This window comes from Pseudomonas sp. MT92 (assembly GCF_058792515.1).
This window is the reverse complement of the sequence record NZ_JBXAFA010000016.1, coordinates 1-111,449: the sequence shown is the minus strand read 5'-3', so window position 1 is coordinate 111,449 and position 111,449 is coordinate 1. Positions and strand designations below refer to the sequence as shown.

General features: G+C 55.4%; 122 protein-coding genes (1 of these 122 running past the window's edge). 59 read left to right on the top strand and 63 right to left on the bottom strand.

Going from position 1 to position 111,449, the window contains the following annotated elements:
* Positions 1-2, bottom strand: partial view of a hypothetical protein gene (locus tag AC1Q6D_RS26725; protein ID WP_146012983.1) — a 2-nt sliver only. 322 nt of this gene lie to the left of the window's left edge; only 2 of the gene's 324 nt are visible here; the start codon is cut by the window's left edge — 2 of its three bases fall inside, at positions 1-2; the stop codon falls past the left edge of the window.
* A 198-nt stretch (positions 3-200) separates the two neighbouring features.
* Between AC1Q6D_RS26725 and AC1Q6D_RS26720 the strand changes: the two genes are divergently transcribed.
* On the top strand, positions 201-497 hold the full coding sequence (locus AC1Q6D_RS26720; RefSeq protein ID WP_102594775.1) for a hypothetical protein: 297 nt from the start codon (positions 201-203) through the stop codon (positions 495-497).
* Positions 498-564: 67 nt separating this feature from the next.
* On the top strand, positions 565-1,098 hold the full coding sequence (locus tag AC1Q6D_RS26715; protein WP_102594776.1) for a hypothetical protein: 534 nt from the start codon (positions 565-567) through the stop codon (positions 1,096-1,098).
* An 83-nt stretch (positions 1,099-1,181) separates the two neighbouring features.
* Here AC1Q6D_RS26715 and AC1Q6D_RS26710 read toward each other — a convergent pair whose 3' ends face one another.
* Positions 1,182-2,108, bottom strand: a complete 927-nt coding sequence (locus tag AC1Q6D_RS26710; RefSeq protein ID WP_102594777.1) for a nucleotidyl transferase AbiEii/AbiGii toxin family protein — start codon at positions 2,106-2,108, stop codon at positions 1,182-1,184.
* Positions 2,105-2,677: a hypothetical protein gene (locus AC1Q6D_RS26705; protein ID WP_102594778.1), complete on the bottom strand. Its 573-nt coding sequence runs from the start codon at positions 2,675-2,677 to the stop codon at positions 2,105-2,107. Before AC1Q6D_RS26705 ends, AC1Q6D_RS26710 begins: the two co-directional genes overlap by 4 nt.
* 197 nt (positions 2,678-2,874) lie before the next feature.
* On the opposite strand from AC1Q6D_RS26705, the gene AC1Q6D_RS26700 reads away from it, so the two are divergent.
* Positions 2,875-3,159: a hypothetical protein gene (locus tag AC1Q6D_RS26700; protein WP_102594779.1), complete on the top strand. Its 285-nt coding sequence runs from the start codon at positions 2,875-2,877 to the stop codon at positions 3,157-3,159.
* Positions 3,160-3,173: 14 nt separating this feature from the next.
* Positions 3,174-4,331, top strand: coding sequence for a hypothetical protein (locus AC1Q6D_RS26695; RefSeq protein ID WP_102594780.1), 1,158 nt, complete (start codon positions 3,174-3,176; stop codon positions 4,329-4,331).
* Positions 4,332-4,616: 285 nt separating this feature from the next.
* On the opposite strand, the gene AC1Q6D_RS26690 is transcribed toward AC1Q6D_RS26695, so the two are convergent.
* Positions 4,617-4,907 (bottom strand): hypothetical protein, encoded by a 291-nt coding sequence (locus AC1Q6D_RS26690; protein ID WP_102594781.1) that lies wholly within the window; start codon positions 4,905-4,907, stop codon positions 4,617-4,619.
* Positions 4,908-5,052: 145 nt separating this feature from the next.
* On the opposite strand from AC1Q6D_RS26690, the gene AC1Q6D_RS26685 reads away from it, so the two are divergent.
* Together AC1Q6D_RS26685 and AC1Q6D_RS26680 are read left to right on the top strand one after the other, a co-directional pair.
* Positions 5,053-5,700 carry a hypothetical protein gene (locus tag AC1Q6D_RS26685; RefSeq protein ID WP_102642669.1) on the top strand — a complete coding sequence of 216 codons (648 nt, stop codon included), beginning with the start codon at positions 5,053-5,055 and terminating at the stop codon, positions 5,698-5,700.
* 473 nt (positions 5,701-6,173) lie between these two features.
* Positions 6,174-6,422: a hypothetical protein gene (locus AC1Q6D_RS26680; RefSeq protein WP_173677535.1), complete on the top strand. Its 249-nt coding sequence runs from the start codon at positions 6,174-6,176 to the stop codon at positions 6,420-6,422.
* 38 nt (positions 6,423-6,460) lie between these two features.
* On the opposite strand, the gene AC1Q6D_RS26675 is transcribed toward AC1Q6D_RS26680, so the two are convergent.
* The 9 genes from AC1Q6D_RS26675 to AC1Q6D_RS26635 are packed head-to-tail and all read right to left on the bottom strand — an operon-like array spanning position 6,461 to position 14,763.
* On the bottom strand, positions 6,461-7,051 hold the full coding sequence (locus AC1Q6D_RS26675; RefSeq protein WP_102594785.1) for a hypothetical protein: 591 nt from the start codon (positions 7,049-7,051) through the stop codon (positions 6,461-6,463).
* Positions 7,048-7,596: a hypothetical protein gene (locus AC1Q6D_RS26670; protein WP_102594786.1), complete on the bottom strand. Its 549-nt coding sequence runs from the start codon at positions 7,594-7,596 to the stop codon at positions 7,048-7,050. The genes AC1Q6D_RS26675 and AC1Q6D_RS26670 overlap by 4 nt, the downstream gene beginning before the upstream one ends.
* Before the next feature lie 5 nt (positions 7,597-7,601).
* Entirely contained in the window at positions 7,602-8,138 is a 537-nt protein-coding gene (locus AC1Q6D_RS26665) for a hypothetical protein (RefSeq protein WP_146012984.1), read from the bottom strand.
* Entirely contained in the window at positions 8,128-9,264 is a 1,137-nt protein-coding gene (locus AC1Q6D_RS26660; protein WP_102594788.1) for a hypothetical protein, read from the bottom strand. The genes AC1Q6D_RS26665 and AC1Q6D_RS26660 overlap by 11 nt, the downstream gene beginning before the upstream one ends.
* 9 nt (positions 9,265-9,273) lie before the next feature.
* Complete coding sequence (locus AC1Q6D_RS26655; RefSeq protein WP_102594789.1) at positions 9,274-10,362, bottom strand: type II secretion system F family protein; 1,089 nt, start codon at positions 10,360-10,362, stop codon at positions 9,274-9,276.
* Positions 10,362-12,248 (bottom strand): GspE/PulE family protein, encoded by a 1,887-nt coding sequence (locus tag AC1Q6D_RS26650; RefSeq protein WP_158243831.1) that lies wholly within the window; start codon positions 12,246-12,248, stop codon positions 10,362-10,364. Before AC1Q6D_RS26650 ends, AC1Q6D_RS26655 begins: the two co-directional genes overlap by 1 nt.
* On the bottom strand, positions 12,248-13,057 hold the full coding sequence (locus tag AC1Q6D_RS26645) for a hypothetical protein (protein ID WP_158243832.1): 810 nt from the start codon (positions 13,055-13,057) through the stop codon (positions 12,248-12,250). Before AC1Q6D_RS26645 ends, AC1Q6D_RS26650 begins: the two co-directional genes overlap by 1 nt.
* A 9-nt stretch (positions 13,058-13,066) precedes the next feature.
* Complete coding sequence (locus tag AC1Q6D_RS26640) at positions 13,067-13,687, bottom strand: prepilin-type N-terminal cleavage/methylation domain-containing protein (protein ID WP_102594791.1); 621 nt, start codon at positions 13,685-13,687, stop codon at positions 13,067-13,069.
* 35 nt (positions 13,688-13,722) lie between these two features.
* Entirely contained in the window at positions 13,723-14,763 is a 1,041-nt protein-coding gene (locus tag AC1Q6D_RS26635) for a type II secretion system protein (RefSeq protein WP_102594792.1), read from the bottom strand.
* Positions 14,764-14,916: 153 nt separating this feature from the next.
* Between AC1Q6D_RS26635 and AC1Q6D_RS26630 the strand changes: the two genes are divergently transcribed.
* The 4 genes from AC1Q6D_RS26630 (at position 14,917) to AC1Q6D_RS26615 (ending at position 19,313) form a co-directional block, all read left to right on the top strand.
* On the top strand, positions 14,917-16,602 hold the full coding sequence (locus AC1Q6D_RS26630; RefSeq protein WP_102594793.1) for a coiled-coil domain-containing protein: 1,686 nt from the start codon (positions 14,917-14,919) through the stop codon (positions 16,600-16,602).
* 92 nt (positions 16,603-16,694) lie between these two features.
* Positions 16,695-17,864: a tyrosine-type recombinase/integrase gene (locus AC1Q6D_RS26625; protein ID WP_102594794.1), complete on the top strand. Its 1,170-nt coding sequence runs from the start codon at positions 16,695-16,697 to the stop codon at positions 17,862-17,864.
* 8 nt (positions 17,865-17,872) lie between these two features.
* Positions 17,873-18,232, top strand: a complete 360-nt coding sequence (locus AC1Q6D_RS26620) for a hypothetical protein (protein ID WP_102594795.1) — start codon at positions 17,873-17,875, stop codon at positions 18,230-18,232.
* Between the two features lie 244 nt (positions 18,233-18,476).
* The gene (locus tag AC1Q6D_RS26615) at positions 18,477-19,313 is read left to right on the top strand and encodes a metallophosphoesterase (protein WP_102595600.1); all 837 of its coding nucleotides are present in this window, start codon (positions 18,477-18,479) and stop codon (positions 19,311-19,313) included.
* Positions 19,314-19,405: 92 nt separating this feature from the next.
* Here the strand turns inward: AC1Q6D_RS26615 and AC1Q6D_RS26610 are convergent, their stop codons facing one another.
* From AC1Q6D_RS26610 to AC1Q6D_RS26595, 4 genes are all read right to left on the bottom strand, one after another.
* Positions 19,406-19,876: a hypothetical protein gene (locus AC1Q6D_RS26610; protein WP_102595601.1), complete on the bottom strand. Its 471-nt coding sequence runs from the start codon at positions 19,874-19,876 to the stop codon at positions 19,406-19,408.
* A gap of 101 nt (positions 19,877-19,977) precedes the next feature.
* Positions 19,978-20,256, bottom strand: coding sequence for a hypothetical protein (locus AC1Q6D_RS26605; protein WP_146012967.1), 279 nt, complete (start codon positions 20,254-20,256; stop codon positions 19,978-19,980).
* Positions 20,257-20,272: 16 nt separating this feature from the next.
* Positions 20,273-20,449, bottom strand: coding sequence for a hypothetical protein (locus AC1Q6D_RS26600; RefSeq protein WP_207291527.1), 177 nt, complete (start codon positions 20,447-20,449; stop codon positions 20,273-20,275).
* 26 nt (positions 20,450-20,475) lie between these two features.
* Entirely contained in the window at positions 20,476-20,790 is a 315-nt protein-coding gene (locus tag AC1Q6D_RS26595) for a hypothetical protein (protein ID WP_102595604.1), read from the bottom strand.
* A 206-nt stretch (positions 20,791-20,996) separates the two neighbouring features.
* Here AC1Q6D_RS26595 and AC1Q6D_RS26590 point away from each other — a divergent pair, with 206 nt between their 5' ends.
* On the top strand, positions 20,997-21,161 hold the full coding sequence (locus tag AC1Q6D_RS26590) for a hypothetical protein (RefSeq protein ID WP_158243836.1): 165 nt from the start codon (positions 20,997-20,999) through the stop codon (positions 21,159-21,161).
* A gap of 124 nt (positions 21,162-21,285) precedes the next feature.
* On the opposite strand, the gene AC1Q6D_RS26585 is transcribed toward AC1Q6D_RS26590, so the two are convergent.
* The 9 genes from AC1Q6D_RS26585 to AC1Q6D_RS26545 all read right to left on the bottom strand — a co-directional run bounded on the left by AC1Q6D_RS26585 (position 21,286) and on the right by AC1Q6D_RS26545 (position 27,537).
* On the bottom strand, positions 21,286-21,855 hold the full coding sequence (locus AC1Q6D_RS26585; protein WP_102595605.1) for a hypothetical protein: 570 nt from the start codon (positions 21,853-21,855) through the stop codon (positions 21,286-21,288).
* On the bottom strand, positions 21,852-22,289 hold the full coding sequence (locus tag AC1Q6D_RS26580) for a hypothetical protein (protein WP_102595606.1): 438 nt from the start codon (positions 22,287-22,289) through the stop codon (positions 21,852-21,854). Before AC1Q6D_RS26580 ends, AC1Q6D_RS26585 begins: the two co-directional genes overlap by 4 nt.
* 11 nt (positions 22,290-22,300) lie before the next feature.
* Entirely contained in the window at positions 22,301-23,095 is a 795-nt protein-coding gene (locus AC1Q6D_RS26575; RefSeq protein ID WP_146012966.1) for a hypothetical protein, read from the bottom strand.
* 63 nt (positions 23,096-23,158) lie between these two features.
* A complete protein-coding gene (locus AC1Q6D_RS26570) occupies positions 23,159-23,545 on the bottom strand; it encodes a hypothetical protein (protein WP_102595608.1) in 387 nt (128 codons plus the stop codon).
* Positions 23,532-23,948 (bottom strand): hypothetical protein, encoded by a 417-nt coding sequence (locus AC1Q6D_RS26565; protein WP_054076249.1) that lies wholly within the window; start codon positions 23,946-23,948, stop codon positions 23,532-23,534. The genes AC1Q6D_RS26570 and AC1Q6D_RS26565 overlap by 14 nt, the downstream gene beginning before the upstream one ends.
* 268 nt (positions 23,949-24,216) lie before the next feature.
* Positions 24,217-25,530 carry a type IV pilus twitching motility protein PilT gene (locus AC1Q6D_RS26560; RefSeq protein ID WP_102595609.1) on the bottom strand — a complete coding sequence of 438 codons (1,314 nt, stop codon included), beginning with the start codon at positions 25,528-25,530 and terminating at the stop codon, positions 24,217-24,219.
* Positions 25,527-26,384 carry a type IV secretory system conjugative DNA transfer family protein gene (locus tag AC1Q6D_RS26555; protein WP_102595622.1) on the bottom strand — a complete coding sequence of 286 codons (858 nt, stop codon included), beginning with the start codon at positions 26,382-26,384 and terminating at the stop codon, positions 25,527-25,529. The genes AC1Q6D_RS26560 and AC1Q6D_RS26555 overlap by 4 nt, the downstream gene beginning before the upstream one ends.
* Positions 26,385-26,401: 17 nt before the next feature.
* On the bottom strand, positions 26,402-26,890 hold the full coding sequence (locus AC1Q6D_RS26550; protein WP_054076295.1) for a DotD/TraH family lipoprotein: 489 nt from the start codon (positions 26,888-26,890) through the stop codon (positions 26,402-26,404).
* 23 nt (positions 26,891-26,913) lie between these two features.
* Positions 26,914-27,537, bottom strand: coding sequence for a hypothetical protein (locus AC1Q6D_RS26545; protein ID WP_102595610.1), 624 nt, complete (start codon positions 27,535-27,537; stop codon positions 26,914-26,916).
* A 121-nt stretch (positions 27,538-27,658) separates the two neighbouring features.
* Between AC1Q6D_RS26545 and trfA the strand changes: the two genes are divergently transcribed.
* Together trfA and AC1Q6D_RS26535 are read left to right on the top strand one after the other, a co-directional pair.
* Entirely contained in the window at positions 27,659-28,540 is an 882-nt protein-coding gene (gene trfA / locus AC1Q6D_RS26540; RefSeq protein WP_102595611.1) for a plasmid replication initiator TrfA, read from the top strand.
* A gap of 39 nt (positions 28,541-28,579) precedes the next feature.
* Positions 28,580-29,092: a hypothetical protein gene (locus AC1Q6D_RS26535; protein WP_102595612.1), complete on the top strand. Its 513-nt coding sequence runs from the start codon at positions 28,580-28,582 to the stop codon at positions 29,090-29,092.
* Here AC1Q6D_RS26535 and AC1Q6D_RS26530 read toward each other — a convergent pair.
* Entirely contained in the window at positions 29,050-29,856 is an 807-nt protein-coding gene (locus tag AC1Q6D_RS26530; protein WP_256580240.1) for a hypothetical protein, read from the bottom strand. The genes AC1Q6D_RS26535 and AC1Q6D_RS26530 overlap by 43 nt on opposite strands.
* A gap of 680 nt (positions 29,857-30,536) precedes the next feature.
* Between AC1Q6D_RS26530 and AC1Q6D_RS26525 the strand changes: the two genes are divergently transcribed.
* The gene (locus AC1Q6D_RS26525; RefSeq protein ID WP_102595614.1) at positions 30,537-32,186 is read left to right on the top strand and encodes a DNA topoisomerase; all 1,650 of its coding nucleotides are present in this window, start codon (positions 30,537-30,539) and stop codon (positions 32,184-32,186) included.
* A gap of 122 nt (positions 32,187-32,308) precedes the next feature.
* Here the strand turns inward: AC1Q6D_RS26525 and AC1Q6D_RS26520 are convergent, their stop codons facing one another.
* The 18 genes from AC1Q6D_RS26520 to AC1Q6D_RS26435 form a co-directional block, all read right to left on the bottom strand.
* Complete coding sequence (locus tag AC1Q6D_RS26520) at positions 32,309-32,674, bottom strand: hypothetical protein (protein ID WP_102595615.1); 366 nt, start codon at positions 32,672-32,674, stop codon at positions 32,309-32,311.
* Positions 32,671-33,135, bottom strand: a complete 465-nt coding sequence (locus AC1Q6D_RS26515; protein ID WP_102595616.1) for a type IVB secretion system protein IcmW — start codon at positions 33,133-33,135, stop codon at positions 32,671-32,673. Before AC1Q6D_RS26515 ends, AC1Q6D_RS26520 begins: the two co-directional genes overlap by 4 nt.
* A complete protein-coding gene (locus AC1Q6D_RS26510; protein ID WP_173677534.1) occupies positions 33,132-35,015 on the bottom strand; it encodes a secretin GspD/PilQ domain-containing protein in 1,884 nt (627 codons plus the stop codon). Before AC1Q6D_RS26510 ends, AC1Q6D_RS26515 begins: the two co-directional genes overlap by 4 nt.
* Positions 35,016-35,029: 14 nt before the next feature.
* Positions 35,030-36,664 (bottom strand): DotH/IcmK family type IV secretion protein, encoded by a 1,635-nt coding sequence (locus AC1Q6D_RS26505; protein ID WP_102595617.1) that lies wholly within the window; start codon positions 36,662-36,664, stop codon positions 35,030-35,032.
* A complete protein-coding gene (locus AC1Q6D_RS26500) occupies positions 36,661-37,314 on the bottom strand; it encodes a DotI/IcmL family type IV secretion protein (protein WP_102595618.1) in 654 nt (217 codons plus the stop codon). Before AC1Q6D_RS26500 ends, AC1Q6D_RS26505 begins: the two co-directional genes overlap by 4 nt.
* The gene (locus AC1Q6D_RS26495; protein WP_102595619.1) at positions 37,311-37,892 is read right to left on the bottom strand and encodes a hypothetical protein; all 582 of its coding nucleotides are present in this window, start codon (positions 37,890-37,892) and stop codon (positions 37,311-37,313) included. The genes AC1Q6D_RS26500 and AC1Q6D_RS26495 overlap by 4 nt, the downstream gene beginning before the upstream one ends.
* A 5-nt stretch (positions 37,893-37,897) precedes the next feature.
* Positions 37,898-38,953 (bottom strand): ParM/StbA family protein, encoded by a 1,056-nt coding sequence (locus tag AC1Q6D_RS26490; protein ID WP_102595620.1) that lies wholly within the window; start codon positions 38,951-38,953, stop codon positions 37,898-37,900.
* Between the two features lie 255 nt (positions 38,954-39,208).
* Positions 39,209-40,288 (bottom strand): hypothetical protein, encoded by a 1,080-nt coding sequence (locus AC1Q6D_RS26485; RefSeq protein ID WP_102595680.1) that lies wholly within the window; start codon positions 40,286-40,288, stop codon positions 39,209-39,211.
* Between the two features lie 106 nt (positions 40,289-40,394).
* On the bottom strand, positions 40,395-40,784 hold the full coding sequence (locus tag AC1Q6D_RS26480) for a hypothetical protein (protein ID WP_102595679.1): 390 nt from the start codon (positions 40,782-40,784) through the stop codon (positions 40,395-40,397).
* The gene (locus AC1Q6D_RS26475) at positions 40,781-43,564 is read right to left on the bottom strand and encodes a type IV secretory system conjugative DNA transfer family protein (protein WP_102595678.1); all 2,784 of its coding nucleotides are present in this window, start codon (positions 43,562-43,564) and stop codon (positions 40,781-40,783) included. Before AC1Q6D_RS26475 ends, AC1Q6D_RS26480 begins: the two co-directional genes overlap by 4 nt.
* Before the next feature lie 9 nt (positions 43,565-43,573).
* Positions 43,574-44,680 carry a hypothetical protein gene (locus tag AC1Q6D_RS26470; protein WP_102595677.1) on the bottom strand — a complete coding sequence of 369 codons (1,107 nt, stop codon included), beginning with the start codon at positions 44,678-44,680 and terminating at the stop codon, positions 43,574-43,576.
* Positions 44,681-44,703: 23 nt separating this feature from the next.
* Positions 44,704-45,549, bottom strand: a complete 846-nt coding sequence (locus tag AC1Q6D_RS26465) for a hypothetical protein (protein ID WP_102616852.1) — start codon at positions 45,547-45,549, stop codon at positions 44,704-44,706.
* Positions 45,533-46,012 (bottom strand): hypothetical protein, encoded by a 480-nt coding sequence (locus tag AC1Q6D_RS26460; RefSeq protein WP_102595675.1) that lies wholly within the window; start codon positions 46,010-46,012, stop codon positions 45,533-45,535. The genes AC1Q6D_RS26465 and AC1Q6D_RS26460 overlap by 17 nt, the downstream gene beginning before the upstream one ends.
* The gene (locus tag AC1Q6D_RS26455) at positions 46,012-46,665 is read right to left on the bottom strand and encodes an HNH endonuclease (protein WP_102595674.1); all 654 of its coding nucleotides are present in this window, start codon (positions 46,663-46,665) and stop codon (positions 46,012-46,014) included. The genes AC1Q6D_RS26460 and AC1Q6D_RS26455 overlap by 1 nt, the downstream gene beginning before the upstream one ends.
* Positions 46,666-46,677: 12 nt before the next feature.
* The gene (locus AC1Q6D_RS26450; RefSeq protein WP_102595673.1) at positions 46,678-47,055 is read right to left on the bottom strand and encodes a hypothetical protein; all 378 of its coding nucleotides are present in this window, start codon (positions 47,053-47,055) and stop codon (positions 46,678-46,680) included.
* A gap of 13 nt (positions 47,056-47,068) precedes the next feature.
* The gene (locus AC1Q6D_RS26445) at positions 47,069-47,503 is read right to left on the bottom strand and encodes a hypothetical protein (RefSeq protein WP_102664761.1); all 435 of its coding nucleotides are present in this window, start codon (positions 47,501-47,503) and stop codon (positions 47,069-47,071) included.
* A complete protein-coding gene (locus tag AC1Q6D_RS26440; RefSeq protein ID WP_102595671.1) occupies positions 47,484-48,761 on the bottom strand; it encodes a hypothetical protein in 1,278 nt (425 codons plus the stop codon). Before AC1Q6D_RS26440 ends, AC1Q6D_RS26445 begins: the two co-directional genes overlap by 20 nt.
* Position 48,762: 1 nt before the next feature.
* On the bottom strand, positions 48,763-49,992 hold the full coding sequence (locus tag AC1Q6D_RS26435) for a TraB/TrbI/VirB10 family type IV secretion system protein (RefSeq protein ID WP_102595670.1): 1,230 nt from the start codon (positions 49,990-49,992) through the stop codon (positions 48,763-48,765).
* Positions 49,993-50,498: 506 nt separating this feature from the next.
* Here AC1Q6D_RS26435 and AC1Q6D_RS26430 point away from each other — a divergent pair.
* From AC1Q6D_RS26430 to AC1Q6D_RS26375, 12 genes are all read left to right on the top strand, one after another.
* Positions 50,499-51,662: a transposase gene (locus tag AC1Q6D_RS26430; RefSeq protein ID WP_102595669.1), complete on the top strand. Its 1,164-nt coding sequence runs from the start codon at positions 50,499-50,501 to the stop codon at positions 51,660-51,662.
* A gap of 353 nt (positions 51,663-52,015) precedes the next feature.
* Complete coding sequence (locus tag AC1Q6D_RS26425) at positions 52,016-52,228, top strand: hypothetical protein (RefSeq protein WP_146012965.1); 213 nt, start codon at positions 52,016-52,018, stop codon at positions 52,226-52,228.
* The gene (locus AC1Q6D_RS26420; protein WP_102595668.1) at positions 52,225-55,218 is read left to right on the top strand and encodes a putative type IV secretion/conjugal transfer ATPase; all 2,994 of its coding nucleotides are present in this window, start codon (positions 52,225-52,227) and stop codon (positions 55,216-55,218) included. Before AC1Q6D_RS26425 ends, AC1Q6D_RS26420 begins: the two co-directional genes overlap by 4 nt.
* 297 nt (positions 55,219-55,515) lie before the next feature.
* The gene (locus AC1Q6D_RS26415) at positions 55,516-56,427 is read left to right on the top strand and encodes a hypothetical protein (protein WP_102595667.1); all 912 of its coding nucleotides are present in this window, start codon (positions 55,516-55,518) and stop codon (positions 56,425-56,427) included.
* Between the two features lie 12 nt (positions 56,428-56,439).
* The gene (locus tag AC1Q6D_RS26410) at positions 56,440-56,724 is read left to right on the top strand and encodes a hypothetical protein (RefSeq protein WP_102595666.1); all 285 of its coding nucleotides are present in this window, start codon (positions 56,440-56,442) and stop codon (positions 56,722-56,724) included.
* Positions 56,725-57,002: 278 nt separating this feature from the next.
* Positions 57,003-57,212, top strand: a complete 210-nt coding sequence (locus AC1Q6D_RS26405; RefSeq protein ID WP_146013455.1) for a hypothetical protein — start codon at positions 57,003-57,005, stop codon at positions 57,210-57,212.
* A 905-nt stretch (positions 57,213-58,117) separates the two neighbouring features.
* Positions 58,118-59,251, top strand: a complete 1,134-nt coding sequence (locus tag AC1Q6D_RS26400) for a hypothetical protein (RefSeq protein WP_102594948.1) — start codon at positions 58,118-58,120, stop codon at positions 59,249-59,251.
* A 241-nt stretch (positions 59,252-59,492) separates the two neighbouring features.
* Positions 59,493-60,611, top strand: a complete 1,119-nt coding sequence (locus tag AC1Q6D_RS26395) for an AAA family ATPase (protein WP_054076219.1) — start codon at positions 59,493-59,495, stop codon at positions 60,609-60,611.
* A 126-nt stretch (positions 60,612-60,737) separates the two neighbouring features.
* Complete coding sequence (locus AC1Q6D_RS26390) at positions 60,738-61,778, top strand: ParB/RepB/Spo0J family partition protein (RefSeq protein WP_102594949.1); 1,041 nt, start codon at positions 60,738-60,740, stop codon at positions 61,776-61,778.
* A 152-nt stretch (positions 61,779-61,930) separates the two neighbouring features.
* A complete protein-coding gene (locus AC1Q6D_RS26385) occupies positions 61,931-64,072 on the top strand; it encodes a DNA topoisomerase (RefSeq protein ID WP_102594950.1) in 2,142 nt (713 codons plus the stop codon).
* A 21-nt stretch (positions 64,073-64,093) separates the two neighbouring features.
* Positions 64,094-65,128, top strand: a complete 1,035-nt coding sequence (locus tag AC1Q6D_RS26380) for a type IV pilus twitching motility protein PilT (RefSeq protein WP_102594951.1) — start codon at positions 64,094-64,096, stop codon at positions 65,126-65,128.
* 395 nt (positions 65,129-65,523) lie between these two features.
* Positions 65,524-65,952, top strand: a complete 429-nt coding sequence (locus AC1Q6D_RS26375) for a hypothetical protein (RefSeq protein ID WP_102594952.1) — start codon at positions 65,524-65,526, stop codon at positions 65,950-65,952.
* Positions 65,953-66,091: 139 nt separating this feature from the next.
* On the opposite strand, the gene AC1Q6D_RS26370 is transcribed toward AC1Q6D_RS26375, so the two are convergent.
* From AC1Q6D_RS26370 to AC1Q6D_RS26355, 4 genes are all read right to left on the bottom strand, one after another.
* The gene (locus tag AC1Q6D_RS26370; protein ID WP_102594953.1) at positions 66,092-68,281 is read right to left on the bottom strand and encodes a hypothetical protein; all 2,190 of its coding nucleotides are present in this window, start codon (positions 68,279-68,281) and stop codon (positions 66,092-66,094) included.
* On the bottom strand, positions 68,278-68,877 hold the full coding sequence (locus tag AC1Q6D_RS26365) for a hypothetical protein (protein WP_146012964.1): 600 nt from the start codon (positions 68,875-68,877) through the stop codon (positions 68,278-68,280). Before AC1Q6D_RS26365 ends, AC1Q6D_RS26370 begins: the two co-directional genes overlap by 4 nt.
* A 12-nt stretch (positions 68,878-68,889) precedes the next feature.
* Positions 68,890-69,867, bottom strand: a complete 978-nt coding sequence (locus AC1Q6D_RS26360) for a hypothetical protein (protein ID WP_102594955.1) — start codon at positions 69,865-69,867, stop codon at positions 68,890-68,892.
* An 861-nt stretch (positions 69,868-70,728) separates the two neighbouring features.
* Positions 70,729-71,193 (bottom strand): hypothetical protein, encoded by a 465-nt coding sequence (locus AC1Q6D_RS26355; RefSeq protein ID WP_158249403.1) that lies wholly within the window; start codon positions 71,191-71,193, stop codon positions 70,729-70,731.
* 37 nt (positions 71,194-71,230) lie between these two features.
* Here AC1Q6D_RS26355 and AC1Q6D_RS26350 point away from each other — a divergent pair, with 37 nt between their 5' ends.
* The 13 genes from AC1Q6D_RS26350 to AC1Q6D_RS26290 all read left to right on the top strand — a co-directional run bounded on the left by AC1Q6D_RS26350 (position 71,231) and on the right by AC1Q6D_RS26290 (position 82,439).
* The gene (locus AC1Q6D_RS26350) at positions 71,231-71,734 is read left to right on the top strand and encodes a hypothetical protein (protein ID WP_054076208.1); all 504 of its coding nucleotides are present in this window, start codon (positions 71,231-71,233) and stop codon (positions 71,732-71,734) included.
* 68 nt (positions 71,735-71,802) lie between these two features.
* Positions 71,803-75,651, top strand: coding sequence for a strawberry notch C-terminal domain-containing protein (locus AC1Q6D_RS26345; RefSeq protein WP_158243833.1), 3,849 nt, complete (start codon positions 71,803-71,805; stop codon positions 75,649-75,651).
* Complete coding sequence (locus AC1Q6D_RS26340; RefSeq protein WP_102594957.1) at positions 75,648-76,757, top strand: PcfJ domain-containing protein; 1,110 nt, start codon at positions 75,648-75,650, stop codon at positions 76,755-76,757. Before AC1Q6D_RS26345 ends, AC1Q6D_RS26340 begins: the two co-directional genes overlap by 4 nt.
* A gap of 264 nt (positions 76,758-77,021) precedes the next feature.
* The gene (locus AC1Q6D_RS26335) at positions 77,022-77,534 is read left to right on the top strand and encodes a hypothetical protein (protein ID WP_177426695.1); all 513 of its coding nucleotides are present in this window, start codon (positions 77,022-77,024) and stop codon (positions 77,532-77,534) included.
* Positions 77,531-77,776, top strand: a complete 246-nt coding sequence (locus AC1Q6D_RS26330) for a hypothetical protein (protein ID WP_102594958.1) — start codon at positions 77,531-77,533, stop codon at positions 77,774-77,776. Before AC1Q6D_RS26335 ends, AC1Q6D_RS26330 begins: the two co-directional genes overlap by 4 nt.
* Before the next feature lie 45 nt (positions 77,777-77,821).
* Entirely contained in the window at positions 77,822-78,568 is a 747-nt protein-coding gene (locus AC1Q6D_RS26325) for a hypothetical protein (RefSeq protein WP_102594959.1), read from the top strand.
* A 306-nt stretch (positions 78,569-78,874) separates the two neighbouring features.
* Positions 78,875-79,264, top strand: coding sequence for a hypothetical protein (locus tag AC1Q6D_RS26320; protein WP_102594961.1), 390 nt, complete (start codon positions 78,875-78,877; stop codon positions 79,262-79,264).
* Positions 79,265-79,349: 85 nt separating this feature from the next.
* Positions 79,350-79,577, top strand: coding sequence for a hypothetical protein (locus AC1Q6D_RS26315; protein ID WP_146012963.1), 228 nt, complete (start codon positions 79,350-79,352; stop codon positions 79,575-79,577).
* On the top strand, positions 79,564-79,929 hold the full coding sequence (locus AC1Q6D_RS26310) for a hypothetical protein (protein ID WP_102594963.1): 366 nt from the start codon (positions 79,564-79,566) through the stop codon (positions 79,927-79,929). Before AC1Q6D_RS26315 ends, AC1Q6D_RS26310 begins: the two co-directional genes overlap by 14 nt.
* A 480-nt stretch (positions 79,930-80,409) precedes the next feature.
* On the top strand, positions 80,410-81,129 hold the full coding sequence (locus AC1Q6D_RS26305; RefSeq protein ID WP_102594965.1) for a hypothetical protein: 720 nt from the start codon (positions 80,410-80,412) through the stop codon (positions 81,127-81,129).
* An 82-nt stretch (positions 81,130-81,211) separates the two neighbouring features.
* A complete protein-coding gene (locus AC1Q6D_RS26300; protein WP_102594966.1) occupies positions 81,212-81,454 on the top strand; it encodes a hypothetical protein in 243 nt (80 codons plus the stop codon).
* Positions 81,455-81,591: 137 nt separating this feature from the next.
* On the top strand, positions 81,592-81,840 hold the full coding sequence (locus AC1Q6D_RS26295; protein WP_102594967.1) for a hypothetical protein: 249 nt from the start codon (positions 81,592-81,594) through the stop codon (positions 81,838-81,840).
* A gap of 20 nt (positions 81,841-81,860) precedes the next feature.
* Complete coding sequence (locus AC1Q6D_RS26290; RefSeq protein ID WP_146012962.1) at positions 81,861-82,439, top strand: hypothetical protein; 579 nt, start codon at positions 81,861-81,863, stop codon at positions 82,437-82,439.
* Position 82,440: 1 nt separating this feature from the next.
* On the opposite strand, the gene AC1Q6D_RS26285 is transcribed toward AC1Q6D_RS26290, so the two are convergent.
* Positions 82,441-82,923, bottom strand: a complete 483-nt coding sequence (locus AC1Q6D_RS26285; protein ID WP_102594969.1) for a lytic transglycosylase domain-containing protein — start codon at positions 82,921-82,923, stop codon at positions 82,441-82,443.
* Positions 82,916-83,284 (bottom strand): hypothetical protein, encoded by a 369-nt coding sequence (locus tag AC1Q6D_RS26280; protein ID WP_102594970.1) that lies wholly within the window; start codon positions 83,282-83,284, stop codon positions 82,916-82,918. The genes AC1Q6D_RS26285 and AC1Q6D_RS26280 overlap by 8 nt, the downstream gene beginning before the upstream one ends.
* Positions 83,285-83,480: 196 nt before the next feature.
* On the opposite strand from AC1Q6D_RS26280, the gene AC1Q6D_RS26275 reads away from it, so the two are divergent.
* The 6 genes from AC1Q6D_RS26275 to AC1Q6D_RS26250 all read left to right on the top strand — a co-directional run bounded on the left by AC1Q6D_RS26275 (position 83,481) and on the right by AC1Q6D_RS26250 (position 87,830).
* Positions 83,481-84,461, top strand: a complete 981-nt coding sequence (locus AC1Q6D_RS26275; protein WP_102594971.1) for a hypothetical protein — start codon at positions 83,481-83,483, stop codon at positions 84,459-84,461.
* A gap of 18 nt (positions 84,462-84,479) precedes the next feature.
* Positions 84,480-85,442: a hypothetical protein gene (locus tag AC1Q6D_RS26270; protein WP_102594972.1), complete on the top strand. Its 963-nt coding sequence runs from the start codon at positions 84,480-84,482 to the stop codon at positions 85,440-85,442.
* A gap of 149 nt (positions 85,443-85,591) precedes the next feature.
* Complete coding sequence (locus AC1Q6D_RS26265; RefSeq protein ID WP_102594973.1) at positions 85,592-85,876, top strand: hypothetical protein; 285 nt, start codon at positions 85,592-85,594, stop codon at positions 85,874-85,876.
* Complete coding sequence (locus tag AC1Q6D_RS26260; protein ID WP_102594974.1) at positions 85,863-86,087, top strand: hypothetical protein; 225 nt, start codon at positions 85,863-85,865, stop codon at positions 86,085-86,087. The genes AC1Q6D_RS26265 and AC1Q6D_RS26260 overlap by 14 nt, the downstream gene beginning before the upstream one ends.
* Before the next feature lie 351 nt (positions 86,088-86,438).
* Complete coding sequence (locus AC1Q6D_RS26255) at positions 86,439-87,224, top strand: hypothetical protein (protein WP_102594975.1); 786 nt, start codon at positions 86,439-86,441, stop codon at positions 87,222-87,224.
* Between the two features lie 333 nt (positions 87,225-87,557).
* Positions 87,558-87,830 carry a hypothetical protein gene (locus AC1Q6D_RS26250; RefSeq protein WP_102594977.1) on the top strand — a complete coding sequence of 91 codons (273 nt, stop codon included), beginning with the start codon at positions 87,558-87,560 and terminating at the stop codon, positions 87,828-87,830.
* 5 nt (positions 87,831-87,835) lie between these two features.
* Here the strand turns inward: AC1Q6D_RS26250 and AC1Q6D_RS26245 are convergent, their stop codons facing one another.
* The 3 genes from AC1Q6D_RS26245 to AC1Q6D_RS26235 all read right to left on the bottom strand — a co-directional run bounded on the left by AC1Q6D_RS26245 (position 87,836) and on the right by AC1Q6D_RS26235 (position 89,610).
* Positions 87,836-88,537 (bottom strand): hypothetical protein, encoded by a 702-nt coding sequence (locus AC1Q6D_RS26245; RefSeq protein WP_102594978.1) that lies wholly within the window; start codon positions 88,535-88,537, stop codon positions 87,836-87,838.
* 185 nt (positions 88,538-88,722) lie between these two features.
* Positions 88,723-89,301, bottom strand: a complete 579-nt coding sequence (locus AC1Q6D_RS26240; protein ID WP_102594979.1) for a hypothetical protein — start codon at positions 89,299-89,301, stop codon at positions 88,723-88,725.
* Entirely contained in the window at positions 89,302-89,610 is a 309-nt protein-coding gene (locus AC1Q6D_RS26235; RefSeq protein ID WP_102594980.1) for a hypothetical protein, read from the bottom strand. It lies immediately after the preceding gene.
* A gap of 114 nt (positions 89,611-89,724) precedes the next feature.
* Between AC1Q6D_RS26235 and AC1Q6D_RS26230 the strand changes: the two genes are divergently transcribed.
* On the top strand, positions 89,725-90,540 hold the full coding sequence (locus AC1Q6D_RS26230) for a ParB/RepB/Spo0J family partition protein (RefSeq protein ID WP_158243834.1): 816 nt from the start codon (positions 89,725-89,727) through the stop codon (positions 90,538-90,540).
* A 12-nt stretch (positions 90,541-90,552) separates the two neighbouring features.
* Positions 90,553-91,734: an EAL domain-containing protein gene (locus AC1Q6D_RS26225; RefSeq protein ID WP_102594982.1), complete on the top strand. Its 1,182-nt coding sequence runs from the start codon at positions 90,553-90,555 to the stop codon at positions 91,732-91,734.
* 204 nt (positions 91,735-91,938) lie between these two features.
* On the opposite strand, the gene AC1Q6D_RS26220 is transcribed toward AC1Q6D_RS26225, so the two are convergent.
* Entirely contained in the window at positions 91,939-92,436 is a 498-nt protein-coding gene (locus tag AC1Q6D_RS26220) for a hypothetical protein (protein WP_102594983.1), read from the bottom strand.
* An 81-nt stretch (positions 92,437-92,517) separates the two neighbouring features.
* A complete protein-coding gene (locus AC1Q6D_RS26215) occupies positions 92,518-93,030 on the bottom strand; it encodes a hypothetical protein (RefSeq protein WP_102594984.1) in 513 nt (170 codons plus the stop codon).
* 77 nt (positions 93,031-93,107) lie between these two features.
* On the opposite strand from AC1Q6D_RS26215, the gene AC1Q6D_RS26210 reads away from it, so the two are divergent.
* The 4 genes from AC1Q6D_RS26210 to AC1Q6D_RS26195 all read left to right on the top strand — a co-directional run bounded on the left by AC1Q6D_RS26210 (position 93,108) and on the right by AC1Q6D_RS26195 (position 98,964).
* On the top strand, positions 93,108-95,324 hold the full coding sequence (locus tag AC1Q6D_RS26210) for an ATP-dependent helicase (protein WP_102594985.1): 2,217 nt from the start codon (positions 93,108-93,110) through the stop codon (positions 95,322-95,324).
* An 18-nt stretch (positions 95,325-95,342) separates the two neighbouring features.
* Entirely contained in the window at positions 95,343-96,371 is a 1,029-nt protein-coding gene (locus AC1Q6D_RS26205) for a hypothetical protein (RefSeq protein WP_146012961.1), read from the top strand.
* A gap of 183 nt (positions 96,372-96,554) precedes the next feature.
* The gene (locus tag AC1Q6D_RS26200) at positions 96,555-98,063 is read left to right on the top strand and encodes a DUF5710 domain-containing protein (protein WP_102594987.1); all 1,509 of its coding nucleotides are present in this window, start codon (positions 96,555-96,557) and stop codon (positions 98,061-98,063) included.
* A gap of 52 nt (positions 98,064-98,115) precedes the next feature.
* Positions 98,116-98,964 (top strand): hypothetical protein, encoded by an 849-nt coding sequence (locus tag AC1Q6D_RS26195; RefSeq protein ID WP_102594988.1) that lies wholly within the window; start codon positions 98,116-98,118, stop codon positions 98,962-98,964.
* Positions 98,965-99,027: 63 nt separating this feature from the next.
* Here the strand turns inward: AC1Q6D_RS26195 and AC1Q6D_RS26190 are convergent, their stop codons facing one another.
* Positions 99,028-99,822: a thioredoxin fold domain-containing protein gene (locus AC1Q6D_RS26190; RefSeq protein ID WP_158243835.1), complete on the bottom strand. Its 795-nt coding sequence runs from the start codon at positions 99,820-99,822 to the stop codon at positions 99,028-99,030.
* A gap of 191 nt (positions 99,823-100,013) precedes the next feature.
* Between AC1Q6D_RS26190 and AC1Q6D_RS26185 the strand changes: the two genes are divergently transcribed.
* The 3 genes from AC1Q6D_RS26185 (at position 100,014) to AC1Q6D_RS26175 (ending at position 103,010) form a co-directional block, all read left to right on the top strand.
* Positions 100,014-101,786: a hypothetical protein gene (locus tag AC1Q6D_RS26185; protein WP_102594990.1), complete on the top strand. Its 1,773-nt coding sequence runs from the start codon at positions 100,014-100,016 to the stop codon at positions 101,784-101,786.
* Positions 101,783-102,430: a DUF922 domain-containing protein gene (locus AC1Q6D_RS26180; RefSeq protein WP_309474353.1), complete on the top strand. Its 648-nt coding sequence runs from the start codon at positions 101,783-101,785 to the stop codon at positions 102,428-102,430. The genes AC1Q6D_RS26185 and AC1Q6D_RS26180 overlap by 4 nt, the downstream gene beginning before the upstream one ends.
* A gap of 67 nt (positions 102,431-102,497) precedes the next feature.
* On the top strand, positions 102,498-103,010 hold the full coding sequence (locus AC1Q6D_RS26175) for a hypothetical protein (protein ID WP_102594992.1): 513 nt from the start codon (positions 102,498-102,500) through the stop codon (positions 103,008-103,010).
* A 41-nt stretch (positions 103,011-103,051) separates the two neighbouring features.
* Here the strand turns inward: AC1Q6D_RS26175 and AC1Q6D_RS26170 are convergent, their stop codons facing one another.
* Positions 103,052-103,537, bottom strand: coding sequence for an ADP-ribosyltransferase-containing protein (locus tag AC1Q6D_RS26170; RefSeq protein ID WP_102594993.1), 486 nt, complete (start codon positions 103,535-103,537; stop codon positions 103,052-103,054).
* Entirely contained in the window at positions 103,534-104,517 is a 984-nt protein-coding gene (locus AC1Q6D_RS26165) for a hypothetical protein (protein ID WP_102594994.1), read from the bottom strand. The genes AC1Q6D_RS26170 and AC1Q6D_RS26165 overlap by 4 nt, the downstream gene beginning before the upstream one ends.
* A 183-nt stretch (positions 104,518-104,700) precedes the next feature.
* Between AC1Q6D_RS26165 and AC1Q6D_RS26160 the strand changes: the two genes are divergently transcribed.
* A complete protein-coding gene (locus AC1Q6D_RS26160; RefSeq protein ID WP_054078408.1) occupies positions 104,701-104,976 on the top strand; it encodes an HU family DNA-binding protein in 276 nt (91 codons plus the stop codon).
* Positions 104,977-105,119: 143 nt separating this feature from the next.
* Here the strand turns inward: AC1Q6D_RS26160 and AC1Q6D_RS26155 are convergent, their stop codons facing one another.
* The gene (locus AC1Q6D_RS26155) at positions 105,120-105,680 is read right to left on the bottom strand and encodes a YcbK family protein (protein ID WP_102595879.1); all 561 of its coding nucleotides are present in this window, start codon (positions 105,678-105,680) and stop codon (positions 105,120-105,122) included.
* Between the two features lie 22 nt (positions 105,681-105,702).
* Positions 105,703-106,173, bottom strand: coding sequence for a hypothetical protein (locus AC1Q6D_RS26150; protein WP_102595880.1), 471 nt, complete (start codon positions 106,171-106,173; stop codon positions 105,703-105,705).
* Positions 106,174-106,288: 115 nt separating this feature from the next.
* Between AC1Q6D_RS26150 and AC1Q6D_RS26145 the strand changes: the two genes are divergently transcribed.
* From AC1Q6D_RS26145 to AC1Q6D_RS26130, 4 genes are all read left to right on the top strand, one after another.
* Entirely contained in the window at positions 106,289-106,924 is a 636-nt protein-coding gene (locus tag AC1Q6D_RS26145) for a DNA primase (RefSeq protein ID WP_102595881.1), read from the top strand.
* Positions 106,925-106,944: 20 nt separating this feature from the next.
* The gene (locus AC1Q6D_RS26140) at positions 106,945-107,271 is read left to right on the top strand and encodes a hypothetical protein (protein WP_146012959.1); all 327 of its coding nucleotides are present in this window, start codon (positions 106,945-106,947) and stop codon (positions 107,269-107,271) included.
* 83 nt (positions 107,272-107,354) lie between these two features.
* Complete coding sequence (locus AC1Q6D_RS26135; protein ID WP_102595883.1) at positions 107,355-107,840, top strand: hypothetical protein; 486 nt, start codon at positions 107,355-107,357, stop codon at positions 107,838-107,840.
* A gap of 12 nt (positions 107,841-107,852) precedes the next feature.
* Positions 107,853-108,632, top strand: a complete 780-nt coding sequence (locus AC1Q6D_RS26130) for a hypothetical protein (RefSeq protein ID WP_102595884.1) — start codon at positions 107,853-107,855, stop codon at positions 108,630-108,632.
* A 36-nt stretch (positions 108,633-108,668) separates the two neighbouring features.
* Here AC1Q6D_RS26130 and AC1Q6D_RS26125 read toward each other — a convergent pair whose 3' ends face one another.
* Both AC1Q6D_RS26125 and AC1Q6D_RS26120 read right to left on the bottom strand, forming a co-directional pair.
* Complete coding sequence (locus AC1Q6D_RS26125) at positions 108,669-109,193, bottom strand: hypothetical protein (protein WP_146012958.1); 525 nt, start codon at positions 109,191-109,193, stop codon at positions 108,669-108,671.
* Positions 109,186-109,494 (bottom strand): hypothetical protein, encoded by a 309-nt coding sequence (locus AC1Q6D_RS26120; RefSeq protein ID WP_102595886.1) that lies wholly within the window; start codon positions 109,492-109,494, stop codon positions 109,186-109,188. The genes AC1Q6D_RS26125 and AC1Q6D_RS26120 overlap by 8 nt, the downstream gene beginning before the upstream one ends.
* Positions 109,495-111,449: the final 1,955 nt, after the last annotated feature.

The window sequence follows — 111,449 nt, the reverse complement described above, 5'->3', positions numbered from 1 at the left end:
ATCCCGCTTCCAGCTCTGTTAATCGCAGTGTTTGCTGCCGGCATATTCATTGGAATGATGGCTGGGGTTGCAGCTTACTCTTATGGCTACAACAAGTCTCAGGAACAAGCTCGGGTCGACCGCGCTGCCGATCCTGTTCACTCAATTAGTGCTTATTGCCCACCTCCGCCGCCGCAATAACTGGAAACGGAAAACATGGCATGCGCCAAGTACCACTGACCCCAGAGCAAAGCAAGATTGCCTTGCTCCAACTGCCGGACGAAATTGATGCTCCAGCAAATGTCTGGTTTGACCGGCTACTGGCCGCTGATAACTTCCTGGCCGCACGGGAAATGCGCGACGGTGGCCATGCTTTTGCCAATGAGCTGCAGCGAGACGGGCGTATCACTCCGGCCGAGGCGAATCTGATGCGCCTGACTTTCGATAACCAGTGGTACAAGCGAATTGACGCCTTGGACGCTAGCCAAAATGGCTTAAACGATGAAAGCCTGGGTTAGAACACATCGACTCAAAAAGCTGTTTCCCAGCGGTTACAGGCAACGCGGATAGCGGATGGACTAGTCAATGATTATCACAAAGCGCAAACACGATTCGCAGATCGCATTGCTTGAAGCCAAGTTGGCCGGCAGCGCCACGCTCATCGCCCAACTCGAAGCCAGGGCCATCCTGGCAGAGCAATCAGCCCTTAAGCTGGTAGAGCAATCAAAGCAGAGCCTGCGGCAGGCGTCTGCGTTCAGTTCTGCAGGAGAAGCTGCATATGCCTACGCGGATGAGTTTGAAGAGTGCAAGGGAGAGTGGGCCAGCGCTAACCAGGACCTATGGGAGTACGCCGCGTGCGGGGCGATCCTCTTCGGTCAGCAGCACGCCGCCAATGCTCAGATTGCCTTCTTCAAATTGGGCGCCTGTGTGCCCTACTACATTGATGTCGACAATCAAAACAAGGTGATGGCAGCGGAACTGACTGATCGCGTAAACGGCGGTATCACGATCACAGTGGACGGCGAATATTTGAGGCACCTGGAAATTGAAGGACTTGAGAACACCATTCAATGGTTTTCAAATCTGGTCACATCCCCGCCGGGTTGGCTTGGCGTATAAATTGTCGTCACCGAGCATGCCGAAAAAGGCCCGCAGGTGCGGGCCTTACCATTTCACATGGTTAGCTGCGTCGATCGGGGCGGTTAGGGCCCATCAAAACCGAGTCCCTGGTCCCGAAACGCATCGCGCGCCAACGCCGCCTCGGGATAGACCTCTTTCAGTTGCTTCAGGTCCGATACAGCGTGACGTAGCCAGGCTGCAGCAAAGTTCGGATTCTTGGTAAACATCGAGGCCATCCGACTGTCAACAAAACGCGCCATTTCGCTGCTGAATTTGTCCTGGGCATCGGGCGCCTGCATCCGCAGGATCGCCGTGTCTACTCCCGCTAGAAAGTCCTCGTCTGTTCGGCCGTAATCGGCGACCTTTTGAGCCACCCACTCGTAGTTCGGTTTGATACCCTTTTCGGACAAAAACCGGACATCCCACACATCCCGGGCTTTCAAGTGAGTTCGAAGACCTAAGGCGACGAGCTTGTCTGAGTAGATCTCCTCCTGACTCTCGGCGATCACAACGATGCCCTGCAGCCCTTGCTGATGCTCATAGGGACTCCGGATCACCACCGGGGTGGGATCGATGGAGGGGACGTTGCAGACCTCAAAATTGATGCGCTGCATCTGAGCTTCCCAGGGCACCTTGATTTTGAACGTCCAGCGCTTGACGTCTATTCCATCACCCAGCTCTGTATTGGGCCCAGCCACGGCATCAAACCCGATCCCGTAACGAGCATTCATCGCCTTTTCCAGAATGCTGGTCAGATGCACGACATTCAGTGGCTCTGGCGAGCCGGAGCCGCAGACAAAATCCAAATCCTCAGAAAGACGTGTACCGGCGTAGCAAGCTCTGAGTGCTGTCCCGCCCTGGAAGATCAAACGATCGCCCAGGTCTGAATTGGAAAGCGCGTTCAAAATCTCGTAGTGCAGAATTTCCTTGAGTACTACTGGTTGAGCCAGTTGATTGTCCGTCTGACGCATCGCCTGCGCGACATGGTCCTTCAAAGTGTGAACGCTCAAAGGCGGTGCTCCTCGATCAGGTGGTCATAATTGCGCTCGTCTACCGGGCGCACCAGGTCAATATTTCGTCCAATCGCGAGCAAGTCCGAAAGCGCCAGCTCCGGGGGCGCCACCCTGATTTGTCTCTCTGGGTCCAATTTTGTGAGGCAATATCGCTCCTCAAAAAATTTATCACCGGATACTCGATTGAACTCAATCATCCCCAACGGGGTCTCATAGAGGGCTGAACGCCCGGTGGTTACGAAGGTGAAGCGGTTAGGAATTTGGCTGATCCAGTCGACTTCGTGGAGAACCGATTCCAACGAGAGGTAAGAGGGTGAGTTGGGGCGCAGGATCGCTGACAGTTGTACGAGGGCATGAATAGGCTTTTCCGCCCGCTCGTTAAGGTAAAAGCCGCGGAAAATCTGCCGCACACCCAGCAGCTCTGCGTTTCTGCCCAGGTAAACATTCAAGGAGTGCTCCGCCAGACCGCTCAGCCTGGCCAGCGACTTGATGTTGAAAACCCACACTCGCTTAGACGCGAATGCTTCAAGGGCTTTGATGATGACCGATCGGGTCGACTGTCTCATGTAATCGTTACCTGAAATCCATGCAGTTACATTATCGCATCACCCAAACAAAATCGACTTCACTATACGCTTAGACCCCGCGCTTCTCTTGCAATCGCGAAATGCAAGCGATGGACATAATAGCGCCGGGATCAGCTATAATCGGTGCATCTCGATGACTCTCAATCGACACGATATTGCCCGGAAAGAGGCTCTCCATGATCATAAGCAGTTACACCGCACAGTTGTGTCTGGATGACAACAAGGCACCCGTTTGCGCGATGCTCGTCCTGGATGGCCTGGTAAAAACCGCTCCCGAGAAGGACCAGGTGATCACCGCAGCGCTGAGTAGCGACCACCAGCTCACCATCGAATATGGCGGCGAATCGATTTCGCTTCAGCAGCTTCACACCGATGTCTGCAAATCCCTTCGGGACGGGACGCCCTTACTCATCAAGCACGAGGGTTCCGGTTACGAAATCCTCGTGCCAGTGACCTTGTGAGTAGGTAGACAAACATGCGTAAGCCTCAGAAAAATATTTTGCAAAGCTTGGGTGCCACCTCAGCAGTCAGTTACTGGCACGGCGAAATTTCGCTGAAACGAGCAATTCAAGCAGCAGTGGTTGCGGGCCTTGCAGGTTTGGCCATCGGCCATTTTAATGCAGATCACTCCACCGATCTTCTGCAAGCCCAGACGGCGCCCGGCAGCCTGACGTTTCATGATGCAGGCATCAGCCGCATCTCCAATATCAACCTGACTGTCGATACCAGGCAGGGGGTGACCGGTTACTTTCAGCGAGACACCTACGCACTTGATGGGGAGTTTCGCAAAGCACTGGAAAATGAGATCAATACCGTAATCGCTCAAGCTGAAGTTGCGGGCTCATGGGACATCTACATGGCTGCTCGCCTGACGCTGCTCTACATGAGTGAGGATCCGTTCGAACGCCAAGTGGGGAACGCCACGCTCACCTACATCCAGAGCAACCAGCACGCGGCGGCCGGCGAGCTTCCGCGAGCGAGCTATTACACACGAGTAAAAGCGACCGAGATCGAGGCCGATCGACAGATCTTTGCAATGGCCGACCAAATGGCTGAGGCGCTTCGCAACGGTGGCAAAACGCCGATCACCCGCCGTGCGGCAGAAAATGCGCTCCTCTCGTTTTGTCACGATCCTGACCGACTGCTTGCTGCTTTCAACGTGGCCAAGGGCGTTGAGGAAGGACCGCCGAATATTCGCAACATCCTGCCATTGGTTCAAACGGCCATCCAGGTTGAGACGACCCGCCTTTCGTTGACCAGCATGTCAGGCCAAATGCTTCGCAACACTGAAGTTGCCACCAACCCTGCTGTCCAGGCATTGACCCTGAGTCGCCGGCTGAACATTCCAGTCGCTGTTCGCTCCTACAGCGGTGAGTTTGCAGATCACTACATCCAGGGAAACATCGAGCCCACAGAGCAGACGCTGAACTCGAAGATCAAGACTGGTTTTGATCTGAGCGATGGGCTGGCAATTACCGGGCGAGGGGTGATTCTGAACCAGGTTCCTCTTGAGCATGAACAGTCAGTGCAGGTTCCAGAAATTCGGTACTCCGTTCTGAAGGTGATTGAGAACGAAAATCTTCTGGATCACGACGACCCCTCCTACACAGCAGACTTCAAAGTCTCGATGTAACCCCCATAAAAAAGGCCGCACTTTAGCGGCCTTTTTTATTGCCCAGAATCCCTTAAATCGGTCAATGCCGCTGTTATGCCAGCATTGCCCCGCGCGTCTCCACACCTCAAAATTCAAAACGTCATGTCTGTTCAGGGAACGTTCAGCAACTCTGCCGAATTTTTTCGTGAATTTCCGTGAATTTGTAAACTTTTTGTAAGCTGCACAGTACATGTGAGCTTCCGTACATGACCGGGGAATGAGAAAATTGCTCGCCAGACAGACAGGACGTCCATCTTCACCGAGCTAGGAGCGCTCTTCAAAGAGGTCATCGAGCAACTCGACCTCGTTAAAAAGGATGCTCCGCTGAAAATCACGGCGGCAGGCGAGACGAACTGGAACACGCATTGGATCTTCCACGCATGGCTTGTCACATACCACTCCCTCCGTTGTCCCTTTGCCCATCGGCACTCGTACACGCGTGCCTTTTGGGAATGCCGCGGCCACAGCCTTCGCCAGTGCGGCAGAGGTCTTACGATGGTCACTGCTGGCCTTTTCGATGTCCAAAAGCCGAGCTTCATCCAGGGGCTTAATCACTCAGCGCACTCCATTTGTTTACTAACGCATACTCACGAGAATACACTTACCACACCTAACAGGCAAGGCGTGGCACCCTGCTCGTGATGTGCTATTTTTATATATGTTTTCCTATTGCAGTCTCAATTGAAGAAGGCCGCGTACAATGAAGAATCCGGCACTGACTTGGTCATTCCCATTTGAGCACGGAACGGCTCTCCCAAAAGATCGGGATATCCACCCGAGTGAGTTTGATATTCCCCATGGTCACCAATCCTTATACCCCGTGGTCGATGCAGGGCGGCAACTCTACCTCTCAATCACCCTGCAGGGCGAACCAGAGTACTTTTTGAGCCCGCGGTCTGGTAGCCCGGTGAATTTGGATCGAGAGCGCAGCGAAAAACAACTGCTTGCTGGCCTGCTGGTAGGTCTCCCACCGCGGATCAACTCCATCACCTTTTTCAGCCGGGTCATGGCTTTGCCGGAATACCTACACGAAGCCGCGATCAGCTCCCTGGAACACCGACGGATCGACACCATTCACGAGTCTCCAGCCGATCTGGTCACAGCCCTGCGCAGTATGAACAGCACCATGGGCGCTGCCGTGCAGCGGGCGATGAGCATTTCAAAAATGGCAAGAGAAGTCAGTCTCGCTCCGGCGGAAGAACGGGTTCGCCTTTGGAAGGGATTTCGTAAAGACCACTCAGAAGCGTGGATTGAAGACGCGCGCCCAGTGGCGGAAAGAATGATCCAGCGCGCAGCACAAAAACTGCGCGAGACCCCACCGGCTGCTGAATATGAATTCAAATTCTGAGGCCAGCCCTTTATAGGCTGGCGCGCTCGCCTAGAAGGTCGTGGCCCTCACGATCGGGGGCCTGGTGTGTGTGTCGACTCTTCGACCAGCTCATCGGCTGCGTGAGTTTCAGTCGAAGTCGGCGAGAGGTTCGCTTCGACCCTTGGGAAGGCCTGGTCAAACTCGTACTCCGCGAAGTCGGCCCATTCCTGAATCTGGTTACCGTACTTTTCAGCAAAGCGATCCGATAGCTCGGATCTGTTCTCGTTGACCCACTCGCGCAAAGACGGCTTTCTCATTATTCAAGCTCACAATTATGTAAACGGGCACCGACTGCAGTCGATGATTCTGTCTGTCGCTGCTTGCGCGGCCCAGAAATTTGGCAGCGCTGGAGCCGCAATACCAGGTCGGCCCCCAGCTCATAGTGGATGACTGGTCGCATCATTACGCGTGCGCCATGATACTGTTTACATGTACAGCATCAGGTATCAATCATGGCCCACAAACTACCGCCGTTCCGTCCGGTCACACAGGCCGAGTTACGCGCAATCTGGTCGCAGCATGCCGACTCTGACATACGACGATTGGTACTTGAGATCGTCAGGTATCGCAACGTGATCGCGGACATCGACAAACTCTACAAAACCACACATCAAGCCTGGCGTGACAGTTTCGGCGGTAACCTGGTTGCACTGCATCTGTTCCAGCAGCTGATGACTTTAGAGCGCGAGCGTCTGCCTTAGCGACGACACGCTCAGCTGCAGATAGGTAGCGTCGACCCTCAATGACCCTTTTGAAAAAGGCGCCAGTAATAGTTCGCGAAAATTCGATCAACAACGTTCGTCGGCGGATTTATGTCCGGGCCTCCGCCCTCCTCGATCACATCCAGGTTCAGAGGCACGTCGATGTTCCAAATCAGTGCCCGCGGGTACTTTTCAGTCGGGAGACTGAAGAGATCGAAGCGCAAGGACTGACCACGGTAGCGCTCCGCGAACGATGTCAGCTCTACCGTTTCGTTGTTCACGTTGGCCAGACTGACGACCTGACGACGGCGACCTTCGCCGTCATAGAGATACACCAGGAGGAACGATTTCTGCCCTTTGTCGATGTAGCCTCGGTATGTCTTGCCTACCTCCCCCTGGACTGATCGGCCAGTGGAAGCGCGGTACTCCCAAAACAGTGCATTGCCCATCATCTGAATACGGTACTTCACTTCGGCCAGGCCCGACGCCCGGCCAAATCCCGTATCAGCTCCAACCCACCCCACAATGAGCAGCACCGACAGACAACCGGCGGCGACCGATAACCGCTGCTTGCGGCTGCCTTCTTCAAAGGGGTTGAGGAGACCCAGTAGTGCCCAGTTGAAATTCATCGCGTGAACTCAATGCGATGGGAATACTCACCAGCGACCAGGGTGACCGAAGACCCGGTGACGCGGGCGATTACCGATACTGGCTGCCCTCCAGGAGCAGTAACCGTCATGCCAATGGCGCCGCCAGAGCGGACAAACCGGTCGTTAATAAAGGCTCCACCGGTTGTGATGCCACCAAGCCTTACCGAGGCCAACTGATTCCTCAACTGCTGCTCAGCTGCTGCGGTCTTCAGTGCGGTCTCATCCTCCTGAGGAGCGGACGCCGGAACGAAGATATCGTCCAGCAAAGCCAGGTCTGGCTCGGCCGGATCGTTGCTTACCGCCGGCGACGCCATCGCTCCTGGTAAAGCCTGGGGATTACCTGTCACGGTTACGCTCGGGGCAATCTCGTTGACATACCCCTTGATCGACAGATGAGAGAACTTGCCTGCAAGCGGCGGCGCTCCGTACACCGCGACCAGCAGCGCAAAAGCGACCGTTGCACCTTGCATCAACAACACATGGTTCGAGGAAATTCGATTTCCAACCTGACCAAAACTGCTCATTTGCTTTACCCCTCCTGGCGAACCAGTACGCAAAGCCCGCCAAGAGTCGCCATAGGCTTCCCGTTCAACGAGGTGATGTCCAATCGATTGAGTTCAATATCATGCCGCACGAGACTGTTGATGCCCCTCAGCATGGCCCTCATTGAATCAGCAGACACTTGCAGGCCGGTTTGATCGCCGCCGGCGACACACGTTCGAAGCAACCCAACGGGACTGCCCTCGAACACAACAGCTTCTACACGATCGCTTCGCAGTGTGTTGATGTTGAACTGAAGGCCGGTGCTGCCGAGACGCAGGGACTGACCAATGCCGACCAGATCCTGTCGGCCGGGTTCGGCCGCTACTAAAAAGGCTTCTTTCCACCGCTCACGAACAGGCAAAAGGGCCTGGTACGCAGCCTTCCATGTTCGAAGATTTTCTAACGCCTTGGCTTGTGCCGACACGGCTTGGCCGATGCCGGTGGAGGCTTTCCAACCGCCCAATCCAATGGCTAGGGCCACGATCACGCCGGCGACCACACCCACAACACGTTCATTGGACATTCCAAACCCCCTCAACTTCGATGATCCGCGCGCCTTCTGCAGAACGGGTTTCGCCTGGACGCAGCCACATCTCGTATCCGGACTCCTCGGCCAACTTAGTGAGCAACTGCTTGGCGAAAACACGGTCTGGAATCGTGGGGTCGAGCGGTACTTTCAAATCCATCTCGAAATCAGTGGCACGACCACCCAAACCATGATTCGAAGCACCAGGGCCGAACACCAGGATCCTTTTGACTTCGGCGCCGCTCTTTACAGACGCAGCCGCCAATGTTGTCCAGCGACGGATCAAATCGCCCTGTATCGGCGGCTTATCAAGCATTCGCTGTTGGCTCGATAGTGTGTTGAGCATCGCCGAACCCTGTTCGTAAATGCCGCTCACGCCCTGCACTTCAAGATCAAACGTTTTCTGCAGGTCGGTGTAGCGCACCCACTGATAGCCAACCAATGCCGCGGCGACCAAGCCCCCAAAAACAAGACCTACCAACGGATAGGCCAGGGCCCTCAGCGGGCTCTCCTTTGCACTGCCCGACCTCAGTGCGCGCAGTCTCAGTCGCTTGAGATTCAGCTTCTCAACCGGGACAGGGATTATCCTGAAACTGTCCATCAGTCGTTCGGGTAGCTCCAGCGGGAACGCCCAGTAGACCGGCAGGTCGTCCTTGGTGCCGCTGCGATTCAATACGTCGTTCAAAGCCAGCAAGAACTGCGATGGGAAGTCCCCAGAGCCCATGGCCGGTAAACGCTTGTCGACCACCTGGACGACGCGACCATCCGCTACCAGAAAAAATTCAAGGTTGGTGTCAGTTTCGGTTGCCGCTCCACCGACAAAAAGAAAATTCCCCCTCAGCTTGCGCATGTAATGAAGGTAGGCATCGGCCAGCAGGTAAAACTTCACCCGCGGCTGCGCCGCAACCTCCGCCATGATTGCGTTCGGCACCCCGACGTGAAGGCTTGCACCGTCGCCTAGGAGCCTGAAACTCGCCGGACGAGGCGGCTGCATTTGCATGTCAGCAAACACGGGGGATGTAGCATCCAACGTGACATAAGCCGCTTCTCCTGCAAGGTAGACAATCTCACCAGGGCGATATTCGGCCGTTATCAGTGAACGAGCCTCAGAAATGACGCGCATGTTGCTCCCCTATCTCATGTGGCCCGACAATGTGTTACCGACCATGGTGACCACTTCGAACATGTACGCGATGATTGGTAGCGCAGCCGAGCCGGCTACGAGAACCAGAACGAAAATTTTCGAGAACTCAACCATCCTGTTGATGGTGGTTTCGGCATCCTCAAGCAGGTAAACGCTCGCCGTAGTCAGCTGGTCGTCCGTCTCCATGGTCTGTTCAGAAATCTGCAGGGCAACCTGCAGAAAAACTGGCCACTGCTGCCGCGGATCGCTCGGATCCAGGCGCTCCGGATCGCAGGCCGCACCCAACCCTTTACCCAGCACCATATCCGCCTGGTATCTCACGACACCCTCGCGAAAAACTGCAGGTATCGACTTCATGGTGATCCCGATCGCCTTCGGCATGTCGGAATAACCTGCTCGCCACATTAGCGCGAGATAGCGAGCCCAAAGGGCGAAGGAAATGTTCTTGATCGCGCTTCCCAAAAACGGGACTTTGAGGACCCAGGAAAACATCGTCATCCGCCCCTGGGGAGTGCGCCCGTAAACGATCAGGACAACGATAACGATCGCCAGCAATGCCATGAGATACGGCCCGCTGTTACGCAAGAACTCCGAAAGATTGACCAGTCCCTCCATCAACATGCCTCGCTCGGTTTGACGGCCGCGCGGTTGGAGCTTCGATGAGGTTTCAGACAGGATCGGGATCACTCCCAGGATAAATCCAATAAACACGGTGATGCCCATCAGAAGCATCACTGCAGGCTGCACCAGTGATTGTGCGGTTTTGATCATCCGCACCTTCATCATCAACGTGTCACGGATCTCGAACATCACCGGCACCATCTTCCCGGACTGCTCACCGACGACAATGGCCGCAATGATTTCCTCAGGCAAAAGCCCCTGACAGGTGTGGGATAGATATCGCCCCGATGCCACCTGCTGGGACATCTCCGCGAGCTTGTCTTTCTGCTTGGGTAGCAGCGATGAGAGTCGGGTTAGCGCACTAGCCATCGGTATGCCGGCACTGAGCAAGGCCCCGAGGTTCCGCGCGAACATAATCTGCTGACGCAAGCTGAGCATTTTTATCTTGCTGGCCATTAGGTACTGACTCCCGACAAATCGATTAGGCCGGCATGCAGGGCGTCGATGGCTTGCCGCTCAAGCGTAAATGCCTGTTTCTCAGCGGCTTCCTCAAACTGCCCTTGGCGCAGAAGCTTTTTGACTTCCTTCGTAAAGTCGAGGATGCCGTGGACCGGATACACACCAACGAAACCCGTTGCGTTGCATTTGTCACAACTGTGCCCAGGCCTTTCCCGGCTCGTAGTCGGAAAGCGAATCTTATTTTTTTTGATATCCAACCCATCCACGTCCATGCCGCGCAAGGCCATGCTGTACCGAAACTTGGACCACTCCGATTCAGTGGGGACCCGCTCTACAGAACAGATAGGGCACAGCCGCGGCACCAATCGCTGGGTGATGATCATCACGAGTGCCTGAAGCAAGTCGTTCTGTCGCTCCTCACTCAGTAAGTGGGCCAGCGATGTGTAACCTTCCACCGGTTCCGTGGCGTGGAACGTCGACAGCACCAGGTGACCTGTAAGCGCCGCCCGGGTGGCGACCTCCGCGCTTGCCCTGGAGCGGATTTCGGACAACAAGATGACGTCCGGGTCATGGCGCAGGAAGCCTTCCAAATACGGCTCGTAGACGTCCGAACTCGGCAAACTGAACTGTTCGACACCGATCAAAGTCCGCTCTTTCGGGTCCTCCAGCGACAGGCGCTTTAGCGTGTCGCCGAAGATGAGATAGTGCTGTCCCAGAAACGCAGCCAGAGTCGTTGACTTACCGGAGTTCGTCGGGCCGACCAGGAGGATAATCCCCCTCTTCACGTTCAGGGCCGATATCAAGTGTTCCTTGACCTCAGGTACAAAACTCAGCCCATCGATATCGACGAAACCATCTCCATCTTCGTTGGGCAGATACCGCATCGAGATGGACACGACCTGGTCGTCGTCATTAAAGGCGGTTGAGTTGTCGCCCGGGATGAACGAACAACGCATTTCAAACGAAAGGTTCTGCCCTTTATAAAACATCCGCCCTGTTTTGGGCTTCATCAGGCGAGTACCGGAAGGGTTCGCTCCCGACAGTTGCATCAGATAGTTTGTGACTTCAATCCGGTCCTGCAGGGTGATCCGGTAGGTGTAAAGTCGTATGCCGTTTTCGCGGTAATAAATCTCGCCTTCACCTGTTTCAAGAACACGTAAAGACAGGTCTGTTGCCTTGCGTGAAATACCTGTTTCCAACAGGTCGATGGCGGTGTTGCGTTCAGGCCCGCGAGTACGGTCGGCGTAGTAAAGTCGACCGACCTTGGCACCCGTGTCCGCCCCGCTACTGTCTTTGCGCGCATTGCGCAGGGGAGTAATGACCTCGGCCCGCGGCGCGAATGCAAAACGTAATACCCGGCGCTCGGTTTTCAACCCGGTGGCCAGAGGGCTTACAGCCTCCTCGGAAACACCGCGCTGCCGGTAACGCAGCATCTCTTCATAGCTTGAAAAAATCAGGCAGTTGTCGCCAGACGGCATGCTCGTGAGCAAGCCAGCGATCTTCTCGCACTCATCACGAACAGCATCACTCGCAATGAGGGGGTGAGGCACCAGGGTGTCTGGAAGCTTGGCGTAATATGGCAAGCGGTCCTTGACTGCCATTACCTCAACTTCGTATCGACTCAGCTGAGGGAACAGGCGAGTCAGATACTGGAAATAGGGCTCCCGGGCATTCGGTTTTTCGTGGCTCCGGGACTCCACCTGCTCTTCGGTGATATGGCCGAGAAGGCACACGATCTTGCCTGTCAGTTGTCCTCCAGTTGGGTTCAATCGAGCGACAGTCAGTGCAAATTGCCGCACCGGCTCGGGTGCGTCATTCGGCCATCCCCAATCACGAAGAAAGCCATTGGCGATACGCTGAAGAACATCATCATCTTGTGACATCAGGGAACCCTTAATTCGCGAGCTATTTGCCGCGACGTACCGGCTGCACGGCGCACCGTCGTCGCTGTTGATACAAGAGCCACATGCTTCGCAGTAAGCACGTTCAACACCACGGGCTGTCCCCATCGTGAAAACTGGTCGGAACAGTCCAGTGGCGTCTGATTGAGCATCACGGGCGACACACACGAAGTGTTGACACAAGGTCCACCGCCGGCTGCACAAATGGTGTTCGCGTTGCCGATCGCAATTGGCCCTCGTGGAAACGTGTTGTGCTCCATGACCGAGAACCCGCGGCCTAACTTCTGCAGCGTTACCTGCATTCGCATGGCTTCATCCGTGAGCAAAGCCAGATAGGTTTCTCGGGTCTCAATCAGGTCATAGGCAACGCCGGTCGAAGGGCCGCACCATGAAGCCGATGTTGCAAACCCCTCCGTGGCAGAGCAGGTATTGCTGGAAACAGCGAGCGGATCCCATGAAAGGTCGCCGTTATCATCCAGCGAATACACCAGGGCCCGATCAAAACGCCAGACACCATCGGAGACGTTGGTAGCACTTGCAAAATACAAACGGTCCGGATTTGCGCTTTTGAGACGAAACCCCTCATCCGTGGACGTAATATCAGTCAGCGAAACAGTCCCCAGCCCGCCGGTGCGCGCGAGGCGCATCCGGAGAGCGTCTGACGCCTGTTCGACGTAATAACTGTCCAGTCTGGCCCGGTGCTCGTAGATATTTTCCTGAAGAATCCAGGCCCAGCCGGTCATTCCGGCCATCAAGGCGCCAAATAGGAACACGACCACCATAACCAGCATGATCAGTCCTTACAGGTCATAAACAAGGGTCAGCGTTGGGTGAGTAGTACCCGACACTGCTGTGTAACGGACAACACCAGTTGTACGAGTTGTAGCCGGGTCAAACGTGATACTCCCCTCCCGATTCTGGAAGATCTCCTGCACCATATCCGTCGGAACGTTGGTTAACACCACCCCGATTTGGCGAGAGTTGATATTGACCAGGCTCATGACGCTGTCGCCGATCATGTACACGCCAGGCGAACCGGCACTTGGCTGGGTGACAACGATGACCGCGTCGGACATGTTTCGAATGCCGGACGTTTGATAGCGCGGCGCGTAGGTCGCTGAAATGATGCCGGCGACTTTGTCACCCATGATCACCGCATCCAAAATCGTGTTTCCCGATGCCGTCAGCGGGTTGGAAGTCACGGTGGTTGGCGATCGCATTGTCTGGTTCATCAACGCGATCGATCGCACCACGTTTTGCGAAACGGACATCATCTTCTGCGCGTTGGACTTACCCGTGATGCCGTTGTTGATCAGCGGATAGACGATGGCTGCGACAATGCCGATGATGATGATCACGATGAGCATCTCAACGAGGGTGAAACCCTTTTGTTTACCGCGGCGGTTGGCTGTATGAATCATGTTTCTTCCTCTTCGTTTTTCGCTCAAAACCATCACTAGAAGGTGATGACCAGATCACTGGCCAATACCCCGGTGGGGGCTTGACCAAGACTCACAGACCCATTGATTCGCAAGGCCCCGTAGTGCGGCTCTGCGTTCGCACCGTTGGTGCCCAAGGGGTCATAATCTCTGCAGTACTGAATTCGTCCGCCCCACGGGGTTACGCCGTACTCGGCTTGTGGCAGAGCAAGCTTGCTCAAGACATCAACGTTCGCGGCGTCAAGGCTGTACCAACCATCCCGGCATCCCATATTCGAGGCAGGGTTACCGCCGGCCAGGTTCACGGCCGTCGCAGCGGGATAGAAATTGTTCGTCGCCGTCGGCGCGGCGCTGATACGCATCAAGTTGAAGTACCGCACCAGCTCATTGGTGATTTTCCGCATCCGCTCGGCAGTCATGTCGAGCCTGCTGCGTTGTAGGCCAAGCGTCGAAACATAGACCGCCCCGAGGTCTGGGTCCGTTACATCCCAGGTCTGCCGGTTCGCCAGCGTCAAGACCGGACTTTGACCAGGGATTCCAAGCGCCGCGTTGGGATTGCAGACGCTACCGGTGCGGGTGCAAGCCGTTGTGTACAGGACACCAAGTTGATAAGTCAGGGTCGCACTTGGACCAGTGCTTCGAAACAGCGGGACGGCTTCGGTAAGCCCGGTCAGGCGCTGATAAACCCTCACGTTGTGCATCGCCGAGGCGTCATCAACAAAGCTGGAAGGGTCGACGCGTGACCGCCTGATCAGATCCATGAGCGCAAGATCCGTGACCGCCGCGCTATTGGGGTCGAGTGGCGCATTCGTCAAGCCGGCGCCGGTGTAGGGCACTGGCAGTTGACCCAAAGGGCTTTGCGACGCCGCCCAGGACTCCATTGCGGCTCCGATGGCCGCATTGGTCACTTTCTGCCGGTCCGAGTACTCAATCTGGCTCAGCCCACCCAGTAGCGGGAACAGCGACGACAGCGCCTGCGCAATGATGCCCAGGATAACGACGGTGATAAGCAGTTCTGGGATTGTGAACCCGCTCTGCCGAGCGCGTGAAATACGCATTAAATTGTCTCGCAATGTTTTTCTTTAGACTACACATTATAAAATCATTGCGCAACGTAAGGAGGGCTTATAAAGCCTCTAAAGGCCTTTCTATGCATGGCGTTGTTGGCTACCATAGGCACATTGAAACAATCCACAGTTTTGGAGCATGTTATGCAATCAAATTTCAGCTTGAGCGACGCGGACGTCCGCCGGCTTGTTGACGATGCTCAGCACAGTCTCAACATCGACCTGCTCCGAAGCCACATTTACCGGTTTGTCAGCCTGCGCAAGGAAATGGCCGTGGCCATCCACAACGCCGCGCAGGAGCGAAGCGATCTGGTAAGAATCGTAGAGACGGCGAACAAGGTCCTGACGGAAGACCGGAGCACAGGACTGCTAAGCCTGCTCGATCGCAAAGGGCTTATCAGTGGCCACCGGGAAAAGCTGCGCGTTCAGCTGCAAACCAACCAACAGCTCGCCGAGCAAAATGCTGACTTCCGGCAGCGGCTTTCTGCGAGCCAACACTCGGCCGCACCCACACAAGCACTGCGCGAGCAAGTGACCAAGCTCACCACCCAGCTAACCGACCTCTCCGCTCGGCACGAACAGACGCTTCAGGACCTTGAACAGATCCGGCACGAAAAGGCAGTGGCCCCGTCGTTCGAACCAGTCTCGGCTCCGGCCACAGGGCAATCTGAAGACCTGCTGGCCAAAGTTGCCCTGCAGGCAGAAGAAATTGAGCGTCTTCAAAACGAGCTCAACGGCGTCCGGGGCGCATTGAACGAGCGCCGGCAAAATGAACTGGCTGTGGCTGTCACTACACAGGCCGCGGAAACCCCAGAACTGGAAAAAATCCAGACGATGTTCCGGGATCAGGTCAGTGGCTACCTGGCTGAAAACTTGCAACTGAACCAGGCATTGCGCACCAACAAGGAGGCTCTGGAGACACTGACGAGCTCACTCCGACACGTTGAAGGCCTTCTTGAAGCTGCAAATCAGGCCAACAACGAATCATCGTTGACGATCCAGGACCTGCGCTCCCAGATCACCACGGCCGAGGGCTTGATCCAGCGACTGCAGGACGACCTTGCTGCCCGGGACAACACCATCGGTCAACTGCAAGCAGAAATCCTCAAGTCACAACAAGCACTGACCCTTATTCAAAAAAATGAAACCCAACTGAAGGAACAGCTCGGTGCGGCGCAAGGTACAATTGCAGACCAATCCGGCCGTATCGACGCGCTGACGCTGACCCAGGGCAACCTTAGCGAACAAGTTGTTCAGCTCACTCAGCAGAATGGGGAAAGCGAACAACAAGTGCAGTCGCTGCAACACAGCATCCAACAACACATCGATCAAATTGAAGGGATACAGCGTCAGCTCGACGAAGCCGTCACCAACTGGCAGAACCAGCAATCGTCAAGCGCAGAGCAACTGGCTCAGCGTGACGAATTGATCAGCCGCCAGCGCGCTGAAATGGCTGCCCTCGAAGCCAGCAAGTCCGCGCTTGAGCGGACAGTGATCGCGCTGACTGAACATACCCAGAACCTGGTTCAAGTAAAACAGGCATTGGAGGGAGCCTTGAAAGCCACCTCGGCAGAGCGGCGTCGCGTTACCTCGCTCGCCAAAGACACCGCCCTCGACCTGTGCAGCGCGCTGCAGGCCAATAAAGCCTTGGAGTCCCAGGTCAATGACCTGCAGGCTACAGTCAACGAGTTAAACTCACGACTGCAGACCGCGAGCAAGGTGATCCACTTTTCTGGGCCTGCCTCCCGGCGGGAGGCCCCCGCCGAGGAAGTGCCGAACTTCGAGGAGGAATCTTCGATCGAACATAACGGCCCGGGCAACTCGATGTAGTTGATCAAATAACGATCAGGCAGCCACAGCTGCCTGGTAGCTGCATCTGGTGATGCAACCCACAGAGTTTTCCACAGGAGCAGTGGATAAGTATGCAACGCAACCCCGTCGACCAGATGGCTGAAAAGATCCTCGCCGGGACTGAGGTTGCCCTTGCGCCTGCAACGGTAGAACGCGAACTCAACTCCGTTGAAATGGAGCTGAACGCGATCGGCAAATTTTTTTATAAGTGGCGTAACTCCCCCCACACCCTTCGCCGATATCAGACAGAGATCGCCCGGCTGTGGCTCTGGGCCTCCGACCAGCACCTGCTGATTTCTCAGCTGACCGACAACGACCTGGAACGGTACGAAGAATTTCTGGCGGATCCGCAGCCACGTAGCCGCTGGTGCTCTGGGAGAAAGTATCCGCGCGGCTCAGTTGAATGGCGCCCCTTCGTTTCGGGGCTATCAATCACCTCCACAAACCATGCCTTCAACGCCATACGCGCGATGTTTACCGTTTGGTTGAAATCGGGATACATCCACAGCGACCCGATGGCAAACAAGGCACGAATCGGCTCATCCATGAATGATGGGGTGGACACCAGTTCATCTGCGGCCGTCGAATCGAAGGATCGCTGGTTCGATGACAAGATGGCACGGGCCATCAAACAAGCCTTGGCGGCGATGCCTGACACGTCCCCAAGCCTCCTGGCCAAACGTTCACAGTACACGCTCATTATTCGAACGCTGACAGTTACTGGGGCTCGGGTGAGCGAACTGGTGCACGCCAAACAATCACAGGTCTATGAAGATCGATCCGGATGGTGGATCAAACTCCGCGGGAAGGGGGGCAAGCTCAGGACCGTGCCGCTGCCAGTCGATTACATCACCGGTGTTCTGATGCCTTGGCGCGAAAGCCACGGCCTGCCGCGCATACCAGCAGCAGACGAGCTCACGCCGTTGTGTCCACCCAGAAAGTGGGTCGAAGGGAAGTCGGGGTTAAACAGCCGAATGGTCCTCGATATCGTCAAGAGTACCGCCAAATTGGCGGCTACCCTGATGCCGCCCGAGGCGCAGCGCGCGACCGCACTGCTGCAAAAGGCAAGCAACCACTGGTTTCGTCACACGTTCATCACAGCCCTGATCGATGACAACGTACCAGTCAAGACCATCCTTACTACCGTTGGGCAATCCTCAGAACAAACCCTGAGGATCTATGACCATAAGCAAGATAACGACCGCCATGTCGACGTCACTCGCGTCGCATCCAAGCTCTGAGGCCCACCGTGAATACTCCTTACCAATTGGAATCCCTCTACAGCGAACGGTACGTCAAAAGCGACCTCTATCGGTTTCTCCAGTCTCAGTCGGCCAACAACGCTCGCGGAGTGATCATCCCGTTGAACGAGCGCGGGACCAGAGCCTGTTTGATGCTCGACTCTCCTACACGTCGGGAAACCTTGGTCAGCACGGGTTGGTCAAACCAGTTTCTCGTAATACCGGCATTCCACTGGCGATTGATCACGAAAAAATTCAATCTCACCGTCATTGAAAGTGATGAGTTTCCAGCCACGCTGCAGCCAGCTCAACTTTATCAAGTGGCCAGGAACGCCTGGAAGAAAGAAGCTGTGACAACCCCAGCTTAATCGGACAGGTCAATCTTTCGCTTCGCGTTACATGGGCCCAAGCGAAGCTTGGGCAGACAATCACATAAAAAAAATACAATAAAAAATACACATGACCGCGCAGCGTTGATCACCCCCCTCACCCCCGAGATCACCTTGTAGCAATAAGTCCACCCCCACCCGATGACTACCAGCCCGAATTTGCCAAAGTCCATCTCTGCAATTCCGGGAAGCCAATCTGAATTTTTACGCTACGGTGACCGATATGCTAAAAAGAAGCCCCCCTCCCTCCTCCAGCATCGTTCATCTACCCCTGAATGTTCACGGTAGGGATTTCGGTTGCGGTGACATACATGGCGCCTACGACCTGGTAATCCAAGGAATGAGGCAGGCCCAGTTTGATCCCAAAGTTGACCGACTATTCGCTGTCGGCGACCTTATCGATCGGGGCTCGGGCTCCCACCGTACAGCTCGCTTCCTTGCCCAGCCATACGTGCATGCTGTCCGAGGTAATCACGAAGACATGCTGATGCAGCTCTATTCCGACCCGCTGGTAGATCGGCCAATTGAGGTCGTGGAGTGGGCAGCCAAACGCAATGGACTGAACTGGTGGTTGGACACACCTGCAGATGCGCAAAAGGACATTCTCAAATCAATTCGCCGGCTCCCCCTGGTTATCCAGATCGAGACCACCCGGGGGACCGTTGGACTGGTCCATGCGGACGTCCCCGCGGGCATGACCTGGCAAACATTCCTGCAGCAGCTCGACGAAGGGAACGAACAGGTGATCGAGACCGCGCTGTGGGGCCGCACCAGGCTTAATTCGAAGGACGACTCAGGAGTGGTAGGAGTTGGCCGTTTGTTTGTAGGGCACACCCCTCAATGGGAAGGGCTGCAGAAACTTGGAAACGTTTACGCTCTCGACACCGGCGCGGTGTTTGCCCAGTTGAATCACCGAGACAAACCCGGCGCCCGGCTGACATTCGCGAATCTCGCCATGAAAACGATGGATCTGACGAACGTTCGCCACACTCCTGCAGATCCTGTGGATGTACGCGACGGAATTGTCGATGACAGCCCTTTCGGCAATTATACGCGCTAACCAACCCCCGGCCGGCGAACTAGGGCGCGTCTACTGATCAAGCCCCGCACAGGGCAGGGCTTGTGGTGTACCTGGTGCGAGTATTCTCCGAGCTACAGCTTCTTGGCTTCAACGCGATAAATCGAAGCTTCAGCGATCAGCTCGCCTCCATCGAACCTAAAGTACATCCGCTCTCCGTAATTCAGGCTCGCTAAGTCGATTTGCGACATTGGCTCCTGATCAACTTTGTCAGCCACCAACCAGCCGAGGATCACGCTCTGACCATCAACCTTACCAGCGCACAACTTCTGGGTAACCTTCGCGTCGAATCCCTGCATTGAGACGATTTTCGATATGCCAGATCGGCACTCTCCCGAGGGGATATCGAAGGTCATCACCTCAACGTGGGTACTGACACCTGGCTTCACGATATAGCCAGCAGTCACCTTTACCCGCCATGTAGTGTTATCCGACGTCATCTTCGGAACAATAGTTTCAATGACCAACGGGGCCGCCTTGGCAACCTCAGTTGCTTGAGCCGATGTAGTGATCAAGATCATCGCCGCAGCAAAAATAAACTTCATAGATTCCTCGTTTTCGCGGACGTGAGAATGGGCGTCCTTCTACGTCCGCAGCCCAGCGATGGCTGGGCTTGTTGAATACCAGGGCGGGATCTCCGTTGAGGCTACTGCTCGGCGGCAACAACAGGTGTGCATTTCTTTGTCGCATTCAACCCGTCGAAATGGCCGACAACGCCAGGGATGTCCGGGTAGTCAAAGCGCCTTTGAGGGCCTGGCACGCCAAAGCCATGGAAAATCCTGTAATGCTGATTTTTGGCGAACCAGCACACGCTTTTGTCGCCAAACACTGCCAACGGCACCCCCCGGGCTGAGCTGAAGAAGCGGCCACCTGGTAACGCATCCAGGACAGCCCTCACACGCTGCTCGGCGTTCAACTTGCGCATATCCCTCTCCATCGGTTTATTCCAACGCGCTGCGACCGGTACGGTCGGCCAACTCACTTCTAATGGCCTTTAGCTCAACCACATGTTGCTCCAGCGCATCGACGGAAGCATGAGGCGAGTTAACCGCCAGCTTGCGAATCAGTGAGCTGGCTTTGGCTGAACTGTTCAGGGCACGTTGTTCAAGTTTCTTCAAATCGTGGTCCACGGATGTTTACCCCCTTACTCGCTGAGTGAAGCTTGTCCAGCAACGAGTAGTGTCACAGGGGATCGCAGTTCACCCGAGTTGTGCATAGCATCGGCGCACGCATTCAAAAGTTGCTGCGCTAAACGCATGGCCTCTTGGGCATCGCTGATCTGAACCTGCAGATAGTCAGGGTATGACACCTTGCCTTCGATCACCTGGCGCCCTTCACCTTGGTCAAAGAGGATCTGGCTATCCTTTCCCGCAACGTTGAAAACCGATTCAAGCAATAGGGGAGTGACCGTCGGAATAGCATCGCAGATCTGGGCGGTTATCTCTTCGCTTACCTTCATGGTGTCCTCGACTCTCTATTTAGTGAAGCATCGCTAATCTGTTCATAATTTCCCATATCTCGCAACTGCAGTAGAACTCAGCTACATCCAAGTTCACGCGGACCGGCAAGACGAGCACAATATGTTGTCCTGGGGACTCTACGAAGATCGTTTTCCTTGGCACAGCTTTCGGCGCCGTCACCAGTCCTGGCACGGACATACATCGTATGGATGATCTTTCTTTTCTTGCCGGATCCGGTGACCAGATCCACTGCAAAAGTCTTCCACTCTTTGTCCTTCCAGAACGAGTGAGCCTCGGCTTCATCGCCGAACAAAATCCGCTGCTGCAACTGGTTACCCTCTGTCTTCAGACGCAAAGGAGCGTCGATTGACAATCATATTAGGCACATGTGCCTATCAATTCAAGTAGCCATCAGTATCGAGTCACACGTTATTCTCGACCGACCAACGATGTACTTAGCGGAGAGGCTGACCCGTGGAAGTAGCGCGAAGCGGTTATCGCATGCTGGGGACCGAACCGAAATCGAGATCGTAGTCGAGCGTCTGCTCGCTCACAGGAGACTTCGGGGTCAACTCGGCGACCAGGGCATCGGTCAATCCCTCAGCTTCGTACTCGTTGCGCAAAATCGCGTGTCGGTGCCGATCGAATTCATCGACCTGGAAGACGGCCGCTATTTGCAGGAAGACCAGAGCCTGGTCAGATCCCCGCGTCCCAGTGACATCCACCAAAAGCACCGCACCCACCCTCCGGCCTTCGATCACCAGGCGAAAACTGTAGCCCAAAACCGGCCGGCCACGAGACCCCTGGACCACCCGATCGCAATGACGCGCCGAATGGAGGATGAGGTTTTCCACCAAGCCGGACGGGATCAACGGCAACTGAACCTGGTTGTCGCCACAGAGAAGCCCGTCTACGGCCCTGCTGAGCCCCTGCGCAAAAGGTTCGACCGACAGCTCGGGATCTGGCCAACACGATATGAAGAGATCACTCAGCGCATCCAGCAAAGGCGCACGCAAGGACTCTGGATGAACCAGCCTCGAACGAGGACTGGCTTTTTCTTTCATGACGGCTTGTTGGCCTGCTGGCTCAACACGCTCTGCAGCAAATCCAACACAACGAAATCATCCGTGGAGATGAGCGGGATCGCCCCGGTTTTGAAGTTCTCGCTCAACCACCGCCCATCCTTCAATGCGCGAGCCTGCACATGAATGGAGACGCCGTCAGCCCTGCCACTTTTGAACGGATTGCGTTGATCTCGGTGAGTGACCACAAGCGTGGCACCCCTGTCAGCATTTGAAGCAGAGACGAGGTACAGCGCGAACGTCCCCACAGATCTGGAGGCAAGCGGAGGATGCTTGGTCTTGACCTCAGGATTTTCAGCGAATCCTTTTTCAACAGCGGCCTGGCCGATTTGGGTAAGCCAAGCGGTTACCTCTTCCGTGAAGCGCAGATTGCCTTCACGCGTCCCGAGACCGAGAACACCGTAATCTTGGCGCATTCCTATCTCCATCACAGCTTGAACGACTCACCCATCTTGTTCAGGGACTGGTTCGCGACCCTGCGCTCACGAACACTCTGCGTTGCGCGATGCCGCTCATCTGGAGAGACGGAAACGTTCGACGAAGAATCGTTCTTGGCAGCGTGCGGAGCCGGTTTGAGCACACTGCTCAAATCAAAGCCTCGGGTAGCCCTGGCCAAACTGGCCTGTGGAACCAGGCTCAATACTTCATTGAAAAGCATGGCATTGGTGGAAGCAGTATCGGTTCGGCGCTGCGATGGGGTTTCCTTGCGCAGACTCCATTCCAGAAAGCTGAAACGCACCAGGTCGGCGAGCATCTCCTCACCGTTCAGGACTGGAAGGTTACCGTCGATGATGTTCAAGGACTGGCGGATCAGCCACAGCAGATGAATGACCACCTTGTGTGGCTCACGCTCAGCACTCCATTGACGAACACTGATCTCCTGACGACCGACAAGCAGACCGAACGCTGCCGGCGAGAGGTTCAGCCGGCCGCGCAGTTCTTCAGCCGTTTCCGTCGTGTAGAACGGCATCAATTCCGGATAGGCCGAGTAGAAACGCACGAGAACGGCCTTCGGCACGTTCACTACTTCGTCGGCCTTTTTCACCGTCATGTCGTACCAAGAGCGCCGGGACGGGATGGCGAACACCGCCTCCATCAAGTTGATGTCCAGGTGAAAACGCTCCAGGAACTCCTGCACATCTCCGCCGGTCACCGGACGATCTTCCGGCGGCCATGGCGCAGAAGATTCTGTGTGGGCATTCCGAGCTTGAGTTGCAGTCATGTGTCCTCCAACTGATATCTACTTTTGTCTATTCAATAGCATACACGATTTACGCTGATAAATTTAAGAGGGGTCGATAATTTTGAGCGCGTATTTTGCTTGGAAATCCACGAAAGGCACGTACACCGCTGCGTCCAGGTCCTCCAACATCGCGACCATTCCGGCCGGTGTGACGAACATGTACTTGCGCCAAAGCACATGCCGCCGGAGCTGGAAGTACTGCCCCTTCGTCATTTCCAGTTTGATGGCCAGAAACTCGTTCCAGAACAGGAAACAGGCCTCCGCTTCCAGAAGGGTAACGAACGAAAAGTGGGCTTGAGCTTCAGGTATCAGACTCAGAACACAGATCGCGTCGTCAGCCTCCATGCGGGGCCGGCGAATGAAATGAATCTGCGGCAGATCAACCGAGGCCTTGATCCCGAGGTACGCGGAGATTTCACAAACGGCCAACTATCACCTCCTGGCGCTCACCATCTACGATGGCGAATAGGTTGAAATCGGTCGTCAGGATCTTCAGAGCATCCGCCCAGTAGGTCTGGGTGCGCAGCCGGATACGCTCATTCTCGACGTTGGGTGACGAGTAGCGGACCTGCCAGCCGGCAGGCAAGATCCTGGCAAGGGCATCGCTCAAGGACGAATCTTTGATGTCTGCATTGACTACATAGGCCTCAGTCGGAGCCAGTGGCCGATTCAGAACAAACAGCCCGCGGGTGTTCTGGCAGTTGACCAGCCTGGTCGACCCGTCATTCACGACAACGGCATCATGGACCACCAACTCGCCCGCCTGGGCCATCGCTAAAAGCCCTTGACCGATCAGGACGACTCCGAGACCGAACGCACATTTACTTCTCATGACCTGCTCCTGAAAGGTTTTCGGCTGTTCCCAACAGTCCATCGGCGAAAGCGACGAACCATGTCGAACAGAGTGGCGTTTTGTTGCTTTGCGTAAATGATGAAGCCGATACCCAGTGCACAGAGGAGCTGAATCAACCAGAAATTCAGGAAGATCGCGATCAAGACCAACATGATCCACGATGGGTGATAGCCTAAAGCTTCCGGCTCGCCGCAAGCCCTCACGTAACTCGACGCGTCGCCCGCGACTTGGTAGACCTGAACCTGGCTCATTGAAAAGCGGCCCTCTCTTTCGAGTCCATGAACTCAATTCGGTCCAACTCGGCTTTGGCCAGGCGACCGTCCTTGTAGACCTCACGGGCCTCGTCAACCATCAAACGCCCGTGAGACTCCATCACCTTGCGCAGTTCATGACTCAGGTTCTTCGCCGAGCGAAGCCGGTCTTTGATCTGCCCATCAAAAATCAGTCTTTCACGCAAGGCCACACGGCGGCCATCCGGCCCCTGCCGAAGCAGCTGACTAACGATCATCGAAAGGTTGTCCACCAAGTCGTACTGGACGGCAGGAATTTCCTCGGGAGTGAACGCCTGCAGGATCCGCGTCACGGTCTGTACCGCGGTCGACGTATGCAGTGTGGATAGTCCGCCGTGCCCCGTAAGACTGATTTCGATCGCAGCTTTCATGGTTGCTTTGTCGCGCATCTCACCAACCAGCACCAGGTCAGGGTCGCAGCGCAGTGCAGTTTCCACGGCGTAGGAGAAACTGGACAGCATCCTGGGTACTTCCCATTGAGTCACCTCCGAGAACGGACGCGGATACTCCGAATGCAGGTACTCGATTGGAGATTCGATGGTGATCAGATGATCGCTGTGGAGCGGCGACTGCAACCGATGTCGCAATAGGGCAGCCAACGAAGTGGACTTCCCTGAACCGGTGGGGCCAGTGACCAGTATCAAACCACGGTCCAGCTTCATCACGCTGTCGACGATGTCATCCTGCAGATAGACTTCTGCCACCGTCGGCGGGTCAATGGTGATGCGGCGCATCACGATGCGAAACCCAATACCGTCATAACTGCCACGCAGCGTCACACATACCCGCCAACGGGAGCCCATTTTGGAGCCCTGACGGCAGGTGTAGGCAAAGTCGCGCCGCTCACCGCCCAGCACAGAGGTGACGATCGAGGATGAGTGATACAACACACTCATCACTGTCCGCACTTCGTCGTTTGTGAGGGCACGATGAGTGAGCCGGTAGATGGTTCCCTGGACACGCATTGTGAGGGGTTCACCATCACCGAACTTGAGATCCGCGGTTTCTTTATCGTGCACGTAGGCAAGCAGATCATCCACATCTTGCTGCGACTTGAATGATTCGGGTGGGGTATACAGCTGCCCCCTGCTCAAAGTGTCAGGCAGCATGTCTTCTGCGCGGCGCCGGCGATCCTGGAGCCGCTGCATGTCATCACTGACCAGATGCTGGAGATCGCGCGCAGCTTCAGGGTTTCGCTCTACCATCGTCTCGTAGAATTGGCGCTGCTCATCCTGATTGAAACCACCAGAGGCTAAGGTGTCATCGTTCATTTTTCACCTGGTGCCTTGAAGCCATAGTCAAGGGCCTTCCAACGCCCGGGTTCAGACACGAAGTAAGCATCTTTCGAGATGATTTCCTCGCGAACACCGATCAACAATTCATCGCCACTTTCCGAGGTGATGACCTCACCCGGGCGGCGCTCGATAACCTGCGGAGGATCAATCATCCCGTGGAGCGCCAAGAGCCGGTAAAGGACCATGCCGCGGAAGCCGCGCTGCAGGGCTTCCAGCCGCAGATCAGCTTCGTCTATGGCCATGCTTCGACCTTCCTCCCACCCCTCGCGCATTGCCTTGTCCCAGCGCTCACTTTCTTCACTGGTGCGGGGAAGCAATGTTTCCCGGGGAAGCGGCGGTTTGGCCATGTCATCCGGCAAAAGAAAATCACGCCACGTCAGCGCCGTGTTGCGAAACCTTGCCTGAACCATGGTTCGAAAATTTTTGTCGACCAGTTTTCGCAACCGGCCGTCATCTTCGATCGCGCGATAATCTTCAGCTGAGTCCAAGATTGGCGGTTGGAGTGTCCCGGACCTCAAATACAAGCGGCCGAACGGGAAGCTTTGATCGAGCTGCACGGACTGATTGTCCAGCAGCCGTGCCTGTGCCAGCCAGCGGTTATACCGGCCCAGTTGCACACCGTAGTTACGACCGGCCTCGCTCATTAACTGAATACGCGCGAGCTCTTGTCGCTTGTCGTCGTCCATTGTCGGGCTGGGTGCTTCCTTGGCCTTTTTCTTCACTTCCACCAGCGCCTGCTCCGGCGATATCGCCTCTTCTTGAGCGATGCTGTCACCCAGCACATGGAAGCTGGCCATCCCCAGCATTAGGCCCAGCAGCACGGTTTTCATTTTCAGGATCCCCATCGTCAAAGCTGCCTTGCAGCCAAGACTACGGTCTTGGTTGCTGCATAGACGTGAAGCTTCATGTCCGTGGGCACCTGGTCCATAACCTGAGCCATCACTTCTTTCAAGGTTCGCCCCTTGCCCTCAATGTTCACCATCGGCGGATTGCTTGGGAGCGTGACTGCAGGGACAAACTTGTACCCGGCCAGGTTTGCTACCCGCTCAATGGCTTTCGGATAAGGCAGCGTGAAGACCTCTTGGGTCGTACGGTCGAAGCCAGGCACAACCGCTGCCACGGAGACGGCTTCACGCTGGCGATCCAAAGCAGTGCGCTTTTGATCGGCGATCGCATTTTCTGCACGGGAGAGGCGTTCGAGGTCGCGCTGCGCTAGTTCTGCCGCGGCTGCCAAGCGACCCACAAAGGGGTCATTGTTCAAGTTCTCCGCCGGCGGAGGTTTTGTGACACAGCCTGCCAGGCACAGGACGAACGAAATGGTGAGACTTTTTTTCATGCAATTACTCTCCGCCGCTAACTTCAACTTGGGGCAATGATCAGAGGCAATGTGAATTTCCTGCCCTGCATTTCGAATTCGGCCATGCCATCTTTTTCGCCGATGAAACGGCAGTTCACGCCGTACACCTGCTCGCTAGCAGAAACCACACGCACAACGCCATCAGCCGCCAAATACACAAGGGCGCCGTTCTCACGAAACCTGATCGGTGACAGCAACATGCGTCCCTGAGCTTCGCTTTTCCCTTTCGGGTCCGACTCCTTTTTTGATGGATCAGTTGGACCAGGAGCGGCAGCGCCGCTAAAAAACGCCTGCAGGCTCGTTGGAACCGGTAATGGCGCATCAACCCGGGGAGGTGTCGGCAGGGGCGGCAGAAATGACTCCACCTTTGTCACCCCCTCCTCCCGCGCTGGACCAAAATTCACAGCACTGACGACAGCGCTCAGCGCCGCATTCGTTGCGCGCAGCCGGTCGACCTCATCAAGCTTTTTCTGAACAGCGATCGGAAGCTCCACGGCAGACTGAGGTTCATTCCCCAACGCGTCCAAGGCTGCGGAGACATTGAGGCTCGACTGATACATCTGGACATTGAGACCAAGTAGGGAGCCCAGGATCGAAATTTGCAGCCAAGGTAGTTTCTGCATCATAGGTCGGATGCCAATAGGATTTCGTTCAATATAGTAATCTCAAAACTATACTTTTCCAAGTTTGTATTTTGGTATAAATTTTATCAGACTAGGCCCATCAACCCATACAAGGCCCCTGTTCATGAATGATCCATTGCACCAGGCACTCGCGCTTGAACGGCGGGCAGCCGACCGCACTGCTTCGAAGGCGAGCAACCTTTCTCTGGAGCTTTTTGCCCAAGGCGACCTGCTTCCCCCGGTCGCTGAATTTGATAACAATGCACTGCCGGAGTGGAGCGACAGCGTTAGAGGCGTTCCCAATGCGATCATCCGCGGGGCGCTCTTCGCGGCAATTCAGGGCAAGACACGGCGTTATATGAAGGGTGAGGTCATCGAGCAAGGCGATGGGATGACGATTCGGTTCACCGGCATGCAGTTGGATCAGTCTGACCTCGACGTATGGGAAACACTGATCCACATCTCTCGACACACCCCAAAGGGAGAAAAGTTCTATGTCCATGCCGGGGCCATTCTTTCCTATCTTGGCCGGCCGCGGGGTGGGGACCATTACCGCTGGCTTAACGAGTCCATCGATCGAATGGTTTCCGGAGCGGTAAGAATCACTTTTGATGATCGATACAGCTACTCGTCGACGATGCTCAAGACATGGAAAGATGGTCTGACGCAGGAGTATTTCATCCAACTCGACGAACAACTCTTGTCGCTGTACTCCCTGGGCTGGACCCAAATCAACTGGGCACAGCGAGACGCACTCCGCGGCAAACCCGTCGCGCTTTGGCTGCATGGCTGGTATTGCAGTCACACCTCTCCTGAAGACATTTCCATTGCCCGCATCCAACAATTGTGCGGCTCAAGCAATCGCAACCGTGACTCTTTTAAAACCAAGGTGCGTGCCGCATTGGAAGAAATTAAGAACATTGGCGCGATCGCAAACTTCAATATTTCTCGTAACGGCGTGGTGCACGTTGAGCGATACCCTCTCAATACCCTTCCAGGGTTTTAACCCGGCTGCAGCGCATTGATCGTCAAGGCAGGAATAAACATGGCCCACGAAACCGCACTCACCAGCTTGAACCTCACACAACGTATCCTGCGCAAGGCGAGTCGACTGCTATCGCCTAAAAGCCTCCAGAACCAGGAGCCGCATCCAAGCTTGATGGGACAGCAGCTGCACGGCGCGCTGACCTTGCTTCATACACAGAACGATGCGTTTCGCAGAGCCCTGAGCAATCCGCAGATGACGCTTGTAATTTGGTTTGAAGACCGAACAGGTTGTCAGGTAAGCGCAGCGCAGTGTGACGATCGCACCTCAAGAGGAATGCCTGAGACCGCGCTTGAGATGATCCTGGGCGTAACCACGACTCTCGAACGACGCTACATCGCAAACGGGGTATTGCACGGGATCAAAGTCACACTCCCAGAGTCCATCTGCGAGCACTTCTCTTCCGTTCTCCGCGACGTCGGTCAGCGCCACGGAACCCGCGCGTGGATTAGAAACTATTCCGAACCCGCCTATGCAAAAGCCTGGGACGGGAAGGTAGATTTCTTCAGCTGACTGTACGCCTCACAGCGCAGCACTTCTCGAACGGCCCGGGTTCGCGTTGAGTCAAGCGGCCACTGCCTACCCGCCTCTCTGAAAGCAGCTGCAGCACCACTGATCTGACGGATCCGCGAGCGGAGCCAGTTTGCATCGGCAGTGTACTGCGCTGCTGGATTGTTCTGCAGCAGAGCGCAGAGCTTCAATCTCAACTCACTTGTCAGCCTGACTCTTCCCAAGATGTGGAAGTCATGATGGCGCAAAGTGGAGCAATCCTCCGGGCTCATCGCCTCAAGGTTCGATGGAATGCCGGCACATATGCGGTCGGTCCCAAAGATTCGCACGGCCCGCTCCAGCATTTGCCCGGCCGACAGCCACCCTCTTTGAAGAGGCACGATTACGCGAGCCCCCGCCTGGGCCCAGATCCGCACCTTTGCGGCGTGTTCAGCCCAGAGCGCCAGGCTCGCAGCCTGGTCCCCGATCACATCTGGCGCAACGATACTGACCCCTTCAGGCCTTTCGGTATGCCCGAGAACGGTATCGTAAACGCTGAAGACCTTGGCCCAATCCACTTCGACCCCCTTCTGAAACGCAGTGAAAGCGCCGGAGTCGATAAACACCGCTCCCCCGCCATCGAGATATCGCGGCAGGACCAGGATCTGCTGCGACAGGTTCAGGAGCGTGGCCACCACACCTACCGGCGCGAGCTCCTCAACTGCGGCACGAAGATCGCTTTTTGAAGACATTCCAGAATGAAACGCAATATGCCAATTATGGTCCACCAGCCATCCCTCAGGCACCAAACTGCCATGAACAAATAGACCTCAATTTTACTAACGTATACCTGATTGTAAATCGTAGAAATAATTAATTTTTATAACAGCATTCCTTGTTGGCTCGCATGACTAAACATGAATGAAACTAATCATAATCGACGCAGCACACCTAATTCTGCGGTACTAATGGCCAATGTTTACTGGGAACGCCAATATTACGTCTCCGTTAAAATGAGCGAACATCATCATCGAGTCACTTATCCACAACCATCGTCATCCGAGGTGGTTTGAGCCGACCTCTCTACGTCATGCGAGATAGGTTGCGAACACTCAGGCTGAACGCTGTCGTCACGCGAGGTAGGGAGTCGTCATGCGAGGTAAGGACCTCGTCATACGAGGTAGAAATCCTTCGTCATGCGAGGTAGGTCGAACTCGTCATGCGAGGTGGTTTCTGTCGCCATCGCACGACATAACTATCTGTTTTTGTTGATATTTTTAGTTTTCGCTATTCGCCCTATATGTTTAATAAAAAGATATATATATGTAAAAAGGCCATGCACCCTGGTCACCAGCAAAGCGACCGTCGTGACAGCCTTTCGACTGCCACCTTTCCAATGACAAAACTGTCGACTCAGGCCTAGAATGTTGAACATACGGTTTTGTTTCGCGATTACGGTGTTAACACAATGAGTGAAATGGTAGTGGTCATCGAAGCGCCCGGGAAAATTCGACCACTTCGAAAAATCTTGGCCGAACTACGCATCAACGCCCAGGTCCACGCTACCGGAGGCGCGCTGTACGACATGCCCCAAGATGTACTGGGGCTTGATCCTAACGACCTGACCCCCGAGCGCTGGACCCCAACCTCCTCGCGTACCATCCAACACCTGACGAAACAATTCAAAGACGCCAAGCGCATTGTCGTTATGACCGACGGCGATCCAGACGGTGAATTGATCTCTGCGCAGGTGAATAGCGTCATGGTCGCCTCTGGGTCAGAGGCAATTGTCGAACGTGTGACAACGTCCGCACTGAATGCTGAAGCCGTCAAAATCGCGCTGCAGTCACCCCGGGCGATTGATCGCAAGGTGTGTGTTGCAGTGATGGCCCGTCGAGCAATCGACAGAGCAATCGGTTTTCTCTGCAGCAACCCGAATGCATCTGGTCAAGTCGCAGGGCGGGTGAGCAGCAAAATCATCAGCACCATCGATCGAGCACCATTGAAAACGATCAAAGTTGCAGGGACACACCCTGCGCAACCAGGCTGGCGTATTTGGGGTAAAGGCACGTCGACCAAGCGGGAGTCACTGAAAGCAATAGAAACGGCGTTCCGAAACATGGACCCCGAATTGATGGGCTTCAGTCGAGAAACCACCATCAGCAAACCGGCGCCGGCAATGCTCAATGGTGCGGATGCACTCACACTTGTAGCCAACCAACTCAACATCCCTCTAGCGGAAGCCGAGAAGCTTATGCAAACGGCTTATGAGCGCGGAGCGATTAGTTACCCAAGAACCGATTCCAGGGACATTTCTCCGCGGACCAGGACGATGCTCGAAGACGCGATGCGCACCTTCGGGCGTCGCGTGGGGCGTTCCAAACCCGGCAGCGAGGGCTTCAGCGGGTCCATAGCGGCGCACGAGGCTGTTTATCCATGCTCTCCCATCAAATTCAACTCATCGAGCCTGACAGGGCTCTCCAGGCTCGACTCGACAATTGCCATCATTACTCGCCGCGCCTTCGCATCGCTGTCGCCTGATGCCAGGGTTAAAACGATCGAAATCGAACCGGACGCTATTTCTTCATTCCTCTCGAAAAAAGGCCTTCCGCCTGTGCAAGTCCGCATTTGGAAGGACATCCCTGAGACCGCCGGTTGGTTAACAGTGGAGAGGGAGTTCTTGAGACCAGTGCAACTCACCAACATCCCGCTCGACAGCGCGATCATGGAGCGAATGGTTGAACAGAATATCGGGAGGCCGTCCACGATCGTGGGGCACATAGGTAAAGCGCTGAACCGTGGTTGGGTTCATGAAAACGGGACACTTTCCGGCAAGGGCCAGACGGTACATGCATACTTGCAGCAGAATTATCCGGAACTTCTGATCCCGCATGAACTGGATCGATTCCTTGCCCAGGCTGGTTTCGACCAGGTGAATCAGGCGGTGCTGGCTGGCATAAATGACGTTGGATTGGATTTCAAGATGCTGCAGCACTTGGCAAGAGAGGCTTCGATGGGAGTCGGCACATCGTTCCGACCGGATGCCGATGCCGATGAGAGCGGCTTGCCGACTTACGCTCCCGAGGAAGATGTCGAAATGGCAATCGGGGCACCATAGGCATGTACGCAAAGTCACATATTTGTGATTATCTGTACATCACGGCACTGAAACGATAGTGTCCCGCGTCTACCCCATAAAAAAAGGAGCCTACGAGGGCTCCTTTTTACGTTGCAACCAGGTCAGCTCAGATCGATGCGCAGGACAAAGTCCAGGACCACTTCCATCGCTTCCTCGCTGAAAATCGCCCAAGCCCGGCTCACAGGATCCTCAGCATTGACCGGAACGCCCAGAACCTGTTTGCCATCTATCCAGTAGCAGTGGATATCGAGTGCTGCAAACAGGACGGCAACTCTCCTGAAGAGCTGTATCCGGGCATCATCTTCAGGGTCGTAGCGGTAGGCGAACGGAATGTCGTACTCCTGGGGCAAGGCCTGACCAGGTGTCGCAGGTAGTTTGTGCTTTTCCGCTACAGCCAGCACCTGCCTGGCGACCTCGCCAATCACTGGATCATTGGTCCAGACATTGAGTGAATCGTAGGTGTTCATTTTAAGGTGGCTCCCCCGCCGGTGATTTCCGTCACAATGTCTTTAAGGATCTGATAGCGCGCAATCATCCTCGCACGCTGCCAGATAACGCTGCAGTTTTCATCATGACGAAAATTTTGGTGCGCGTGCTCCAGCAATGCGTACGGCAGTTCGAAAGACCTTTCGCCTAACCATTCGAAAAATTTGGATGATGCCGAACAAGGCAACGCCGCGGCCGCCGCGGTGAGCTGCGAAACACCCTCCTGAACCAATGCATTCTCCAGTCCATTGCTTTGCTCGAACGTGTGCAGCAACTGCGCTATGTCGGAATATAGGGTGCTCAATCCATGATCGACATCCTGCAGTGACCAGTGCTCCTTGTTGTCCATTTCTTGAAAGAACGACAGCAGTTTTGGTTCACGCTCGGCCCAAAACGCCTGGACTGCACCAGGCGTAAGGTCAACCCCATGACGGGAGGTCATGCACCTGGTCTCCGCTCGTTGCCGCGCTCATAAACACGAGCGGTCAACACGAAATAATAGGTCGAGACGCGGTTCTGACTTTTGGTCGAACCAATCAGGCCGGCCAATGGCCCAGCTTTTTCATACCCTGTCACGCCAGATCCGGAGTTGGTCTCGTCAGTTTCCATTTGGCCACCGATGATGATGGTGTCGCCATCCCGAAGCAGTGCTTCACCGTTGTAATCGATGTTTGCAGGAAGCGTGATTTGTGTCGGTACTTTCGTCGTCCCGTTTGCGTCGGTCAGGTACTGATCAATCGTTTTAACCTGCGATCGCACCGCAACGTTGAGGGTCAACTGTGTCCGGATGATGCCAGTTTCCAAATCGATTTTTGGATTGACCCGGAGCAAGGTCCCGAAACGAATCGGAATCTGCGTGTTGGTCGTCGCCACAGAACTGCTCTGTGTGCCGGCGACCGCGCTCTGACTGACCTGGCTGAACAAATCCGTTTCAATACGACGAAACTCCGCCGGCGCGCCCGACGTGGTCGCGATGGCAGGACGCTGAGTAACGGTTACGTCACCGATCGAGGACAGGTAATTCACAAAAAGATTTGCCGGGTTCCCCTTCAGGACCGACAGACCCAACCCAGTCGAGCCAATCACGCTACCACCTGGTGTCATCACGGGTGGACTACCTGGCGTTCCCGGCATGCTCGGCGAAATGGTGATACCGCCGGCTGGGTTGTTGTTGATGATCATGCCAAGCTTGCCATTGGCGAACGAAGCAAAGGCGGTGAGATCGAGGCCTTCTGACTTGTCTTTCGTAGTCGATACGAGGATCAATCGACCCTCAAAGTGAATCGCTGTATTGAACTCGCGCGATACGCCCTTGATGTACTCGTCGATTTCATTCTGCAGCCACTTCGGAGCCTGCACAGTAATCGTGCCGGTATCTGGGTTGACGCTGACGGTGCCCAGTTTTTGCGAGCGATACATGTCCGTGGACCTGGACGCGTCTGCTGCGGCCATCGGCTCCATGTTGCCAACCGGCAGCGGCGGCATCCCGTTGATGGGCATGCCGGCCGCAGTGTTGATGACACCTGGCACCACCGTGTTGCTGCTGACCGGAACCAGAACAGAAACCCGGTTTTCGAGCTCCTCTTTCATTGACTTCCAAAAGTCGGATTTCGATTCCAACTTCGAGGTGCCAGAACGCTCACCCTCAGAGCCTTCACCGCCGTTGCCAGATCCTGAGCTTTGCGGGATACCACCCAAGCCGCCGCCGCCCATGCCGGAAGAGCCATTGGCACTCGACGCAGAGTTGAGCGAGCTGGCCAGCGAAGCGCCGACATCGAGCGTGCCGCTCAGGGAAGCAGACGTGAAGTTGGTGGAGCGCTGGGAGTTGATGTTCAGCGTCCACTGCTTGGCCCGCATTGGCACGATGGTGACAATGCGGCGGTCGTTGTCGACCACATAATCGAGCCCCATTGAAGGAAAAATAAGGCGCATCGCGGTTTCGGCATCGACATTGGTAAAACCGTACCCGGCGTAGGTGTAGGTATCCAGTGGCATCGTACTGGTGATATTCAGGCCTTGGCTGAGCAGCGATTTGGCCAGCTCATTGCCATTGACCGGTTTGTTGATGGCCAGCGAGATCCGTTTGTCCTGGAGCCATGGTGAGCGGACCAGGGGCATAGTCTTGCCGGTCATCAAAGGACCGTTGGTGATCTTGATGCGTTGATTACGTTGCGACTGCTCGCTTTGCGCCTTCAACTCTGCAAGTTCATCCATCATCTTGCTGTAACTGCCCCCCTCTGCCCCCTTGGGGATATTCTGCAGACACCCCGAGAGGGTCGCACCGATAACGCTTGCCAGCATAAGTTTTGCGAAATTGTTCATTGGGCGATCTCTCGTTAGTGAAGCCAAACTTTCTTTTCGAGTGGGCTGATTTCTACGTTGAACCGGTAGGGATCCGCGTAGGGTTCAAGGAACTTGGCCACTGCCTCTTGCGGTGTTGCGGCGCTGATGACATAGCCGCCTTGAATTTCCTTGTCCTGTTCACCCAGGTCCCACAGCGGCGTTTTCCAGTTGAGTTCCTGTGTCATTCGGAAGAGGTTTTCGTAAAGGCCACCGCTGCGAACGTTGAACGTCACACCCGGTGCCGTTGGCGCTGCGGCCGCGGTTGGGGTAGCCACTGTGGCAACAGGTACGATCGCCGGCGGAAGAACTTTGGTGGCCGCGGTACTGGCTGCGACAGTCGAAGAGCCCGTCGAGAATGTTTTGGTTGTCAGCGGTTTATCCGCTGCAGGCGTACCCACGCTTACACCAGGTGCTGGTTGATTCGGAACTGGCGGGACGGGACGACTGCGGTGCGTAGCTTCAATAAGGCGTGCTGCAGCATCCTTGTTCAGACTCAAGTCACTCACGATCTGAACACGGTTCGCACGTACACCCTTGCCGTCGAAGGATTCGTAAGTGGCACTCGTTTCCTGGCGGCCCGACGCGCCCGGGTTGATTTTTTGAACGCGATCCCGGCCTACCAGCCCCAGTGGTTCGTCAAAAGGCAAAGCGCTATCCATCGGCGGCCTAGCCGGTGAGGTGCGCTTGACAGTCATGGTCTTTGACCCGTCACGTCCGGCAAGAATGTCTGCTGGGTTTTCGAGCGACACCGAGTACTCGACTCCCGCGGCATCCCGTGTGCGGATCATCAACGGGATAGGTTTTCGATAGCGGTATACCCGCGAAACCCCGTCGGGATCACGAGTCTCGGTCAACCAGTCTGGTCCGACCATCGACGCGCCACGCAGGCGAATGATCGCGTCATCGCGATTTGGTGATAACCAATAGCTGACGCTGAAGGGCAAATTCGCAGTATCGCTGACCTTCAACGTGGTCCAGTTTTTCCCAGGAGACTGTCCCAGAGCGTTCATCAACTGGTGATCAATAGCGACGCGGTTGGGCTGCAGCAAGGGCGAGCTGCCCTTCGGTACGCCGTCAACAATCAGTTTTAGGCTGTCCTTCACACCGTCGGTGGGATCGGCCGAGACCTTAACGTAGAGCTTGATTGCCTCATTACGGTCTTTGAGATACAGAATTACGTTGGTGTTGACCCAGGGCTTCTGCGGGTGAATTTCCACCGCACCAGAGTCTTCAACCAGCTGAACGTCGATCACCGAATCATCCCCTGCGCGGGCTCGGCGAATCGGCCATGGCGCGCCGTTCTCTCCCACCACCATGACGGAGGTCAGATAGCCGAGCTGTAGGGTGACCGACTTGGTCTTTCCTCCATCGGTCAAGTCAATGATTTGCTCCGGGCTAGTGGCCGTAGCTCCGGCGGGCAATTGCGGCGCCAAACTTTTTCGTTCGTTACGCAGGTACTCTTCCACCGCAGCTTGTTGCTTTACCGTCATTGGGCTATTGCGCTTGAGGACGGTGTCTACGAGTGGATCGCCTGTACGGGGGGCATCACTGAAGGCTGGCTCTCCGTCCGCATGAGCCGTCGAAGCAAACGCTGCGAGAAACATCAAAGTCCAGGTATTGATATTCATGTCTTGTTGACCTTCACTCGAATTGCATGCACTGCAAGACCGTCAGCGCGGTTGGCCTGGTCAATGCGTAAGAGGTCGACTTCGATGGACCCACGGCGCGGCTGGTTTACGTTGCCGTTGAAAACGATGTCGATTGGATGGGTGATGGTGTAGGACTGCCGTGCTACCCCGTCGGTGACCTTCACTGACTTGTCCACGAACTCGCCAGGACCAGGCGTAGCAGCGAGCACGAGGCGAGTTTTAGGATCTCTCAAGAGCTCCATCAAACCGGCCCGTTCGAACGCGGCCAAGTAGCTGCTGTAGCCGGGATCAGTAAAACAGGTGCGTTGAGCTTCTGCCTGCTGACGTCTGTAGTTCACATAGTCGAGCTGGAACATCCGAATGACGCAGGTGGAACTGAAGTTCAGCGCCTTCTCCTCCCCACCGATAGGGGAATCTAGCGGGGTCAACTGAAACAGGGAGCCGTTGTGAGTCGTAGCGAAATACTCTCGCTTGATCGATTCGATTTTATTTTTTGCGTACCAGATGGTGCCCCCCAGTCCTACACTCAAACCAACCACCAAGGCGATCAGCACGCAAATGAGGTACAGAAAAATCTTACTTTTGAAAACGATTGCGCCGACCAGCTGATCGTCATTGACGTTGTTCATGTCGCACTTCCTTTGGATGTTGATTCAGACCAGGCCAGACTCGAAGCCAAGGGATGGCGAACGCCTTTTTCTACCGGGGCCACAGGTGCTGAACCAATCAACTGCTCCTGCCAACTTGGCTGACTAGACGCTATTTCATTTGAACGAGCCGGCTCCACCGGCTCGCTCGTCTGCGGCAGATCGACCTCAACAGCAACAGCCTGGGGGGTTAAAGGTTGGGAGATATCTGCTGCCTGCTGGGCAATGTGCGTCTCTCTGACGTGCACAGGCGCAGGGATGATTGCTGCAGGTGCAGGTGAGGGGCCGGCCGCCGGTGCTAGTGCCGCCGGCGCCGGAGTGGCTTCCTGCACCGGTTTCGGGTGCATTTGCAATTCCACCGGCCGCTCTTTTAGAAGACCGAGCAAGACACGCTTGAAGGCGTATCGATCAGCTTCGTCTTCCGAAATTTCTTCAAAGAGTTCCTTGGCCTCTTCTGCGATCTTGTCGATCAGACGGAGTGCTTCACCTTCCACGGGATCCATAGGATCCAGTGAGAAGCGAAACTGGCGACGCTTTAACGAACGCTTCGCGCGTGCCATGGCAGTTACTCCTGAGTCGCTGCCAGGTGCCGGGCAAGCTTGTAGTTGCCCTTGGCATTAGCGTACTGAGGGTCATCAACCACGATGGACTGCGCGCGGCCGATTTCGACACCTTTCAGGTCATCCCGGAGCATTTCGGTGGTGCCGCCGGCGAATAGCACGCGGCGCAATTCGTCACGGCGCCGGGAGACGATCTTCTCAACACGAGGGACGATTTCGTTCACGATGGCGCGCGTTTCGATGGCGACGATGTCGCGAATGTTTTCCTCGCTGTTACCAATCTTCAGTCTCGAACCGTTTTCACGGATTGCCTGCTCAACAGCATACAAAGGCGGTGTGCGCATCAACCCCATGCGATCCTTCACGGTATTGGCAACACGCTCGTACAGGTGAAGCGCGCCGACCTCGAACGAATCAGAGTTGCCGCCGAAGACCAGAACCCCGTTTTCAAACAGCGCGAGGTCCGTGGTGTTGCCACCGATATCGACCACAACGTCCAGGCCCTCAGGCTCAACCTGAAACATCCCCTCCTCGTCCATCATGTAGTCGAGGTAAACAGCGACCCCTTCCGCCGTGCCATTGAGATTGGCGAAAACCGATCCACCCCGGGGCAATTGCAACCCTTCGCGCCCGGCTGACAGTACGGACGCTGGCTGTCGCCAAGCCTTCACCCGGGCCTTGATAAGATCGGAATTGACTTCCCCGCGGGAGTTGTAAAAAACATTGAGTGGCATGCCGAAAACTGCATCGACCTCGGCGTTTGAAAGATCGCCGAACTCCTGCACCAGGATCGCCAGCACGAGTGCAGCGTTCATGTCGGAGCTGTAGTAGCTGCCGAAGCGAGTATCGAGAGGTGACTCGACCCGCGGGCCAACCGCATAAACACTGCTGCCGACCTGAATGACGATTTCGTCAGGACCCTTTGTCGCGCCGCCCAGACTGATACCGACCTGTGGTTTGGTGGAAACTGTGCTGCGGATGGAGATTTTCCGTCCGTTGCCGGCGTAAAGCTTGGCGTGGTTGCAACCGATATCTGCACCCACCGTAATCTTCTGAATCATGCTTTCTCTCCACAAAAATAGAATCGTATCGGCTTTATCTTTTTGTTTTACCGTCGCACTCTCGAATGCAAACAAATCTTAGCCGTTTGCTGCGATCAGCACAACTGCGAAGACGCAGGAATAAGATTTATATGAAAGAAAATTTTTGTTGGTTATAGAATCGAATAGTTATGCAGAAAGCGCCGGAGTGAGCTCAGTCGATGAGTAGGCAAAAAAAACCCCGCTCAAGGCGGGGTTTTCTCTTAAACGACTGGATCAGTTGTCGAAGCCTGGCGCATTGTCAAACTGATCCGGCTCTGGCAGTGGCTGCGGCTGAGGATCAACAGACTTGTCAGCAGGCTTGGCCGCATCGATACCGGCTTCCTTCAACAGATCTTCGCTGTAGGCCGGCGCCGGGAACTTCTCGGACGGGACCAGGAGCGGGTCGAAACGATCTTTCGGGGTCACGGACAGGTGGCTGATGTAGTTGAACTCGTCGGAAGGAGCTCGACGGATGTAGCATTCAGCGGCATAGACCTGCTTGTCGTCCTGGAAACGCTTGGCCAAGGCCACGTAGTTGGCCCCGCGCGGCGAGTTCATCATTTTCTTCGACATCTCGATCGACATGACCGGAATCATTTCGATGACACCTTGGCCGGCCGCGGCCATTTCCAGCATCTTGGTCAGGCGCGTGTTTTTCTTCAGACCTTCGACGACCTGCGCACCATTCTCGGCGCGCTTGACCTTTTCGCCGTCCACTTCAACTTCCGCAACACCCTGGCGGATCGAAGTGAAATCGATGACTTCACCGGCTTCGCTCATCAGACGGACGATCGGGCGGGCACGGGAACGATCAGATGCGCATTTGTCGGCCAGCGCCGCGACTGCGCCAGGGAACTGCTCGGGAGTCAGAGTCAGTGGCTTACCCAGGCGATCCAGCGCACCCCAGTTGGTTTCTTTGGTGCCTTCCACGTTGGTGCCGGCGCGGTACATCGCGTTACCGATGGAGAGCTCATTGCGGCTATGACCGAAGAACTCAGCCCAGCGAGCGATACCTGTGGTTGGCTCACCTTCTGTCTCAGGCTCGCGCACCCAGACGGTGCTGAACAGAATCATTCCGCCGACGGGGACGTAGTGATTGCTCTTTTCTTTGGAGAAGGAGAGGAGGTCATTGCGTTTGGTGTTTTCGGCCGCGTCACCAGAAGTGGTCAGAATTACGGAGTAAGGCTTTCCGTTCAGATCACGACCGATGACAGTGTCGATGTCTTTACTGCCCTCGGAAGCCACATAGGCCTCGACCTGCAGCATCAGGCTTTGTTCGGGTTTGTTTTTCTCTTGGCTTTTGCGCTTGAACATGACGTGCTCCTGGGACTTGGCTGGCGTTAATGCCATCGACACAAACCATAGACACACGTCAATAATTTTTCAAGCATATTTTACTATCGACACTCATTTAGTAAAATTAAAGCCAGTTCATGATCCTGCCCACGCCATTTACCTGCGCGCCTTGACCTGGATGAAAGCCCAGCGCAACAAGTATCTGTCCTACGGATTGGTCAGTCATCGACAGCGGGTGATTCCATAACCCGGCAGGGACGTGGTTAAACGCGCCATGCCGGTCAACCAGGGCCGCTACGGACGCTGCAATGACATGAGTTTTTTCGTCAGCAGCTTCCAGGCTGATCATTGGCCAGTCGGTTCCGACGTCGTCACCGCGCAGTTGCCAGGCTGTGTCCAGTGTCATGGCTTCCATTTCAACGATCGAGGAAGGCACGGCGATCTCCGCGCTCGCGAATCCGAGCAACTGGCGAACCTGGTCCCAATCCAACACGTTTCCTTTAACCAATTTCATTGTTGCTCCTCCTTTTCACCCGTTGTGCTGGCTTGGCCAGTTGTTTTCAGTGAGTCCGTCATCTTGCCTTTGAGATCAGAAAGCGCACCGCGAAGTGAGTTGGCCGAAAAATTCTTTGGCACCGGGCTTTCTGGGTAGGTGTTGTTTGGGTCATCCGGCATAGCGTTTTTGACGGCCGTGTTCGCACTTAAGCGCGCTTCCGGTAACGTGCCTGACCACTGGGAATCACTGCCGGTCTGCTGCATCTGTTTCACTTCTTGCATCACCGCAGCACTGAGGGCGGTTCGTGAAATCATGGCTTGCGTTGCTGTATCCGGCGCGTGATCGTCCATGCTGAATGAAAAATCTGCAGGGTGGATCAGCGGTTGGTCTTCCTTCATTTTCACTTCAGCCTGCGGCGCGGGCGCAACACTGATAGGCAACTCCGGCAGCAGCGATTCATCGAAGGTAAAAAGCGGCTGCGAAGGCGCGACAGTCGGCTGCTGCAAAAGCGCTTTCTCAAGCAAGTCCAGGGAGTCTGATTTTGCAAAATCGACCTTGCCGTCACCTGCATCCACCGTCGTCGCCGGCGGGGCAGTTTTCGCAGGTTGTGACGCAGTGGCCACGACCGGCTTCGATTGAACCGGCTGAGGGTAAGCCAATCCAGGTGTCCCTTTTCGATCACCTTTGAAAATCTGCTCAGCTGCTTTCTGCATGGAACTAAAGAGCTCGCCACCACGAGTCTGGCTGCCCTCGATTGCATTTTTGCACCACAGATGAAACTCATCGCCGAGGTCGATAACAGCGGGTTCAGTGGTTGGCAGGTACGTCTTTACCGCGCCCTGGATTTTGTCCAGATGTTTACGCATTGCGATAAGTCGTTCAGCGTCTTCTACGACACCGCTTACCCCAACAGGGGTCCTCATCCGGACGAAACTGTTCACCTGCGACTGCGAACTTTGCTGGATGGCTGGGTAGAACATCTTCACCTTGGTCCAGAGTTTTCCGCCAAAGTAGATGTGCGCCATACCTGGATCTTGCGACGCCATTTGGTCAATGCGAGCACGGTCTACTTCCTGCACTTGAAGCGCATCCACCGACTGGAAATTCGTTCGCATGTCAGGGCGGCCGCCATTAGGTCGATCTCCCCAGGTGCCAGCAACCGACACAAGTTTCTTCCCGCACGTATCGACCAGCAGCTTGACGGTGTTCACATCGAAAGTTTTCAAGAAAATTTTCGTACTGGTGTTGGCGTTCACCCGATCCGCTTCGACCTCGGAGCCCTTCTTGAAACTGGCCCAGTCTTGACCGCTAAAGCAGGCAAAAACGCCCATGGATCGGATTTGAGCTACGACATCGCCGAAGCCCTCCACGCAATAGCTTCCGTATTCATCAAGGAACAGGCCGTAAGGAATCTGCTTGCCGATCGGGCGGCCATCAATCAGGATTTTCTTCAGACCGGTGAGCTGGCCACCGCCGATGATTGGCAGCATTGCGTTACGCATGCTGGTCACTACCATCCGGCCGAGTTGCTTCAGGGACTCAGGAGACTTTTCCAGGGCCGGGAGCATGATGTAGACGGTGCGGCGCTGGTTAATTACATCGATCCAGTCGATCTCCGAAATGTCAGTGCCAGTGATGTACCCGTAGGTCCCCGATAACAGCGACAGCACCCGGGTGAACTGCATCTGCAGGAAGCCCAACTGCTCGGACATCCGGCCCATCGACGTTTCTTTCGCCTGAGGCTGGGTTGCTTTCTGCCAGGCTGAATACCCTGGCAAATCATTCAGGAACAGCTGCGCTTCATCCCGCACGCGCTGTGAATAGATCATGTTCTGAGGAAGCTCAATCAGCTTTTGCAGCGTCATGCGCCGACGCAGGTCATCGGCAACGATTGTCTCACTGCGCAGATCTCGGTCTTCGCAAGCGGCACGGATGATCAAGCCGAACAACGCTTCGGCACGACCACGCCACATGTCGTCATTGCCGCCGCCGGAGCCGCCCCCCATCATGGAAGAGACCATTTCCGACAAACTGTCCGCGGAAGCGATCTCGAAAATGTTCGTTGTGTTCGAACGTTTGGTGTTCGCTCCGCCAGACGTCAGGTAGTTGATCACCAGTAACTGGCGTTCGAGACCAAAGTGGCGGGCAAGCGTGTAGAGCATGAACCAAGTGGTGATGTCGGCCTTGCCGTCACAAAAAATTCCGCCCGACCCCTGGGCCATAAGTTGGGCAATCATTCCCAAGATGGCCTGGGTCTTGCCGCTCCCTGTGGTTCCGATCAGGAGCAGGTGTCTAACCAGCAGGTCCATGGAGGACCAGATCTGTGCCCCGCCATTGTCCATGTCGGAGCCCAAAAGCATAATGCCGTCCCCCATCATTTCCTTGGGGTCCTTCAGGAACAGCAGGTTGCCCAGGATGGGAACGTGCTTGAGCGGCGTAACCTTTTTCACCACGCCAAAAATGTCCCTCACCACTGGGGCTTGCTGCAGCTTGAACAACTTCTTGTGCAGCGGGGTCGCTTTACAAACGAAGGACGGCCTCGATAACGGCCATGCGTGTTCCTGGCGGGTCGCCGCGAAGGCGCCGAATGCACTCACACCAATACTGGCGGAAATCTCAAAAAAACCAGGCGCAGCCAGCGCCAAGAGCCCCGTCCCCATCATCAAGGGGGGAGCGTACTCCTGGATGGCGTAATTCATCCGCTCAGCAGCGGTGAGGTTCTCTCGAATATAGCGGTTGTAATCGAGCTCTTTCGCCGCGTCGCTATGACGGTTGTTCGGCTTGGTTGCCAGTGCCATGTTGCCCCCTTAAAGCCACGGATCGAAGGATGCCCAAATGTCGTCGCTTTCGACCCAAGGGCGTTCGTAGGGGTCTTTGCGTAGAGCTTCTTCCAGCCACGCTGCGGCCCATCGGCCGCCGGCATCGAGTTCTGGTTTCATCGTTCCTTTGGAGGTGTTGTAAATTTCAACTTCATGCCGGAACTGGCCCATGATTCCGGAGCCGGCGACAAAGCTGGTCCTGCGTCCACAGCTGCAGACAGCATCAAAAAAGGCGACATCCTGATAGCGCAAGAATGACAGCGGGCCAAATTCGACGATCATGAGTCTGCCCATCATTCGAATCAGGCCGATGATTACCGTCTTTTCGTATAGGTGCCCTTTCGTGGCGGCGATCGCGGCGTTCTCGCGATCTTGTGGCGGGATTTGCTTGATCAAAGTGTTCCAGGCGCGGCCGTACTTGCCCTTTTCCAATGCCTCGATCGTCGTGAAAAGTGGACCCAGCGTCAGATTGAAAACCGCCGCGGCTTTCTCGGTTTCGAAGCGAACCAACTGTTTTTTGTCATCAACCTCGCAGAGGTTGTAAATCTCTGCCATACGCCATGGTGTAAGGGGAGCCTGTAGCGCGATCTTTCCACCAAACAGATCCATCTTGCTGGCATCAACCACATCGTTCATCCACTCTCGCCCGGGCATTTGTTTGATCAACTGAACGATGCTAGGAATCCCTACGACGACCCTGAACATCTGTGGATCCTGCATGCGAGAGTGCTTGAAACACCGGTAGCCGGCGTAGATCAAAATGGGACTGAAAATAAGCGTCGTGAACCTGTGAACATAGTCCCCATAGCGCTTCGCTTCGACGTAGCCCATCGCTTTCAATTGCGCCGGCTGCAGACTGGCCAAGTACTCGGGGATCTTGTGAACGGTAACTGGATCACGTTTGAGCAACGGCATGAGTTGCTGGCCGATCTCTGTAGTGGCCAACCATCCCCAAACTTGCGAGACGGGGACGATCAACCATTGCCAGATTCCGAGAATACGATCTGAGAAATGATAAAGAAGGAATATGAGTGCTGCGAAAGCAATCAGCACAGAAATTGCCCCCGCGTCATCGCTACCATTATTGCCGTTCATGGGTGTGTTCTCGGAACTGGAGTTCAGGGATTGGGGCTGGATTCTTGATCGAGCTGGCTATCGAGCAATTGCTGCATCGTGGCGGCCATTTCAATGCACAGAGTCATCGCTTCGGAGACCCGACGGAAAAAATCGTCTAGCGGCCAGATCTTCAGTCGTTCAACTTCAATGCGAAATTTTTCCGGGTCACCGCTCAAGGCGGAGAACTTGCGTGTGGCAGCCATAATTTCCCCATCCCACAACACGGGATAAAACCCTGCGCACACCTGGATCAACGATTGAATTTGCGGCGCTTGATTTTGGCTGCGCATGCGAGCCGCTTGATCAACAACGAGCTTGGCCATGTGCCCCGTGATTTCCTTGCACAGATCGACCGCATCGTGCCCAAGACAAGCCTTGTCACGCATCGCCAAAATCACTTGGGCCGAAGCAGCCACCGCGCTGCTCAGTCGCTCCGCAGAATCATCACCTGGGCGAACTACTTCCTGACTGAGTTCGGAAACCAATTTCATGCCACTGGCGACAGCGTGTTCGGCCAGGGCAGCCAAATCGGCGGCGGTGAGCGTGCTGCCGTCCCGCCAATGCGCAGCGATGAGCCCAACAATCTCACGAACGATAATGTGTCGGCTGAACGGTGCGCGCTCTGGGTTTTCCAGCAACCGTTTCTGGATCCGGTCACACAGGTCGATCGTGCGAAACAGGAGCGTCGATTGTGCCTTCACAATCTGCTCACTGGTAACGCCTTCACCCAACCCAGGGCGGTGGAGAGAAGCAAGCATCAATGGCTCGACCAGTTGCAGACTGACTAGTTTGCGTTGGCCTGTAGATGAATCGTCTGCGCTTGGAAGTCTTTCATCGCGCAGGAGCATAACCAGCCTCCGGTGCGAGATCTCGCTGAGCAGCAGGTGAACGTAGCCAGGCGCCATTCATCAAGTTGATCGCCCAATGCCCCGCTGCATCTGGGGAAATCATCTGGCCTGGTTCAGCGAAAGCAACCTCAGGACAGGCTTTCATAACGGCTTCGATAGCATCAGCGCGCCATGCGCCGTTATCCACCAGTTTGCTCTTTGCATAGCGCAGGGCGAGCAGTACCAGGGCTGGAGGAGCCAAGGCTGTATCCCCTGCACCACTTGGTACAACAGTCAGCCCTTTATCAGACTTTTGAAAGCCGTCTGAAATGGCATTGGCCTCGACCAATAATTGGCAGGTGCTGTTGACGAGATAGGCAAGCAATACCGAGTTACCGGATCGCACGCGCATGTCCAATGCCCAGGGTTGTCCGCCGCTAGTCATCATGCAGAGGTCTGCAAAGTTCGAATAATTTCGTTCCATCAAGTTGGACTCCCCAGCCTTTGTTTCATGACCGACACCCAAAATTTCCTACGGTCCAGTTCCAGCGACTCTGGCGCTTTAGCTGGATTGAGATCCTGCATGCGACGGTGGACCAATCGAACATCAGCAAACAAAGTTTCTCTTTTCGAGTACTCCTCGTTGCTCATGCTCGAAAGAATTTCAGCAACGTCGTTCAGTTCAGAGGACCCAAAAACGCGCTCGGCGGCGCCGATGCAATTGGTCAGGTACTCTTCGAAGTTGTAGGCCCACTGGACGTACGTCGGCTTTGCGTTTTGATGGGCACAGATCCAATCGTAAAATCGAGTTGCCTGGTTCAAAAACGCCTGAGGGGGTAGGGGTTTGCTTCGGTCCGTCGAGATTCCCACATACCCCAGTTCGTAAACGCCTGCGAGCCCGATGTGGTGACAGCGGTGACACCAGGCACACAAAGTGATGATGTTGGCCGGATTGTTGTTGGTGTGGTCATCATCTTTATGATGACCCTCCTGATAACGGTCAGCCTGCCAACTGCACTCCTGGCATGTTGAATGGTCACGACTGATGGCTTTGCTGCGGGCGTCGAGGTACACCTTGTCATTGTGAATTTCCTCTTCACGCCAGTTACCGCGTTTAACCCCTAGCAACAAAGCCATCGTCGTCAGTCCTCATACGCCAGGGAGCAAAGTCGCGCCGCCCATACCGAGCATGGAAGGCAGAAAGTAGGCGCCGACACCCGCAATGGCGTAACCAGCGGTTTTGGCAGGCTTGGCTTCAGGGTCATTGCCTTTTTGAACTTTCGACCAGTTGTCCCAGCCCTTATAAGCGAAGAAGATGCCCGCGATCTGACTGACGTTCAGCAGCAACAACGGGAGGCCAGAGATGTTGCTGTTCAGGTTAGTGATGCTCTCACCCAATTGGGCGGAGGTGTTTGCTCCGATTGGGTTTGATGTTGTTGCCTCAGCCATGCCAGCCACCAACATCGAGCCGACGGCCATTTGGGTTTTCCAGTACAGATCGGAAGACAACGCTTTAAAGTTTTTCATCTTGAGCTCCAGGTTATGTCATCAAACCCAACATCAAATCGGCGTCATACAAGAGCCGACCAAAGTCAGGAATCATTGGGACCGTGTTGTGCACGATCGCGAAAAAGTAGCGGGAGTGATAGGCAATGACTCCGGCCAAAAAATGAGAGGCGACGGCGCCCATATTGTCCTGCTGGCCAGCGCCTCGTCCTGAGACGACCCGCGCATAAATCAGCATGGATTTCACGGCGTAATAGATACCGAAAATGGTCACCAACGATTCGGCCAACGCGCCAATAGCGGTGACCATTGCTGCGCTACTCCCGCTCGAACCAGAGGACCCGCCACCGATGGCCCCGCCGTTCAACAACGGATCAGCGAATGTCGGCATGACAAAAAAACAAAGCACAATCAGAAGGCCGAGTGACATAAGTGCACGGCTTTCTCGGTTAGCGGTATTCACGGCCATTTACGGATGCTCCAGTTGCTGAAACGTTGCTGATGGACATGCCAGCGATTTTCTGCCCTGAACTGACTTCGTAAACGTTGCCGCCGATGATCATGTGGGCATGCCAATTGTCCTGGACCAAAAACGACCCCAGGTATTGGACGTCTGCTTTGGGGGCTTCGGCAGCAGGAGCCGCCGGCTTGGTCGAAACAACCTTCTGGACAGGTTTCTCAACCGGTGTTTTTGGCTTTACGATCGGCGCGACGGCTGTCTTCGTAGGTTCTGCTGGTCTCGACTTCGGCTGGTTTTTTTCCGCTTCCAAAGCACGGTGTTTCCAGTCGTCGCGCTCCTTGCTCACCAGTGCCAGTTGTTCTTTGACGGCGTTCAACTCAATTGACGTAGGTGACGACGGCTCGACCGGGAGCGCAGCTTCCTTCGGCGCAACAACTGATGCCGGTGGAAGAGTCGCGGGGGCAGCTACTTCGGCATTGATCGGCGCTTTCACATCCGATGGTTGAGTACTGGAAGCGAACAGCTTGTCGTCATCACTGCTGCCGTTGAAGAGTTCGTCGCCGGCACTTTTAGCTGCGGCTGCATCGAGGGCGGCCCCAGCGTCTGTTGCACCTAAGTGTGAGACGTTGTCAGCCCCAGCCTGAAGGTTCTGGATAGCCGCTTCATAGGGCGCAACTTGTGTAATAGGGGCTGTCGCTGCGGCGGTGGTTTCAGCTTTATGTTTTTTGTACTGGTTCCATCCGATTACGGCGAGTACCAGGACACCGATAATCAATTTCGGCTTGTGCTTTTCAAAGAACGAAATCGGTTTATTGCGACTTTCCGCCGCCACCGCCTCACTCGAAGGGCTCACTGGGGGAAGTGCTTCAGTGAAACCGACATGCTCTGGATCGGCTTGAACGAGTGTGAGTTCATCCAGGCTCATCGCAGGGGTGTGACGAACAAACTCAGGTTCGTTGATCGAGGAATAAGTCGAATCAAGCGGTGCTACTGACAGGGAAGCAGGCGCTACATGAGGATCCGTCGTAGACGGCGAATGGCTGTCGCCAATCGTCGGCATGGGCGGTAAGTCGGCCAGCATGTCAGCGCTCGAAACTGGAACAGGGGCTTCTGCAGACGATGGCGCGCTGTTGATGAGCAAATCATCAACACTCAGCATATCTGCCGCAGGAGGGAGCACGAGCTCATTCATATCCCCAGTAGCGTGCTCATCGTCCTTGGTGCGACGCTCGCTTCGGGGGAGGTCTTCAAAAAACTGCTCTGTCATTTCAAATGTCCTCAGCGAGCATCAGGCCGATGATTTGCATTGGTGGAACTTTGGCTTGAGGTTTGATTTCCCCTGCCATTTTTTGGGCTTCTTTCAGTAGAGGCTCAGTGGCTTTACCTGCTGCATAAATGGCCAGATCGCTGCCGGACAGTTTGTCCTGAGTTGAAGTGGTGCCACCGTTCGACACGACGGTGGTGCCGCCGCGGCTTAAGCCATCTGCGTACGCAGCAGGGAATGCAACAAGAAAAAGTGCGCCGGCCCGCTGGATATAGCGGCCGTTGAATTCGGCTTTGACGTTAGGCATCTGGTCGGCCCCGACCGCGACCATCTTGATGGGGATGGACTCCTTGTCGAGTTGGACGGCGAAACACTCAAGGTTGAGATATTCACGACTTGGCCAGGTGAAGTTGCACAGAGCCTTGCGACCTGCAAACGGGCCTTGTTCGATGTCCGCTTGAATCGTCCCGGGACGATCGGTGTCGGCACCACCAGGTAATACTGCGGTCCAGACGGTTCCCATCGGATAACCAAGCTTGGTCGAAGATTTGCCGGTGCCACCCAGCCCGGTTCGCGACGATGAATCCAGACCGTCGACAAGGGCCTCATCCAGTTTTTTCTGATCGAGAACGTGCGCCGTGGAGACCACCCGGGCAGGGCCATCAACGCGCTCTGATATACGGGCCAACTGGATGGCCAAAGCTTTTTCCATCGCGTCAGCACGCTTCTGATCGGCCTGAGCTTGCTGTGCATTCGCGGTCTTGTTTGATTGACCATCACCAGCTGGAGGCTGCGGTGGCAATGGAGGCTTAGGCGCGGCATCAACCTTTGGTGCAAGCGGCGCTGTCGGTCCAGCCAGAGGCGGCACATACGTGCCATTGCTCTGCTTGGCCTCTTCCAGTGCTGCGACCTCGACCTTGCCATCCAAACCTTGGACGCGAGGATCATTACCTGCTCGCCCCTCACCCTTTGCCGGCGGAGCAACGTTAACGATGGTGTTTGGTGTAGCTGCTGTTGTCTGACGGGCCTTGCCATAGGCGTACACGCCAACTCCTACCGCCAGTGCGAGAGCAATCAACAGCGCCGGCCGGTTGTTAGCCAACGACGACGCCACCCCACTCCAGGACTGCTTGCTACGCAGCCCTTCGTCAGCTGGCTGCTCTGTCCGATCCATGTCTTCCAGAGTTTGAGATTCACCCAGCGTACTTATGGTGGGCTCTGATTTTTCCGCCATCGTTTATCGCTCCAAAAATATGCACAGAAATATATCAGCGCAATTCCTTTAGCACAAGGAAATGGCCTCTCATGCAGTGGTTGTTGACGTGTTTTGATCCATCAGATAGCCTCCGGTCCAACAGGCTCGGTTGGCTTATACTATTATTGTATTGTCATACTATATAAAATATATATGGTTTACCATTGTATTGTCATAGTATTATAGTCTCGAAAGCATCACATAGGCTTTCATTCTGAACGGTTTTAGGCTTAGCTTGATTCCGAATCGCATTGCCCAGAATTGAGTCGCATAGCTATGCGAATGAACGCCAGATCAATTTCCTCAAGTGATCCCCTCTTCCCAGGGATCAAATCGCTTCGCACGGTTTTAACGACGACTGAAGAGCCGACGGGCCCTATCAGGCGCTTTCTGCTGCGCGAAAAAGCGAGGGTATGCCGGTCATGGCGATAACTTGAGATTCAAGGACAAACAATGCTTAACAATGCAAAGAATGAGGTGGGTTAATGGCTATTCCGGCGTTGGGCGTCGTCATCCTCGATGACAAGCGGTATCCCGCGACCTCTGCGGGCTATGCAGTAACGGCCGAGGGCGGCCGTCGGATCAATCGACTTTCAGACCTGGCGTCCGGAGTGGTCTGGTACACCAGTGTTGGATACGTCGAGTTCAAAAGGGGGCAGCTCTACAAGCAGTCGAACCTGCGTGGTGATCAGCTGCTGCGTTGCAGCATGTCCAGCATCATTCATGAGATCGGCCTCGAATACGCACCGATACCGGAACAGGCTGAAGCTGTATTCAAGGTGTTCCAGGAAATTGCGGGCTACCTGGAAGCGAATCTGGGCTGGAACGGCAAGGTGTTTGGCAGGCTTGATTGGTATCTGAACAACTTCCTGGGTATCGCCGCCCGCCAAACAGCTGGGTCACCCCTCATTACCGCTGCTCGGAATGCGCACGAGTACATGACCCCCGCGATGGTCCAGTCCAACCCCGATGCGACATCCCGGACCTACATCGCCCCGCGAATCCCATATCTGCAGGCGTTGATGACTTTGCCTGTTCCTCATCTGCGAGCTGACTGGACCTATCAGCCATTGTCCGGTCAAGCCGACAGCAACAGGTTGGTCACCGAAGGCGGGTTGGGATCTTTTTTCGAGGTCAGCATCAGCGATATCGACCCAGACCTCGCTGTAGTCGCGCCGTTTGCTGCTCGGCAGTCCACTGACTCTGATCCGCGAGTGTGGTGCGCGCTGCCGGAGGCAATGTTCTATGCGGATCGGTCGAACCTGGTGGTGCGGGGTGTATGGAAGCCAAGCCGCGTGGAAAGCCTTGGCGAACAACTCGCCGCAGCTTCCAACGGAATGAAACTGGTCCCGGATTGTGACTTCTCATATTCCGCTGGGCTTATCGCGGAGTCCTTGCTCTACGCCATTCTGGGAACAACATCGGGCGACAAGCCTGCCACAGGCAGGGAGCCGGTAGCCGCTTACGTCGCCGCGCATGATCGCCTGATGATGATTCGTCACGCCCAAAAGGTGTACGACGCGGGCTACACGCCGATGTCCAGCGCCTGCGGCGGACGCCTGGTGGTGTCCCTTCCCGCTATGGCCATCGCTGATCTGGACAGCCTTTGCCAGGAGATGGGGTTAGAGGCGCCCATGACCGGCTCATGACTGCTGAGTAACACCGCGTCATGCGAGGTAGGTTTGTCGTCATGCGAGGTGGGTTGCCTGGACTCGGGACTGTCGCATTGGACTCTGGGCAGGCATTTTGAGTGGTGGTTCGGCCCCCCACCCTGCCCCCTCCGTACCTGGCTCAAGAGGGTTGAGTCGCTGCGTCATACGAGGTTGTTTCTATCTGTTTTCAGTGTTTTTTCAAGAATTTAGCTGGATTTACGCGTTTCGTAGCGCTGCGAGTGGTAGAGGCGCTTTGTTGGCCTTTGAATCTCCATGGCGAGCATTGAATCGCATAGATATGCAAAAAATGTATTTACGTGGCATTAAGTGCCGAAAGAGAGGGTTATATCGTGAGCGATCTGACAGAGGCTTCATCCACAAATAAGCTTGAGCGCGCCATGCGTGAATGGATTTCGGCAACCACTCTGGGCTCTAATTTTCTTTCCAAGGTGAAAGGTTATCGCGACCCCGCGTTGCTGCTTCAATTCAACGCGCTGACCAACGAACCTAGCGAGAAGGCGATCGCCAAAATCGATGAGATTGTCGCAGGGCTCGACCAATGAGCCTGCTCTATGGGTTGAATGAGTTGTTCGGGAAATACTCATCCTCCCGTCTGCCAGTCATCTCTGTGGTCGACGCCAAGACAATCCAGCTGCAGGCAGGGTTGGGTTACATGAGTGGGATCCGAATGTCCGGTGCATACAGGATGTTCGGTAACGCCGAGCGCCACGACGCATTGCGCTCTCTGTTCACCCTCCTCGCCGCCCAACTGCAACAACCTGGCTGCCAGATCCAATGGGTGACCGAGGTCAACCCAGATCAGGCTCGACAGGATTTGCGGATGCTCACCGATGTTTCGCGCGAAACATGGCGGCGACTGAACGTCGACATGGTCACGATTGAGGCGTTAATCACCTCGCGTGAGGAAATGTTGGCCGGACGCGCGGTTCGGGAAAACAACATAGCGACAGTGACCACGTCTATGCAGTCATTGGGCGACCCAAAGCAAGTTGCGTTGGACTCTCGCGGCGCGCAGCGGCTGCTGGGGGGGCTGCCCCGTTCGTTGAGCGCGTTTACTCAGATACTGGGCAGCAAGATGCAAACGCTTTACCAGCGGCATCACAGCAACGTCAACGCGTTCACCGCAGCGATGAAATCGCCCGATGTGACCCAGATCTGTGAGCCCATCGATAGCAACGCCCTCATGCGCGAGATTCGGCGGCTTTACCTGCCGGATTCGACTCCGATGAACTGGGCGCCGGCGGTTCAGGGGGACCGTGCGTACTTCAATGTGAATAGCCCTGCCGATGACCATACGCGGCTACCTCACCTGCGAGACCAGATCCTTCCTGAAATGATGGACGTTTTCGATGACGGTGTGGTTCGTATTGGGAGCCGCGGAGGGCGCTTTTTCGCGGTCGCTTACATGTATGTCCACCCGCTCACCTGGCTTGACTCCGATCAGCTGGTGAACGAAATGCCTCGTAACTTCCACTGGTGGACGTCGATGTGCTTCCTTTCCGGCGCCGAAAAGTGGCGCAGTTACGTTCGGTCGCACAAGGGTGTTGCTCAAGCAGTAAAAATCCTGTCCAGTAAAAACGGCGATATTTCGACTCATGCGGATACGCTGCTGGAAATTGCCAAAACTGAAAACCTCTGTGGTTTCCGCATGCAGGTGTGCACGCAGGCAAAGACGCGAGAAGAGGCCCAGCACCAGATCTATACGCTCATCAGTCAGCTGCAGGCCTGGGGTGGGAGTCAATGGCGACAGGATACGGACGATCCTGATGAACTGCTGAAACATGCCGTTCCAGGATGCGATCGGGCGACTACCTATGCTGGGTCGACGTTCGCGGTCCCCTCGAAGCATGCCCTGGTCACCTTGCCGTTTTCGCGGCCAGGCTCGATCTGGCAACGGCACATGCAGGGCGCATTGCTGATGTTGACCGAAGCCAAGCGCCTTTACCCTTTCAAGCATCAAGCCGCCGGCATACAGAAATTCGTTTCGGATCTGTTCGTTGCCCCCATGGGTGGCGGTAAATCGGTGCTGCTGCAGGCGATTCGCGCAGCGTACATTGAAGCGTATGCGTCGGCTGGACTGCTTCCAAGAGGCGTTACGCTGGATATCGGCCCTTCGTCCAGCGGAATGATCCTTTTGCTGCAGTCGATCTTGCCGAAGGAGCACTTGTGGCAAGCGTCCTATCGACGGATCACGGACTCACCAGATTGCTGCATGAATTTTTTCGACACTCAGTTGTGCGTTTGGCATCCGACGACGGTGGAACGGGTATTCCAAACGAACTTCCTCATCCAATTGTTCACATCTGCCGGTAAGAACATCCCGCCTGAAGGGGTTTCCACCGTTGTGCCGATGTTGATCGAGCATGCTTACAAGATGTATTTGGGGGAAAACAGCTCGCGACTGAAGCGTTATACGCCGGGTCTCGCGGGTTACGAGGATATCGACGAGATTGTCAGCCGCGAACGCTGGAACCGGGAAGAAGATCTCACATGGAAGCACCTCACGCGACTGCTCTTCGATCAGGGGAAATACATCCTGGCTGAATATGCACAATGGCGGGCCATGCCAACGTTGCCTGACCTGGCGGATGTGCTTCATTCGACGCAGGAAATTACAGACTTCTACGGTGAGCAGGTCGTACCTGGGCTGGGAATCTCGCTGCTTAAATACATGACCAGTGTCCTGCAGAGCTGGACGCGGTCCCATATCTTCAGCGGACCCACCACGTTTAGGACCAACGCTCGGATCCTGGCGCTTAACCTCGAAGATGTGGTGAAAGCGGGTGGTGTTTCGGGCGAGCAGCAAGGTGCTCTCATCATGCTGCTCGCGCGCCACGCGACGACGCGCAAATGGTGGATCAATGATGACGTGTTGAAGGAGCTGATATGCGCCCCGGAGGTGCGTGAGTTCCATCGTCGCGCCATGGACCGCGAAAAGAGCATGCCCTCTCGACTTGATATCGATGAATACCATCGTACCAAGAAGTTCACTAAGGTCCGGGAGCAGTTCTCTCAGGATCGCCGTGAGATTCGCAAATTCAACATCCACTACGGGATGGCGTCGCAAAGCGATGAGGACTTTGATGGTGACGACATTGAACTGGCCAGCTCGATTTTCTTCCTCGGTTCACCTGGTGAGCAAGGTATTGTCCGGTGCGAAACCAAGTTCGGCCTGCCAAAATCAGCCGTTGAAGCCCTGAGGAGCAAGGTGCGTGGTGCGGATTCCGAGGGGGCTCATATGTTGCTGATTGCCGAGACGTCCAAAGGGCGGCTTATTCAGTACCTCACCTATCCCCTTCCGAGCATGTACTTGTGGGCATTTTCGTCAACGCCGAATGATGTCAACGTCAGGCAAAAACTGGCCCTTGCCCTCGGTTACCTGACCGCACTCAAGGGGCTGGTAAAGCTTTTCCCTGGTGGATCAGTTGAGCGTCGGATTGATGAATTGAAAGTCATGCATCCCAACCTCGCTCCGGACGAGATTATCAATCACCTGGTGCAGGAAGTGATTCGCCAAACAAAACCTGACTGAATTTGTCATTAGGTAAGGCCTTGCTGCAGCGTTGCACCCGCCAATTGAGCGGGTGTTTTTTTGCCTGTCAAAAACCTGATTATCGAATTCCAAGATTGATTTGTATGTGCAGGACAGGCCATTAATTGGATAAAGCATCATTGAATAGCATAACAATGCGAATCAATTGGCCCATGCAAAAAAAAACCGCATCCAGAAGGAATGCGGTGTGGAAAGTGAGGAATACATAATCTATCGAGTGCATGCCGATTATATTACTATTGAGACTGTGTAACCACAGTAAAATGGAGAATCGATATGCGCCGACTTGAACCCGCCAACCCACCATCCGCAGCTGCGACACCTGCAGCCCCAGCGGGGCAAACCCCGTTGTGGGCTCTCGATGATGACGACATCTCCAGCCTCCTCTTGAAAGGGGCCAACGAAGGTGTTCAGGACATTCCCTCCCCGGTCCTGAAGGAGGAACCGATGCCCGAGCCTGAACCGCTGCTGCAGAAGCAAGCTCAACAAGCAATCGCAGACGTTCAGACAGAGCAGATCTTCGAGGCCGGTGGTCCGGGTTATTCTCCTGCGGAATTGGTTGAAAGCCAGCTTCAGGAGGCCGGTGGAATTGCAACGCCGGCGGATTTGGATCAAACCCGCCGGACTGATGCGAAGAAGCGTGCAGATGCGCTTGCTGCACTCCTTTCCGAAGCTTACTGGGCTGATGCCAAGGCGCTGCTGCTGCGTCCGATCTCGAAAGGTGGGTTGCGATCGAGTTTTTCAGTTTCTGGGGATGAAATCACTTTCAAAACTGATGGTGGCTTGATCCGTTCCAGCCAGATCAGTATGGATCTTTCCAGTGGCAAACTAAGTTGCAAAGCGCGAGGAACATCGGATCAGGAAGTGGCTCAGGCCTTTGTTGAATGCGGTAAAGCCGCGGGCTGGAAAACCATGTGGTTCAAGGGATCCCCGGAATTCATGCACCTGGTGACCGCCTTAGCCAAAGCCGAGGGTATCCAAGTAGTCAGCCAGAGCGATATCCAGCGCTTGCAGAAGGCTGCCCAGCCAACACTACTGAACAGCTTAATCAGTAATGCCGCGTCGATCCTGCCTCGCAAGCTTGATACTGGGGGAGATAAATCTGCTGAAACTCGACCAGGGGCTGATGATTTGGGCCGGGTTGAGCCAGTGTTGTCCGATGAGCCTGATCTGAGTTTTGATCGTTAAGGGGGTGTGAGCATGGTCAAGAAAATTGGTGTGTTTGTCTTGCTGTCGTCGTTCACTCTTCTGGCGGTTGCCGCAGGTGGTAGCTCGATGAACGAAATTCAAACCGACCCCAAGTCGTTTGATGGGCCCGATGGGGTGACTTCCGAGCTGATGGCGGAGGGCGGCAGCAAGCAGCCTGGTGCGACCACTGGTGGTGCTGCAGCTGATAAAACTGAGCGACTGAAGGCGCAGCTTTATAAGGATCTCAATGCTGATCCAGCAGCTGAGAAGCTCGGCCGGTATCTGTGGCGGCAATAGTGACTTGCTTGTCACCTGCCGTGTTCAGGCGAGTTTCACGATCTTGTTTTGAGCCTTCTCATAAAAGAATGAAGGAGAAGGATAAAAGCAAAAGAAGGGAGCTCGCCTGAAACCCTTGAGTTTGCTGGGGACGAGCCTGAATAAGCGGCGTTCTGTCTCCCAATTAACCTGCTGCGCATCTCCCGGTAATACGGTGAATGATCTCCCGGGCCTTCAGAATATCGAGTGATTTATCTCCCGGATTTGAGCGGGTTGACGGCGTTTTCCGGTATGTCCTCATGGATAAACGCTTCTTCGTCTCCCGGGTATTCAGTATTAAGCAACGGTCTATCTCCCGGGTTTTGCCAGCAACACTCTTTTTTTGGGAATTATGTTGGTCAATAAACGAACAAAAAAGGCATAAAACGCCTTCTGTCTCCCGCTTTAATGCTGGTTTATCTCCCGGGCCTTTAATGAGCTACTGGCTGGAAGTGATCGTTGCTGTGTAAACCGTAGCATAGCCGCCACTCAAGCACGATGGGGACCAGGTGCCTGGTGAATAAGACGGGATATATCTCCCGCTGACGCGTGCTGGTCTGTCATTCGGGATTAAAACCATATCTGTCTCCCGCCAACCCCTAGGTGTCGGTTGCGGTCCAGGCTTTGATGATCGTCGTTGTGGGTGAATAAAAACCAATCTGTCTCCCATGTTGGCGAGCCCGCGGTTTGTGCCCCTGGAGGATCTTCCTCCTTTGGATTGGCGGGCGACGAACGGTCCTCCGTTGGCCATTATTGGTATTAACTGCCGATCGATCTCCCGCCCGAGCGGTGGTGTGAAGCGGGTTTAACCGGGGGGCTATCCCTCAACACCACTTGTGCAAGGCGTGCGTAGATGGCTGGAACAATTAAAGTTGATTCTGTCTCCCGCGCATAACCTGCTGATAATGTGAGGCTTTACACGATTTCAAGACCCGGAATACCTCCTGTTTCTGGGTATTAAACGGCTATTTGTCTCCCGCGGGTAGGTTGTCGAGCAACGCAATAAAACCAATAAAATTAGATAGTTAGTGATTAAAGCTAGATTTGTCTCCCGTGAGGTTTTCGATTTAAGAGCGCTTCATCTCCCGGGGACTCATGTGGAATATGCCAAATAAAAGCCGATTGATCTCCCACGTAGCCTGGTTTGGACAGGCGAGGTTTGACGGCCTGCCAAGCCAGGCGGTTCGGAAAACACGGGCTTACAGATCGAGGAGAAAACGAGATATCCGACTCTTTTCCGGAATAAATGGCGTTGCATCTCCCGATTATCGCGGGGTTTATCTCCCGCGCCGGTTGCGCACGTATTAAGCAGCCGTCTATCGTTCGCACATTCAGGCGTTGAACGACGTCATCATCCATTCAAAGGAGCAACCGGATGGCCTCTACTACACCAGTTCAGGAAGAGAAGCTGCTTTTCTTCGGACCCGAGGGCACCTTCAGTCCTGCGCCGGTCACCCCTGAACGGAGGCCGGCTGAGGCACTGAGATTATTCCAGGGGTTCCTCTGCAACAGTGATGGAGAGAGGGCTGAGCTGTCGAACGTGATCATGCTCTGGGAACAGATCCCAAAGTTTTCAGGCGACTTTCTCAACAACCCTTCCGGCATTGTCCCAAACGATCATCAGATTGACTTCAACATTGGCGGGAAGGAAGCCAAGGTCACGCTGTTTCCAGGCACTTTTTACCCGAAAACCAAAAATGCCAAGCCACAACGGCGTTTCCCGGGTGTTAAAGAGCAGGCAGTCGAGCAGGCCTTGATTCATCATGCGTGCGCGCAGGCAGAGGCCCACTCCGACAACGGCGAAGTTTCCTATTACGTCAAATTTTCCATCAGGGATCTCGCGCGGATTCTCAAATCCATGGGCAGCACATTGAGTCACGGGCAGATCCGTGAAGCGCTTGAGGTTCTCTCGTCCTCTATCATGACCATCGGCTCCAACAATGATAAGCGTGATCAGCGTGAAGCCATTTTGCCAGGATTCGAGCGCAACAAAGAACAAGCGGACGTGGCCATCGGTAGTGATGTCTGGTCGGTAAAGCTTCATCCATTAATTGCTCATGCCATTCAGAATGTCACCTACCGCCAGTTCCCGATGGGAATCACCAAGGGCTATACGCCACCTGGTGCTTATCTCATTCGGCTAATGCATTACCTGGTGCCGAATATTTCCTCTCAACTGCCATTTACCTTCAGGCTGCTCGATCTCAAGAGGCTCACTGCAGGGCTCTCACACGTAAAGCTCAGCGGGAGTCTCCAGGCGATCTGCAAGGAGCTGGACAAGATGAAAGTGGATGGCTTGTTAGAGGATTATAAAGTCGAAGAACTGTATCCGGCTCGCCGCCCCCGCGGCCGGCCGTCGATCATTGACGCTGAGTTTACCCTCTACCCAGGCAAGGAATGGATCAAGCAAGTAATGGCGGGATCCAAGCGAATGGCGGCTTCTGAGCAGTCCTTGGGCTTGCCACGCAGCCAGCGTAAGGATCGCCAGATGACCTTGCCCAATATGTAACCGCGGTAATGTAAGGTGGCCTGCTTGGCTGGCCACCTCGCCAGACCAGATAAGTGGGTGTTGATCTCCCACGCCATCCTAGCTCCCCTCCCCTCCCCCTTCTGCATCATGGCTCTAGGCGTAAAATGGCTTTGAATATACGGTTTAATGCCAAAAAAGCGCTTTTAACCATATATTTCTTTGACATGAATTTTCTTTCGTATACGGTAATAGGACATATCCACCCAAAAAGGTGTTAGCGATGGCCTACGATGCGACTCAAGAAAATTACCCCTACGCTGATTTTAGCTCGCTGTATCTCCCGCCTCAGTTTGCGGCCGAGGCGCTTGGTCTGAACATTCAGACGTTAAAGGCTGTGGAGCGTGACCATGGACTGGACATCCGCCGAGTGCCGCGCGGAGCCATTTCCGCTCGTGCCTACACAGTCGATGACATTTGCAAGATCGCCTTTTTGCGTCGTGAGAAGGGACTGACAAAGGGGTTGTCGAGGCCGATCACCATTTCGATGTTTGTGCAAAAGGGTGGGACCGGAAAGACTACCTGCTCCGTCAATCTGCCTATGGAATTAGCGTTCCAAGGCTTGAGGGTCCTTTTGATTGACAACGATCCGCAAGCCGATGCGTCTAGTATGTTGGGGTACGATCCCGACCTTACGCCGGAAGAACTGGAAGAAATGGGGATTTCTGGTGATCGTGCGATCAATGGTCATTTCGGCAACCTGCTGGGCATCAACAATATGTTCCCGCCCATGACGCTGGAGCAGGTCATCAAAAAGCCATTCGGTGAGTACGGACCGCATTTGATCCCTGCCGAAGAGTCGTTGGACGATTTGGATATTGCACTCGGCGCAGCCAATAACTCAGATTTCAGGTATGCGGCTCATATCGAGAAGGCACGTAAGGGCCTGTTGCCACATTGCGATTTTTCCGGGTATGACGTGATTATTTTCGACAACGCGCCGTCGGGCTCACTCATCACGCGCAACAGCATGGTTGCCAGCGATTTTCTCGTCTGCCCTGTCCGCATGGATCGGTTTTCCTTTCGGGCTCTTTCTCGTCTTGCTGGAAAGCTGGCTGCTTTCAAGGAGGACTTCCAGCGATCCCCTGAGATCATTGCGATCCCAACCATGTTTATCAAAAATCGCCCTCGCATTCTCGCAAACCTCACACGCTTGTCTGAGCTGTTCCCTGGTCGCGTCACAGACGGAAGGCTTTTTTTCTCTGAAGATTATTCGAAAGCATTGGAAGAAGGCGTGCCGATTATGGCTTGGAAGTCTGGGTCAGAAAATTCCCTGGGAGCTATGCGTGGCGTTTTCTCGGAAGTTCTAAGCCGTATCCGGAGCACGGTGGGTCAGGGATAAAACTATGCACGGTGCATAGCTGGTTAATTTTTGACCTATGCACGGTGCATAATCGGTGTTATAGGTTTTGAACAGATTGGGAGCTATGCACGGTGCATAGGTACTCCAGATTGCGAGGTGGTGAGAATGGTTAAGCAAGTGCGGCCATTGGGGCAGGACAGGCATATTCCCGAGCAGAACCCGGCCGCTGCAGCGCCGGCCCACATTCAGGGTGTTCGAGCGCCTTCCGTTCTACCTGATAAAAAGCTGGATGTCGGCCTCGACGTCATTTTGGCTGAGCGCGGCCTGCTCAACGATGATGCGCAGGTGAAACCCACTGCTATCAATCCGCCTGAGACAGCGGCTACTGACGCCGCCGCCGGCAATGGCGCTCTCGTGAAATCCGAACCTGACGACGTGTTGGTAAGCCTTATCGACCCATCACCGTATCAGCCTCGGCTTGTCATCGATGAGGTTGAGCTTGATCTGCTCGCAGTCTCGATCCGCGAGGCGGGTGAGTTGCGCAGGCCGATCATCTTGCGAAAGAAAAGCGATGGCCGATATGAGTTGGTCGGTGGCGAGCGTCGGTGGCGAGCGCACCTCCTGTTGGGCTGGGAGAAAATCCGGGCCAGGGTCTGTGAGCTTTCCGACGCTGAAGCGAAGATCGAGGCGCTGGCCGACAATCAGGGCGAAGCCGGTCTGTCTGACTTTGAATTGGGCAAGGCCTATCGAAGCATCATGAACGACAACCCCAGCATGTCGGCGAGTGCCTTGGCGCGTCGCGTGGGTGTCAACCAGTCGACCGTGAGTCGTTGCCTCGGCTTCTTGAGTCTTCCTGAAAGCATCCAGGACTACCTGAAAAAGAAGCCGCGCTTGATTGGTACGAAGAATGTTTTGAAGTTCGTCGAGCTGTCCAAGCGCGATGAGAGCGTCGTCCTTCAGGCGGTCTCCAGCATGAGCGAAGGAAAGCTTGCTCAGCAGGGCGCGATTCGTTGGATTATGGATCAATTGAATGCTGGCAAGGAGCCGCCGAGAACCGAGCCGCGGGCGTTGTATTCAAAGGCGCGTCCGATCGGAACAATCAAAGTGGTGAAGGGGAAAATAGAAGTTTCCTGTGATCACGAAAGCGACGCAGAACGAATCGCCACACTGGTGGCTGAGTATCTTCAGACTGTTGAAGGTATCTAACGACTGCGAGAGAAAGAGCATAAGGGCCAGGCCGGCAGAAAGGGATTTTCCTTGATGCCCGCCTGGCTTTTTTGTTTTCGGTGATTATTAATCGTGCTTGCCTCTGTTATATTATCGGCATTGCATAATGATCATTCGAGGCCTTTTGCACCATGACAACCGTCGTCCTATGCGAGAAACCGACTCAGTCAAAAGTTCATGCATCGCTGTTCGGCATCGCCGAAAGCGGGGCTGGCTACCACAAGGCGAAAAATGGCTGGATCTTCACCCATTCAATCGGTCATATGGTAGAGATGGTTGAGCCGGGCGACCTGGAGCCGCGCTGGAAAAACTGGGACTTGGAGAATCTGCCGATCATTCCCAAGACCTGGAAAATGGCCGCATACAAGGACAAGGCAGAGCAGCTGAAAACCGTGCTGCGCCTTCTCAAGTCGGCGGACGAGATCATTATCGCGACCGACTGTGGACGTGAGGGCGAGTTGATCGGAAGAGAGCTCATCGATCTCTCTGGTAACTCCAAATACCGCTTGCTGCGGTTCTGGTCGTCGTCTCTCGACGAAGCGAGTTTGAGGGCTGCCTGGAACAAGCTGCGTGACGGCCGTGAGTTTGATACGTTGCACCAAGCTGCTTTGGTGCGCTCACGATTCGACTACATGTGGGGAATGACCAACAGTCGAGGTGCTACGCTAACATTCGCACCGTCGGGCACGGTGTTCCCAATTGGCCGAGTTCAGACACCAGTGTTGAATCTGGTGGTGATTCGCCATTTGGCGATCGTCAACTTCACACCTCAGGTGTTTTTCACCTTGGCCGCGCTGGTGAACACCAGTGCGGGCGATGTCGTGATGACTTTTGCTCCGAAAGGGCATGAGCACCGTCTGTGGGAAAAGTCCAAAGCCGATGCTCTGGCTGCCTCCATTCAAGGCACCCGCGGACAGTTGGCCGTCGAGTCGAATGACAAACGGGAATCGCCCCCGAAATTCCCAAGTCAATCCGATCTGCAGAAAGAATGCAGCCGCCGCTGGAAATGGACTCTGGATCACACCCTCGATATTGGTCAGTCACTGTACGACGCCAAGTACATTTCCTACCCGCGCACGGGCTGCAATTTGATGCCCGAGGAACAGATCCCGGACGTGCCAGGTATCCTTGCCGGCCTGGAAGGCGCGGGCTGGGTGCCCTCTCTGTCTATCACCGGCACCCCATCGCCCATCTACCGGAAAGACCGCATTCAGCCTGACTCGGAGATTCAAAAGAACTTCGACCACCATGCAATCTTGCCAACTACGTCGATCCCAACTGGGCTGTCCGGGGACGAGAAGCTCCTGTACCAATTGATCGTGCTCTATTACATCCGTGCCCTTTCGCCTGACTACGAATACAACCAGGTCGACGCCACGCTGCCCGCCGGCGGCATTCTCCTGAAGGCGTCAGGGGTAACTCCGCTGAAGCTGGGGTTCAAGGCGCTGGAGCCCAAAGCCGCGGAATCCACCCAGGATGACAGCGAAAAGGGAACGAAGCAGCTTCCACCCTTAAAGGACGGGATGGATGCGCTCGTTCAGCGGGTGGACGTCAAGCAGGGTGTCACCAAAGCACCGCCTTATTACACCGAAGGTACGTTGCTTGATGACATGATCAACGTGCACAAGTTTGTAACATCCCCTGAGCAGCGTGCACGGTTGAAAGAGACGTCTGGCCTTGGCACTGAAGCCACGCGGGCCAACATGGTCAAAGAACTTCGCAATCGCAAACTGATTATCCCTGGGCCCAAAAAAGGGGATATCGATTGCTCTGAAAAGTCCCTTCTCTTGATCCAGTCCATTCCAGACATCCTCAAAGATCCAGGTCAGACCGCGATCTGGGAGGACTACATGGACCATGTGCGGTTCGAAAGGATTTCGTTCGAAAAAGCCATGGATGCCGCCAACAACGCTGTCGAACGATGCGCACTGTTCTATAAGCAGAAAGGCATGAACCAAGAGCGAGCTGACGCCATGAAGCCCATCTTCGAGTTTAATGGCTTTGCGACCAATTGCCCGACGTGCTCCAAGCCGATGGCGTACTTGAAGAACGGAAAATTCGGACCCTACTGGGCCTGCAGCGATCGCGAGTGCAAAACCAGCCTGAAGGCTGCCCAAGACGGCAAGCCGATCCCCAAAGCGGACGCGGTAGTTGGCGAACTGTGTGAGAAGTGCAAGAAGAAGCACCTGGTCTTGCGCCAGAGCTCTAAGGGACCCTTCTGGGCATGCTCCGGTTTTCCGAAGTGCAAACACACGGCCAAGTTCGAAGCATAAACCGGGATCGGGAGCATAAAATTGGACATTCAAGAACTCTTATCGTTCTGCTTGACGCAGGGCGCTTCGGATCTGCACCTGTCGGCTGGCCTTCCGCCAATGATCAGGATCGATGGCGACATGCGGCGAATCAATCTGCCGGTGTTCCCGGACGAAGCTATTCGGGAATGGATCATGGCAACCATGACGGATGCCCAAAAAACAGCCTATGAGGCTGACCTCGAAATAGACTATGCCTACGAAATTCCAGGTGTTTCTCGCTTTCGAGTCAATGCATTTACACAGAGCCGAGGTGCCGGTGCTGTGTTCCGCGTGATCCCAGACAAAGTGCAGACACTGGAACAGCTTGGTATGGGCGAAGTCTTTCGAAAAATCGTCGAAGCTCCGCGCGGCCTGATACTTGTCACCGGACCAACGGGTTCCGGAAAGTCTACGACCTTGGCTGCTATGATCGATTTCATAAACCAGCATCGGCACTTGCACATTCTCACCATTGAAGATCCGATTGAGTTTGTGCACGAGTCCAAGAAGTGCCTGATCAACCAGCGCGAAGTTCATCGGGACACCCATAGTTTTTCAACAGCGTTGCGCTCTGCCCTTCGTGAAGATCCAGACGTGATTATGGTGGGGGAGTTACGTGATCTTGAGACGGTACGCCTGGCGCTCACCGCTGCGGAGACTGGTCATCTGGTGCTTGGGACGTTACACACCACCTCGGCTGCAAAAACCGTGGATCGGGTGATTGATGTGTTCCCGGCTGCAGAGAAGTCGATGGTGAGATCGATGCTTTCTGAGTCACTTCATGCAGTGGTATCACAGACCCTGGTGAAGAAGACGGGGGGAGGGCGGGTTGCTGCTCATGAAGTGATGCTCGGGACGCCTGGGGTCCGAAACCTTATTCGCGAAGACAAAGTCGCGCAGCTCCATGCCTCAATTCAAACCGGCGGCGCGCTCGGTATGCAGACGCTCGACATGTGTCTCAAGGGCCTGATATCGAAGGGAGTCATTACCCGAGAAAGCGCAATGGAGAAGGCTTTTGCACGGGAGGATTTCTAGAAAAAGTTTGCTGAGGCTGGCCATGTGCCTATAGTGCTTGCGTCCGGCGGTACAGGTATAGCGCTTTATCAGCAAATGCAGGGGACAGCTCAGAATGAGTTGGTGAAGCGCTCTACCTGTACAGCCGCGCCGTTAGCGCCGGTGCGTTCATCGCGATCATGGAAAATCCAGCCCCGACCAGGTGATCTGCTGGTAAAGGATACGGTGACCAAAGCTCGTGCCCCGGGGCAAACTTTCAAGACGCGGCATCTTTTATGAGAGATTTTCCATCAGTGCTTGACTGTGGGGCTTTCTTTTTTTTACCGAGCCTTTGAACTTATCGAAATATATGCTTTCATATCTACAAAGGCACAACGAATGTGCAGTCGCCCAAGTGATGGGCAAGGAGCAAAACCATGAAAAAGATCAAACTGATGAGCGTTCTGGGCGCACTGCTGGTTGCCGCTGCTGTGGTCGTGGGCTGTGGTGGCCAAAAGAATGGCGAGGTCTGGCCTGCTAAATGGGACGCGGATGCCACCGCCTATTTTAACCAGAACGTCCCACCGCTGAAAAACCTGCCTGGCAAGGTCTACCACTACCAGGTGACCAAGGTCGCCGATGATGTCTATGTGAATGCCCTGTACATCGATGGCAAATTCATCGAGAACCTGAAACCTAACGCGGCTCAGAAGATAGGTGGCGTAGCTGCAGGTCAACTGGATGGCGTGCACATAGTCTACTCGGCTGGCGATGGCTACAAGGTCGCCACCAGGTATGAGTTCGGTCGCACCATACACCAGGCGTTGGCCAACAACTTCCCAGTGTTCTTCAAGAACTATCTCTGACAGGTTTGCGGGTATCGAGTATGAATGTGGCACAAGCTGCAATAGAAGGGCGCACCGAATGGGCGCCCTTTTTTTCGCCTGCAATTTCAGACAGAAAAAACCCCGGCCGTGACCAGGGTTCTTCGTTCGATCTCGCGGTTTATACACCGCCTCCGCCGGGTGCCCCAGGTGCACCACCAGGAGTAACAAACCTGCGCATAAGGGTGTTGCTCGCGATCGACAGCGGAGCTTTGACCATCCCGCTGATGCCGCCCATGACTCCCTGGGCCGTATTTTCATACGGATTAAGGCCAGGTTCCGAGAAAGAGATCATGTTCAGCACGGTCCTTGGAAAGTTGGTGATCAGCGAAGCGGAGGTGATGCACACCGACCAGAAAAGCAAGCAGGTCAACAACACCATCATTACCGAGCCGATCAATACGCCCGCAAGTGCGTCAAAGGGCTGACTAAGGTCCGCAACGCCGTTGTCCATCATTCCCCAAAGTCCGGACATGATGGTATTGACGATCGGCAGGCCGATGCTGGTAATGGTCACTGCCGCGGCGAGCCCGCCTACCGCAAGTGCCGGATAAAAACCGATGAAGATCAGAGTGTTCCAGCCCTTGCCAGCCATTTGCGAGGTATGTTCTTCACCCTTCGGCGCCGCTTGGGCGGCCCCCCAAAGCGTGACCCCGAAAAAGGCAGAGGCGACGAAGGTCAACCAACTGATTACGCCCATTAGCCCGAAAATAGCGAAGACGACAGGCAATACGTAGCCAATCAGCGCGCCACCGATCAATAGGACGATGCCGATCAGAAACAGAGCCTTGGTAAAGCCCTTACTCTGGTTGGTCAGCCAGGACAGACCACTCCCACTGACAAACATCATGCCGGTGCCGGCGAGCTCCCGGCCGAAAGCCGCAACGGTATAAAGGTTGGCCTTGGATGGGTCGGTGCCCAGGATCTTGAGTCCGAACAGTTCCTTGAAGTTGGTCGAGGTGCCCTTACCCTGTAGCTCCCGATCGACCTGATTCATGGTCAGCTTGGTCAGATCGTCGCCTACCGTGAGGTCGGCCAGGCTGCTGGTAGGGTAAAGCTTGGACGTGCCTTCGGATGCATATCCCTGCGCCCGGGTGAAGTCGTTTGCTGCACGTAACACAAAGGTTCCTCCCATCATCCAGCCCCATTCCTGCAGCGACTCAAAGTAGCTTTCGGATTCGGCGAGGAGGTTGCCGGCGATGGTCTGGCGGATCACGTCCTTCGCGGTGGTGGTGTACCAGTCAACCTCTTGTTCAAGGTACGTCTGAGCAGAGGTAGAGAGTGCAGCTGCCTGCGCCGCGGAAGCGTTGTTCTTGACACTCAGGTGACGGCTCAGTTGTGTTTGTACGAGTCGTTGCCACATCTGCCGTTGTGCAGAGGCCAGTCCTTGGGAAATGGATTTGTCATTGGCCACGCGCAGCGCAATCTGCTCGTCGGAGCAGACGATCGACGCCGCGAACCCACTGGCCCCGGTGTAGCTGCAGAGGAAGTTCTCAGACCCCATCTCATGCCCAACAGTGCCTTCTCCGGCGCCCTCGGCGACTGTGGGATCGCTGTGCTTGATCGCGGCAGCGATAGCGTCGGTAGGGGGGATCAAGGGGATCGAGGTGTTGTTGAGAATCTCGTTGATGAACTGATCCGTCGACGATGCTGGTCCGTAGTAACCAGGTTTCGAGCTGTCCGTGTACTGTCGGCGCCAGGCGCCCTCCATCAGCTTGGTGGCCAGGTCAGTTGCACTGATGCCGGCCAAGTGGTCCTGAGGGTTCTTGTGGACGTAGTAGCCGGTGGCCGACGTTGCCAGGGTAAGCCAGTTGCCAATCATGCCCTTCGCTTCAGGCTTGCTGATGGAGACCTCATAGCTGGGCTCGTTGAAGAGGTTGTAAGTGTGCATCAGTTTGAAGCTTTGGGTCTGCGCATCATCTCCCCAACGGCTGCCACTTTTGGCAATGCCACCAATTAGGTGGTGCCCTGGAGTAAGCACAATGTCTGAACCACCGACGCTTGAGACCGGAATAACGGGAGCGCAGAGGGTCAGTGCAAGGATCACTCGCAGTGGGTAGAAAAACGCCTCATTGCCGTCCCGTTGACCAAAAAAGTTACCGTTCTGCCGGAGGCGGAAAATCCCGAGAAACATGGCCCACGACGAAAGGATCCCGAATCCTGCCAGGCCGACGATCGAAAAGTAACTGGCGAAAATCGTGAGCGGCGTAACTTCGGTAGCGTGTACGCTACCAAGGCTTGAAAGCTCGCCGGCATCGAACATCCAGGTGCCAAACAGCCACACCAGGACAAGTGCGGAGAAGGAGTTCATGGGGTTTCTCCTTTAGGCGGGGCGGCGATCCGAAGTTTGAAGTCCTTCGGAAGCGGTATAGGGAACAGCAGGCCTGGGTTTTTGATGATTTGCTTGATGAACGCCGGAATGGTGATCACCTTCTGCTCCCGGGCGGTGTACAGCTTGTGCAGATTGGATATGTAGATGATCAACAACACATTGAGCAGCATGACGTTGCCGATCAAGGCCATTGGGATGGAGTAGATGGTGGCAACCATGCCGATCCCGCCGGCGAGGCCGGTGAAGAGGAGGTAACTGAACCAGTAGGCGAGTGCATACCGCATGCGCAAGGACTTATCCGTAATGTTGGCACTGACCACCAGTTCATCCCAAAACCGTTCAGGTGCTTTTCTCGCGCTTTCAGCATCGTCCTTCGCCTGCGCGCGGTTGAAGCTGATCATTCCCTTCAAACTTGCGAGAGCCCAACCCGAGATCCGGGCCATGGAGCTGACTTCCTGAATCGCCATTTTGGTTGGGGTGACTCCAGTGAGCCAGCCAAGTCCGGTAAGGGCTTTGGAGCGTCTGGATCTTTGTGGGGCTTCCGGCGCGGCCGGCGGTTGATGCTCTGTCGTCATGGGAGGCATTCCTTACTGGCGGCCGGAGTTGCTAATGAGTGCACCGATCTGTTTGCGGTGGTCCTCTTCGCGTTGCGATACAAGGATCGCGAGCAGGCGCTGCTGCTCGACAGACTGCTTGAAGATGTTCAGGAGTAACTGATTCTGCAGTTGCTGCTGCACCAGGGCGTCGCGGGAAATCCCGCCGGTGCCGCTCATGGCATTGATCTCTTCAATGGTGGGAGAGGCGAATAGCCGTTGATAAGCATCAAGCTTGGCATCCATCTCTTCGCTCATCGACGAACCAATCGCACCTTCTACGGCTGACATCCGGAAGTTGTAGGTATCAATCTCTTGCTGCAGCACTTCACCGACGTCGGTTTCTTTCAGCGCGTCTGGTGGCTGCGGAGCAGGTTTTCTGCCGCTTGCCACGGAGGTGGCGAGCTCGATTTGGGTTTCCGTGCAGCTCATTGGGGAGGGCCCGTTGTCGAGGTCCTTCTTGCCAACCGGAGGCAGGACCCTGGGATCGCAGGCTTCGGTCACGTTGGACTTCACGTCGCGGTTCAGCTTCGCGGTGAATTTCGCGGGCTCGCGCACGGCATCCACAGCGTTGTACTTGTTGTACAGACTGGTTTGGCGGCTATAGGTTTTCTGGGTAACTGCTTTGCCGAGTTGAGTCGGCAGAACCTGATCTTCCTGGCAGAACGTCGAGGCCTGCTGATCCTTTTGGTTCTGTTGGTTGTAGACGCTTACCTGGCCGTTGACGATCGCTCGGGCGTTCTGTTCCGACTCTTGCTTGATGGTCTGCTCCGTGGATTTAACTGCGCCCTCGACGTTGCCCAGCCCGTCATCGATAGTGGTGTTGATTGTTTGTTGTTGGATCAGCTGCGCGATGGCTTGCTGCAAGATTGCGGCAAGCAGCGCCGTGTCGTAAGCAGCGTATGCCTTTGTCGAGGCAAGCATCGGCGTGAGCGAGAGGGCCGTGGCAATGGCGATGGTTTTTATGCGCATAGAGGTGTTCCTTCCAAGAGCGGCTGAGGCTGCCTGTAAATGCTATCGTCAGTTCAATAGTACAATATTTTGTATGTGTAAAATCTATTGTTTACGCCGTGCCGGCGCTATGTAACGAAAAGCGGGTTGGCAAAACCGATCTAAGATTTGCGCGCTATGTTCCATAAAGGAATAAGGATTGTGGTGTTTAGTCGGCTTGGACATATGTTTGGCCGATGTTATAGTACTGAGTATTCAACACGATAGAAGTTGTGGCGCTCCGGCTGCTGCGCTCAACTGAGGTTGTTTACAGGGCTAATCGACAACGCGTTTATGTGTTGTACGAAGCACAGAATTCGAAATCCCAGCACTTTATGGAGGTTAGCGATGAAGCCGATCCGGTGGCTTAACCTTGAGGCCTACGGGGCTGCGCTTGAGATGTGGCGCAATTCCGAGGGAAAGTTTTTTTTCGTCGCCTTAGGGGGCACTGAAGCTGCCAAACAGGCATTGCTTGAGCTTGGGGGCAAGCAAGGCTATTTCTTTGAGAGAAAGATTCTTGCCATCCATTTCCCACCACTGGCAGATCAGGCATCAGCTGCTGCCTGGTTGGTGAAGCTGCCTAAGGCCTTCCTTGAGGACCGTGATCGGTCGACGGTGTTGCTGGTCAGTCCGGATGCTGAGGGCAAATTCCCCGAGCAGCTGATCGACGGTGCCGTTGATCGTTTCAATCAATGGACTGCTAAAGCTCGTGAGCTCGACCTGCAGGAAGCCCAAGACGAAGAGCTGTTTATTCCCGGGTTCCTCGACGATGTAGCGCCTGCTGTCGAGCAGCCTTCGGCGGACTCACCACAGACTGTTGCTGTTGAACTTGCCACTGAGTCGTCAGCCACCACTACCCCAGCTCCAGTTGAGCCAGCGGTCAACCCTAAGTCGGCCATTGAGCAGTTCGTGGACGCGATCCACGCTGGAGATGATCGCCCCATCCTGCAGGCGGCTTACCAGTCGATGCCTGACGCAAAAGAGTTTGAGCGTATTCAGGCAATGGGCCCCTCCGCGGCGATTTTGATGTCCCCATGGGTGGACGTATTCCGCGAGGTGCTTCAGCGCATGCCTGAGGATTCGCAGGCTGTCTTGATGGTGTTGGGTAATTCGCAAGAACGCCTGATCGCCGGGGTGAACCGCTTCCTCGCTGAAAATACGGACTTCCCGGTTGTCGCGGCGGTTTGGGGGAGTTCGAAAGGGGATACGCACCGCCTGGTGCTTTTTGTTGATTCGACCTTGCCAGTGGAACGACGCTTGGCAAGCCTGAGTGATGCGTTGCTTGCAAGTGTCACTAATGAACCGCAAATGGGTTCGTTCCTGAATGGTGTGTGGAGAGACGTTTATGGGCAAGAAGGTGAAGTTGTTTCGGTTGCTGCCGGTGTTCGAGAACCAGGAGATGCTGCTGACGTTCGGCCTGGTGCTGAACGAGACAGAGCACAACGAGTTCATGGAGCGACCGAGCTGGAGCAAGTGGAAAGAGCTGCTCCAGCGGGATCTGGCAGCCCAGTTGGAGCGGGCGTTGAACCAGGGCCTGATGCGACAGAGCGATCTGGAAGAGTTCGCAGCGCAGAGCCTGGGCCGCAGCGTGCTGGCCTTTCTGCCGGGGAGTCAATTGACGCCGGCGATGCTGGCCGAGGCGATGCTGGCCAGAGATCTGGTGCCGGACAGTCCCTTGGCGCTGATCGAGAGCTATCTGTACGCAGCGATGAACGCGGACGCGTCGCAGATGGCCCAGATAGTCGAGGCGGCGTTGGAGCGGTATCCGAAGGGCGAGATGGACGTCGAGAAACTGGCGACGCTGTCGCCCGTGGAACGGCTGCAGCGACTGGACGCGGCGCTGGCGTAACCCCGGCAGAAGAGCCTGCGGCAGCTGATGCTCCTGCAGACGTCAACCTTGCAGGTACGGATCTTTCCGTGGCCGACGAGCAGCGGGTGCGTGCTGAGATCGAGGAGCGCCGCGCCGATCGCCGTCGTGGCTTGGATTTGAACATGGAGGAGACCGCTGGTCGTCTCCAATATGTGGCTCGCAGCAATCTGCGTTCTCAAGGGACGATGGTCCCTGCCAACATGGCCACAGCTGTATCGTCGGCACTCGACCGCTTGGTAGAGCGGCACGGCGATGTTGATGCTTTTGTCGCGCGTCAGCTGGGATTTGATTCGCCGGCGGACCTTGATGGCCGTTTGTACGCCGAACAGGTGGATGCGGTTGCTCTGGCGTTGGATTCGTTCGGTCGCGATCGCAACATGGTGCTCGGTGACTTGACGGGGATTGGCAAGGGCAGGGTGCTGGCCAGCATCATCCGTTTCGCGCATCTGAATGATATGCCCGCCATTTTCGTTACGAAGGATCAGACGCTCTACAATTCCATGGCTCGCGAAATGGCAGTCCTGGGCATGAGTGAACTGGTTGACCGGACCCGCATGCTGATTACCAGCACCGGCGTCGGTATCGAAAACGACCAGGGCGAGCAAATGTTCTCCGGCCGTACCAGTGACGAGCTGAACGAGGTGTATGCCACGGGTGAATTGCCGGCAGGTATCAGGGTGGTGTTTACCTGCCACTCTCAATTGATGACCAAAGCCGATGCCCCGCGGGTTGACTGGCTTCGATCCGTAGCGGCCGACGCGTTAGTACTTGTCGACGAGTCTCATTTGTCTGCAGGCGTCGATAGCCTGTGTGGCATGAATTTGCGCGCCATCTCCGAAGCGTCCCGCCACACCTTGTTCAGTTCCGCGACATCGGCAAAAGAGGGGAAAAACCTCAGCCTTTATGCCGGTACGGACTTGTCCTTGCTGGGCAACTCTCACCAGATTCAGGAAATCCTGCGCAAGGGTGGTGCCGCCGCGATGGAGGCCGTGCCGATGATGCTCGCGCAGCAGGGGCAATACATTCGACGCGAGCACGATATGTCGCGTGCTGAATACAGCTCGCCGGAGGTGCCGGAGCAGTATGTGGCTGGCATCCGAGCCAACATGGACGCTCTTTCCGCCGCGCTCCGGGCACTGCTGGAACTGCAGGTCGTGGTGGTGGGCTACACGCAGGACGTAAATCGCAACGACTATTTTACCCGCCAACGTGAAGCCCAGGAGCGCCGCCGCCGCGGTCGCGAACAACTTGGCCTGAGCAGCATGCATTTCAGTTCCACCCTTCACCATTTCAGTCAGCAAGCCCTGCTCGCCGTTCATGCTGACTTCTACGCCGAGATGGCGATTGAGTCCGCTCGAAGCGGCAACAAGCCGACGCTCGTGCTGCAAAGCACCATGGAGTCTCTTCTGACCGAAGTGGTCAAGGTGCTGGTTGAAAACGATGTTCAGCCTGACGGTGCTGAGGTTGAGATGAACTTTGCCAGCGTCCTGCGGCGTATGGCCCGTAAAATCACCGAGATCAACATTGCATTCGGCGGCGCGAACCATCCGTTTAACCTGCAGGATCCGATCTTGAATCTCCAGGGGAGAGGATTGCCGGAGCAAATGCAACTGCTGCTGGCCGGGCGTCAACTGGAAGCGAACATGAACGTTCGCGGCGTCATGGCAGAGTTCGAAGCGGCGCTGAACCGAATCCCCAACACCATTCCTGTCTCGCCGATCGATTACATCAGCGACAAGCTGCGGGCAGCGGGGTATGAAATGGGCGAGCTGACTGGCCGGCGCTGGAAGGCCGAACAAATTCGCCCAGGGGTTTATCAGATTCAACGTCGCCGTGATTCGTCCAAGCGCGATCGGCAGCGTGTGATGAATGATTTCAACGGTGGACAGACGACGGGCATCATCATCAACAAGGCCGGTGCCACGGGTATCGACTTGCATGCTGATTATCGATTCGCGGACCAGCGCAAGCGGGACATGATCGTGCTCCAGGCGGACGACGACATTTATGTCTTCCAGCAGTCTCTGGGCCGTGTTTTCCGCGCCAATATGGTCGTCCCTCCTCGCTATACATTGCCCGGATCGGCAGTCCCGGTTGCCGTGCGCTCGATGGCGATCATGCGTCGACGCTTGAGTAACATGATGTCGCTGACCCGCGGGTCCCGCGAAGCAGAAGTCGGCGGTGGCATGCCGGACCTGTTCAACTGGGTCGGCTGCGAAGCAGCGATGTCCTATCTCCAGGACAACCAGGAAGTGGCGGAGGTCATGTGCATCAACCTGGCAACCGAGGCTGCCAAACTGCAGGAGCATGGCGGTGATACCGGTCTGGCGTCCCGGGTGACGGCCATGGGCCTGTTGCTGCCTTGTGACGTGCAGGACACGATGATGGACGGGCTGATCAGGGCCTACGAAAGCAAGTTGGAGGATCTGGAGCGCCGCGGCATCAATCCGTTCCGCAGCCGGCACCTGGACATCAAGGCGCAGGTGGTGAATGAAGTGATCCTGCTTCCGGCTACCGGCGACTCTGTTTTCCAAGGGGCTGTCGTCCTGAAGGAGCTGTCTTATCATGAGGAGCTCCCGGCGCTGACCCCAGACACCGTGCGTACATTGATCAATGACGGCCGGGAGGCGTTGAGCATGGCGCATGGTGCGTCGCGAAACTGGTCAAGACAGCCTCTGGCCGAGGTGATGCCGGAAATCACCCAGCGTATGCAAACGCGGATGAACAACGTTCGAGATCTCTTCGCGGAGCGCAACGACGGTGAAACGCTCGAAGATCTGGCCAACGCACGCCATGAATCGTTCAGTACTCGGGCCGCCCGGGACTACATGGGGCTGTTTTCCATCGCTGAGAGAATCAAGATCGGAGCGCATCTGTCGCTGCGTCTTGAGTCGGACACCCCGATCGATTTCCATGTGGTCGGTATCGAGCCTCCTACATGGGCCCAAGAGCTGCACAGCCCCTATGAATGGCGTTTGATGCTGGTCAGTAAAGACCAGCACATGCGACAAGCCCGTGTTCCGGTGAGCCTGCTGCTGAACGAGGCTCGCCAGGTTCAGAGAGATCAGTACCTGGCGGGAGCCGACGCCGACCCTCAGGAGTTCAAAGTTGATTGGGCTCAGCTGGCTCTTACGGTTGGAGATCCAGCGCGCGACCTGATTGACCAGGAAGGGCAGCTGCGTGCCGAAGTGCTGCGAGAGTACGAAGACCTTCCGCGCGGCTCGATCGAAATGCGCCGGCATGTTCTTTCAGGAAACTTGCTGAAAGCCATCATGATGGCCGGTGAGCTTCACAAAGGGCTGCCTGCCACCTACACACTGGCGAACGGCACTCGCGAGTTCGGAGTGGTGATGCCTTCGAACTTTGACCAGATCCAGCTCTTGCGGATGCCGATGACGCTGACACAGGTGGACGAGGTTCAGGATTACCTGGTTCACCGGTTGCAGACCCTGGTGCGCGTCAGCACCTACATGAACCTGAAAGATGTGCAAATTGCCGGTATTCCAGCCAAGGATGTCGAGCAGGCGCGCAATGATCTTCACTGCAGCTATTTCCTTGAGGCCAGTCGGGTGCGCGACGGCGCCGAGGTGAAAATCGTTGTACCGCGTGCGAAGGGTCGCTCCGGGTGGCTTCTCGGAGACGAGGCCCTACAGGGACTCACCGCCGGCCGCGAATGGGTTCGTGCCGCCAATGACTTGACCATGACCTTCCCGCTGCGTGAGGGCCGATTCCCAGAGGAGCTGCGTGTTGTTGTGCAGCACCTTCTCGATATCGGTGCGTCGTTCCGTACGCCGGCGACTGACAGTCGGGCTCGTGAGTGGAGTTTGGCCCGGGCCGGCGCCCAGGAACAGGCACGTCGGACTGAGTTGCTGCAGGACGGGAGGGCGTTGGCATGAACGGCCAGTCTATCTTCAAGCTGATGATCGGCTCGCCGCGGCTTCCCAAGCCATGGGAGCCGCTTTATGAGGAAGCCCAGGCCTTCATAGCCTGGGCCGACGCAATCCCCGAGAGTACCTCTCGGGGGCTGCTGCCCATGGTGTGGAGCGTACGTGAAAAGCTCACGTACCAGGACGGTGGTGGGCTCAATGGGTATCTCAAAGAACGTGGAATGACCAAAAAGGGCTGGAAGGCGTTGAACAGCCTTTCGGTAGAGCAGACCGCCGAAGTGTTCACTTTTTACCGTGCCCGGGGCGAACAATCCTGGCCTGCGCGTCTGGTTACCCCAGCGGAGACCGCCCGCGACGCGTCAGTCGAAGTCAGCGCATCGTTGCTGGTGGTGTTGGCCGAAGCCGAAATCTCGTTGGAGGGCATCGGCGCGCCATACGACGAAGATTGGAAGTTGATGATTCGTGCACTCTCCAGAGAGATTGCCGGCAAATCCTTGGCCGAGTGTCAGGACGTCGCCGGCGATGCGATCTTGGTGCGCGATTTCCTAACCGGCGGTGACGTCGACATCGTTCCATCGACGACATGGGACGATCTGAAAGTTCAAGCGCGGCAATGGACCGAGGAGCTCGTTCTTGATGGTGATGACGCAGCACCGGCCGCCGCTCTTCCGGCGGAAATCACCGCCCGGCCGGTGATGACGCCTGGTGGTGAAGATCGCCTTGTCGACGGCCAGAGCGGCCTGGTGGTGGTGCGTCTGATCGAACTGTCCGATTTTCGCCGTGAGTCAGAGCTCATGTCCCACTGTATTGGCCACGGCAACGGCTACTTCAACAAGCACCTGAACGGTACAGGAGCCTTCTACAGCTTCCGTAGAGAAGGTGTTGAGAGGCCAGTCGCGACATTGGAGTTGGCGGTCAACGATGGCGACTGGCGAATCTGCCAGTGCCGTGGTCCGTTTAACCAGGATCCCGGCGTAGAGAGCGCCGATCTGTCAAACCGGTTGCGGGAGGCTCACCAACTCGGTGGGGAGATCCGCAAAGCCAGTTATGAGGTTCTGGCGCAGGTCGTGGGTCAGACCATGGAACTGGATCACACGTCGTCGCGATACTTCTAATTCAATCCTGTAAAAGCAATCCATCGAAAAATTTCGATGGATTGCCATCCCTTAGTGCATACGGATCGATCTGGAGTCTCCGGCGACCCACGCTTTAATCGTTACAGACCGAACCGTCTCCCTAAATTTTGCATTAGCGCGTACTTGGGGTCCTGAGTTCGTCGCTTGCCCTGTTAGGCACATGTGCCTATACTTCCTTTGCGGTAATGAATTTTTATTCCAGTGCCCAGGGCGCTATCACGCTCCAGAAGTCGAGGAAATGAAATGCGCGCACATCCTGTTCAGTTATCTATGCCGAAAGGCTTTTCTTGTGTCGCGGATCATTCCAGTCCGCTCCTAAGCAATGAGGCATATCTTGCCGTTGGTTTCGACGGTGTGGTTGATGGGGGCTGTTTCACAGAGTCTCCTGAAACACCCGCCTGGTTCCGCGCTGCGGCAGATGTTGGTGCGCGGATTTTGCGTGGGCCCCGGGAATCCGCTAACAAAATGCTAGGGGTTTCCCTTGCGTTCCAGGGAATGCTTCTGGCATCAAAGAACGGCAATATCTCTGCGTCCAAATTGTTGAACGAAACAGATAAGGCCTGGACTCTGGAAGTGGAAAAGCGGTCGGTGCGAGTGAGCAAATCTGATACTCATCAACGAGCGTTCAAACTGATGAGCGACGCACTGACTTGGGCTGGTGGGGACCAGGATCTGATCGATCACTTTCGTGCTCTTGAGGCTGAAAAGTCATTGGTTAGCCAGGCAGGCACGGTCGCCGTGGGGTGCCAAGCATGAGTGATACGACAGTCGAAGTCTCGATATCCCTGACCGAGCAGCAGTCGAAGGATCTCCAGCGTTTTTATGAGACGACCGAAGATGGTCAGGGTTATGACGTGCCGGCCGACCGCATGAAGTCGCTTGCCCGGGTTGGCTTGGTTCGTTCGCTGGGGTTCTCTCGCTTCGAATTTACCGACGTAGGCGATTCGCTCGTGGAACAGTTGCGCGCCGGGATCGGTTCTTCGGATAAAAAACGCTAAACGCTACAAGTTTTCTCGTCAGCTTACATATCAGGAACCAGATCCATGGATACGACACAGTCGCGCAACGATTACATCGAGAAACGTCGGCAGGAAGAAGCCTTGCGTAAATCCCGCGCCGCCGAAAAGCTGAAGGATCACCAGTACACTTGCCTCGTGCAGACCAGTGACGTCGAAGTTTGGCGTTGCAAGGCGGATAAGACTACCGCTTACGCATTCGACATCATGATGACGCGCTACGGTATTGCCATCGTCGGCGATATCGACAACCTGACCTTCAGCGTCGGTTTGGGCTACGGTATGAAGTTCCTGGCGGGGGATGACGTCACCTACTACCTGCACACCAAGCTCAGTGAATCCCACAAAAAACGGGTTTTCAGCGAAAACTTGTTCCGCCAGGTATTGGTAAAGAGCATCTGTAGCGAGCTTCGGGAAGACTGCTCGGAAGCAATCTGGGACACGCTACCGGATTGGGCCAAAGATGTGGACCTAATCGAAAGCGGGCACTGGGACGAGTTCCGTCAGTTGGTATTGGTCAATCGCCGGGATCTGACTAACGGCGACGACCGCTGGATGCACTGGGACGACTTGCTCAGCACGGCCGAAGGTGTTGGTTTCACTGAGGAAGCGCAGGAGTTTATGCGCGAGAACGCCAAGGTCCTGTGCTTGGGTGAAGAATGGTACGAGCACAGTATCACTGAGGTGTGTGGGGGACTGATCAGCGAGCTTTACCTGATCAACCATGCAGCCAAGGCGATAATGGCCAAAGCAGTGGTGCCAGAAGCCGCCTGACTGAATTGAGTTGGAGGAGTTGGCCATGTCATGGGCAGATGCGGCGGCACCCATCGTTGGAGAAGTTATCCGTCGGGTAGGTCGGAAAGATATGCGTGTTTTGCGTAAGGCGCTTGTAGATGCATACCCTTTCGGCGAGCGAGCCAATACGCCATACAAGGCGTGGCTGGCTGAGGTGCGTCGCCAGTTAGGGCATCCATTGAATGTGCCAAGGGCAGACCCACAAAGCCAGCAGACTGAAATGTTCAGTCAGCGTTAGAAAGAGCCACGCTACTATCTGCAGTGGATGGGAAGACGAGAAAAATCATGATTAAAGGTATCGAAGGCATTCTCGCATTCGCCTTGATGGGAATGGCAATAGGTGGCGTCATCGGGGGGCGCGATAGCGTGGCCGAATTGTTTCAGCCGGAATGGTTCACGCCGGTCGTCTCCTCGCTCTATGCTGGTTGCAACATCCTCGCTCTCTGGGCGCTGGTCCAATCAGCAGAAAGTTGGGAGATTAAGGCTATGTACGCACTTGCCTTAATCGGAGCGTGGTTTTCACCTGCATTGGTCGTGGTATTGGGCAATGATCCCGAGCCATGGATGTCCCATATGATTTGGGGGTTCATGCTGTGCGTCCCGGTAGCCATTATTGTCGAATTGAAGCTGCGCAAGCGAGGAAAGCCCAACGCTTCCACAATCGCAAGTGCGTAGGAAAGTCGGCACGAACTGGCTGCAACCGGCCAACCACAACAGTTTTCATCACGCGATTGCGGCGATCTACTCCAAGGGCAAAACCATGACTGACAAGCAAATCACCGTCCCATCTGAATTCACCGAATCCTTGCTGGCTATGATCGAAAATCGTATCCGCGAAATCGGCAAAAATTACCAAGCAAATGGTCGGAGCTACCATGACGACCTCGAAATTACTGGGTTGCGTGCTATGGCTCGGCAGTTGGGATTTGATTATCAGGTGTCATCTGTGGCAGCAGGGTTTGAGGTTACCCGCTATGAAGTCGCTTAAAGAGAAAGAGTTGGAGTTGCTTCAATCGGTTGCGTTACCTCAAGCAGACGATTGGCAATTGCTTAGCGACATGCCAGAAGTGGTCACAGAGTTGAACAATATTCTTGTTAATGCTCTGGCGTTCGCGAAAAACAAACCTAGTGATTTGACTTGGGGGCAGATTGCGGATCAGATTTTTCCATTCATTAAAGTGCTTGCAGAAAAACATCCCAATCTCGGCATCATCGATTCTGAGGGATTTTTGACAGTTGCTCGGTTCTTTGGGGTCAACTACTCACCGGCGATTTACGACTACTTCAGGTACTACGGGGCTGAACCGGAATTCAGTACCGGTCCAGAGTGTTCGCCATAACACTGGACCAATGCCATGAGCGTGATAGACCAGTGGCGCGAATTCCGCCCCAGCAGTTGGACCCGCAGTGATATGGCAGGTGCTGCGCAGCCCCATGGGCCTGATGATGAGCCGGAGGCGAATTACTGGTTGGCCTGGCCCCCTTACATCACTGGTGATAGACAGGATCCTGGCCACCCAAGCCAGGTGATGCGCCGACGCTTCAAGACCAAAGAGGCCGCCATGGCACATGCCGATAAGGCATGGCCATTGGGGCGGTGGGAAGAAAAGTAGATTCTGGAAAAGTCGCTCAGCTGCACCCCAAGCCCTGGCCTAAAAAACCGGGGCCGAGGACGAGGTGAAGTCTTGCAAGGGGGGGCGGCAGATGCCTCTGTGATGAGTTCCGAGGATCAGTGATAGAGGTCGAGCTGGAGATCCCTCTGGAGGGGAAATGAAGCGGCTGCCGAAGCCTTCAACGACGCTTAGCAAAGGAAAACGATCATGGCTAACGAACCAAGCGATAGCGGCATCAGCGGCATCAGCGGCATCAGCGGCGACGCAATGTGCCCCAAAGCGCCGATGTGGGAAAGAACGTTAACGGAAGCTGAATGGCGGCCATTGTTGGAGTCGAAAGCATTCGTTACTGATCTGGTCGAAGGCATTGAAGGGATGATCGGCGCCGAGTTGCTGCCTGGAGAATCCTTGCTCATTGAAAACTGGCCTAAAGAGGCCCATGAAAAGCTGTTGTCAATGGTGTCTGAGCGCCACGCCAGTTCCTTTGATCTTTCGGTTTTCCGCACCGACGGATCATGCCCCGATTTAGATGAGACAGAGGGTTTCCGGGCACTGATTTACTGTGAGGTCGCAGGACCGGCAGGTTTCGACGAAAGCCGATTTACGCCCTACGGGAGCTACCAACCACTCGGCCCCTATGCGGACATTGCCTCCATCTTACGTGTACCGCTACCCATTCGCCTTGACCGAACCATTTCCCGTGTGCGGGTCATGCCGGACGAAGGCGATTTGATTCTCATGGTCGGCCAATTTCGTTGTGGGCAAGCCTTAAAGCTTGACGATGGCTCTTTTCGCGTCGAAGAAGAGACCGATGGCGGTAAGGCTACGCGGACACTGGCTGTTGGAGTGTCGCAAGATACTGCCGCTGATCTGCTGTTAGAAGCTGGCCGGTGCCAGGCGGTTGAATTAGGTACGCTGGCCCGGTAGGGAAAATCGGCTTGCGCGCCCATGGGCTTACTGGCTGCTGCCATCCTGGGCAACAAGAACCAGGAATAGGAAGGAAAAGAGCATGAGCAAGCGCAGAGCGTTCGGTGACGTTGTTCAGGTGCAGGACGATGAGGGAGAGCCCCCGTATCCGGTGAAACTGATCCCGACAGTGGACGGTGCAGAACCGGACTATTGCATGTACGAATGCGGTGATCCTGACTGCCGTGAGTGGCGCATTGCAGAAGTTCTTGGCGACCAGGCACAACCGACCGGCCAGCTGATCTACCACGTCACTGAATGCAACATGAGTGACCCAACCAGTTAACGGACAAGTCGCAACCCGTCCTGGGCTGTATTGGAGAGTGACCTGGAGTACCGATTGCCCGCGAGAGATCGTTGCTCAAAAGGAAATCAAACGTCAGACCAGGTCGCTCCCCAATGCAGCACAATTGAGGAGCTATCATGCTTGTCGAGCGCAGCGAAGACATGAGTCCAGATGGGCGGCTTTCCCTATACAGAGATGTCGACGGCGATGTCCATGTGAAGGTGATCCCACCGATGGATCGAAAGGACGATTATGCCCCTTCGGTCGAGTTCGTTACCCACTGCGCGCGAAGTCCCCGGACAGTCGCCGCGCTTCAAGCGCTGATCGAGGCGATGCGCCTGGACAATGAGGAGAACCCTCTGTCGGGTTCGTTCACCCTGGATTAGCAACCTCCGAGTAACTGAGCATGAACGATCAATCTGATTCTGCGGACCGTTTGCCGAGTACTGATGAAGCAGCTGGCATGGCCTGGTGGAATGGCCTGGACGAGGATGGGCGTCGCTTCTGGTTGTGTCTCACAGGCAGTGGAGTGGTTGCCGATGCCTGGATGGTCCACAAGCGCGCCGAGATTGACCCGGCGAACTATCACAACATCAACTTCTGGAACGATCGGCTCGCGGAGCTGCAACAGGTAACAGCGAGCGCGCCCAATGACGCCAGAGCACTGGCTGACCTTGAAAGCGTTGAAAGTCTGTTAGCGATCGAGGCCCGCGAGAAAAACCTGCCCATGCAGGCCTGGAGGATCGGTGACGATCACGTTGTTGTCGCTCGATCGGCCGAGCAGGCGCTTGCGGTGTCCTATGCGGAAGGACTCGAAATGAGTGGGGGAGGCTGGCTGGATCTGAACATTATTGCTGCAATCGACAACCCCCAGGATTGTCGGCCCATCAAATTCGAGGAAGAGGCTGAGGTAATGGCCCTCGACGTGATGCTAAAGCGGTTTGTGATACCGCGGCACATCTGGACCAGCTGGTGGGCTGACTAGCTTATTTGGTCGCGATGTTCGAGGCGTTGGGATTTGTCAGCCACTGCTGGAAACTGGGGCCGTACCGCAAACCTTTTTGTTGGATCTTGCTTGCGTAGTCATACATGCGACGAACGTGAGTGTCTGTTTTCGGGTTCTCGCCCGTGTGATAACAGCCGATGGCCATCCAGGCATTGTTGTTGAATTTGTTCAGACACCTTCGCATGATCCAGGCGCTGACCCACAAATTCATGCAGGCATTCCACTGGAGATCTTTGGCGGAAACACCGTAAGGTCGCAGGGCTGTTAGCCAGGAGCTATTCACCTGGGCTGGGCCGTAATCAGTGGATCCGTTGCTGTTCTTGCTGGCAGTACCAAGCCTGCCATTTTCCTGCCCCAGGACACCGACGAGAAGATTGGGCGGAAGTTGATAACGCTGAATGGTCTCCACCACACATTGGCGTGGTATCTCGCCGTAGGCGATTGAGGGAGGTAGATCAAGCATCGGTGTTAGGTGTGGCTGCTGGTAGTGAAAACAGCGGAATGCTTTTGCGAGCTGCAGCGACCGCCTCCTCCAGTGAGCGGTAGGGGTATGCGTCGGCGGAGAACAAACGGTAGAAGCTGGCCGCAACTTCCCAGGCAGGCATCTCGACAACGATCGCTCGCCGTAGATCGACGGTGATATAGCCGCCTTCCAAGAATTCGTGAACAAAAAACCGTTCGCCCCACGCCCAGCCACCAGTACCCGTACCAATCAGTAAAGTGCCAGCAGGCAGCAGCGGATAGGTTCCCCACATGTCCAACTCGACAGGTGGGATGCCTGTGAATGTCAACCCGAGAGCATTCAGCTTGATCTCGGTGGGCATGTCCTCTGGACTCAGTTCAGGGATAGGCATCTGTACAACCGATTTAATAGAGTGATTGCGCCAATATAGCGCAGTCGAAAGTTACGAGCAAAGATTTGGATGTATTTGACGGATGAAGCTTCAGAACGGATACTTTTGATCATAAATGGCGTATGTATTCCATTGAGTATTCAAAAGAAAACCGGGAGGCACGAAAATGCGTGTGACACGACAAGACTTTGCAGATGCACTGGAGCAGGTCAGAACGGCTTTCAACGCCGAGGCCGTTGCCCAGCTTCTGGAGCACGATATGTTTCCCGGTGAGCTTCACGGCCTGTTGGACGAGCAAGGCGCCAATGGTGAACCTGAGGCGCTGCTTCGGGCGATCGCGGGCGCGGTAGCGGTGATCAATATTGCTCAGCGCAATGATCGCGCGGCTGGACTGGACTCGACCTTTCTCTCGCAGGCGAACCTGATTCGCGCTGGGCACGTCCGTGGGTCGCTGATGGACGATGCAGCCTTGGCTGATCTCTTTCCGCAACTGGTCGACCAGTACGGTCCGGATAGCGCCCGCGAGTTGCGGGGGGGCATTGCCTTTCACCTGGCTTCGCGTTTTTTCCTGCCCGAAGGTCAGGAGAGCGGCATTCATCAACAATTGCTCCGCGTCGCGGTGATGAGGTCGGCTGAGGTTGAAGGTGAGCTGCAGCCACTGACGCAAATCGCCGTACGTGAGGACGTGGTGGGTGTTGATCAAATGCTGGTCGCGGTCAATGCGATCCAGGACGTCACCCGCGGCGCGGGTTTGCCGCTGTCCCAAGGGCTGATGATGATCGGGCACGGGGCATGTGAGTTCAACGTTGGTTTGGCGCCGATCCATCAAGTGATCCGGGAATTGCACCCAGGTGTCGATGACATGCAGGTATCCTTGTTGACCGAGCGTACTTTGGGTTATCTGCACCAGTTCAATGGCCAGGTGGTGAACCAGGTGCTGCAGGAGATCGGTAACGAATGGCTGGCCGAAAACGCAGAAGCCTACCTGGCTGGGCAATACCATGACCTAGACCAGGATGATGACCTGGACATGGACGATGAGGCTGCCCAGCGACTGCTGATCGAAGTTATGGCCGGCCATGAAGATGTAAACCCAGTGGAGCCGTCGGTCGAGATCCCAAGTGCTTCCTTAGATTTCAAGATGTAAGACCCAGGGGCAAAGAGAATGAATGCCAACATCAGATCCGGGGCCAATACCGACCAGTTCGCAATGGTCAAACAAGTGTTCATGGAGCCCGGTGAGCGACTGCAGGATGCGCTCTCGGCTGCGCTTGCGCATAAAGGTGAAGTCGTAGACTTTCAACTTACGCCTAAGGCTGGGTACGCGGCAGTGAAGACGGCAGGGGGGCAGGTCGAAGCGTTCGTGTTGCCTTACGCTGTCGATTTCCATCAGCCGGCGCCCAGAGCCATTCAATTTGGCATCCAGAGCGAGCGCGACAATCCACGCTTGGCCTTTGCACCGCAAACGCTGATCGAGCAACTGTCGCCGGCGCTGGACGGCGGTGCCTCGGCTTGGCGTCAGCGGTGCTGGGCGAATTTTGTGGGGCATCAGGCCGCACTGAGCGTGATGAAGCCTGGGGATGTGGTGATGCTGGCTCGCGAGATCGCCGGCAACCATGGGCCGTTGCGCCCCGATTATTACGCCGTGCGCGCGTCCGATCGCGGATTTACGGTGATTGAAGCGCTCCGCACGGGGAAATCTTCGTTGGTCCATAACCTGGCGGCAGACGCCGTCAATGTAAATCTGGATCCTGATCCGATGCTGCGTTTGAGTCAGCACCCAAGCATCGTCAAGTTCGGGTTGCAGCGGGTCGCGCACAACGATGAACAAGAGCACTACCTGCTGGTCGGTAGAACCGCTTCCGGTCTACCGGTGCCGCTGGCTAAAGCCACAGGCGTGGAGGAGCGCGACTACATGCTGCAGCGCGTTTGGGAAATCTCCAAGCTGCGACAGGAATCCCTCCGCAGTCTCAATGACTCTCCGGTGTTTTCCTACATGGCCAAGCAGAACTTGATTGACGCAGTGGTCGAGCAAGCCAAAGGCGAGGAGCCGGTACTCTTGCAAGATCTGCAGATCGAAATTGTGCCACTGGCGCCGGAATACATCCCAGAGGGTCCGGCCCTCTAAGTACGGCCTTGATTGTGCCCTCCCGGTCCGCCTGGAGGGTTTTTCCCCGCAAGTCTTAGTCCCATCGTCACCACGTACTACACTAAATGGGCCCAGCGTCGAGGATGCCGCACATCGTTGCAGGCGTCCCGCTCCAAGGAGCCCCGCCCATGAATACGCGCGACGAAACCCCCAATCCCGCTCCGGTAGAGCTGAACGGCCCGCAAATTATCAACCTGCACCTGCCGGAAGCGGTGGAGGCGCTGAACGCTTACCGTCAGGCGCAGCACCTGGTGGCAGGCATTAGTGAAGAAACTAACCCGCCCGATCTGGCGGCGAAGATTCTCGCTGTGTATGCCGAAGCGGCACACGAGTTGGCGGGTCATGTGAGCGCAGCGGTATGCGCTCAGCGCGGCGAAACGCACCTACCGCACCTCGCCCATGAGAAATCCTGACGAATTTCTGCGCGTCTACGCGGACCAATTAGAGCGCGAGCACGGGCGTTGCCTGCACGGACGGGCGGCGCTGCTTGATTGGCTGAATCAACTGATTGACCGCCTGGCGCTCCTGCAGGTGCCCGGCCACGCCGCGATGGACATGATCAGTAGTGAGTACCTGCGCTGGCAGTGCGAGGCCCTGGGGCTGGATCCGGACGACGGTGCATAGGGGACGGCTGTTGGGTGCCGGTGCTTAAGAGATTTCGTTACCGTGTAAATAGAAAGGCCCGCGCAAGGCGGGCCTTTGTCGGCGTGCATCCGTGACTACGAGTAGCCCTCCGCCTTTCCCATTGCACGGGGTGGTGATATTGCGGAACCGATGTAAATTCAAGCGCTAAACAGGGTACGAGTCAACCGACTAATCGAGAGCACCCCGGCGCACCTGTCTGCTACTTGATTCAATAGGCACATGTGCCTATTATGGTGCTCATTGAGTATGAATGCCTCGGCCTAACCATTCGTTGGGCCGAGGCAGTACCAGATAGCTGGTTTTCGAGCCTCGCGAAAAGGATATTGACCCGTGCATCTAACGTTCCCCACTACATCCGCCGCCGACAAGGAACCGCTGCCGCTCACCAAGGACCAGCAGGCCGATATCCGTGCGACCGCGAAGAAGATCCAGCAGCACCTGCAAATGATCCCGTTTTTTTTCGATAACGAAGGCCTGTCACGGGAGATGGCCAGTAGTGTGCTGAATCTGGCCGAGAGCGACCTGGCCGCTTTGGGCAAGCTGATGGGTGTGGCCACCGAGTCGGCAGAGCGCATCGAGCAGCGCCATGGCGATATCCGTCGCGCTAACCTGCGCGTGCACGAGCTGGAGCGCCTGCTGGGCCAGGCGCAGCCCATTGAGGCTATCCAGCCGGTGCTGCGCACTCTGTGCGAGCAGCTTAATGGTTGGTGGGATCTGGAGGGCTTCGGCCATATCAGTGAGATTGCCTTTGGCGAGTACAACGTCAAAGTCAGCTTTTCCTGTCAGTTCATTGGCTGCAAGCCGCACCTGGTAGCGCCCGAAGGGGCCACGCACAAGGAACGGAAGGCGCTGTGGCTGGCCAGCCTTCAGGCTCGTGGCTTCGTGCTGCTGGACGATGACGGCGACAAGGGCGTGAAGGATTGCCCCGAGAGCCGCGACGCTATGCGCGCACTGTTCGCCCAGCGCTTGGGCAATGCTTGGATCAGCCAGTTTGTCAGCCGCGAGAGCCGCGCTAATGGTTCCCAGCTGGTGTCGGTCGAGGTCATCATCCGCGACTTGGCGTTGATTCGTGCGCTGCCGGTGCCACCTGCCGACGCAGAGGAAATTGACCAATGACTGCCAACCACGAAGACGGAAGTTTAGGATTGGTAGCCGGTTTGGCCCTCGCGGCAAGTGCTACCGCTGGCTTGCTTGGGTATCAGACCGTTGCGGCCGTTTTGGGTGTGATTGGCATCGCTTTCGCGGTTGCCCTTGGGTTGTCCAAGCGCGCTAAGAACAGGGCCCAGTCGAAGAACTGATCAAATTAGCCAGCTTTGCGGCAAGTGCCGCGAGTTGAGGGAAACTCAGCATGAAAAGCGAAAATGATCGCTGCGCACCCTGGCCCTTGATTGGGCCTTTGGCGGTGCCAGGACGCGGCTTTTCGCGTGCGTGAGATTAAGGACACTCAGAATGACCCGATTAGAAACCACCATCATCGAGCAGGCCCGTCACGAACTTTGTAACTTACGCAATGCGTTGTTGATGCCCGAGGGCGAGGAACGTGTCTCGGCAATCTCGGCTTCTTTCTGGATGCTTAATGGTTTGACAATGTTGGCCAGCCTCGCAGATAGCGGGCTGTGCGAGAACGCAATAGCCGTGCTGAATGCTATCGACTCCGAGGCCGGTCAGGCGACCGCCGCTGCAAGCCTTGTTGGAATGATCAAGAAAGATATGCGTAGTTAAAAGGATTATCCAGCAAGGGCAATCTGATCCACCAGCTTGATCAACTTGATCGGATCTTCCAGCTGATTTGTTTGGGTGGACTGCAGTGTTATTTCTTGGCTGCGAAGTAATTCACGCAGCCGCATCAACTTAGAGCGTAGGGTGGCCTGTTCCATCCCTACTGGTACGAAACTATGGGAGAGCCAGGTGACGGCCGCCGCGGTGTCGGGCAGCAGCATATCGATGTCTGGTTGACCGGCAGATGGCCATTTCCATTGGTACAGTCCGAGCCCGCTGGCGAGCAGCGCCTCGCGGGTGGCGATTGAGTCACCCATCTTGATTTGCACCGCAACGAGCAACTGAGCAAGCAAAGCTCTTTCGAGTGGAAGAGCTTTGATTCTTTGAATCAGCGGGCCCGTGTTCTGGTCGGCTGTGTTCAGCGTTTCGAGATTCCCATACAGCGCCAGGTAATTTGTGAGGCAACCCAATTCCGGCGCGTCTTTGCCGGCGTGCTCGATCGCGAAGTCGACCAATGCGTAGCCGCTTTCTGGAGCACCTTCGGCGAGAAATGTCAGTGCAACCGTCCACAGCGCTTCCGGTCCGGATCGGGCGAGTGTTTTCTGGGCAAGCGCGAGGCTGTTTGTCGGTCTGGACAGACTTGTCACAAATTCTCGTTGTGCGAGTTCACGCGATTTACGGCCGAGCATTTGCAAGGCGTTGTTGGCCACCCAGGCGGGCTCAGTGATGGGCTTCCAGGTTCGCAAAATGTGTGGGTCAGGGCTCAGCCGGCACGGCCGCCACGCCTCATCAGAGAAATACCTCCCCACCATGAGCGCGCGAGGTTGCTCGCCTCTCGCAGGTGGGTGAGGGATGACGATGTACGACGGGCTCCAATGCGGAGAGTAAGCTGCCGTCATCGCCCGGGTGCCGGTTGTGTTGCTGCGCCTGCATCCCGATCGTTGTTGGCATGCGTCGCGGCCGTCTGTGTGAGGCTGCTAATTGTGTCGACCAGGCTGGGCAGCAGGGTGGAGTTAGAGCCCGCAGATGCCCGAAGGATCGATGAAAGGTCCAGCTTGCTGAGCGTTGAGAGGAAAGCACCTGAATTTTGGGTGGTCGTGAACGTGTCCGCCGCTTTTTTTGCGAACTCAATGGCCTGCATTGCAGGTGCAAGACCAGGTACGGCCATTCCCACCAGTTTTGGGCCAAACTCAACGAGGGCTCTGCCGGCAAGATCGTTGATGATGTCGGCCTTTCCCAGCAATTTGCCCAGCTCCAAAGGGCTTGTCCCCATGCCTGTGCCTTTTGAAAGGGTGCCGGTGCCGGGAATGAAGTTTTCCCCGCGAGCTAGGGCTTGTCCGAGCATGGGCATCGCTCGACTGGCCAGCGCGCTTTCAGCCAGGCCGAACACCTCCTTGGCGGCAAGGTGGCGCAAAACCTGTGGGCCGAGGAGTCGAATGCCCTGGCCGGCGATCAGAGGGAGTAGTGGCAGCATTTAATACCCCTTCGTCACCGGTTGTAATTGGTAGCCCGAGGCGCTCTGTTGCGATGCGGCGTTTCGGTTCGGGCACACAGGCATACCGCCGCTGGCGGTGGGCTGTGTCTTGTAGACCCTGTTCATTTGTGCGTTTGGATTGAAACTGGGCGAGGTGTAGGTCGTTTTGACGGGCGCCAGGATGTTGGACGGCGTGCTGCCGCCGACGCTTGAACTGAATGAATCGAAAAGACCGGAAACGTTCCAGTCAGCAGCAATAGCCGGCTTCGCGAAAAGCAAGGCCAGCACGAAAAAACAGGATCTGTTCATTGTCTCTCCATTCAGCAAATGTTTTGTTACCGAGATTATAATGGTAAAATTACCGCAGTTCCTAATTGAGGTTCAAGGATGTCTTCAAGTCTAGTAGAAGGCCTACCTCACGGCATGTCCTGGCGCACACCCGGGCTGAAGATGCTCAGACCCGATCAGCTGGTGCCTGGCCGCTTCCAGCCGCGATCGCATTTCAACCAGAAGGCGTTACTGGAGCTGGCACAGAGCTTTTTGGAAAACGATCTTGGGATCATCGAACCCATCGTCGTTCGACCCAAGGCCGGGGACGTTGAGCTTTATGAAATTGTCGCCGGTGAGCGCCGGTGGCGTGCGGGATCGCTGGTCAAATTAGAGCTGCTGCCGTGCCTGGTGCGTAACTTCACGGACCTTCAGGCATTGCAAGCCGGGCTTGTTGAAAACGATCAGCGTGAGGATCTCAACAGTTTGGAGCGGGCCCGTGGGTATCAAATGGCGATCGATGAGTTCGAGCTGACCCATGATGCGCTGGGCCAGATGCTGGGGGCCAGCCGAGTGGTGATTACCAACCACCTGCGCCTTTTCTCGTTGCCTCTCGCAGTTCAAGAGCTGCTCGAAGACGGCCAGCTCAGCGAATCGAAGGTCCGCTGCCTGTACGGGCTCAACGCAGCGGCTGCAGTGCGCATTGCGCGTGTGGCAGCTGAACAGCGTCTGGGGTACAGGCAGATTGAATTGCTGGCTCGCGCAGAAAAGAAACCTGCCAAGCCAACCGCTACGCCGGCTCGTGACGACCCTGATGAGCGGCGATGGCTCGACGTTATGTCGCAACGGCTGGGACATGAAACGACGCTGGAAAAGGCAACCAAGGGGAAGGGCGGTTATTTGAGGATCAGGTACACCACGATGGACGACCTGAGCTCAATAACCAAAAAACTGCTGAAGGGTCATGATTGAAGAGGCGTCGAGATGAACAGTTTGGTGGCGTTGGGGTCGTCCTCATATTCAATGCCCGGCGGTGGAGGGCGTTTCGGTTTGCTCGACTTTGTCGCGAAGGCGCCAGTTACCAATAAGGGGTGGAGCGTTGTCCATTTGGACATAGCTAATTTCAGCCTCCTCAACAAGTTACTCGGGCACGAGAGCGGCGACAAAATCCTTGGTGTCATTGGTGCTGCCCTTTGTGAGGACGGTCGACATCATTGGTTTCATGTCGCCGGCGACGCTTGGGTGGGGGTTTCTGAACGACGTGATCCTTACCTGGTGGAGCAGCAGATCAACCAACTGCGTAAAACGGTACGCGCGCGGGTGATGGAGGCGATCAGTAAGCCTATTCGAATCGATGCTGCTGTTGGCCTGGCCTCATGTCCTGATCTTTCACATGCCGTTGCCCGTGCCGAAGGTGCCTGTCGGAAGGCGAAGTCTTCGGGCCGCGGGTTGATTGCCGTGGACTCTGTAAAGGACGACTGGGAATCCACCGACTTGATCGATCGGTTTATCCTCGGTGGTGATCTTGAAACCATCGTTGAACTCTATCGTCAACGCATCCAGTACCTGGATGGGAAGCACCATTTCGAAATCCTGTCCCGTATCGGCGGTGAGTCCGTCGGAACCGCGATGGTGATGATCGAGCAGCTGGGACTGGTTCAGGAATACGACCTGATGCTGCTCCGCATGGCGTTGAAAGCCATTCCAGAAGATGCTCCGGTTCACACCGTCAACTTCTCAAGCCTTACAGCGTGTGATTCGGGAGCAATGCTTGAGGCGATCTCCATATTGAGAGGTCGGAGCAACATTGCAATTGAGATCACTGAAACGGCAGAGATTCAAAACCTTGCCCTGGTAAAGCAGACAGTCGACATGCTGGCCTCTGCCGGCGTGGCTGTGTACCTGGACGATTTTGGTGAAGGCGCCGCTTCCCTCGGCATGATTGATCTGCCATGGAAAGCGGTGAAGTTGAGCCGGAGCATCTGTGGTGAAGATGCCCCGCGGGATGTGCTGGAGGCGGTGATCAAGCTAGCCAAAAATCGTGGCATGGTGGTTATCGCGGAGTGCATTGAAACGAAAAAGCATCTGGACTATCTCGCGTCCTGCGGTGTCGATGCATTCCAAGGCTATTACATCCATAGGCCCGAGGCCTTTAAGTTCGCGTGATTCTGGCAAACCATTTGTATCGGAGAGTACTTCGCTAGATCCAGCGCTGACGCTGTCTGAGTGCTCTACTCATGCAAATAGTTTTGCTGTTTCGCCAGGTAAAAGAAAAGGCCACGGAGTCTGATCAAGATCCGTGGCCTTTTCTTTTACCTGGTGGCTGTGTCAGCCGGTTCTTTCTTTGGTGCCAACAGGATCTGTTCGGGATCAACTATAGGTTTTGTTGATGTAGCCGATCGCTTGACCGTTCTCATCCAATTTAAGCCGAGCGCCGCACTCGTCCTCCCGACAGTGGAAGTAGCCCCACTGGTCAAGGGTCAGATCATCCCCCGTCGGCACATTAGCACCGCAATAAGGGCATCCATGAGGGTGGGCTACGGTTTGGAAGCTTGACCGCCAGGTCTCCCAGCCCACCATCACATAGGCTTTCAGCTGGATTTGCTTGTCGAACGACACAACACTGGCAGCCTCCAGCGCTGACAGATACACCTCCAGTTCGCCCAAAGCTTCACTGAATGGGCCAGGCGCCTGTGCCTTCAGAACCGCATTCAGCATTTCGTGCAACTCCTCGCCCACTGCTCGTGGCAGCTCTTGCAGCAGTTGGAATACCTGCGTCACGCTCAGGAGCTGCGAACACTCTCTGTTTGGGTTGTTCATATACGGTTCCAGGAGCTGCGAACCCTCTCTGTTTATCGTGTTCTTCATATACGGTTCCTTGTTTTCGCGGACGTGAAATTGGCGTCTTTTCTCTTTGCAACTAGTCGACTTAAGGTTGCCGCATGGTGCTCAGTGACGGGCGCCACCTTCCAAACCAGCCGCGGCTTTAAGTCTGAAAATCTCCCGCAGTGCCGGCGCAATCCCATTCGACATGTGTAGGTCTTCACCAGTGATGCCCAGGGACTCATTGATGTATGCCATGGCAAGGGCGTACTCCGCGTACAGCCGGCGGTAATTTGGCTCTTCCGTTGCCGGTGTAACCGCACCACTACGGGGCTGATCCGGGCGTGGTGTCGGTTTGATTTCGGCGCCGATGGCCACGAGTTGCTCAATCAGGAAGTCCAGGGATTGAACGCCGATCAGTTTTGCCCGACGGCCGTTCAGATGAATGTACAGGGCCCCATCACTGACCTCGATCTGATCATCAGTGCCGACGGCTTCAGGGTAAGCGCAGGGCGCATCAATTGGGTAAAACCTGGTGTTAGGTGTCATGAGTACGGTCCTTGTTGGGGTGTATGCGGGTCGAAATACGAAGTCGCGCAGGAGCTTGCGGCGGCCAAAAGCCAGCAGTTTCACAAGCATGGTATGCTCATAAATCAATTCGTGCTATAATTTAATATGACATACACAAAAGAATACATCAACAAGGAGAGAGCATCGTGAGCGACCTACGCCAAGATTACCCCTGGCTGGATGGTTTTTCTGACGAGCAGGTCAAGGCCGCCACGCATGCCAGTCGACATGGCTTAGTTTCGGCTGCGCCTGGTTCAGGGAAAACGAAAATGGTAATCGGATATTGCGGTTACCTGCTGTCGAACAAGGTGAAGCCCGATGAGGTATTAGGGCTTGCCTTCAACGTGGACGCGATCAAAGAGGTCAACGCCCGGCTCGCCTCACTGCCGTTGCCGAATGCCAGCAAATTGAAGTTCCGCACAATCCATTCCTTTTGCAAAGAAGTGCTGCAGGTCGCGGAGGAGGAGGGGCTGCTGCCTGTTCGTCAATTGCTCGGCGAGCCTGAGGCAGCCACGCTTGCCCGCCGCGCCCTGGCAGGTCCATCTGGCAACAGTGGCGTTTACGACGTCGATGAGTTGAAAGTCGGACTGCTGCGCCAAGGCTTGACGATGGTGAAGGCGGGTCTGGTACGGCTGGAACAGATCGATAATCACGAAGATTTGCTCGCCTATGCCGAAGATGATGAAGAAGTGGCCATGGCCATTCTGGAACATGAGCGCATTCGTCAGGAGGAGGGGCTCAGGACCTTCGACGACCTGATTTTTGACCTGGCTTGCTTGTTCCGTGACTCACCAGCTGCCGCAAAATGGGCTGGCAACGAATTTGAGCACATCATCGTCGACGAATACCAGGACGTCGACGATGCTCAGCAGGAAGTGATTATTGCCCTGTTGGGCACGCGCGGAAACCTGATGGTCGTGGGTGACGAGGACCAGTGCATCTACGGCTGGCGTGGTGCGAACCTGTCCTACATGATGAGCGGGCTCGAAGAGCGATTGGGCAAGGAAAATGTCACCCGCTACCAGCTAAGTGAGACCTTCCGCTATGGTCATGAAGTAGCGGTGGCGGCCAATAGCCTGATTCGTAACAACGAGGACCGCCCGCAAAAGCTCTGCATCTCCAACACCGGCACCCCAAGGACCTCCGTGCAGATGCGGATGGCGTCGACTAAGACTGGCGATCGCTACTGGCCCCACGCAATCATGCAGGACCTCAAGGAGTGGAAGGATTCCGGCCGCAAAATGCGAGAGGCAGCCGTGCTGGTTCGCACCTATGAGCTGGCAGCACCGCTGGAAATGCATCTGATCCGTGAGGGCGTACCCTATCTGCTCGAAGGGCGCGGCATCATGGGGATGCCTGAGGTCAAGGCGATCAATGCGTACGCCGTAATGAGCGATGCAGAGTTGTTCCGTGATTGTGGGTTCGAAGGGCGGCAGGAGATGCTTGCTTCTGTCCTGAGCTCGCCGGGTATCTTTCTGACGCGTCCACTTATCAAAAAATTGTCAGGTAGCCTGGCAAAACTGGAGCTCGGCGATATTCCGAAAATGATTCGGTCGTTGACTGAGAACGACGGCATCAAGCCAGGGCAATTGAACGGACTGCGTCGTCGCGCCGATGTGCTTGAGCGTTTGACCGCGGCTGGCCCCGACATGTCTGAACTGGCCAGCATCATCTGGAAGCAGTTGGACTGGCGATCGGACGTTCAGCGGCGCATTGCAAATCCGTTGAAGCAGGCCGATCGCCTGAACGTTATCAACCTGATGTCCCGAGAGGTGTCCCGCTACGAAACCGCGGGAGGCATGCTGGATGCTTTCTCCGAGCGAATGGACCAACAGGATCAGCCGGAGGTTATGCGCGACCCGCTCCTGATCACCTCCGTACACAAGTCAAAGGGCCTGGAATTTCCGCTGGTGATCGTCCCGGGTATGATTGAAGGGCAATTCCCCCACTTCATGCCGGACCGTCCCGTCGATATGGAGTCCGAGCGGCGTTTAGCCTATGTCGCGTACACCCGGGTAAAAGAAAAACTGATTCTGGTTGCGCCGAATGATCTCGCGCTGGCAAATCGTTGGAAAATTCCGGTCAACCCAAAAGAATCCCGCACGCCTGAGGAGGCGGCCGGCATCACCAGCCGTTTCCTGACGGAGATGGATCCTGCAGCGATACGTGCGGCGAGAACCTGGTTCTACGGGGAGGGCAATCATCCGATGGTGGACTCCCTGGGTGATTATGTCGTGAAGGTTGGAGCCATAGGCGCCTCAACCCAGTCCCTGCCGCCGCTGACCGCGGATCTGACCGTTGCCGAACTGGTGGAAATAGCGGCAGAACCTGAACCCGCACCCGAATACGAATTTCAGTTTTGATAGCTTGAGGATCCCCCATTGAGTACCCCAGAAGAAACCCAGGCGCGAACCGGAGCTACGGTGCTTACTGAACTGTTCCGACGGCACGCCAAGATTGAAACTGCTCAAGAGCAACTGTCTGGGGTCACGGGCCGCCGGCACAGTTTGGCCAGCAGTCTCGCGTCGGCGGTGCAGCAGCTGACTGTGCTTCAAACGGAGATCGCTCGCCTGGAGTCGGAAGACGCCACGCTTTCTGCAGAGCAGGCGAAGCTTGAGGCCTGGTTGAGCGCGAACGCTCCTAGCGACGGTGTGTCGCTCGATGATCAGGTCCTTGAGGTGGTTGAGTCGCTGGTGCCGGCGGATGCGGCTCCCCACGTCGAAAAGACGCCAGGCCGCGGTCGATTTGACGCGATCGAATCTGAACTCCAGCGTTCAGGGTGGGCAGACGACGGCATGGGACTGATTGTGCGAAATTTTTCGGCGGTCGAGAGCAGTCCTCCTGCAGGCTACGTCTACGTGCAGTTCAAGGCCAATGAGTCTGGACCAATTCTGACCGAGGCCGGCGAGCAAACACTGGTTGTCGGGGTTGCGATGGCCACCGACGGCAACGACCACGAATTGCGCACCGATCTGCGCCGCAAGGTGCTGGATGACTTGAGTGGTTCGGTTGCCGAGATCGTGTCCAAACTCAACGCCAAAGCCGACGAGTTGATTCAGGCGGCTCTCGTTGCCGAGAGCAGAGCGGTGCGTGATCTGCGTAGCCCGTCAGACGATCTTCGCGACGTTTTTGAAGAGGCGAACTGCGATAGTGACTTTGTAGCGCCGGCCGTATTCCCTTCGGGCACGGATGCGCATGAAGTCGTAACGGGGCACCTTGACGACATGCCCGGTTTTGATGACTCAGGCGTTGTGGCAAATGAGATTGATGAGGTGCAGGGTTTTGGTGGTCCCGAACTCATCCCTGAAGCCGTTTACGAAGAAATTCCTGGCTTTGCTGACGATCTTGATCCACTACCGGCGCCGGTCGTCCAAGAGCCTGCATCGGCCGAATATCACTTCGGTTTTTAGACTCAAGCTTCTTGGTGTTGTTTGCTTTGGTGATTTCAATAGTATAAAGTCTTCATCGTGTATTTTGTATTTGTTGTAAGGCATATAGCGTTCCCCTTCCGTTACCTGTGCCTGCCCAGCAACCACGAATTACACCCTTGAGCCTGCCCTTCGGCGGGCATTTTTTTAACCAAGGGGTGACCGATGAGAGTTTCCTGGGGTCTCGATGCCGCGCAATTGAAAGCGCAAAAACAGGTAGAGGTTTGCCTCGACACAAGCCAGGCCATTAACGGGCACGCGCTGCTGGTCGGGATGAGTGGAGTCGGTAAAACCTTCCAACTGCGCAAGATGATCCGGCAGATGACCGACTCTGCCGCCGCGGCCAATGAACCACTGCCGCGCTTCCACGTTTTCGATGTGCACGGGGACATTGATATCCCGGATGCTTCCATGGTGCTCTTTAGTGAGCAGACCCAGTGGGGGATGAATCCCCTTCGCATAAATCCGGACCCGCATTACGGTGGCGTGCGAAAGCGTGTCCAGGGTTTCGTCTCGACCATCAACCGTGTGATGCGTGCTTTGGGACCTAAGCAAGAAGCGGCGCTGCGCAATATTTTGCAGGACGTATACGCCAAACACGGTTTCAACCAGAACGAGCCGTCCACCTGGTTGATTGACGAGACCGTTGGCCAGCTGATGTCGGAAGGCGGAGATAACCGTTTTTACATCGATGTTCCGATCGACGAAAAAGACGATGCCAAGGCATTGGGTGCTCGCTGGGACGGCAACCTGAAAAGCTGGTTTATTCCATCAGGCGAATACCAGGGCGCGATCACACGCTGGTCTCCCAAAATGACGGCAAGATCACATCCGTCGATCAGCGATGTGTTGCGCATGGCTCGTAACGTCCTGCAGCAGCTGTTCCTCGGCACGGGGATGAAGGCTATTACCAATCTTGAGCTTGCCAACAAGGCGGCCGCGGCGTACCAGCGCAAGCTGCTGGAGGCGTTGCGCCGGGGTGAGAAGGCTTTCGAAGATGAGAAGCTTCAGGCCGATCTGGAGAAAGCCAAAGCCAAAGCGGTAGAAACGTTCGCTGAATATGCCAACTCGATCGTCACGGGGCGCGAGCTCGAAAGCATCATGAAGTACGACAGCACCGAGGTGCTGAAGTCTGTCGTCGATCGCCTGGAAAATCTCGACGGCATTGGTATCTTCAAAGCCACACCTCCGCCATTCGATCCACATGCCAGGGTCTGGCGTTACAACATCAAGCCGCTCTCGATGGAAGAGAGGAAGCTGTTCGTGTTGTTCCGGTTGGAGGAACTGTTTCTCCTGGCTGTCCAGCGCGGCGAGCAGAAGAACATCCTGGATGTGCTGATGCTCGACGAGGCGCACATCTATGCCGATGACGATCCGGACAACATCATGAACACCATCGCCAAAGAGGCGAGGAAGTTTGGCATTGCGATGATTTGCGCCAGTCAGTCCCCCACTCACTTCCCCGACGATTTTATCGCCTCCGTGGCCACCAAGGTTGTGCTGGGTATCGACGAAATGTACTGGCGAAGCTCGGCGACCAAGATGCGATTGACAGAGGACGCACTCAAGTGGATTCGTCCGAAAAGGTCGATGCTTGTTCAGCTGAAAACCCATGGCGAAACTCGCAATGACTGGAAGTGGGTGGTGATCCCGCCGGACACTGTTGGCTCGTAAACGATCACTCAGCATCTCCTGCATCTAAACGATAATTTTCGAGAGAGTTCTGATGAACGAATACACCCTATTTCCATTTTTGCGTACCAATGAGCTATCCGGGTCAATTAAAAAATATGCTTTAGCAGTCGACCAATATATAAACGTTGATTATTTTGAAAATCTGCTGGAGGCGTTCGAATCGGGTTTGTTAGAACGAGGATTCAGGTTTTGCCATAAGGGCGTTGACGATGATCAATATAAAGTCCATCTCACGTCCGCGATGAGAGCTGAACTGGGTGAACTTGTCTTGATTGCTCGGTGGCGATACATGTCACCTAATAAACCACTTTCAGAAATCCGTGAGCGGATTGCTCAAGACAGGGATGACGGTGATGCACTGGCGTGGGCGGACGGGTTTATTGCAGCGCTCGAACATAAGGGGCTTTATGTGGCTCATTCAGATAATCTGCCGCCCTTTGAACAACCGTCAGTCGAACTCCCGGAAGCCCGGCAGGAGGAGTCAACCGGTAAAAATGGGGTGGATTGGTCCAGCTGGAAGGTATGGGGCGTGATATCGATCGTCTCGTTGGTCATCGGCGGGTTTATCGCCGCAGCACCCACCATTATCGACAACTTTCAGCGTCGTCATGAGCTTACCCTCGATAATTGGCGCGCTGATCCATATCTAACCCTTGAGGCGCTCCCCAAGATAGAGGCGTCTAATCAAGGCGCTGTTCGTTATTCAAGTTCTACAGACTACTGGTGTACTGGGGATGAGGTGTTTTGCTCAGCCACTTATACTGGCAATCTTAAAGAGACGTTAAGGGATATGATTTCAGCAATCCCGAAAAGTGACGCGAAGCAATTCAAAGTGCGGCTGGCGATTGTTCCAGTAGAGAGCTACGAAGATAGTAACTAGACGTTCCTGCCGTAAGATTCTCCAATGGCTGCTACGCAGCCATTGGCTTTCCGATTATTGAGCCTAATTAGTTGCTGTATAATTTGAAGCGCTACTCAGTGCTTTGGATACCAGGTCGGCAGAACTTCCTGATTGGGAACGACCATCGTTGAAAAGGATGTGCGGAGTACCCTGGAGCTGGGTCTGGCGGCCGAAGTCCTGGTAGCGTTCAAGCACAGTCTCGCCACACTCCTGCCTTTCCAGCTTCTTGCCTGTCATTGCCTCGTCCAGCAGCAATTTTCTGTCGCCGGCGGAGCACCAGACATTGCTCATGGTGTTCCAGGCTGATCCCTGCCGGCCGCTGCGAACATACGGCAGATACCTCACTTCAATCCCTGCCTTGTTCAAGTCGGGGATCTCTTTGTGAAGCTTGCGGCAGTAAGCACAATCCACGTCAGTCATGACGTAGATGAAAGCCTTGGCTGGCTGGCTGGGCGAGTAGGCAACGTAGTCGTCTTTCTTGATGTTCTTCAGCAAGGACTGGTTAGTCGCTTCGAGGGAGGTTTGCGTCAGGTCGACAATGGAATCGCCGGATACACCATAAAGCCGCCCAACCATGATCGTTTTGTCGCCTGGCCGGCTATAGACCAAGTTGCCGCTCTCCAACCGCACTTCGCACAATGACAGCGCGTTGGCTGAGGTGACTGCCTGAATGTGTGCGGGTTGCCCACTGGATTTACCCAAGGCGTCGGCCAGCCACTGAAAATCAGCTGGGGCACCACAGTTCAGGGCGGGAGTTGTGTTGTCGTTTGCCATTGCGCAGTTTGTGATTCCAGCGAAGGCGCCGGCGAGTATCAAAGCGACTTTTTTCGTGGCCATGGAGCTTCCTCGGAAATGGTGGTTTGATTGCATTTTGCAATCACCTGATTGATTTGCTAACGTGTATATGGAAATATAACATTTCAATCGTTTGTGTCGCAATGGTCCGGCAAGGTGCTGGACCGGCTCAGTCAAATCACCGGAGCAAGGTTATGGAATCGAAGAGCGGGTCTGCATATCGGGGTCTGGCAATGACGCTGATTGCGCTGCAGTTGGCCGGGTGCGCTGCCACGGGGCAGCTTTCGTCTGGTATTGGTGGTGTGTTCTCGACAGATGAACCTGCGTATAAAGGTCAGATGAGTGCACAGGATCAGGCTGCAGCCCGCACAGCCCGTTCGATCTTCAGAAGCACCTCGACAGGCGTCATCGGGTATACGCAACCCGAATACCAGCGCCGTCTTGCCCGGTTTCACGCTGCCCGCGATGTGATCAAAGCCGCCGGCAACAGCTACTCCAAGGAGCAGTTTGTCGAGTTCTCGTCCGCCTTGACTGACTTGTTGTCGTATGTGGACCAAATTGAAACTGGCGTCAGTGCCAAGAAGTCTGCAGGAAACCAGCAGCGTATTCAGGCGAGCTATCAAATTCAGCCCGGGCAAACAGTCACCCTCAACTTCAACGGTTACTGCATGAAAGCCGGTCCCGATCGTCCATACGTCGGTGAGGGGATGCAATTGATCGGTGTAAACGATGTTTGGTCGCCGGCCTACGCCGGCGTGTACCGTAAGGTGATGCAGCAAGGCCGGCTGGGAGAGCCGACTCCTACACGGGTCTACCGAGGCGATCAGGCGGACCAGCAAGTTGCGCTCTGGGCCCTGCAGGGCCTGAATGATGGTGAACTGAATCCGAAGGTGGCTAGCTCGATGACGGCGAAGCAGCGTCAGGTGCTTTACAGCGCCGGACTTTCACCGGTTGAGCTCGAAGCCAAAATTCAGTCGGCCAACTACCTGAATGCATCCCAGCCGGCCCTGTCAGGGCTGTTGGGCGGGCAGGGCGTAAACGGTTTGATCAGTGGCGCGGTCAAATCTGCGGGTTTGGGGTCAGGCTTTGGTAATGGTGAGGTCGCGAAAGCTGCGCGCAATCTGCAGCAATTCGTCGATATCCCGAAACTGCTGACGAATCCTCAGGTCCTCAGTGATCCCGCGGCCCTAGCGGCCGGCTTGAGCAACTGGGCTGGTGCACCGTCCGAGCGAACCGTGGTGGAAAACCCGGACTCGCTGGGTCAATACAGTTTGCTTGCACCTGGTGTAGCGGCGCAGACGATATCGAGTGGCCAATTATCGGGGCAGTTCAAAGTGACGAACCATTCGAGCTCGGCATTCAGTCTGCGCCCAGCGGATTACATCGCCAATGCCAGGTCTGACACTCAACCAGTGGGCCTCGCTAACTGGGCGCTGTCCGACACCGCTCCTGCAGCACGAGTCGAACACACGGCCGCAGATGACGCGATCAAAAACGCGCTGAAGGATGACCTTGAAAAATTGGCGTTGGATAAGTCGTTTGCCGCCTTCACTAACCCCAACCCGGCCTTCATGGCATTCGCAAAAAGTGTGTTCAAGTCGAAACTCACTCAGGACCTGGTCACCTCCCTGCCAGTCGTTGGCAACATCGTCAGCATGGGGATGCTGCTAAGCGGCAAAAACCTTGATGGGTCCGACATGAACGGCTACGACTATGCATCAGCTGCAATCGGCATGGTTCCTGTGGTGGGGAATGTGGCCAAGGCTCTCGGCGGAAGCGCGAAAATAGCTGCGCAAGAACTTGCTCATCTGGGCACTCGTTTCCCGGCAGGCACCCTGGATGCAGTAGACCTTGGGCTGAACGTAATTGGCTCGAATACGGCCGACGCTGTGTCAGACAGTGCGCCTGGCTGGTTGGGTCGGGAGTTTGATTCGATCGCCGGAAAAACCATTTCCTATCTGCCACAGACGTCGCAGGCAGTTGCAGCGCGCGGTTCGATTCTGTGAGACCAGGCCCCAAAAAAGGAGGCCTGCTTGCAGGCCTTTTTTTACTCTCCGCCGCTGCAGGGGCTTGGGCAGACGGCGTCGTTCTGATCGATCGAGGAACTGTGCCGACGTCCCAGGTACAGGTTGGCGATCGAGCAGACCTCACAATCAAGCAGTCATTCAAGACTTACCCGGTTTCGGGTAGCTCGTGGCAGGAGGTGATGCAGTCACTGGCCACCTCACCCCTTGATGTCAAAGGCGAAAAAGCCTACGGCATCACCAATGCGACATGGGACTGGCGTTATGAGGTCGTGAGCGACGAAGCCAGTTGCTGGCCATCCCGGTTTTCGCTGACGGTTGAGGTCGTAGTCATTGTTCCGGAATTGGTGGGATCGACCCTGAGGGAAGTGGAAATGAGCCTCTGGCGGCAATACGCCAATGGGGTGGCTACTCATGAGCGCATTCACGCCCAGGACGCACTCGATCTCAGCATGAGGGTAGTCAACAAGGTCGTAGGACTGCCCCCTTTGAACAGCTGCAGCGAGGTGGAAAGCATGATCAAGACCATCTACCAGGACGAAAGAACGTGGTACGAGCAGCGTGCGGCCTTTGTCGATTCCCAGGCCCTTGGGTTTCCGCGAGATTTCCGCTTCATTCGGGACTGACTGTGGAGAGATTTAGCGGTAAACTCACAGCAGCGTATATCCGAAAATAAACTATCAGGTGATCTTAATGCGGCTTATCAAATCAACGTTTGCACTGGTTGCGTTTGTGCTTTCGACGCCGGTGATGGCCTTTGCGGCGCCGCTTGATTGGCAATGGAACGATCCAGGTTCAGCTGGCTTCTATTCGGGGAGTATTGGCCTGAATGCCGGTGCCGGCGCGAGTGCCTTCTCGCGCTACGATGTGGGTTCGACTCCCAACATGACCAATGACACCGTCTCCACGCCGCCTATTCTCTTGATGGCGGGAGGCGTGGATGTGGATTTCTCCATCAGCAACACGGGCGTTGCGATCGCCAAAAAAACGTGTACTCCTCCAGCGGCCCTTGAGGTCTACGCAACCCCTGTCACCGTTTGTGACAGCGGAACCGCAAGCAACATCCAGGGCTTCCATGTGACAGCGACAAACACGCCAACTACCTTTACGCCTCAGCTCTGGATCTATGTTGCTGGCACTGGGTGGAAGCAAGTGGCTGTGAACAATGCATGTGGCCGACTGGAAGTGAAGCAGCTCTGTAAATAAGCCTCGGGGCGTTACTGCGGTGCGCCGAATGCCAGGCGGGCTCATCGCGGCTCAGGGGCTAAGTTAGCAAGTTGCGGTTCCATGATGTGCACCTGGTCTGAGTTGTACGCGATAATTTCCTGAGAGCCGTCCTGGTATTGGACAATAAGTCCGTCGAAGCCTCTTGCTTCAAGTTCCGCTTGAATCTCTCTACCGAATGCCGCGTCTGTAGCCATCGCTGTCTGCAGGAGGCCTTCTGCCGCCTCCTGGGGGAAAAGCCCGCGGACCAGATCGACTGCAGGCGAATCGAGGTCGACATCGTGGTCGAAGCTTGCTCGATAGTAGTAGGGGGAGCGAAGGGTGACCTGTGCTGTCAGTACGACCCCTTCTTCGCCGGCGTACTGCTGTGCGGCAAAATAATCAGCCAGGTATATCCCTGGACCAAACGTCCCCCGCATTGAGGGCTTCAGCACGCTGAGGTGCTGTTTCGTGCCGTGGAAAGCCTTGAGGACGACGGAGCCAGGCGATTTACGGTGGCGCTTCCTCATGGCTCAAAACCGCCAGGTGCATACCCGTAATCCTCATTCTCGCAAGGCAGGTTCACAAGGTCCGCGGTGGATAACGGGGCAACTGGGAAAATACCCCAATCCATTGCGTGCGCAATCTCGTTGTGGGGAATGAGTGGGCTCACTACCGCATGACCCGAGACGCCGAGGATGCCATCGATCCGGATACCGTCCTCAGTCACAATGATTGTGGAATGGATGAGCGGCTCCCCATACGCACATTCGAGATCATCAACGGACATGTCGACCTTTGTTGTGCGCGAGTCGGGGCTGGTGATCATGTCCCGCAGTACGGAAATTTCGTGCAATAAAACGCTGGTCAACGGCACCACTGACGCGACGGTCTCAGGCGCAGACTCTGGCGGCAGTTTGGTTTTGAACGGAACGTAAAGTTGAACCGGTTTTAGATCTGAGCGGTGGTTCAAAGTGATGCCCTCGCCGGAGTTGTCCATTGCTGCTCCTTCAATATAAAAGCCGCGCGCCGGTGACTCGTCCCAGCTCACCTCATCAATGGTGATGCCCTGATGCTGCTCGTGGGTCATTCGCCGGGTGAGCAAGCGGTGTAGGTCGATGCTGCGCTCTGCTTTTAGGGCAGCCTCTTGCGGTGACGTCGCCCATATGCCCGAGGTGGCCACGCGAGCCGTGGTGTAAAGGTTGACGCGATACTCCCTCAGTTCCTGAGGCGTTTCCTGCAGAAGCGCTCGCTCATAACCGGCGCGCAGCGGTGTGGTCACCACGGCGTGGCCGTCCATTTCCTCGAAGCGAATAATTTCGCCGGTGTCGCCCATGTGACCGGCGACCAGGTTGTCGACCACGATGGTGACAACTCCGCTGCGGAACTCGATCGCGCGCGCCTGAGCGACATTGAGCGCTGTTGTGAGATTGCTGAAGCTGTCCGCGCGGGGATCGTTGAGTGCGGTCCCTGGGGTGGCGCTCAACCAGCATTTGACTGAAAAGGTCATGGTGTTCTCTCGCGAGATTGCAATAGTAAATCGATTCGAATTATAGGGTGAAATTCGAACGCAAGTCTCGCGCGGGCTTGTATTTCTGATAATCGTTCGAAATAATCGAGTATTGATTTATTTTGCAATTGCTTCAGAATAAATTTATCAGTTCATATTTGTTTTCTCACACAGGGCGTTTTTATGACCAAATCGGATATTGTCGACGTCGTTGCAGCCTCGACGAAACTTTCCAAAGCAGATGCTGGACGCGCTCTCGCGTCCGTTCTGGAGTCGATCGCGGAAGCGTTGAAGCGCGGCGAAAGCGTGTCGATCATCGGCTTCGGGACTTTTTCCGTGAAGCACCGCGCCGCGCGCGTCGGGCGCAATCCGCAAAATGGCCAGGCCATGGATATTCAGGCGAGCCGCAACCCGAGCTTCAAGCCTGGGAAAAGCCTGCAGGAAGCTGTGAATGCGTAGTTGACTGTGTCGGTGGTTTCAGCCCCTCTTTTTCGGAGGGGTTTTTTTTGGGTGTGGGGGGGCGAAAGCGAGGCGAGGAATTGCGAAGAGTAAATTGACATTGCCAGTAATTGTTTGGCGTGAAATCGCATAGTTATGCAGGGCTAGCTTGACCAGCTCCGCACGGAGCCCTTGTCGACGTGAATGAAGCCACGTTTTGCGTAGAGGCCCACGCCGCCCAGTCCGAGCATTTTCCCCATGTTGGCCAGCAACACTGGGGATACCCCAGGCATGTAGATGTCGGAAGCACGCCCATACAGGTGCATCGAATTTTTAGCCGCGCCTTCCAGGGTGGAGTTGTGGTGCGGAGTCCGATATCCGGAAAGAACGTGGATATCGTGTTTCTGGCCATAGGTGGCCAACCACATCTGCATGATGAAGAGGGTGTCGAGTAATCCAGTGTCCATATTGACCGCGGCGCTGTACTTCACATCGCGCAAAAGCCAGCACGCCTGGCGATAGCCCTCGACATTCCAGCCCCCTCGTTGCGTCCAATAACAAAGTGTGGCTTTTTCCTTGCTGTCCGGGCGGATCAGGCTCAGGTTGCGGTCACGATTCAGCGCCAGGGCGCGCCAGTCAGGACTCGCTGCGCTCCCGATCGTTGGGAAAGCCAGTGCTGCTGACGCGCCCAATGAGAGCTGGATAAAGTTTCTTCGAGTCAGCATGGCTGGCCTCCAGTGCTTGGGCTCAAGGTGTGATTTGTGGTTCCGAAGATTTTTCAGTAATCGCCCAGTAAGCCAGCTCCAGGGCGGATATCTGCGCCCGGGTTTCTCGGTAGATTTCTTTGGGGTCGACACTCAATCGAGAGGCTAAGCCGCTCACAAAAGGCGCGTCCGTAGGTTTGATACCGATGCCGTCGATGTTCATCTGGCGATACTGACTGGCAGCCGAGAATGCGGGCTGGATGACGCCCTGGAGCATTCCCAGTTCCGGTCTGGCAGCGATCCAGTCGATAGAGGCTAAACCCAGGTGGTATAGCGTGGCGCTGAGCGACTCAAAGGTCTGTGTTTTCAGTTGCTCTATCGGGCAGGCGTGGGGTGGGTTACCCGCGGTCGCTCCTGCAGCAGGCGTCATCGTCTGCTGCAGCTTCTGCAGGCATGTTTTGTACGTCCTGATGCTGGACTGGAGTGCGTCATGAATGTCGGGGTGCTTTTTCATAAACCGCACACGAGTCGATGGTTAAAGTTGAGAAACAGCCTGCTCGCAAGGCTAATGACTTGCTAGAGCAATTACAATAGAATAAATCTACACGTCTCTTATTTGAGTGTTGGCTATGCGAAAGCCTGTCGACGACCCCTATGGTTTCGAATTGCCTGTGCCGGCGCCAAGGGTGGTCGTCACCCAAAAAAAGCAACGGACAGGCAGCTTTCATCTGTTTGTCGACCTGGTGCCGACTTCGGCGTGGTTCTCGAATCTAAGGGCAGAGCTGTCACCTGGTGAATGGAAATCCTGCGCTGCCTTCGTTGCAAAGCGAGCCGGCTACTGCTGCGAGATTTGTGAGGGCCGCGGTCCGAAATGGCCGGTTGAATGCCATGAGCGCTGGGCATTTGATGAAGCTACGGGGGTACAAAAACTGGTGGCGCTCGAAGCCTTATGCCCTGATTGTCATGAGGCCACGCATATCGGGCTGGCTCAAGCCCGAGGGCACTATGAGCGTGCTGCGAGCCATTTAATGCGGGTAAACGGGTGGTCTGCGGAAGAGGTAAAAAGTCATCTGCGAGAAGCGGTGACTGTGTTCAAGAGGCGAAGCGATCGCCCGTGGCAGCTGGATGCGAGCCTCCTTATCCAGCTTCCCATTCGGTTGAGCGAAAAAAGCAGGGCGCTGATCGAGCGACACGCCAGTGCCGCAAAAATACTTCCCGGGACGTCAACCAGGGATCAACTTATTGAGCAAACACTTGGCCGATGAGCGCCAAAGGGGAGTCATGGATGTTCGTTCCGAATAAATACGCACCTGCAGAGCGGATTGTGCTTTTGGTGGTCGGGGTATCTCTTGCCTGGTGGGGGCTTGGTGGCTACGTGACTGGCGAGCTGTACCTTCCGGGGCGTAAAGACGGAATCTATCTGCGCGACGGGTTGAGCCTTATTCTCGGGGTTGTCGGAATGCTCTCCGGCGCGATCGCCTGTTTCGCCGGCATCGTCGATCATTATGATGAGAGAGACAACGAGCAGAAGTACTCAGTATTTTTCAAGCGCTGCAAGTTCGCAGCCATTGTCTGCCTTACATCAGCTGTTGCTCTGCAGTTACGCTCCTAGTTATTAAGTAGTATCAATAGTAAAACATTAGAAATTATCGCTAGTTGGGCTATAATTTTGCGGTCTATCAAGAGGAATTCTGGATGCGACCTTACCAAAAGCCGGTCAAAAGTGCGTCAGAGCAGCTTAGCGAGTTGTTTTCAAGACCTAACGCCTTCCTGATCGAAGCGTACCCTCATCAAGCGTTAATGCGGCTGCCTTTTTTTCAGCGTATTGAAGTCATGCGCCGACAGTTAACAACCCCTAGACCGAGCTCACGCAAACACCCGACGAAATTGGCAGACGCCGCTGGTCATCAGAGTCAAGTCAAAGCTCGGATCAACGCTGCAGCCAGCGATCGGATCCTGAACGAGCTGAACCCGCTGAGTTTGGGCGTTGAGCTCCTTGAAGAGGCGCTGGAAGAGGTTGTTGAGTCTAACGACGCTGCTTTGTCGGATGATGGCGAGCTGATCGGCAGTGACCTGCTTGCCGCGATGGCAGTGTCGGAGATCGGCGCCGCCGGGGAGATCATGGCTCACGTTCTGGACGACGCCATTTACTCCGGTGGATCACATATCAACCCGTGGTAGGGGAATCCCTGAATGACTGGTGTTTCCCCTTACAAAATTTCAGATTACCCAGTGGCCGAAATCCCATTTCCCGTGGGTGCTGATCGCCTTGTCGGTGTTTCGCTCACGCGAAAACGCAACCTTGGCCTGGTGCTTGGAAGTGGTGGAGTTGAGACATTGCAGCTCGTGCTGCAGGCGTTACACCTTGCGCTGGCGATCGAGGTCGAAAGAGTTTTGTGGTGCTCAGGATTAAATGCTGAAGGCAGGTCGCAGGTTGAGCCTACGTGGGACCTGCTCGCCGCAGATTTTCCGGATAGGGTCAGTCGGTATGACGATTCGGTTGCTGGCTACCCTTGCCTTGACGAGCGTCATTTCAAAAGCGGGACAGTCCTTTTGATGGATGAGGGCTTTATCGCAGCCGGTGGTGGGTTGGTTGAAGTGCCCGAGGACGTGGTTTCCATCCGCCTGATTTCGGCCGGGACGCCGTACGTGGGTTCTGCCTCACACAAAGCGGTGTCGTTCGTGCTGAGTCCGTGGCCAGGTCAGCACGGCTTGGTCACACGTTACGTGCTCACCCTGCCTAACCGGACCTCCCACTTTGTGGATTTTGAACGATGGCAAGGCTGGTTGGCCACAGCAGTCCGCAAGTGCCGAGAGCATCGCTCTTCGTCCATACGCTACGTCCAGGAGCGCTGGGGCGCCCAGACTGCACTAGGGCTCGGTGAGCCACCGATCCCGCTGGCTACTGATGCTTCCTGGGCAAGTTTGTGCAAATGGGCGCGAAAGGGTGGGACTGGAGGCGTTGGGGAATGATGGGGCGGGCTGACTGCTCAGCCTGCCCCAGAGCTTTCAATGTCTGAAACCTGGCTCCCACTCTGGAATATGGGCGCGCGCCTGCTCCGTCCCTGCTGATGCATCAATAAGAGCGTCTCGCTCCGATCTCCACTCCTGCTCCTCGCGTTGAGCGTCAATTTCCTTCCTGGAAAAATCGGCTTCAGCCCATCCCTCATCCCAAGCCTTCAGCAGGTAGGGAATTTCCTTCAGTAGAAGCGGTGCTTTGGGAGGATCACCCTGGTTCCAGCGCTCAGGCGACGTAAACCCGCTGGAGAAAGCACTCTGGGCCGCAGATTCAAGATGTTCTACGTCATCGGTAAAGGGGAAGCGTTCGTGAAGGCCGCGCGCTGACAGTGCGTGCTGGAATGATTCTTCACCAGCGCTGAACGCCCTCTTCAGATCTGAGAGGGTCGGGGAATCGGCGCGGTAGGTAACTACCAGGTCAGAAGCAGAACCCAGCTCAACATCGATCGCAGCAAGCCCTTCCTCCAACGCCATGGCCAGGTCACCGCATTGGATTTGGTTGGTCATCTTATGCATGGACTGAACCCTCGGTAATTCGCCTTTCAATCGCGGGCAGTGATTCGCCCGCCAGTGACAAATGGCGGACAAGAATCGAAGAGGCTGCCGCGAGGCAGCTGGAGTCGCCAGCGTTACGCGCCTCAATGGCCAGGCGGGTTGAGAGGGCGATCCTGTCAATCAACCTGGTGATTCCATTGATGAGTCGATCGCGCTGCGAGGGCGCGAGCTTCGGACAGCTGCCGACTTTTGCAATGACGGCCGTACCGTCCCTCAGCGCGGTTTCCGCCTTGATGAACAGGTCATCCTGAAGAATTTCCATAATGGGCCTTCATAAGAGGTTTGTGTTTATCGGTACAATTTCGATAATACAACCCATTTAGCTGTCGAGCAAATCGCTGCTGGCGAGTGACTTTTTGTAAAGTCAATGTTATTCTTTCAGCACTGCAATCGCGTTTGACTGCAAATTCTTACAGGTGCTCCGCCATGCTGAAGCTGACCAGCGTCCTAGTCCTCTCGGCCCTTTCCCTTGCAGCACAAGCAGCGGATCTGCTCACTGCATCGGCGGCGCCGCCGGCAATGTCTATTGGGTACGTCTCAGAAGGAGCCGCGTGCCCTGGCCCCGGGGCAACCGGCTTTGCCACCTCCGGTCTGCTACTTTCTTGCCAATCCGGTGTGTGGGCAAAAGGATTCAAACCGTTCCCAAAAACCCAAGTTCTGCAGTTCAGCGAGTACCAGGGTGCTGATGTCGTCAGATATTGTCCAGCCGGCTTTATGGCTGTGAGTTCAATTGCCGTGAGCTTACCAACGGGGCAAGTATTGTGCACAACTCAGATCGGTAACGACGATGTAGCGCAACTGGGGTGGTCATACAAACCGGGAGGATGCACCTCTGGCCCACCTGATAATGGTTGGTGGCTACATACCTTGACGTGTTCAAAATTTTATTGATGGTATTGCCAATCCGGTATGTGGCGCAAAGTGAGTTTGAGTCTGCAAGGTAAAGAAATTCAAAGCGGCCCAGTCGGACTTGTAATGACGTATGAAGGCAAAGAACCAAGCGGTTTGGACAGGTACTGCAGGCGCTACTCTCAAACAGTCGACTCGACTGCACTTCTAACAATCAATCTTCAACAGGCTGCTTTCGGAAATGGGAGCAGTTATTCCTATATCGATACGATGGTATACGTCGGCAACCGATTGTCGGGTGTAAATTTTGCGACTGTAGAAAATTTCACACAGAACTTCGGCGTCTCTGCAGCTATAACTGAAACGCTGCCAGTTGGCACTACTGATTTTGCGTTGTGCGTACGAGGAAGCAATATTTCAGGCGCGACCACCAACTATTCGGTTGGGCTAGTTCAATAGTTCACTTGATGCAAACGGCGAATGCCATAAAGCATGAGTTGGCTGATTTTGCGCCCGCAATTACTCCCCAGCCATTTCCAGATGGCGCACTATAGTCTGGAGCATTAGACGAGTACTCATTAAACGGGCCCCACCACGCCAACTGGTAGCCACCACCAGTCACTTGGTAGCCTGTCGGGCATGTTGCAGTAACGAAGGCTCCGTTATATACCGGTATCTGAGTTCCACATGACGCAGCCGGCGAAGATACAGTAAGCATCGAGGTAGCCCACTGTTTTTGCCACATACCGGATTGGCAAGCTAGTCAATACATGTAACCCATAAATCCATTGTTGCGCCATAGCCTTTGTAATAGGCCTGAAAGAAATAGCGGCCTTGTGCGTCGGGTGGCAAATTGGACCTAAAAACATACCCGTGGGGCCGCTCACCGCCTAGTCCAGAGATTGAACAGAATTTATAATAACCAAGATCAATTGACCCCTCGCCACCTGCAATGTTCACCACCTGACGTTCTTCAAATTTAAAACCTCCGAATTGCTGGGCCCACACACCGGATTGGCAATACGCTCAGAACTTTGCACATGTCAGTTGATGATACCAAGCGATATCATGCGCGGGTAACAAGCATGAGTCACCGTACATTACCGCACCAGATGAACCCGTCATAGGATCGCCAAATGTATAGCTTGGACAATTCACAACCCCGCTCGGGCTGCTTATTGCAATTGACGACATCGCGAACGTGCCAGCCGGACAGTATTCCTTCGCTAGTAATCCCGGGGTCTCGTTCCAGACAAATGTCAGTATTTGAGGCGAAGTTTTGAACTGCTTTGCCCACACACCGGATTGGCAAGGTGGTTATTGCTTCTTCGAACATATCGCGAAGGCCCTTGCGGGAGGATCCGGGAA

Coding starts and splice junctions, on each gene's coding strand:
- AC1Q6D_RS26160 (WP_054078408.1), top strand. CDS start 104,701: ATGACCAAATCGGATATTGTCGACGTCGTTGCAGCCTCGACGAAACTT.
- AC1Q6D_RS26400 (WP_102594948.1), top strand. CDS start 58,118: ATGGCCTCTACTACACCAGTTCAGGAAGAGAAGCTGCTTTTCTTCGGA.
- trfA (WP_102595611.1), top strand. CDS start 27,659: ATGAATGATCCATTGCACCAGGCACTCGCGCTTGAACGGCGGGCAGCC.
- AC1Q6D_RS26150 (WP_102595880.1), bottom strand. CDS start 106,173: ATGAAAAAGCACCCCGACATTCATGACGCACTCCAGTCCAGCATCAGG.
- AC1Q6D_RS26325 (WP_102594959.1), top strand. CDS start 77,822: ATGGATACGACACAGTCGCGCAACGATTACATCGAGAAACGTCGGCAG.
- AC1Q6D_RS26125 (WP_146012958.1), bottom strand. CDS start 109,193: ATGCATAAGATGACCAACCAAATCCAATGCGGTGACCTGGCCATGGCG.
- AC1Q6D_RS26595 (WP_102595604.1), bottom strand. CDS start 20,790: ATGAAGGTAAGCGAAGAGATAACCGCCCAGATCTGCGATGCTATTCCG.
- AC1Q6D_RS26510 (WP_173677534.1), bottom strand. CDS start 35,015: ATGAACAATTTCGCAAAACTTATGCTGGCAAGCGTTATCGGTGCGACC.
- AC1Q6D_RS26630 (WP_102594793.1), top strand. CDS start 14,917: ATGCAATCAAATTTCAGCTTGAGCGACGCGGACGTCCGCCGGCTTGTT.
- AC1Q6D_RS26700 (WP_102594779.1), top strand. CDS start 2,875: ATGATCATAAGCAGTTACACCGCACAGTTGTGTCTGGATGACAACAAG.
- AC1Q6D_RS26645 (WP_158243832.1), bottom strand. CDS start 13,057: ATGCTGGTTATGGTGGTCGTGTTCCTATTTGGCGCCTTGATGGCCGGA.
- AC1Q6D_RS26545 (WP_102595610.1), bottom strand. CDS start 27,537: ATGATGCAGAAACTACCTTGGCTGCAAATTTCGATCCTGGGCTCCCTA.
- AC1Q6D_RS26555 (WP_102595622.1), bottom strand. CDS start 26,384: ATGAAAACCGTGCTGCTGGGCCTAATGCTGGGGATGGCCAGCTTCCAT.
- AC1Q6D_RS26560 (WP_102595609.1), bottom strand. CDS start 25,530: ATGAACGATGACACCTTAGCCTCTGGTGGTTTCAATCAGGATGAGCAG.
- AC1Q6D_RS26640 (WP_102594791.1), bottom strand. CDS start 13,687: ATGATTCATACAGCCAACCGCCGCGGTAAACAAAAGGGTTTCACCCTC.
- AC1Q6D_RS26315 (WP_146012963.1), top strand. CDS start 79,350: ATGACTGACAAGCAAATCACCGTCCCATCTGAATTCACCGAATCCTTG.
- AC1Q6D_RS26405 (WP_146013455.1), top strand. CDS start 57,003: ATGGATAAACGCTTCTTCGTCTCCCGGGTATTCAGTATTAAGCAACGG.
- AC1Q6D_RS26720 (WP_102594775.1), top strand. CDS start 201: ATGCGCCAAGTACCACTGACCCCAGAGCAAAGCAAGATTGCCTTGCTC.
- AC1Q6D_RS26260 (WP_102594974.1), top strand. CDS start 85,863: ATGAGAAATCCTGACGAATTTCTGCGCGTCTACGCGGACCAATTAGAG.
- AC1Q6D_RS26505 (WP_102595617.1), bottom strand. CDS start 36,664: ATGAATATCAATACCTGGACTTTGATGTTTCTCGCAGCGTTTGCTTCG.
- AC1Q6D_RS26185 (WP_102594990.1), top strand. CDS start 100,014: ATGACGCTGATTGCGCTGCAGTTGGCCGGGTGCGCTGCCACGGGGCAG.
- AC1Q6D_RS26385 (WP_102594950.1), top strand. CDS start 61,931: ATGACAACCGTCGTCCTATGCGAGAAACCGACTCAGTCAAAAGTTCAT.
- AC1Q6D_RS26360 (WP_102594955.1), bottom strand. CDS start 69,867: ATGCGCATAAAAACCATCGCCATTGCCACGGCCCTCTCGCTCACGCCG.
- AC1Q6D_RS26415 (WP_102595667.1), top strand. CDS start 55,516: ATGCGCCGACTTGAACCCGCCAACCCACCATCCGCAGCTGCGACACCT.
- AC1Q6D_RS26330 (WP_102594958.1), top strand. CDS start 77,531: ATGAGTGATACGACAGTCGAAGTCTCGATATCCCTGACCGAGCAGCAG.
- AC1Q6D_RS26395 (WP_054076219.1), top strand. CDS start 59,493: ATGGCCTACGATGCGACTCAAGAAAATTACCCCTACGCTGATTTTAGC.
- AC1Q6D_RS26470 (WP_102595677.1), bottom strand. CDS start 44,680: ATGAACGGCAATAATGGTAGCGATGACGCGGGGGCAATTTCTGTGCTG.
- AC1Q6D_RS26200 (WP_102594987.1), top strand. CDS start 96,555: ATGAGAGTTTCCTGGGGTCTCGATGCCGCGCAATTGAAAGCGCAAAAA.
- AC1Q6D_RS26635 (WP_102594792.1), bottom strand. CDS start 14,763: ATGCGTATTTCACGCGCTCGGCAGAGCGGGTTCACAATCCCAGAACTG.
- AC1Q6D_RS26495 (WP_102595619.1), bottom strand. CDS start 37,892: ATGGCACGCGCGAAGCGTTCGTTAAAGCGTCGCCAGTTTCGCTTCTCA.
- AC1Q6D_RS26460 (WP_102595675.1), bottom strand. CDS start 46,012: ATGGAACGAAATTATTCGAACTTTGCAGACCTCTGCATGATGACTAGC.
- AC1Q6D_RS26615 (WP_102595600.1), top strand. CDS start 18,477: ATGCTAAAAAGAAGCCCCCCTCCCTCCTCCAGCATCGTTCATCTACCC.
- AC1Q6D_RS26420 (WP_102595668.1), top strand. CDS start 52,225: ATGAGCCTGCTCTATGGGTTGAATGAGTTGTTCGGGAAATACTCATCC.
- AC1Q6D_RS26230 (WP_158243834.1), top strand. CDS start 89,725: ATGTCCTGGCGCACACCCGGGCTGAAGATGCTCAGACCCGATCAGCTG.
- AC1Q6D_RS26320 (WP_102594961.1), top strand. CDS start 78,875: ATGATTAAAGGTATCGAAGGCATTCTCGCATTCGCCTTGATGGGAATG.
- AC1Q6D_RS26445 (WP_102664761.1), bottom strand. CDS start 47,503: ATGGCCGTGAATACCGCTAACCGAGAAAGCCGTGCACTTATGTCACTC.
- AC1Q6D_RS26225 (WP_102594982.1), top strand. CDS start 90,553: ATGAACAGTTTGGTGGCGTTGGGGTCGTCCTCATATTCAATGCCCGGC.
- AC1Q6D_RS26375 (WP_102594952.1), top strand. CDS start 65,524: ATGAAAAAGATCAAACTGATGAGCGTTCTGGGCGCACTGCTGGTTGCC.
- AC1Q6D_RS26650 (WP_158243831.1), bottom strand. CDS start 12,248: ATGTCACAAGATGATGATGTTCTTCAGCGTATCGCCAATGGCTTTCTT.
- AC1Q6D_RS26135 (WP_102595883.1), top strand. CDS start 107,355: ATGCGACCTTACCAAAAGCCGGTCAAAAGTGCGTCAGAGCAGCTTAGC.
- AC1Q6D_RS26680 (WP_173677535.1), top strand. CDS start 6,174: ATGGCCCACAAACTACCGCCGTTCCGTCCGGTCACACAGGCCGAGTTA.
- AC1Q6D_RS26295 (WP_102594967.1), top strand. CDS start 81,592: ATGCTTGTCGAGCGCAGCGAAGACATGAGTCCAGATGGGCGGCTTTCC.
- AC1Q6D_RS26165 (WP_102594994.1), bottom strand. CDS start 104,517: ATGACCTTTTCAGTCAAATGCTGGTTGAGCGCCACCCCAGGGACCGCA.
- AC1Q6D_RS26475 (WP_102595678.1), bottom strand. CDS start 43,564: ATGGCACTGGCAACCAAGCCGAACAACCGTCATAGCGACGCGGCGAAA.
- AC1Q6D_RS26665 (WP_146012984.1), bottom strand. CDS start 8,138: ATGTCCAATGAACGTGTTGTGGGTGTGGTCGCCGGCGTGATCGTGGCC.
- AC1Q6D_RS26275 (WP_102594971.1), top strand. CDS start 83,481: ATGCGTGTGACACGACAAGACTTTGCAGATGCACTGGAGCAGGTCAGA.
- AC1Q6D_RS26145 (WP_102595881.1), top strand. CDS start 106,289: ATGCGAAAGCCTGTCGACGACCCCTATGGTTTCGAATTGCCTGTGCCG.
- AC1Q6D_RS26155 (WP_102595879.1), bottom strand. CDS start 105,680: ATGCTGACTCGAAGAAACTTTATCCAGCTCTCATTGGGCGCGTCAGCA.
- AC1Q6D_RS26190 (WP_158243835.1), bottom strand. CDS start 99,822: ATGGCCACGAAAAAAGTCGCTTTGATACTCGCCGGCGCCTTCGCTGGA.
- AC1Q6D_RS26705 (WP_102594778.1), bottom strand. CDS start 2,677: ATGAGACAGTCGACCCGATCGGTCATCATCAAAGCCCTTGAAGCATTC.
- AC1Q6D_RS26675 (WP_102594785.1), bottom strand. CDS start 7,051: ATGAATTTCAACTGGGCACTACTGGGTCTCCTCAACCCCTTTGAAGAA.
- AC1Q6D_RS26120 (WP_102595886.1), bottom strand. CDS start 109,494: ATGGAAATTCTTCAGGATGACCTGTTCATCAAGGCGGAAACCGCGCTG.
- AC1Q6D_RS26340 (WP_102594957.1), top strand. CDS start 75,648: ATGAACGGCCAGTCTATCTTCAAGCTGATGATCGGCTCGCCGCGGCTT.
- AC1Q6D_RS26605 (WP_146012967.1), bottom strand. CDS start 20,256: ATGCGCAAGTTGAACGCCGAGCAGCGTGTGAGGGCTGTCCTGGATGCG.
- AC1Q6D_RS26270 (WP_102594972.1), top strand. CDS start 84,480: ATGAATGCCAACATCAGATCCGGGGCCAATACCGACCAGTTCGCAATG.
- AC1Q6D_RS26305 (WP_102594965.1), top strand. CDS start 80,410: ATGGCTAACGAACCAAGCGATAGCGGCATCAGCGGCATCAGCGGCATC.
- AC1Q6D_RS26625 (WP_102594794.1), top strand. CDS start 16,695: ATGCAACGCAACCCCGTCGACCAGATGGCTGAAAAGATCCTCGCCGGG.
- AC1Q6D_RS26250 (WP_102594977.1), top strand. CDS start 87,558: ATGACCCGATTAGAAACCACCATCATCGAGCAGGCCCGTCACGAACTT.
- AC1Q6D_RS26525 (WP_102595614.1), top strand. CDS start 30,537: ATGAGTGAAATGGTAGTGGTCATCGAAGCGCCCGGGAAAATTCGACCA.
- AC1Q6D_RS26695 (WP_102594780.1), top strand. CDS start 3,174: ATGCGTAAGCCTCAGAAAAATATTTTGCAAAGCTTGGGTGCCACCTCA.
- AC1Q6D_RS26655 (WP_102594789.1), bottom strand. CDS start 10,362: ATGGCCAGCAAGATAAAAATGCTCAGCTTGCGTCAGCAGATTATGTTC.
- AC1Q6D_RS26235 (WP_102594980.1), bottom strand. CDS start 89,610: ATGAACAGATCCTGTTTTTTCGTGCTGGCCTTGCTTTTCGCGAAGCCG.
- AC1Q6D_RS26450 (WP_102595673.1), bottom strand. CDS start 47,055: ATGAAAAACTTTAAAGCGTTGTCTTCCGATCTGTACTGGAAAACCCAA.
- AC1Q6D_RS26660 (WP_102594788.1), bottom strand. CDS start 9,264: ATGCGCGTCATTTCTGAGGCTCGTTCACTGATAACGGCCGAATATCGC.
- AC1Q6D_RS26715 (WP_102594776.1), top strand. CDS start 565: ATGATTATCACAAAGCGCAAACACGATTCGCAGATCGCATTGCTTGAA.
- AC1Q6D_RS26670 (WP_102594786.1), bottom strand. CDS start 7,596: ATGAGCAGTTTTGGTCAGGTTGGAAATCGAATTTCCTCGAACCATGTG.
- AC1Q6D_RS26310 (WP_102594963.1), top strand. CDS start 79,564: ATGAAGTCGCTTAAAGAGAAAGAGTTGGAGTTGCTTCAATCGGTTGCG.
- AC1Q6D_RS26585 (WP_102595605.1), bottom strand. CDS start 21,855: ATGAAAGAAAAAGCCAGTCCTCGTTCGAGGCTGGTTCATCCAGAGTCC.
- AC1Q6D_RS26455 (WP_102595674.1), bottom strand. CDS start 46,665: ATGGCTTTGTTGCTAGGGGTTAAACGCGGTAACTGGCGTGAAGAGGAA.
- AC1Q6D_RS26215 (WP_102594984.1), bottom strand. CDS start 93,030: ATGCTTGTGAAACTGCTGGCTTTTGGCCGCCGCAAGCTCCTGCGCGAC.
- AC1Q6D_RS26550 (WP_054076295.1), bottom strand. CDS start 26,890: ATGAAAAAAAGTCTCACCATTTCGTTCGTCCTGTGCCTGGCAGGCTGT.
- AC1Q6D_RS26535 (WP_102595612.1), top strand. CDS start 28,580: ATGGCCCACGAAACCGCACTCACCAGCTTGAACCTCACACAACGTATC.
- AC1Q6D_RS26685 (WP_102642669.1), top strand. CDS start 5,053: ATGAAGAATCCGGCACTGACTTGGTCATTCCCATTTGAGCACGGAACG.
- AC1Q6D_RS26610 (WP_102595601.1), bottom strand. CDS start 19,876: ATGAAGTTTATTTTTGCTGCGGCGATGATCTTGATCACTACATCGGCT.
- AC1Q6D_RS26440 (WP_102595671.1), bottom strand. CDS start 48,761: ATGACAGAGCAGTTTTTTGAAGACCTCCCCCGAAGCGAGCGTCGCACC.
- AC1Q6D_RS26485 (WP_102595680.1), bottom strand. CDS start 40,288: ATGTTCAAGCGCAAAAGCCAAGAGAAAAACAAACCCGAACAAAGCCTG.
- AC1Q6D_RS26220 (WP_102594983.1), bottom strand. CDS start 92,436: ATGAAGAACACGATAAACAGAGAGGGTTCGCAGCTCCTGGAACCGTAT.
- AC1Q6D_RS26435 (WP_102595670.1), bottom strand. CDS start 49,992: ATGGCGGAAAAATCAGAGCCCACCATAAGTACGCTGGGTGAATCTCAA.
- AC1Q6D_RS26430 (WP_102595669.1), top strand. CDS start 50,499: ATGGCTATTCCGGCGTTGGGCGTCGTCATCCTCGATGACAAGCGGTAT.
- AC1Q6D_RS26465 (WP_102616852.1), bottom strand. CDS start 45,549: ATGCTCCTGCGCGATGAAAGACTTCCAAGCGCAGACGATTCATCTACA.
- AC1Q6D_RS26520 (WP_102595615.1), bottom strand. CDS start 32,674: ATGAACACCTACGATTCACTCAATGTCTGGACCAATGATCCAGTGATT.
- AC1Q6D_RS26350 (WP_054076208.1), top strand. CDS start 71,231: ATGGGCAAGAAGGTGAAGTTGTTTCGGTTGCTGCCGGTGTTCGAGAAC.
- AC1Q6D_RS26170 (WP_102594993.1), bottom strand. CDS start 103,537: ATGAGGAAGCGCCACCGTAAATCGCCTGGCTCCGTCGTCCTCAAGGCT.
- AC1Q6D_RS26140 (WP_146012959.1), top strand. CDS start 106,945: ATGTTCGTTCCGAATAAATACGCACCTGCAGAGCGGATTGTGCTTTTG.
- AC1Q6D_RS26240 (WP_102594979.1), bottom strand. CDS start 89,301: ATGCTGCCACTACTCCCTCTGATCGCCGGCCAGGGCATTCGACTCCTC.
- AC1Q6D_RS26365 (WP_146012964.1), bottom strand. CDS start 68,877: ATGACGACAGAGCATCAACCGCCGGCCGCGCCGGAAGCCCCACAAAGA.
- AC1Q6D_RS26280 (WP_102594970.1), bottom strand. CDS start 83,284: ATGCCCACCGAGATCAAGCTGAATGCTCTCGGGTTGACATTCACAGGC.
- AC1Q6D_RS26490 (WP_102595620.1), bottom strand. CDS start 38,953: ATGATTCAGAAGATTACGGTGGGTGCAGATATCGGTTGCAACCACGCC.
- AC1Q6D_RS26130 (WP_102595884.1), top strand. CDS start 107,853: ATGACTGGTGTTTCCCCTTACAAAATTTCAGATTACCCAGTGGCCGAA.
- AC1Q6D_RS26565 (WP_054076249.1), bottom strand. CDS start 23,948: ATGAGAAGTAAATGTGCGTTCGGTCTCGGAGTCGTCCTGATCGGTCAA.
- AC1Q6D_RS26370 (WP_102594953.1), bottom strand. CDS start 68,281: ATGAACTCCTTCTCCGCACTTGTCCTGGTGTGGCTGTTTGGCACCTGG.
- AC1Q6D_RS26410 (WP_102595666.1), top strand. CDS start 56,440: ATGGTCAAGAAAATTGGTGTGTTTGTCTTGCTGTCGTCGTTCACTCTT.
- AC1Q6D_RS26335 (WP_177426695.1), top strand. CDS start 77,022: ATGCGCGCACATCCTGTTCAGTTATCTATGCCGAAAGGCTTTTCTTGT.
- AC1Q6D_RS26265 (WP_102594973.1), top strand. CDS start 85,592: ATGAATACGCGCGACGAAACCCCCAATCCCGCTCCGGTAGAGCTGAAC.
- AC1Q6D_RS26290 (WP_146012962.1), top strand. CDS start 81,861: ATGAACGATCAATCTGATTCTGCGGACCGTTTGCCGAGTACTGATGAA.
- AC1Q6D_RS26590 (WP_158243836.1), top strand. CDS start 20,997: ATGGATGATCTTTCTTTTCTTGCCGGATCCGGTGACCAGATCCACTGC.
- AC1Q6D_RS26500 (WP_102595618.1), bottom strand. CDS start 37,314: ATGAACAACGTCAATGACGATCAGCTGGTCGGCGCAATCGTTTTCAAA.
- AC1Q6D_RS26300 (WP_102594966.1), top strand. CDS start 81,212: ATGAGCAAGCGCAGAGCGTTCGGTGACGTTGTTCAGGTGCAGGACGAT.
- AC1Q6D_RS26515 (WP_102595616.1), bottom strand. CDS start 33,135: ATGACCTCCCGTCATGGGGTTGACCTTACGCCTGGTGCAGTCCAGGCG.
- AC1Q6D_RS26390 (WP_102594949.1), top strand. CDS start 60,738: ATGGTTAAGCAAGTGCGGCCATTGGGGCAGGACAGGCATATTCCCGAG.
- AC1Q6D_RS26195 (WP_102594988.1), top strand. CDS start 98,116: ATGAACGAATACACCCTATTTCCATTTTTGCGTACCAATGAGCTATCC.
- AC1Q6D_RS26480 (WP_102595679.1), bottom strand. CDS start 40,784: ATGAAATTGGTTAAAGGAAACGTGTTGGATTGGGACCAGGTTCGCCAG.
- AC1Q6D_RS26580 (WP_102595606.1), bottom strand. CDS start 22,289: ATGCGCCAAGATTACGGTGTTCTCGGTCTCGGGACGCGTGAAGGCAAT.
- AC1Q6D_RS26575 (WP_146012966.1), bottom strand. CDS start 23,095: ATGACTGCAACTCAAGCTCGGAATGCCCACACAGAATCTTCTGCGCCA.
- AC1Q6D_RS26285 (WP_102594969.1), bottom strand. CDS start 82,923: ATGCTTGATCTACCTCCCTCAATCGCCTACGGCGAGATACCACGCCAA.
- AC1Q6D_RS26175 (WP_102594992.1), top strand. CDS start 102,498: ATGCGGCTTATCAAATCAACGTTTGCACTGGTTGCGTTTGTGCTTTCG.